Origin of the sequence: Kitasatospora sp. NPDC056273 (assembly GCF_042268845.1) — a bacterium.
Classification (GTDB): Bacteria; Actinomycetota; Actinomycetes; order Streptomycetales; family Streptomycetaceae; genus Kitasatospora.
The window spans coordinates 1-114,385 of the sequence record NZ_JBHJSJ010000019.1; the positions used below are offsets into that span (position 1 = coordinate 1).

General features: G+C 74.3%; 92 protein-coding genes and 3 pseudogenes (1 of these 95 cut by a window edge). 59 read left to right on the top strand and 36 right to left on the bottom strand.

The features are described from left to right. Positions 1–86: 86 nt before the first annotated feature. The 3 genes and pseudogenes from ACFCY1_RS18800 to ACFCY1_RS18810 all read left to right on the top strand — a co-directional run. Positions 87–2,339: pseudogene (locus ACFCY1_RS18800) on the top strand (thioesterase domain-containing protein); the annotation flags it as partial. A 115-nt stretch (positions 2,340–2,454) separates the two neighbouring features. After that, positions 2,455–2,670, top strand: a complete 216-nt coding sequence (locus ACFCY1_RS18805; RefSeq protein ID WP_049658393.1) for a hypothetical protein — start codon at positions 2,455–2,457, stop codon at positions 2,668–2,670. A 216-nt stretch (positions 2,671–2,886) separates the two neighbouring features. Beyond that, entirely contained in the window at positions 2,887–3,177 is a 291-nt protein-coding gene (locus ACFCY1_RS18810) for a muconolactone Delta-isomerase family protein (protein ID WP_049658392.1), read from the top strand. Between the two features lie 9 nt (positions 3,178–3,186). Here the strand turns inward: ACFCY1_RS18810 and ACFCY1_RS18815 are convergent, their stop codons facing one another. The 4 genes from ACFCY1_RS18815 to asnB all read right to left on the bottom strand — a co-directional run bounded on the left by ACFCY1_RS18815 (position 3,187) and on the right by asnB (position 8,640). Further along, positions 3,187–3,639 (bottom strand): hypothetical protein, encoded by a 453-nt coding sequence (locus ACFCY1_RS18815; protein WP_375875274.1) that lies wholly within the window; start codon positions 3,637–3,639, stop codon positions 3,187–3,189. Positions 3,640–3,765: 126 nt separating this feature from the next. After that, positions 3,766–5,265: a pyridoxal phosphate-dependent decarboxylase family protein gene (locus ACFCY1_RS18820; protein WP_375875275.1), complete on the bottom strand. Its 1,500-nt coding sequence runs from the start codon at positions 5,263–5,265 to the stop codon at positions 3,766–3,768. Positions 5,266–5,428: 163 nt separating this feature from the next. Beyond that, positions 5,429–6,547, bottom strand: coding sequence for a hypothetical protein (locus ACFCY1_RS18825; RefSeq protein WP_074004551.1), 1,119 nt, complete (start codon positions 6,545–6,547; stop codon positions 5,429–5,431). A 242-nt stretch (positions 6,548–6,789) separates the two neighbouring features. Beyond that, positions 6,790–8,640, bottom strand: coding sequence for an asparagine synthase (glutamine-hydrolyzing) (asnB, locus tag ACFCY1_RS18830; protein WP_074004552.1), 1,851 nt, complete (start codon positions 8,638–8,640; stop codon positions 6,790–6,792). A 216-nt stretch (positions 8,641–8,856) separates the two neighbouring features. Here asnB and ACFCY1_RS18835 point away from each other — a divergent pair, with 216 nt between their 5' ends. Further along, on the top strand, positions 8,857–9,132 hold the full coding sequence (locus tag ACFCY1_RS18835) for a hypothetical protein (protein WP_049651654.1): 276 nt from the start codon (positions 8,857–8,859) through the stop codon (positions 9,130–9,132). 124 nt (positions 9,133–9,256) lie between these two features. Continuing rightward, positions 9,257–11,083 (top strand): glutamine--fructose-6-phosphate transaminase (isomerizing), encoded by a 1,827-nt coding sequence (glmS, locus tag ACFCY1_RS18840; RefSeq protein ID WP_049651653.1) that lies wholly within the window; start codon positions 9,257–9,259, stop codon positions 11,081–11,083. A gap of 111 nt (positions 11,084–11,194) precedes the next feature. On the opposite strand, the gene ACFCY1_RS18845 is transcribed toward glmS, so the two are convergent. Both ACFCY1_RS18845 and ACFCY1_RS18850 read right to left on the bottom strand, forming a co-directional pair. Further along, a complete protein-coding gene (locus tag ACFCY1_RS18845; RefSeq protein WP_369808293.1) occupies positions 11,195–12,133 on the bottom strand; it encodes a glutaminase in 939 nt (312 codons plus the stop codon). Between the two features lie 196 nt (positions 12,134–12,329). After that, complete coding sequence (locus ACFCY1_RS18850) at positions 12,330–13,028, bottom strand: DUF3152 domain-containing protein (RefSeq protein ID WP_375875276.1); 699 nt, start codon at positions 13,026–13,028, stop codon at positions 12,330–12,332. Between the two features lie 451 nt (positions 13,029–13,479). On the opposite strand from ACFCY1_RS18850, the gene ACFCY1_RS18855 reads away from it, so the two are divergent. Then, positions 13,480–13,695 (top strand): heavy-metal-associated domain-containing protein, encoded by a 216-nt coding sequence (locus tag ACFCY1_RS18855; protein WP_375875277.1) that lies wholly within the window; start codon positions 13,480–13,482, stop codon positions 13,693–13,695. Between the two features lie 85 nt (positions 13,696–13,780). Here the strand turns inward: ACFCY1_RS18855 and ACFCY1_RS18860 are convergent, their stop codons facing one another. After that, positions 13,781–14,332, bottom strand: coding sequence for a DinB family protein (locus ACFCY1_RS18860; protein ID WP_375875278.1), 552 nt, complete (start codon positions 14,330–14,332; stop codon positions 13,781–13,783). Between the two features lie 106 nt (positions 14,333–14,438). Between ACFCY1_RS18860 and ACFCY1_RS18865 the strand changes: the two genes are divergently transcribed. Further along, positions 14,439–15,407: a YafY family protein gene (locus tag ACFCY1_RS18865; RefSeq protein WP_049651650.1), complete on the top strand. Its 969-nt coding sequence runs from the start codon at positions 14,439–14,441 to the stop codon at positions 15,405–15,407. A 1,485-nt stretch (positions 15,408–16,892) separates the two neighbouring features. On the opposite strand, the gene ACFCY1_RS18870 is transcribed toward ACFCY1_RS18865, so the two are convergent. After that, the gene (locus ACFCY1_RS18870; protein WP_375875279.1) at positions 16,893–18,227 is read right to left on the bottom strand and encodes a PLP-dependent aminotransferase family protein; all 1,335 of its coding nucleotides are present in this window, start codon (positions 18,225–18,227) and stop codon (positions 16,893–16,895) included. A 163-nt stretch (positions 18,228–18,390) separates the two neighbouring features. Here ACFCY1_RS18870 and ACFCY1_RS18875 point away from each other — a divergent pair, with 163 nt between their 5' ends. Together ACFCY1_RS18875 and ACFCY1_RS18880 are read left to right on the top strand one after the other, a co-directional pair. Beyond that, positions 18,391–19,191 carry a crotonase/enoyl-CoA hydratase family protein gene (locus ACFCY1_RS18875; RefSeq protein WP_074004556.1) on the top strand — a complete coding sequence of 267 codons (801 nt, stop codon included), beginning with the start codon at positions 18,391–18,393 and terminating at the stop codon, positions 19,189–19,191. Between the two features lie 53 nt (positions 19,192–19,244). Continuing rightward, positions 19,245–20,015 (top strand): GNAT family N-acetyltransferase, encoded by a 771-nt coding sequence (locus ACFCY1_RS18880; protein ID WP_375875280.1) that lies wholly within the window; start codon positions 19,245–19,247, stop codon positions 20,013–20,015. A 190-nt stretch (positions 20,016–20,205) separates the two neighbouring features. On the opposite strand, the gene ACFCY1_RS18885 is transcribed toward ACFCY1_RS18880, so the two are convergent. Further along, on the bottom strand, positions 20,206–21,126 hold the full coding sequence (locus ACFCY1_RS18885; protein ID WP_074004558.1) for a LysR family transcriptional regulator: 921 nt from the start codon (positions 21,124–21,126) through the stop codon (positions 20,206–20,208). 392 nt (positions 21,127–21,518) lie between these two features. Beyond that, positions 21,519–22,010 carry an HPP family protein gene (locus tag ACFCY1_RS18890; protein WP_375875281.1) on the bottom strand — a complete coding sequence of 164 codons (492 nt, stop codon included), beginning with the start codon at positions 22,008–22,010 and terminating at the stop codon, positions 21,519–21,521. Positions 22,011–22,188: 178 nt separating this feature from the next. On the opposite strand from ACFCY1_RS18890, the gene ACFCY1_RS18895 reads away from it, so the two are divergent. After that, positions 22,189–23,406, top strand: a complete 1,218-nt coding sequence (locus tag ACFCY1_RS18895; RefSeq protein WP_375875282.1) for an amidohydrolase — start codon at positions 22,189–22,191, stop codon at positions 23,404–23,406. Positions 23,407–23,530: 124 nt separating this feature from the next. Here ACFCY1_RS18895 and ACFCY1_RS18900 read toward each other — a convergent pair whose 3' ends face one another. The 3 genes from ACFCY1_RS18900 to ACFCY1_RS18910 all read right to left on the bottom strand — a co-directional run bounded on the left by ACFCY1_RS18900 (position 23,531) and on the right by ACFCY1_RS18910 (position 27,538). Next, positions 23,531–24,910 carry an erythromycin esterase family protein gene (locus ACFCY1_RS18900; protein WP_375875283.1) on the bottom strand — a complete coding sequence of 460 codons (1,380 nt, stop codon included), beginning with the start codon at positions 24,908–24,910 and terminating at the stop codon, positions 23,531–23,533. A gap of 217 nt (positions 24,911–25,127) precedes the next feature. Then, on the bottom strand, positions 25,128–26,762 hold the full coding sequence (locus tag ACFCY1_RS18905; RefSeq protein ID WP_375875284.1) for an amidohydrolase: 1,635 nt from the start codon (positions 26,760–26,762) through the stop codon (positions 25,128–25,130). Positions 26,763–26,839: 77 nt separating this feature from the next. Next, positions 26,840–27,538: a TetR/AcrR family transcriptional regulator gene (locus ACFCY1_RS18910; protein ID WP_375875285.1), complete on the bottom strand. Its 699-nt coding sequence runs from the start codon at positions 27,536–27,538 to the stop codon at positions 26,840–26,842. Positions 27,539–27,610: 72 nt separating this feature from the next. Between ACFCY1_RS18910 and ACFCY1_RS18915 the strand changes: the two genes are divergently transcribed. From ACFCY1_RS18915 to ACFCY1_RS18935, 5 genes are all read left to right on the top strand, one after another. Beyond that, on the top strand, positions 27,611–29,056 hold the full coding sequence (locus ACFCY1_RS18915; RefSeq protein ID WP_375875286.1) for a purine-cytosine permease family protein: 1,446 nt from the start codon (positions 27,611–27,613) through the stop codon (positions 29,054–29,056). A 1,654-nt stretch (positions 29,057–30,710) separates the two neighbouring features. Then, a complete protein-coding gene (locus ACFCY1_RS18920; RefSeq protein WP_375875287.1) occupies positions 30,711–31,946 on the top strand; it encodes a glycosyltransferase in 1,236 nt (411 codons plus the stop codon). A gap of 227 nt (positions 31,947–32,173) precedes the next feature. Then, positions 32,174–32,899: a DUF6461 domain-containing protein gene (locus tag ACFCY1_RS18925; protein ID WP_375875288.1), complete on the top strand. Its 726-nt coding sequence runs from the start codon at positions 32,174–32,176 to the stop codon at positions 32,897–32,899. 642 nt (positions 32,900–33,541) lie between these two features. Further along, a complete protein-coding gene (locus ACFCY1_RS18930; protein ID WP_375875289.1) occupies positions 33,542–35,155 on the top strand; it encodes an alpha/beta hydrolase in 1,614 nt (537 codons plus the stop codon). A 145-nt stretch (positions 35,156–35,300) separates the two neighbouring features. After that, entirely contained in the window at positions 35,301–36,026 is a 726-nt protein-coding gene (locus ACFCY1_RS18935) for a DsbA family protein (protein WP_375875290.1), read from the top strand. 102 nt (positions 36,027–36,128) lie between these two features. On the opposite strand, the gene ACFCY1_RS18940 is transcribed toward ACFCY1_RS18935, so the two are convergent. Then, a complete protein-coding gene (locus ACFCY1_RS18940) occupies positions 36,129–36,722 on the bottom strand; it encodes a DUF1707 domain-containing protein (protein ID WP_375875291.1) in 594 nt (197 codons plus the stop codon). Between the two features lie 411 nt (positions 36,723–37,133). On the opposite strand from ACFCY1_RS18940, the gene ftsH reads away from it, so the two are divergent. The 3 genes from ftsH to ACFCY1_RS18955 all read left to right on the top strand — a co-directional run bounded on the left by ftsH (position 37,134) and on the right by ACFCY1_RS18955 (position 41,088). Continuing rightward, positions 37,134–39,233 (top strand): ATP-dependent zinc metalloprotease FtsH, encoded by a 2,100-nt coding sequence (gene ftsH, locus ACFCY1_RS18945; protein WP_375875292.1) that lies wholly within the window; start codon positions 37,134–37,136, stop codon positions 39,231–39,233. Positions 39,234–39,299: 66 nt separating this feature from the next. After that, a complete protein-coding gene (nadE, locus tag ACFCY1_RS18950; protein WP_049651600.1) occupies positions 39,300–40,139 on the top strand; it encodes an ammonia-dependent NAD(+) synthetase in 840 nt (279 codons plus the stop codon). A 178-nt stretch (positions 40,140–40,317) separates the two neighbouring features. Then, the gene (locus ACFCY1_RS18955; RefSeq protein ID WP_310593214.1) at positions 40,318–41,088 is read left to right on the top strand and encodes an SDR family oxidoreductase; all 771 of its coding nucleotides are present in this window, start codon (positions 40,318–40,320) and stop codon (positions 41,086–41,088) included. A gap of 22 nt (positions 41,089–41,110) precedes the next feature. Here the strand turns inward: ACFCY1_RS18955 and ACFCY1_RS18960 are convergent, their stop codons facing one another. Both ACFCY1_RS18960 and ACFCY1_RS18965 read right to left on the bottom strand, forming a co-directional pair. After that, positions 41,111–42,784: a DUF885 family protein gene (locus ACFCY1_RS18960; protein ID WP_375875293.1), complete on the bottom strand. Its 1,674-nt coding sequence runs from the start codon at positions 42,782–42,784 to the stop codon at positions 41,111–41,113. Positions 42,785–43,077: 293 nt separating this feature from the next. Then, positions 43,078–43,506, bottom strand: a complete 429-nt coding sequence (locus ACFCY1_RS18965) for a DUF5997 family protein (protein WP_049657333.1) — start codon at positions 43,504–43,506, stop codon at positions 43,078–43,080. 67 nt (positions 43,507–43,573) lie between these two features. Between ACFCY1_RS18965 and ACFCY1_RS18970 the strand changes: the two genes are divergently transcribed. Further along, positions 43,574–44,407 (top strand): LysR family substrate-binding domain-containing protein, encoded by an 834-nt coding sequence (locus ACFCY1_RS18970; protein WP_375875364.1) that lies wholly within the window; start codon positions 43,574–43,576, stop codon positions 44,405–44,407. 55 nt (positions 44,408–44,462) lie between these two features. Further along, on the top strand, positions 44,463–45,044 hold the full coding sequence (locus ACFCY1_RS18975; protein WP_049657336.1) for a DUF421 domain-containing protein: 582 nt from the start codon (positions 44,463–44,465) through the stop codon (positions 45,042–45,044). A 37-nt stretch (positions 45,045–45,081) separates the two neighbouring features. Here the strand turns inward: ACFCY1_RS18975 and ACFCY1_RS18980 are convergent, their stop codons facing one another. The 3 genes from ACFCY1_RS18980 to ACFCY1_RS18990 form a co-directional block, all read right to left on the bottom strand. After that, positions 45,082–45,492, bottom strand: a complete 411-nt coding sequence (locus ACFCY1_RS18980) for a hypothetical protein (RefSeq protein ID WP_375875294.1) — start codon at positions 45,490–45,492, stop codon at positions 45,082–45,084. A gap of 10 nt (positions 45,493–45,502) precedes the next feature. Further along, positions 45,503–46,231: a rhomboid-like protein gene (locus ACFCY1_RS18985; protein WP_375875295.1), complete on the bottom strand. Its 729-nt coding sequence runs from the start codon at positions 46,229–46,231 to the stop codon at positions 45,503–45,505. 95 nt (positions 46,232–46,326) lie between these two features. Then, positions 46,327–47,676: a cytochrome P450 gene (locus ACFCY1_RS18990; RefSeq protein ID WP_375875296.1), complete on the bottom strand. Its 1,350-nt coding sequence runs from the start codon at positions 47,674–47,676 to the stop codon at positions 46,327–46,329. 308 nt (positions 47,677–47,984) lie between these two features. On the opposite strand from ACFCY1_RS18990, the gene ACFCY1_RS18995 reads away from it, so the two are divergent. After that, positions 47,985–49,388: an amidase gene (locus ACFCY1_RS18995; protein WP_049657344.1), complete on the top strand. Its 1,404-nt coding sequence runs from the start codon at positions 47,985–47,987 to the stop codon at positions 49,386–49,388. Between the two features lie 102 nt (positions 49,389–49,490). Here ACFCY1_RS18995 and ACFCY1_RS19000 read toward each other — a convergent pair whose 3' ends face one another. Further along, a complete protein-coding gene (locus tag ACFCY1_RS19000) occupies positions 49,491–51,434 on the bottom strand; it encodes an FUSC family protein (RefSeq protein WP_375875297.1) in 1,944 nt (647 codons plus the stop codon). A 430-nt stretch (positions 51,435–51,864) separates the two neighbouring features. Between ACFCY1_RS19000 and ACFCY1_RS19005 the strand changes: the two genes are divergently transcribed. The 5 genes from ACFCY1_RS19005 (at position 51,865) to ACFCY1_RS19025 (ending at position 57,432) form a co-directional block, all read left to right on the top strand. Next, positions 51,865–52,959: a phytanoyl-CoA dioxygenase family protein gene (locus tag ACFCY1_RS19005; RefSeq protein WP_375875298.1), complete on the top strand. Its 1,095-nt coding sequence runs from the start codon at positions 51,865–51,867 to the stop codon at positions 52,957–52,959. Then, the gene (locus ACFCY1_RS19010; protein WP_375875299.1) at positions 52,941–54,254 is read left to right on the top strand and encodes a DUF6271 family protein; all 1,314 of its coding nucleotides are present in this window, start codon (positions 52,941–52,943) and stop codon (positions 54,252–54,254) included. The genes ACFCY1_RS19005 and ACFCY1_RS19010 overlap by 19 nt, the downstream gene beginning before the upstream one ends. Before the next feature lie 120 nt (positions 54,255–54,374). Beyond that, positions 54,375–55,601 carry a type III PLP-dependent enzyme gene (locus ACFCY1_RS19015; protein ID WP_375875365.1) on the top strand — a complete coding sequence of 409 codons (1,227 nt, stop codon included), beginning with the start codon at positions 54,375–54,377 and terminating at the stop codon, positions 55,599–55,601. Then, positions 55,598–56,221 carry a GNAT family N-acetyltransferase gene (locus ACFCY1_RS19020; protein ID WP_375875300.1) on the top strand — a complete coding sequence of 208 codons (624 nt, stop codon included), beginning with the start codon at positions 55,598–55,600 and terminating at the stop codon, positions 56,219–56,221. Before ACFCY1_RS19015 ends, ACFCY1_RS19020 begins: the two co-directional genes overlap by 4 nt. Before the next feature lie 5 nt (positions 56,222–56,226). Next, the gene (locus tag ACFCY1_RS19025; protein WP_375875301.1) at positions 56,227–57,432 is read left to right on the top strand and encodes an MFS transporter; all 1,206 of its coding nucleotides are present in this window, start codon (positions 56,227–56,229) and stop codon (positions 57,430–57,432) included. A 92-nt stretch (positions 57,433–57,524) separates the two neighbouring features. Here the strand turns inward: ACFCY1_RS19025 and ACFCY1_RS19030 are convergent, their stop codons facing one another. Beyond that, entirely contained in the window at positions 57,525–57,917 is a 393-nt protein-coding gene (locus ACFCY1_RS19030) for a MerR family transcriptional regulator (protein WP_117492190.1), read from the bottom strand. A 16-nt stretch (positions 57,918–57,933) separates the two neighbouring features. Next, positions 57,934–58,953 (bottom strand): MDR family NADP-dependent oxidoreductase, encoded by a 1,020-nt coding sequence (locus ACFCY1_RS19035; RefSeq protein WP_375875302.1) that lies wholly within the window; start codon positions 58,951–58,953, stop codon positions 57,934–57,936. Positions 58,954–59,191: 238 nt separating this feature from the next. Between ACFCY1_RS19035 and ACFCY1_RS19040 the strand changes: the two genes are divergently transcribed. Next, positions 59,192–59,932 carry a PIG-L deacetylase family protein gene (locus ACFCY1_RS19040; RefSeq protein ID WP_375875303.1) on the top strand — a complete coding sequence of 247 codons (741 nt, stop codon included), beginning with the start codon at positions 59,192–59,194 and terminating at the stop codon, positions 59,930–59,932. 7 nt (positions 59,933–59,939) lie between these two features. Here the strand turns inward: ACFCY1_RS19040 and ACFCY1_RS19045 are convergent, their stop codons facing one another. From ACFCY1_RS19045 to ACFCY1_RS19055, 3 genes are all read right to left on the bottom strand, one after another. Further along, a complete protein-coding gene (locus ACFCY1_RS19045; protein ID WP_375875304.1) occupies positions 59,940–60,644 on the bottom strand; it encodes a DedA family protein in 705 nt (234 codons plus the stop codon). 44 nt (positions 60,645–60,688) lie between these two features. Then, positions 60,689–60,883, bottom strand: coding sequence for a DUF1918 domain-containing protein (locus tag ACFCY1_RS19050; RefSeq protein ID WP_049659048.1), 195 nt, complete (start codon positions 60,881–60,883; stop codon positions 60,689–60,691). Positions 60,884–61,002: 119 nt separating this feature from the next. After that, the gene (locus tag ACFCY1_RS19055; protein WP_074004580.1) at positions 61,003–61,665 is read right to left on the bottom strand and encodes a TetR/AcrR family transcriptional regulator; all 663 of its coding nucleotides are present in this window, start codon (positions 61,663–61,665) and stop codon (positions 61,003–61,005) included. A gap of 376 nt (positions 61,666–62,041) precedes the next feature. On the opposite strand from ACFCY1_RS19055, the gene ACFCY1_RS19060 reads away from it, so the two are divergent. The 8 genes from ACFCY1_RS19060 (at position 62,042) to ACFCY1_RS19095 (ending at position 73,060) form a co-directional block, all read left to right on the top strand. Then, positions 62,042–62,869 (top strand): phytanoyl-CoA dioxygenase family protein, encoded by an 828-nt coding sequence (locus tag ACFCY1_RS19060; protein WP_375875305.1) that lies wholly within the window; start codon positions 62,042–62,044, stop codon positions 62,867–62,869. Positions 62,870–62,880: 11 nt separating this feature from the next. Next, complete coding sequence (locus ACFCY1_RS19065; RefSeq protein WP_117492184.1) at positions 62,881–63,450, top strand: DUF6309 family protein; 570 nt, start codon at positions 62,881–62,883, stop codon at positions 63,448–63,450. Beyond that, the gene (locus tag ACFCY1_RS19070) at positions 63,447–67,865 is read left to right on the top strand and encodes an AMP-binding protein (RefSeq protein WP_375875306.1); all 4,419 of its coding nucleotides are present in this window, start codon (positions 63,447–63,449) and stop codon (positions 67,863–67,865) included. The genes ACFCY1_RS19065 and ACFCY1_RS19070 overlap by 4 nt, the downstream gene beginning before the upstream one ends. Before the next feature lie 11 nt (positions 67,866–67,876). Further along, positions 67,877–69,133 (top strand): aspartate aminotransferase family protein, encoded by a 1,257-nt coding sequence (locus ACFCY1_RS19075; protein ID WP_074004675.1) that lies wholly within the window; start codon positions 67,877–67,879, stop codon positions 69,131–69,133. Between the two features lie 12 nt (positions 69,134–69,145). Continuing rightward, on the top strand, positions 69,146–70,009 hold the full coding sequence (locus ACFCY1_RS19080; RefSeq protein WP_049659062.1) for a TauD/TfdA family dioxygenase: 864 nt from the start codon (positions 69,146–69,148) through the stop codon (positions 70,007–70,009). Then, the gene (locus ACFCY1_RS19085; protein WP_375875307.1) at positions 70,006–70,821 is read left to right on the top strand and encodes an SDR family oxidoreductase; all 816 of its coding nucleotides are present in this window, start codon (positions 70,006–70,008) and stop codon (positions 70,819–70,821) included. The genes ACFCY1_RS19080 and ACFCY1_RS19085 overlap by 4 nt, the downstream gene beginning before the upstream one ends. Positions 70,822–70,824: 3 nt before the next feature. Then, on the top strand, positions 70,825–71,571 hold the full coding sequence (locus ACFCY1_RS19090; RefSeq protein WP_074004583.1) for a class I SAM-dependent methyltransferase: 747 nt from the start codon (positions 70,825–70,827) through the stop codon (positions 71,569–71,571). A gap of 289 nt (positions 71,572–71,860) precedes the next feature. Further along, positions 71,861–73,060: a glycosyltransferase 87 family protein gene (locus ACFCY1_RS19095; RefSeq protein ID WP_375875308.1), complete on the top strand. Its 1,200-nt coding sequence runs from the start codon at positions 71,861–71,863 to the stop codon at positions 73,058–73,060. Between the two features lie 61 nt (positions 73,061–73,121). On the opposite strand, the gene ACFCY1_RS19100 is transcribed toward ACFCY1_RS19095, so the two are convergent. Next, the gene (locus ACFCY1_RS19100) at positions 73,122–73,808 is read right to left on the bottom strand and encodes a Tat pathway signal sequence domain protein (protein ID WP_375875309.1); all 687 of its coding nucleotides are present in this window, start codon (positions 73,806–73,808) and stop codon (positions 73,122–73,124) included. 290 nt (positions 73,809–74,098) lie between these two features. Here ACFCY1_RS19100 and ACFCY1_RS19105 point away from each other — a divergent pair, with 290 nt between their 5' ends. The 5 genes from ACFCY1_RS19105 (at position 74,099) to ACFCY1_RS19125 (ending at position 79,076) form a co-directional block, all read left to right on the top strand. Continuing rightward, complete coding sequence (locus tag ACFCY1_RS19105) at positions 74,099–75,559, top strand: hypothetical protein (RefSeq protein ID WP_375875310.1); 1,461 nt, start codon at positions 74,099–74,101, stop codon at positions 75,557–75,559. 66 nt (positions 75,560–75,625) lie between these two features. Beyond that, positions 75,626–76,429 carry a methyltransferase domain-containing protein gene (locus ACFCY1_RS19110; protein ID WP_049660250.1) on the top strand — a complete coding sequence of 268 codons (804 nt, stop codon included), beginning with the start codon at positions 75,626–75,628 and terminating at the stop codon, positions 76,427–76,429. Beyond that, positions 76,411–77,205: a maleylpyruvate isomerase family mycothiol-dependent enzyme gene (locus ACFCY1_RS19115; RefSeq protein ID WP_375875311.1), complete on the top strand. Its 795-nt coding sequence runs from the start codon at positions 76,411–76,413 to the stop codon at positions 77,203–77,205. The genes ACFCY1_RS19110 and ACFCY1_RS19115 overlap by 19 nt, the downstream gene beginning before the upstream one ends. Positions 77,206–77,480: 275 nt before the next feature. Next, positions 77,481–78,119, top strand: a complete 639-nt coding sequence (locus ACFCY1_RS19120; protein ID WP_375875312.1) for an AAA family ATPase — start codon at positions 77,481–77,483, stop codon at positions 78,117–78,119. Between the two features lie 87 nt (positions 78,120–78,206). Further along, complete coding sequence (locus tag ACFCY1_RS19125) at positions 78,207–79,076, top strand: NAD-dependent protein deacetylase (RefSeq protein WP_375875313.1); 870 nt, start codon at positions 78,207–78,209, stop codon at positions 79,074–79,076. 51 nt (positions 79,077–79,127) lie between these two features. On the opposite strand, the gene ACFCY1_RS19130 is transcribed toward ACFCY1_RS19125, so the two are convergent. Continuing rightward, complete coding sequence (locus ACFCY1_RS19130; RefSeq protein WP_375875314.1) at positions 79,128–79,769, bottom strand: hypothetical protein; 642 nt, start codon at positions 79,767–79,769, stop codon at positions 79,128–79,130. A gap of 821 nt (positions 79,770–80,590) precedes the next feature. On the opposite strand from ACFCY1_RS19130, the gene ACFCY1_RS19135 reads away from it, so the two are divergent. The 3 genes from ACFCY1_RS19135 to ACFCY1_RS19145 all read left to right on the top strand — a co-directional run bounded on the left by ACFCY1_RS19135 (position 80,591) and on the right by ACFCY1_RS19145 (position 83,419). Beyond that, positions 80,591–81,862: an MFS transporter gene (locus ACFCY1_RS19135; RefSeq protein ID WP_375875315.1), complete on the top strand. Its 1,272-nt coding sequence runs from the start codon at positions 80,591–80,593 to the stop codon at positions 81,860–81,862. A gap of 168 nt (positions 81,863–82,030) precedes the next feature. Then, positions 82,031–82,477, top strand: coding sequence for a glutaredoxin domain-containing protein (locus ACFCY1_RS19140; RefSeq protein WP_375875316.1), 447 nt, complete (start codon positions 82,031–82,033; stop codon positions 82,475–82,477). A gap of 228 nt (positions 82,478–82,705) precedes the next feature. Then, positions 82,706–83,419: a hypothetical protein gene (locus ACFCY1_RS19145; protein ID WP_375875318.1), complete on the top strand. Its 714-nt coding sequence runs from the start codon at positions 82,706–82,708 to the stop codon at positions 83,417–83,419. Between the two features lie 114 nt (positions 83,420–83,533). On the opposite strand, the gene ACFCY1_RS19150 is transcribed toward ACFCY1_RS19145, so the two are convergent. Both ACFCY1_RS19150 and ACFCY1_RS19155 read right to left on the bottom strand, forming a co-directional pair. Continuing rightward, positions 83,534–84,586 (bottom strand): hypothetical protein, encoded by a 1,053-nt coding sequence (locus ACFCY1_RS19150; protein WP_375875319.1) that lies wholly within the window; start codon positions 84,584–84,586, stop codon positions 83,534–83,536. Beyond that, positions 84,576–85,097, bottom strand: coding sequence for a SigE family RNA polymerase sigma factor (locus tag ACFCY1_RS19155; RefSeq protein ID WP_053112272.1), 522 nt, complete (start codon positions 85,095–85,097; stop codon positions 84,576–84,578). The genes ACFCY1_RS19150 and ACFCY1_RS19155 overlap by 11 nt, the downstream gene beginning before the upstream one ends. Before the next feature lie 349 nt (positions 85,098–85,446). On the opposite strand from ACFCY1_RS19155, the gene ACFCY1_RS19160 reads away from it, so the two are divergent. The 8 genes from ACFCY1_RS19160 (at position 85,447) to ACFCY1_RS19195 (ending at position 95,271) form a co-directional block, all read left to right on the top strand. Then, the gene (locus ACFCY1_RS19160; protein WP_375875320.1) at positions 85,447–86,967 is read left to right on the top strand and encodes a sialidase family protein; all 1,521 of its coding nucleotides are present in this window, start codon (positions 85,447–85,449) and stop codon (positions 86,965–86,967) included. Between the two features lie 341 nt (positions 86,968–87,308). Continuing rightward, positions 87,309–87,437 (top strand): hypothetical protein, encoded by a 129-nt coding sequence (locus ACFCY1_RS19165; protein WP_255357452.1) that lies wholly within the window; start codon positions 87,309–87,311, stop codon positions 87,435–87,437. A 20-nt stretch (positions 87,438–87,457) separates the two neighbouring features. After that, positions 87,458–88,399 (top strand): phosphotransferase family protein, encoded by a 942-nt coding sequence (locus ACFCY1_RS19170; protein ID WP_375875321.1) that lies wholly within the window; start codon positions 87,458–87,460, stop codon positions 88,397–88,399. Positions 88,400–88,554: 155 nt separating this feature from the next. Next, positions 88,555–89,898 (top strand): GH1 family beta-glucosidase, encoded by a 1,344-nt coding sequence (locus ACFCY1_RS19175; protein ID WP_375875322.1) that lies wholly within the window; start codon positions 88,555–88,557, stop codon positions 89,896–89,898. Between the two features lie 369 nt (positions 89,899–90,267). Continuing rightward, positions 90,268–91,428 carry an amidohydrolase family protein gene (locus ACFCY1_RS19180; protein ID WP_375875323.1) on the top strand — a complete coding sequence of 387 codons (1,161 nt, stop codon included), beginning with the start codon at positions 90,268–90,270 and terminating at the stop codon, positions 91,426–91,428. A 160-nt stretch (positions 91,429–91,588) separates the two neighbouring features. After that, positions 91,589–92,221 (top strand): TetR/AcrR family transcriptional regulator, encoded by a 633-nt coding sequence (locus ACFCY1_RS19185; RefSeq protein WP_049656129.1) that lies wholly within the window; start codon positions 91,589–91,591, stop codon positions 92,219–92,221. A gap of 300 nt (positions 92,222–92,521) precedes the next feature. Further along, positions 92,522–94,081: an MFS transporter gene (locus ACFCY1_RS19190; RefSeq protein ID WP_375875324.1), complete on the top strand. Its 1,560-nt coding sequence runs from the start codon at positions 92,522–92,524 to the stop codon at positions 94,079–94,081. 470 nt (positions 94,082–94,551) lie between these two features. Beyond that, on the top strand, positions 94,552–95,271 hold the full coding sequence (locus tag ACFCY1_RS19195; protein ID WP_375875325.1) for a DUF2993 domain-containing protein: 720 nt from the start codon (positions 94,552–94,554) through the stop codon (positions 95,269–95,271). Here ACFCY1_RS19195 and ACFCY1_RS19200 read toward each other — a convergent pair. The 7 genes and pseudogenes from ACFCY1_RS19200 to ACFCY1_RS19230 form a co-directional block, all read right to left on the bottom strand. Then, positions 95,268–95,756, bottom strand: a pseudogene (locus ACFCY1_RS19200) (hypothetical protein); the annotation flags it as partial. The gene ACFCY1_RS19195 and the pseudogene ACFCY1_RS19200 overlap by 4 nt on opposite strands. 67 nt (positions 95,757–95,823) lie before the next feature. Next, entirely contained in the window at positions 95,824–96,840 is a 1,017-nt protein-coding gene (gene dmpG, locus ACFCY1_RS19205; RefSeq protein ID WP_375875326.1) for a 4-hydroxy-2-oxovalerate aldolase, read from the bottom strand. Then, a complete protein-coding gene (locus tag ACFCY1_RS19210) occupies positions 96,837–97,784 on the bottom strand; it encodes an acetaldehyde dehydrogenase (acetylating) (RefSeq protein ID WP_375875327.1) in 948 nt (315 codons plus the stop codon). The genes dmpG and ACFCY1_RS19210 overlap by 4 nt, the downstream gene beginning before the upstream one ends. Further along, the gene (gene mhpD, locus ACFCY1_RS19215) at positions 97,781–98,602 is read right to left on the bottom strand and encodes a 2-keto-4-pentenoate hydratase (RefSeq protein WP_375875366.1); all 822 of its coding nucleotides are present in this window, start codon (positions 98,600–98,602) and stop codon (positions 97,781–97,783) included. Before mhpD ends, ACFCY1_RS19210 begins: the two co-directional genes overlap by 4 nt. A gap of 166 nt (positions 98,603–98,768) precedes the next feature. After that, a complete protein-coding gene (locus ACFCY1_RS19220) occupies positions 98,769–99,779 on the bottom strand; it encodes a VOC family protein (RefSeq protein ID WP_375875328.1) in 1,011 nt (336 codons plus the stop codon). Further along, positions 99,776–100,651: an alpha/beta hydrolase gene (locus ACFCY1_RS19225; protein WP_375875330.1), complete on the bottom strand. Its 876-nt coding sequence runs from the start codon at positions 100,649–100,651 to the stop codon at positions 99,776–99,778. The genes ACFCY1_RS19220 and ACFCY1_RS19225 overlap by 4 nt, the downstream gene beginning before the upstream one ends. Positions 100,652–100,664: 13 nt before the next feature. Then, positions 100,665–102,272 (bottom strand): bifunctional 3-(3-hydroxy-phenyl)propionate/3-hydroxycinnamic acid hydroxylase, encoded by a 1,608-nt coding sequence (locus ACFCY1_RS19230; protein ID WP_375875331.1) that lies wholly within the window; start codon positions 102,270–102,272, stop codon positions 100,665–100,667. Positions 102,273–102,507: 235 nt separating this feature from the next. Between ACFCY1_RS19230 and ACFCY1_RS19235 the strand changes: the two genes are divergently transcribed. The 8 genes and pseudogenes from ACFCY1_RS19235 to ACFCY1_RS19270 form a co-directional block, all read left to right on the top strand. Next, a complete protein-coding gene (locus tag ACFCY1_RS19235) occupies positions 102,508–103,557 on the top strand; it encodes an amidohydrolase family protein (protein ID WP_375875332.1) in 1,050 nt (349 codons plus the stop codon). Positions 103,558–103,724: 167 nt separating this feature from the next. Next, positions 103,725–103,853: pseudogene (locus ACFCY1_RS19240) on the top strand (family 1 glycosylhydrolase); the annotation flags it as partial. 182 nt (positions 103,854–104,035) lie between these two features. Next, the gene (locus tag ACFCY1_RS19245) at positions 104,036–104,485 is read left to right on the top strand and encodes a hypothetical protein (protein ID WP_074004610.1); all 450 of its coding nucleotides are present in this window, start codon (positions 104,036–104,038) and stop codon (positions 104,483–104,485) included. 210 nt (positions 104,486–104,695) lie between these two features. After that, a complete protein-coding gene (locus tag ACFCY1_RS19250; RefSeq protein ID WP_375875333.1) occupies positions 104,696–106,210 on the top strand; it encodes a TIGR02677 family protein in 1,515 nt (504 codons plus the stop codon). A gap of 19 nt (positions 106,211–106,229) precedes the next feature. After that, positions 106,230–107,444: a TIGR02678 family protein gene (locus ACFCY1_RS19255; RefSeq protein ID WP_375875334.1), complete on the top strand. Its 1,215-nt coding sequence runs from the start codon at positions 106,230–106,232 to the stop codon at positions 107,442–107,444. A gap of 16 nt (positions 107,445–107,460) precedes the next feature. Further along, positions 107,461–111,546: a TIGR02680 family protein gene (locus ACFCY1_RS19260; protein ID WP_375875335.1), complete on the top strand. Its 4,086-nt coding sequence runs from the start codon at positions 107,461–107,463 to the stop codon at positions 111,544–111,546. Further along, on the top strand, positions 111,543–112,769 hold the full coding sequence (locus ACFCY1_RS19265) for a TIGR02679 family protein (protein WP_375875336.1): 1,227 nt from the start codon (positions 111,543–111,545) through the stop codon (positions 112,767–112,769). Before ACFCY1_RS19260 ends, ACFCY1_RS19265 begins: the two co-directional genes overlap by 4 nt. Before the next feature lie 448 nt (positions 112,770–113,217). Further along, positions 113,218–114,385, top strand: the 5' portion of a protein-coding gene (locus tag ACFCY1_RS19270; RefSeq protein ID WP_375875337.1) for an alkaline phosphatase family protein. 452 nt of this gene lie beyond the right edge of the window; only the first 1,168 of its 1,620 coding nucleotides appear in the window; the start codon lies at positions 113,218–113,220; the stop codon falls past the right edge of the window.

Genomic DNA, 114,385 nt, shown 5'->3' on the forward strand with positions numbered 1-114,385 from the left:
CCGCAGTGGCTCCCTCCTCCGCCTTGCGATGCACGCACCCCAACGCCGCCCCGCCCGCCCTCCGGGCGGACGACGGGAGTTCGAAGACAGGCCCTGGCCCGGCCGGCACCTTCGGCCGCGACCTGGAACTGCTGAGCCTTCCCGAACTCGGCCGCGTCCTGCGGTGGTTCGGCCAGTTCCACAGCGAGGAGCGGCTGCTGCCCAAGTACGCCTACGCCTCGCCCGGCGCGCTGTACGCGACCCAGCTGTACCTGGAGACCGGCGGCCTGGACGGGCTCGCGGCCGGGCTGTACTACTACCACCCGGTCGAGCACGTCCTGGTCCGGATCGGCCCCGCCGGGGCGCGGCCGGGCCCGGATGGCGGGGCCTACCTGACGCTGCACTTCTCCGGGAAGCACGGCGCCATCGAGCCGGTCTACAAGAACAACATCCGGGAGGTGCTGGAGTTCGAGACCGGCCACATGCTGGGCGTCCTGGCGGAGGTGCTGCCCGAGTACGGGCTGGACGTGCGCCCGATCGGCCTCGACCCGGCGGCCAAGGACCGGCTGGACGTCGCCGAGGAGGACCACTACCTGGGCGCCTTCGCGGTCGTCCGGGCCGGCGGCCCGGCGCGGGACGAGGGCACCGAGCTGTACGTCCAGGCCCACGAGGGCCGGGTGGATGGTCTGCCGGGCGGCCTCTACCGGTACGCCGACGGCGAGTTGACGCACGTCTCGGAGGAGGTGGTGGAGTCCCGGCACGTGATCGCGATCAACCAGGCCGTCTACGCCCGGGCCTCGTTCGGCATCACGGCCGTCGCCCGTGCCGAGGAGGAGTGGCTGCGGTACATCGTGCTCGGCACGGAGCTGCACCGCCTCCAGCGCAACGGCTTGGGGCTGGGCCTCATGTCCTCCGGCTACAGCTCCAAGTCCGGCCACCCGCTGCCCGCTTCGCGCCGCATCGACGAGATCCTGGCCGGCCGCGGCATCACCCCGGGACCGTCCTACTTCTTCCTCGGCGGCAAGGTGAGCGAGGAGCAGATCCGCAGCGAGGGCATGCACGAGGACACCGTCCACATGAAGGGACCGGCCGAGCTGATCAAGGACCAACTGGCCACCCTGCTGCCCGACTACATGCTGCCCAACCGGGTGCTGGTGATGGACGCCCTGCCGCTCACCGCCAACGGCAAGGTGGACCTCAAGGCGCTGGCCGCCTCCGAGGCCGTCCGCACGGCCGACGTGCGCGGCGCGTACGTCGCACCCGCCACCGGGTACGAGCGGTGGCTGGCCGAGGCCTGGGGGCGGGCGCTGGGGTACCAGGAGGTGTCGGTGACGGACGAGTTCTTCGCCGTCGGCGGGAACTCGCTGATCGCCGTCGCCCTGGTCCACCGGATCAACCGCGAGTTCGGCGTCGCGCTGCCGCTCCAGGTGCTGTTCGAGTGCCCCCGGCTGGGCGACCTGGCCGCGCGCGTCGAACGGGCCTGCGGCGAGGGCGGCGAGCGCGCGGGCGGGGACACCGGCGGGAGCGCGGCCTCCCGGCTGGTGCCGCTGCACCCGGGGGCGGCCGACCGGGCCGTGTTCTGCTGGCCCGGACTGGGCGGCTACCCGATGAACCTGCGGCCGCTCGGCCGGGAGGCGAGTGCGGGCCGGGCCTTCTACGGCGTCCAGGCGCACGGCGTCAACCCGGGCGAGACGCCGTACCCGACCATCCGGGAGATGGCCGCCGCCGACGTCGCCGAGCTGCGCCGGGTGCAGCCGCGGGGGCCGTACACGCTGTGGGGCTTCTCCTTCGGCGCCCGGGTCGCCTTCGAGGCGGCCTGGCAGCTGGAGCGCGCCGGGCAGCGGGTCGAGCGGCTGCTGCTGATCTGCCCCGGCAACCCGAAGGTGCGCCGGGACGACGCCCGGTCGTGGGGCCGTGAGGCCTCGTACGCCAACCCGGCGTACCTGACCATCCTGTTCGGGGTGTTCGCCGGCCGGATCAGCGGCCCCGATCTGGAGCGCTGCCTGGCCGAGACGGTGGACGAGGCGACCTTCGTCGCCTCCGTGCACCGGATGCTGCCGGAGCTGGACGAGGAGCTGATCCGGCGGATCACCGGGATCGTCGGCGAGACCTACGAGTTCGAGTACAGCTTCCGCGAGCTCGCCGAGCGGCGGCTGGAGGCGCCGGTGACCGTCTTCAAGGCCGCGGGCGACGACTACTCGTTCATCGAGGGCAGCACCGGCTACTCCGCGGCCCCGCCCACCGTGGTCGACCTGGCGGGCGACCACTATGGGGTGCTGCGGGAGCACGGGGTGGCCGAGCTGGCCGCCGCGATCCGGGAGGTGGAACGGACGGGCCCCGGGGAGCTCCCGGGCCGCTGATCGGATGATGTGGACACGCTCACGGATGGCTCAGGATCCGTGAGCGGGGGAGCCCCTTCGGATAGGGATGGCTCGGCTTTTCCGCCGATCCCGTCTCCTCCGAAGGGGCTTTCCGATGTCCGTGAAGAACTCCGCGCTGGCCACCGCCTGTTGCGCCCTGCTGCTCGCCCTGCCGCTCGCCCTCGCCCAGTCGGCCGCCGCCGACAGCAACGGCCCCAAGACGCCCGAGGAGGCCGCCACCTGCCACCAGGTGCTCGGCGCCCTGCTCGGCGGCTTCGGGCCGATGCTCGGCGAGGCCGTCTGCGTCGTGCAACCGGCCGACAAGGGCTGACGCCTCCCGGGAATCCGCCGCCGGCGGTGGCCGCCCTCCTCGGGCCGCCGCCGGCGGAGCCGGATCCCGGGCCCGCGCCGGGTGCGGGGCCGCCGGAGGCCGGCTCCGGATTCGCCCGGCCGGCCCACCGGGTGCGGGCCGGTCGTGGCGGCGGTCGGGTGCCGGGCCGACGATGAGGGGGCGGGGGCGGGGCGGGGGCGAGAAGGGAGCAGGACCGTGCAGGAGTTCCTGGTCGAGATCACCACCAGCGTCCCCGAGGGCACCGCCGAGGAGGAGGTCGACCGGCGGCGCGCCGCCGAGGCCGTCCGCGCCCGCGAGCTCGCCGCCACCGGCCACCTGGCCAGGCTGTGGCGCCCGGTCGGCGAACGGCGCAGCATCGGCGTCTGGCGGGCGGCCGACGAGGCCCGGCTGCGCGCGGAGGTGCTCGGCAGCCTCCCGCTGCGGCCGTGGATGACCGTCGTGGTGACCCCGCTCGAACCGCACCCCAACGACCCGGGCCCGGCCTGAGGCGACGGCTCAGGCGATGCGGGTCGGCGCGTCCTGGAGGGTGTGGCCGGTGGCGGTCAGCAGCGTCGTCAGGACGGCCGGGGTGACCGGGTGCTCGGTGCGGAGGTAGAGCTCGTCGGCGGCGGGGTGGGGGTGCACGGAGAGCAGGGTGATCCGGTGGTCGGCGAGCGCCGTGCGGGTGTGGGCGAGGGCCGTGGTGCGCACCCGCCAGAGCGCGACCGGGGGCGGGGCGTGCGGTGACCACCAGCTGTGGAGCAGGGCGGTGGCGAGCAGGGCGAGCGCGGAGGCGGCCACGACGACCGGGCCGTCCGGGCCGTGGACGACGATCTTGGCGATGAGGTCGGCCGCCGTGACGGAGAGGAAGACGGCGGCGAGTTCGACGGTGTCACGGCGCCAGCGGTGGGTGCGGCGGGCACCGGGGCCGGCGGGGGCACGGAGGGGAGAGGGCTTCGAATGCTCCATGCCACCACCGTGCCCGACCGGTGTTTCCCGGTCGGGCATCCGTCGTGACCGGCCGGTTACGGTCCGCGCCGGGGTGTTACGGGAGGAACGCGCGGGGCCGAGTCGGGAGGCCGGGCCGCCGGTGGTCTAGCCGAGCAGGTCGCGGGCCGCGGCCTTGACCTCGGCGAGCAGGAGGTGGAGGTCGGCCTCCGTCGTGGCGGCGTTGAGGAGGCAGGCGCGGAGCAGCTCGGCGCCGTCCAGGCGGGCGCCGGTGACGAAGACCCGGCCGCGCCGCTGGACGGCGGCGGGGAGGTCGCGGTTGAGGGCGTCGCGGGCGGCCCCGTCCCGGCCGGGGGCGCGGTGGCGGAACGCCACGATCGAGGTCTGCACCTCGGCGAGCAGCTCCAACTCCTCGTCCGCTTCGACGAGTTCGCCGAGCCGGCGGGCCAGGGCGGTGCACCGGGCGATGTCCCGGGCGAGCCCGGCTCGGCCCTTGTGGGCGATGGTGGCCCAGACCTTGAGGGCCCGGAAGGGGCGGGTCTGCTCGGTGCCGTACTCGGAGAACCAGCCGAGCGCGCCGGCCGACTCGTCGCGCAGGTAGGACGGGACGAGGCTGAAGGTGCCGCGCAGTTCCTCGGTGTCGCGGACCAGCGCGCAGCCGCAGTCGACCGGGACGCCGAGCCACTTGTGCGGGTCGAGGGCGAGCGAGTCGGCGCGCTCCAGCCCGGCGTAGCGGTGGGCGATGGCCGGGTCGAGCCGGCCGAAGGCGCCGTACGCGCCGTCCACGTGCATCCAGAGGCCCTGCTCCTCGCAGAGGTCGGCGATCGGGCCGAACCCGTCCACCGCGCCGGCGCCGACGGTGCCGGCCGAGGCGACCACCAGGAAGGGCAGCAGGCCGGCCGCGCGGTCGCGCTCGACGGCCGCTCGCAGGTCGGCGGTGTCCAGCCGGCCGTCGGGGCCGGTGGCCACGGTGCGCAGCTGCCGGCTGCCGAGGCCGAGCAGCTCGGCGGCCTTGCGGACGCAGGAGTGGGTCTCGCCGGTGACGTAGCCGACCAGCGGCGGCAGGCCCGCCAGGCCCTCCTCGCGGACGTCCCGGCCGGCCCGCCGGGCGGCGCGGTTGCGGGCGGCGGCGAGGCAGACGATGGTCGCCATCGAGGTGCCGGAGGTGAGCAGGCCGCCGCCGGCCGGGTGCGGGAAGCCGACCAGTTCGGCTATCCAGCGGACCACGGCGCGCTCCAGGTGGACGTCGGCGTGGTCGCCGCCGGCCGAGCTGGGGTTCATCGCGGAGGCGGCGAGGGTGGCGAGCACCCCGGCGGGGGCGGGGGCGGAGTTGACCCAGCCGAAGAAGCGCGGGTTGCCGTTGCCCATCGGGTACGGCAGGACGTCCCGTCCGATGGCGCCGATCAGCTCGTCGAGCGGGCGGCCCTCGGCGGGCAGCGGGGCGTCGAGCAGGGCCCGGCGGGCGGTCTCGTCCATGGGCTGCCAGACCGGGCGTCCGGGCAGGTCGGCGAGGTAGTCGGAGACGAGGTCGGCGGTGGCGTGGGCGGCACGGCGGAAATCGGCGTCGGTGACGTCGGCGGCGGCGACGTCGGTGCCGGTGACGTCGGTGCCGGTGACGTCGGTGCCGGGGGAGTCCTCGGTGGTCATGGCGTGCTCCAGGGAGGCCGGGGGACGGGCTGGGCGAGGCGCGGCGTCCTTGGCGCACCCGGGTCAGGCGATGATCGGGTGATCCTACGCAAGCAGGCCCGCACCGTGCGGTGCGAGCCTGCTTGCTGAGACCCGGGGGCGTCGGTCCGGGGGACCGGGGGCGTCAGTCCAGCGAGCTGGACAGGCCGCTCGCCGAGCGGCAGTAGCCCTGCATCTCCTTGTTGGTGATCTTGGCGCAGAGCCGTCCGGCCGCGCCCCCGTCGGTGTAGTTGACCGTGTAGTAGCTGACCAGGCCCTCGGCGCAGGCCTTGCGCTGCCAGCCGTCGGCGGCGGTCGCGCACTGTTCGGACGCCCAGTCCTCGCGGTCCAGGTTGTACTTCATGGTGCGCGAGCCGACACCGCGGCTGCAGTCCACCGCCCCGCCGCTGGCCTTGCCGTTGAGGCACCACTTGAGGGCCTCGGCGTAGACCTCGGGGTGGTTCGGGTAGTCGTGCGAGGAGAGGAAGAAGGTCGGGGCGTAGAAGAAGCAGGCCGACTGGAACAGCGACGGCTGGTCCTTGCACGGGTAGAGCGGGTCCTGGGCGAGCTTGTCGGCGGGCAGGTTGGCCTTGGCCTGCTCGTCCTCCTCGTCCGGGCCGAAGAGCTGCATGAACAGGCCCTCGGAGCAGCGGATCCGGTTCTGGTCGGAGGGGAACTTGTTGCACAGGTCGCGCGCCTTGGCGACGTCCTGCTTGGCGACGAACATGGTGCCGTGGCCGACGCCGTGGATGCAGGGCCCGGTGTTCTTGGGCGCGCAGAGCTTGAGCAGGTCCGTCTCGGGCTGGGTGGAGGCGTTGAGCATCTCCTCGACCGCGCCGTGCAGGTAGCCGGCCGCGCAGGTCTCGTGCGGGAAGGAGATGACCTTCTGGAAGTCGGCGTTGAAGCGCTTGACCGCCGCGTGGCCGAGCTCGTGCGCGATCGGGTGGCAGAAGCGCACGGTGTACGGCTTCTCCTTGGTGATCTTGTCGAGGTCGGCCAGGGCGACACCGGGGTCGGTGGCGTCCATCTCGGCCATCACCTTGTTGCGCAGCGTGGAGCGGGTCCACACGGCGGGGTCGCCGGTCGGGGTGGCGCTCGCGGGGCCGGCCGCGGCCGGCCGGGCGCCGGCGGCGGGGGCCCCGGGGGCGACGGCGGTCAGGGACGCGGTGGCCGCCGCGGGCGACCAGTCGGTGACGGCCACCGACCCCAGGCCCAGGACGCCCAGGAGCAGGGCGGTGAGAATCGCGAAGACTCGCGGCTGCATGACGGGATCCCCCGGCGGATCGAGGTGAACGTTTCGCTCCCATCCTGACGGCACGTGAGCGGTAAGCCGCGATTTCGCCCGCCATTCGGGAGGTGTCGGCGACGCTATCGCACCGTGGGACCTCCGGGCCCGGCGGGATGGTTCCGCACAATCACCCGGACGGAGTACGGGGGCGCGGGCGTCGCCGGGTGCGCCGTTCGGGTGGCGGCACCCGCGCCCCACACGCGTTCAGGCCCCGGCGGTCAGAGCTCCAGCGTCACCCGGTACTCCGTCAGCCAGGCGTCGAAGTCCAGCGCGAGGTCGACGGCCAGCCGGACGGACTGCGGGTCGGTGTCCGGGGCGAGCGCGTCGGCGAGGCGCCGCCGGTCGAGCAGGTCCAGGGCCGGGGAGGTGCGCTCGACGGCCAGTCGGGCCAGTTCGGCGCGCAGCTTCGCCGGGTAGTGCGGGTCGGTGGTGACCGGGTACGGGCTCTTCGCCCGCTCGGCGACCGCGGCCGGCAGCACGTCCCGGACGGCGGCGCGCAGCAGGCTCTTCTCCCGCCCGTCGAAGGACTTCATCGCCCATGGGGCGTTGAAGACGTACTGGACCAGCCGGTGGTCGCAGAACGGCACCCGCACCTCCAGGCCGTTGGCCATGCTCATCCGGTCCTTGCGGTCGAGCAGGATGCAGACGAAGCGGGTCAGGTTGAGGTACGAGATCTCGCGCATCCGCCGTTCGAGCGGATCCGCCTCCGGCAGGTGCGGGACCTCGGCGACCGCCTCGCGGTAGCGGGCCCTGCGGTAGCCGTCCAGGTCGAGCTTGCGGAGCAGTTCGGCGTCCAGGAGGTGCTCGCGCGGGGTGGCTCCGCCGCCGGCGATGCCGGTGAGGCCGAGCGCCCAGGGGAAGTCGTCGACGGCGATGGTGGCCGGGTCGTGGAACCAGCGGTAGCCGCCGAAGAGCTCGTCCGCGGACTCGCCGGACAGCGCGACGGTGGAGTGGCGGCGCACGCCCCGGAAGAGCAGCAGCAGCGAGGTGTCCATGTCGCCGACGCCGTTGGGCAGGTCGCGGGCGCGCAGCACGACGGAGCGCCGGGCCGGGTCCGTCAGGTCGGCCGCGTCCAGCTCGACGACGCTGTGGTTGGCGCCGACGTGGTCGGCGAGCAGCCGGGCGAACGGGCCGTCCTGGGTCTGCCGGACGTCGTTGGCGTTGAAGGTCTCGCTCTGCCCGGCGAAGCCGACCGAGAAGGAGCGCACCGGGCCGGCCCCGGCCGCTCCCAGGGTCCGGGCGGCCAGGGCGGTGACGGCGCTGGAGTCCAGGCCGCCGGAGAGCAGTGAGCAGAGCGGGACGTCCGCCTCCAGCTGGCGGTGCACGATGTCGTCCAGCAGGGCCCGGACCGTGGCGACCGTGGCCTCCAGGCTGTCGCGGTGCTCGCGCGCCTCCAGCGCCCAGTAGCGGCGGACCGAGAGGCCCTCGCGGCGCACCCGCACGACGTGCCCGGGCCGGACCTCGTGGATGTCCCGGTACGGGGTGAGCCCCGGGGTGCGGGCGTAGCCGAGCAGTTCGCGCAGCCCGTCCAGGTCCACCACCGGGCGGACGGCGGGGTGGGCGAACAGGGCCTTGACCTCGGAGCCGAAGACCACGCCGTCCGGGGTGCGGTGGTAGTACAGGGGTTTGACGCCCATCCGGTCGCGGACCAGCAGCAGCTCCTCGCGCCGGATGTCCCAGACCGCGAAGGCGAACATGCCGTTGAGCCGCTCGGCCAGGTGCTCGCCCCACTCCAGGTAGGCGCGCAGCACGACCTCGGTGTCGCTGCGGGTGCGGAAGCGGTGCCCGGCCGCCTCCAGTTCCGCGCGCAGTTCGCGGTGGTTGTAGACCTCGCCGCTGTAGGTGAGCACGGCCAGCGTCCGGCCGTCGTGCTCGACCGTCATCGGTTGGACGCCGCCCGCGATGTCGATCACCGCGAGCCGGCGGTGGCCGAGCACGGCGTGCGGCTCCAGGTGGACGCCGCCGGCGTCCGGGCCGCGGCGGGCCTGGGTGGCCGTCATCGCGTCGATGACCCCCCGTTCGGCGGTGAGGTCGCGCTCGAACGCGACCCATCCGGTGATCCCGCACATCAGCAAGCCTCCGGTCTTCCGCTTCGTGTTCAGGGGGTCACGCTACGTGCGGAGTTGGCGCCGCTTCAAGGGGCTTTCGGGAACAGGGGCGAACGGGTGGCCGTTCGACGGCCGAATGTGAAGGATTCGTGGATGTGATCTGAAAGTCGTAATGTCTGCCCGATTTCGGGCAGAAACTTTGGCTTCGGCGGCCGGCCCGACCTAGGCTCCACACTCGTGCCGAGCTCACCCCACCCCCACGAAGACCTCCTCGCCCACCTCACCCGGACCAGCCCGCTCGGGCCCCGGGAGGCGGCGCGGGTCGTGGCGGAGGTGCTGGCGTACTTCTCCGAGAGCACCGAGGAGTACGTGCGCCGCCGCCACACCGAGCTCCAGGCACGCGGTCTGACCAACGAGCGGATCTTCGCCCGGCTCACCGAGGAGCTGCCGCAGCGCCGGGTCTCGGCGCCGGAGCTCTCGGCCCGCCAGCTGCGGCGGATCGTCTACGGCTGAGGCGGCCGAGGCGGCCGAGCGCCCGTCGCCCTCACCGCGCTCGCTGCCCACTGCCCTCGCTGCCCTCAGCGGGCTGACCGCCCTCGTTCCCGACCTTCCGAAGACTTCGAAGAGGAGACCACGCATGTGCGGAATCGTGGCCTACATCGGCCCCAAGGACGCGACCCCCTTCCTGCTGGAGGGGCTGGCGCGGCTGGAGTACCGCGGCTACGACTCGGCCGGTGTCGCCGTCACCGGGCGCAGCGGCGGGATCAAGCTCCGCAAGGTGAAGGGCCGGGTCGCCGACCTGGCCGCGGCCGTGCCGGCCCGGTTCAAGGGCACCACCGGCATCGGCCACACCCGCTGGGCCACCCACGGCGTCCCCAGTGACGCCAACGCGCACCCGCACCTGGACAACGCCGAGCGGATCGCCGTCGTCCACAACGGCATCATCGAGAACGCCGACGAGCTGCGCGCCAAGCTCGCCGCCGACGGCGCGGTGTTCCGCTCCGAGACCGACACCGAGGTGCTCGCCCACCTGATCGCCGCGAACGTGGCCGAGGGCGTCGAGCTGGAGGACGCGGTGCGGGCCGCGCTCGGCCGGGTGGTCGGCACCTACGGCATCGCGGTGCTCGACGCCGAGCGGCCGGACCGGATCGTCGTCGCCCGCAACGGCAGCCCGATCGTGCTGGGCATCGGCGAGAAGGAGATGTTCGCCGCCTCGGACGTCTCCGCGCTGGTCCGCTACACCCGCCAGGTCGTCCACCTGGAGGACGGCGAGCTGGCCACCGTCCGGGCCGACGGCTTCCGGACCTTCACCGAGGACGCCCGCACCACGCACCGCCAGCCGTCCACCGTGGACTGGGAGGTCGACTCCTACGACACCGGCGGCTTCGAGCACTTCCTGCTCAAGGAGATCCACGAGCAGCCCGGCTCGGTCGAGCGCACCCTGAGCGGCCGGCTCGACGAGCGCTTCGCCACCGCGCACCTCGGCGGCCTCAACCTGGACGCCCGGGAGCTGCGCGAGATCCGCCGGGTGAAGATCCTCGGCTGCGGATCGGCCTACTACGCGGGCGAGATGGGCGCGCAGCTGATCGAGGAGCTGGCCCGGATCCCCGCGCACAGCGAGCCGGCCTCCGAGTTCCGCTACCGGAACCCGGTGATCGAGGCGGACACCCTGTACGTCGCGGTCAGCCAGTCCGGCGAGACCTACGACACGCTGGCCGCCGTCCAGGAGGTCAAGCGCAAGGGCGGCCGGGTGCTCGGCGTCGTCAACACGGTGGGCAGTGCTATCGCCCGAGAGTGTGACGGCGGTATCTACCTGCACGCCGGTCCGGAGGTCTCGGTCGCCTCCACCAAGGCGTTCACCTCCACCGTGGTCGCCTTCGCGCTGCTCGCCCTGCACTTCGGGCGCATCCACGACCTGTCGCCCGCCGACGGGCGCCGGATCGTTTCCGCGCTCAAGGCGCTGCCCGACCAGATCCGCGAGGTGCTGGAGCAGAGCGAGGCCATCGCCGGACTCGCCGCCGAGTACGCCGACTCCGCGGGCATGATGTTCATCGGCCGGGTGCGCGGCTACCCGGTGGCCCGCGAGGGCGCGCAGAAGCTCAAGGAGATCTCCTACGTGCACGCCGAGGCCTACCCGGCGAGCGAGCTCAAGCACGGCCCGCTGGCGCTGATCAGCCCCGAACTGCCCACCGTGGCACTGGTTCCGGACGACGAGCTGCTGGACAAGAACCTCACCACGCTGGGCGAGATCAAGGCCCGCTCCGGGCGGGTCATCGCCGTCGGCCACCGGCGGCCGGAGGAGAAGCTCGCGGACCACTGCATCCTGGTGCCCAAGAGCGAGCCCGAGCTGGACCCGCTGCTGCTCAACATCCCGCTCCAGCTGCTCGCCTACCACGCCGCCGTCGCCCTGGGGCGGGACGTGGACAAGCCGCGCAACCTCGCGAAGAGCGTGACGGTGGAGTAGTTCCCCGGAGCCTCGGGGGAGGGCGTCCTCGGAGCGGAGGGCGCTCGTCACGGACCCGCGGGTCCCGGTCGCTGTGCGGACGGCCGGGGCCCGCGTTCCGCTGTCCGCGGGTCAGAAGACCGAGCAGCCGGACAGGGTGGTCAGGGTGTCCAGGGCGGCGACCGCGGCGACGGAGTTGCCGGCCTGGTCCAGGCGCGGGCCCCAGGCGCAGACGGCGGCGCGGCCGGGGAGTATCGCGAGGATGCCGCCGCCGACGCCGCTCTTGCCGGGCAGGCCCACGCGGAACGCGAACTCGCCGGCGGCGTCGTAGGTGCCGCAGGTGAGCAGGACGGCGTTGATCCGCTTGGTCTCGCTGCGGGACATCAGCCGGGTGCCGTCGGCGCGCACGCCGTACCGGGCGAGGAAGGAGCCGGCCAGCACCAGGTCGCGGCAGCTGGTCGCGACGGCGCAGTGGGCGTAGTAGTGCTCCAGGACGGTCTCGACCGGGTTCTCCAGGTTGCCGTGGCTGGCGATGAAGTGGGCCAGCGCGGCGTTGCGGTGGCCGTGCTCGGCCTCCGAGGCGGCGACCACCGGGTCGGTGTCCAGCAGCGGGTTGCCGGACTCGCGGCGCAGGAACTCCCGTACCGCGCCCGAGGCGTCGCCGGTCATGGTGTGGAGCCGGTCGGTGACCACCAGGGCGCCCGCGTTGATGAACGGGTTGCGCGGGATGCCGTGCTCGGTCTCCAGCTGCACCAGGGAGTTGAACGGGTTGCCGGACGGCTCGCGGCCGACGCCCTGCCAGAGGGTGTCACCGCCGTAGGCCACCGCGAGGGCGAGCGAGAACAGCTTCGAGACGCTCTGGACGGAGAACGGCCGCTGCCAGTCCCCGACACCGTGCAGCTCCCCCTCGACGGTGGCGACGGCCATGCCGAAGGCCTCCGGGTCGGCGGTGGCGAGGGCCGGGATGTAGTCGGCGACCCGGCCCCGGCCCGTGGTCGCCCGGGCGGCCGCCTCGGCGGCCTCCAGCAGGACCGGCCAGTCCAGGTACTCCCCGCCGGGCACACCGTTCAACGCTTCTCCTCCACCGGCACCGACTGGGAACACGACCGGGACCGGGCGCGCGGTGCGGGTGCGTCCGGTCCGACCAGGATTATCCGTGTTTCGGGCGGGTGGGTCGGGAGGGGGGTGGGTGGTTCGCCCCGCGAGGCGTCGGGGACGGTGGTGCCGGGTTGTGCCGCTCGGCGGTGTGCGGCGGCGTGCGGGCCGGCTACGGGGCGTCGGTGGGGGCCTGGACGGGCGGGCCGGTGAGCAGGGTGCCGGTGTCCGAGTACGGCCAGCCGTTGGGGACGCAGCCGTGCAGCCCCTTGATCTGCTGCATCATCACCGGCGCCGGGGCGCCCGGGCCGGGGCAGTCGACGTGGCCGTTGCCGAGGATGTGGCCGACCTCGTGATTGACGGCCAGCGCGTGGTACTGCTCGGGCCTGCCCTGGTAGAACTCGGACAACTCGGTCCAGCGGGTGAGGTTGACGACCACCTGGTGGGTGACGCCGCAGTTCACCCAGCCGCCGGTGTCCAGCCCGTACTGGCCGCAGATCCGGTCGGTGGACTTCGGGGTGGCCAGGTAGACGGTGAAGTCCACCGGGTCGGCGGGCATCCGCTGGAACGAGGCCGTGCCGCCGGCCGCCCAGCCGTGCCGGACGTCGCCGAGGACCGCGTCCACCTCGGCGGCGAACTGCGCCGGGCTCTCCGCGATCCCGTCCTCCACCCGCACCTTGTAGCGGTACAGGTGCTCGCCGGTGCCGAAGCGGGCGGAGCCGCCCGGCGCGGTGGTGAACGCCAGCCGGTCACCGTCCCCGCCGCTCCACGGCTGCCACCAGAGCAGCCCGGCGGTCAGCGCCGCGACCAGCGCGAGGGCGGGCAGAGCGTGCCGGGGCTTCCAGCGGCGCAACCGCGCGGGCGCCCTCACCGGCCCGCTCCCGCCGCGGCCAGATGGCCGTACACGCCGCGCAGGGCGGCGTGGGCCATCAGGAGGGCGGTGGTGTCCGGTCGGGCGTGGATCGGGGCCAGGGTGGACATGGCGGAAGTGCTCCAGGACGGGATCGGCGGGCCGGGGCGGCCGATCGGCGACCGGGCCGTCGCCCGGTCGTGCGAAAGGGTGGTACCTGGAGGAACGGGGCGGGGTGCGGCGGCGGTTCAGGGCGCCTTCGCGGTACGGGGCGCCTTCGCGGTTCGGGCGGTGGCGTGCGCACGGTGCCGGCCCCTGTCGGACGGGAGGCCCGGGTGGTTCCCGGAACCGCTCGATGGTGTCACCCCGGCGGCGTGTCCCTGGGCGGCGCCGTCGGATTCGGGTGTCGTAGGGCGGGTCGATCCGTCCGGGTCGGACCTGTCCCGAGCGAGCTGCCATCGGAGGCGCCGTCATGTCCACCACCGCTGTTTTCACCGTCGACGGCATGAGCTGCGGCCACTGCGAGAAGACGGTCAGCGCCGGGCTCGCCGTCCTGCCGGGCGTCACCGACGTCAGTGCCGACGCGCCGAGCGGCCGGGTCACCGTGGCCTCCGCGCAGCCGCTGGACGAGGCCCTGGTCCGCCGCGTCGTCGACGGGGCCGGGTTCACCTTCGTCGGGCAGGACTGAGGGCGGTTCCGGGGCGGGGCGGTCCGGGGGCGCGGGGCCCGTCGGCTGTCGTCGACGGGCCCCGTTGCCGTCCCGTCGGCCGGGCTCAGCCCATGCTCTTCGCGCCGTCCAGGGACTCGCGGATGATGTCGGCGTGACCGGCGTGCTGGGCCGTCTCGTTGGCGATGTGCAGCAGCACCCGGCGGGCCGACCACTCGGCGTCCGCCTCGAACCACGGGGCCTTCGGCAGCGGCTGGGTGGCGTCCAGGTCGGGGAGGGAGGCCACCAGCTCGTCGGTGCGCACGGCCACCTCGGCGTACGCCGCGAGGACACCGGCCAGCGTCTCGCCCGGCAGCATGCGGAACTCGTCCGCGCGGCGGGCGAAGTCCTCCTCGGTCCAGGCGGTGAAGTCGGGCATCGCGGACGGGCCCTGCACGATGAACTCCGCCCAGAGCCGCTCGACGCTGGTCACGTGCTTGATCAGGCCGCCCAGGCACAGCTCGCTCGCACAGGTCCGCAGGCCGACCTGCTCGTCGGTGAGGTCGCGGGTGGTGAAGCGCAGGAAGTGCCGCTGCTTCTCCAGGGCCGCCAGGAGGTCGGCGCGCTCGCCGGTGAGGTTCTGGGTGGCGGCGGGGGTGGTGGTCGTGGTCATCGTCATGGCCTTTCGCTGGGTTCCTGCTACGGGTTCCTGCTCCCTCGGACAAGAACAACGCTACGGACCATTGCGGTCACTTCCTGTCCTGAATCCCAGGGAGAATCGACGCATGGCGAACACCAGCACGCGGACGCTGCGACTGCTCTCCCTGCTCCAGACCCACCGGTACTGGCCGGGCGACGAACTGGCCGACCGGCTCGGCGTCTCCGTCCGCACCCTGCGCCGCGACATCGACCGGCTGCGCGAACTCGGCTACCCCGTCGAGGCCCAGCGCGGCGTCGACGGCGGCTACCAGCTGGCGGCGGGCGCGGCGCTGCCGCCGCTGGTGATCGACGACGAGGAGGCGGTGGCCCTCGCGGTCGGCCTCCAGGCGGCGGCCGAGAGCCCGGTCGAGGGCGTCGCCGAGGCCTCGGCGCGGGTGCTGGCGAAGGTGGTCCAGGTGATGCCGGCCCGGCTGCGCCGCCGGGTGGAGGCGCTGCGCGCGGTCACCGTCCCGGTGGACTGGGGGACGCGGACGGGCACGGGCGTCGACCCGGACGTCCTGACGGTGGTGGCACTCGCCTGCCGGGACGGCGAGCGGGTGCGGTTCTCGTACACGGCCGCCGACGGGCGCGGTACCGACCGGCACGTCGAACCGCACCGGCTGGTCTGCCTGAACCGCCGCTGGTACCTCGTCGCGTACGACCTCGACCGGGCCGACTGGCGCAGCTTCCGCCTCGACCGCCTCACCGCCCCGACCGGCAGCGGCGCCCGCTTCGCCCCCCGGACCCTCCCGGCGGCCGACGCGGCGGAATTCGTCCGCGCGGGCCTCAACAGAATGCCCCGACCGCACCAGGTGGAGGCCCTGATCGAGGCACCGGCGGAGTTCGTCCGCGCCCGCGTCGGCCGCTGGGGCACCGTGGAACCCGTCACCCCGCACCGCTGCCGCCTACGGATGACCGCCGACTCGCTCGACTGGCCCGCCATGGCCCTCGGCTCCCTGGGCGCCGAATTCCAGGTACTCGCCCCGGACGCCCTCCGGACCCTGCTCACGGACTGGAGCACCCGCTTCGCCCGCGCAGCGGCGGAGGGGGAGTAGGCGTAGGAAGTCGGCCTGGCCGACTTCCGGCGTCGGCAGTCCGCGCACCCCGCTGCCCCTGGCTGTTGCTTGCCCGGCCCCGGTGCTCGCCCCTGTCCCTGGGGCGCGGCCGGGGGCGGTTGGTGGCGTGGGAAGTCGGCCCGGCCGACTTCTGGCGTCGGCAAGGGGCGTGGTGCGCCGTTCTGACGGGCGCTTCGTCGTGGTCTGCTGCTTCGGTGCTTGCCATGGTCGGACGACGGCCCGTTGCGGCGGAGTAGGAAGTCGGCCCCGCCGACTTCTGGTGTCGGTAGTCCGTGCATCCTGCTGCGCCTGGCTGTTGCTTGCCCGGCCCCGTGTTTGCGCCCGGCCTTGGCCTTCATGCTCGCTCCGGTGTCGGTGCTCGCCCCTGTCCCTGGGGCGCGGCCGGGGGCGGTTGGCGGTGTGGAAAGTCGGCCGGGCCGATTTCTGGCGGGTGGCCATCGGCACATCACCGCCTCGGCCCGGTGCCGGCGTCGGAAGTCGCCCGGGCTGAGTGCTGGTGTGGCCGGTGAGTGTGCCCCGGCCACCGAATGCCGTGCTTCCGGTCTGAGCAGCTGTGGCGGCATGACCGGTGTTGGTGGAGCAGGAAGTCGGGCCCGTCGACTTCTGGCGCCGGTCTGGGCGGGTTCGGGTTTGTGGCGGGCCGGTAGGTGGAGTGGGAAATCGGACCCGTCGACTTTTGGCGCGGGCCCTGGGCGGGTTCAGGCCCAATGGCATTTGGCGTGGGCGTGGGTGCCGTGTGGGTGTGGGGGGCGGTGGCGGGTCGTGGCGTGGGAAGTCGGCTTGGTCGACTTCTGGTGCTGACAGTCCGCGCACCTTGCTGCGCCTGGGCGGAGTTTGCCCCGCCTCTGCCCTCACCCTCGGCCTTCGCCTTCGCCCCGTCCCTGGGTTGAGGCCGAGGGTGGGTGGTGGCGTGGGAAGTCGGCTCGGCCGACTTCTGGCGTCGGCAAGGGGCGTGGTGCACCGCTCCTGCGGCCGCTTCGTCGTGGTCTGCTGCTTCGGTGCTTGCCATGGGCGGACGACGGCCCGTTGCGGCGGAGTAGGAAGTCGGCCAAGCCGACTTCTGACGGGTGGCCATTGGGGCGTTAGCGCCTCGGCCCGGTGCAGGTGCAGGTGCTGGCGTCGGAAGTCGACGTGGCTGAGTGCCGGTGTGGCCGGTGAGTGTGTCCCCTGCCAGCGAATGCCGTGTTTCTCCGGTCTGTGTAGCTGTGGCGGCAACCCTCGGAGACCCGCCACGGCTGGCTGGTGGTGGCGGAGTGGGAAATCGGACCCGTCGACGTACGCGCGGGCGTGGGGGATCAAGTGGGGCTTGTCAGGTGGGGGTGGGGCGGGTCCTTGTGGGCGGGGTGGCGTGGGAAGTCGGCTTGGTCGACTTCTGGTGCGGCTGCTGTGCTGAGGGCGGGTCGGGTGGGGGCTGGCGTGCTGGCAGCGTGGGAAGTCGGGGCCGTCGGCTTCTGGTGGTGGGGGTCAGGGGGCGATGGCTTCGAGGGTGGTGCGGAGGTGGGTGAGGACGGTGGGGAGGGTGGGGAGTGGGGGTGTGGCGAGGGCGAGGCGGAGGGCGTTGGGGTGGTGGGGGGTGGTGGCGAAGGCGTCGGCGGTGGAGATCAGGATGCCTTCGGCGGCCAGGGCGGCGGCTGCGTGGTCGGGGCGCTGGTGGGGTTCGAGGGTGAGCCAGAGGATGTAGGAGGTGGGGTGGGCGGTGGTGGTCAGGCCGGCCAGGGCGGTGCGGGCGATGGACTGGCGGGCGGCGGCGTCGGTGCGGCGTTCCTGTTCCAGCCGGGCGACCGTGCCGTCGGTGAGCCAGCCGGTGGCGAGGGCGGTGATCAGGCCGGGGGCGCCCCAGGCCGCCGCGCGCAGGCTGGTGGTGGCGGCCCGGAGCAGGTGGTCGGGCAGGACGGCGAAGCCGAACCGCAGGCCCGGTGCCACGCTCTTGGAGAGGCCGGCCAGGTAGCAGGTGCGTTCGGGGGCGAGGGCGTGCAGGGGCGGGGGCGGGGCGGCCTCCAGGAAGGCGTAGGTGCCGTCCTCGATGAGGGTGAGGCCGTGGTCGGCGGCGAGCCGGACGAGGCGTTCGCGCTGTGCCGGGGCGAGCACCCAGCCGAGCGGGTTGTGGACGGTCGGCTGGGTGTACACCGCCCGTACCGGCCGGGTGCGGCAGAGCCGGTCGAGTGCGTCGAGGTCCGGGCCGTCGGCGGTGACCGGGACGGGCGCCAGGTCCAGTCCGTGGGCGGCGGCGAGCAGTTTGATGCCCGGGTAACCGAGCGCGTCCACGGCGAGGACGTCCCCGGGGCGGGTGAGTGTGCGCAGGACGCAGTCCAGGGCCTGTTGCGCCCCGCTGGTGAGCAGGACGTTCTCGGGTGCGGTGTCGATCCCGCGGTCCAGCAGGTGGGTGGCCACCGCGGCCCGGTCGTGCCGGTGGCCGCCCGGCGGGTGCTGGCGCAGCAGGGCCTCGGCGTCGCCCGAGGAGGCGAGCGCGCGCAGGGCCTGCCGCAGCTGGTCGCCCTGCCCGGGGGAGAGCGGCTGGTTGAAGGAGAGGTCGGCCACCCGGGGCACGGGGAGCGCGCGGGAGGGTTCGAGGCCGTCGTAGCCGGAGCGCAGCCGGACGAAGGTGCCGCGGCCCTGCTCGCCCACCACCAGCCCGGCGGCGGCGAGTTCGGCGTACACCCGGGTGGCGGTGGCGAGGGCGATCCGCCGCTCGCGGGCGAGGGTGCGGTGGGTCGGCAGCCGGGTGCCGGCCGGGAGCGCGCCGGAGCGGATGGCGGTCGCGTACTCGTCGACGATGGCCTTGTAGGAGGGCGGTCGCACGGGTCACCTGCCCTTCCGGGGAGTGGACGGTCCGGGCACGGGCGTGCACAGGCGTGGACGGGTGCGTACCGGAGTGTATCCAGGACAATAAGTGGATTGTCCTGGGCCGGTGTTCCTAGCCTCGTCACATCCAGCAGCGAGGCCAGGAACGGAGCACGCGCCCATGACCATCCGCAGCGAGCGGGACCGGCACGTCGTCACCCTCACCATCGACCGGGAGAAGAAGCTCAACGCCCTCGACTACCCGACGATCGACGCGCTGCTCGCCGAGCTCGACCGGATCGACGCCGACGACACCGTCCGCGCCGTGATCCTCACCGGCGCCGGCGGGCGGGCGTTCAGCGCGGGTGCCGACATACCGTCGCTGGCGGCCAGCATCGCGGGCGGGCCCGAGCGGGCGCTGCGCGAGTTCGTCCGGCGCGGGCACACCCTCACCCGGCGGATCGAGGAGTTCCCCAAGCCGGTCATCGTGGCCGTCAACGGCCTTGCCTTCGGCGGTGGTTGCGAGATCACCGAGGCCGCCCCGCTGGCCGTCGCGGCCGAGCACGCGACCTTCGCGAAGCCCGAGATCTCGCTCGGCTTCCCGCCGCCCTTCGGCGGCTCGCAGCGGCTGCCCCGGCACGTGGGCCGCAAGCGCGGCCTGGAGATGATCCTCACCGGTGACCCTGTCCCGGCCGCCCGCGCCGCCGAGATCGGCCTGGTCAACTCGGTCGTTCCGGCGGACGAACTGCTGGACACCGCACGGGATCTGGCCGAGCGGATCATCCGGCACGCGCCGACCGCCGTGGCCGCCTGCCTGCGGGCCGTGACCCGGGGCATCAACCTGCCGATCGACGAGGGGCTCGCGGTGGAGGCGACGGCCTTCGCGGCGACCGTGCCGACGGACGGTGTACGGGACGGGATCCGGCGCTTCCTGGACCGCTCGTCCTCCGGTGGCAGCTCGTCCTCCGGTGCGGAATCCTGAGGCGGTACCGGAAAGTTGTTGTCGGCGGGCGACCGGGGGCTGATCATGGCGGGATGTCGGATCTACTCGCCCGTGTGACCGCCTTCCGCGCCGCCTTCGCCCGCCGCCAGGCGGCGGAGACCGTCGAACTCCCGGAGTTCCCCGGGGTGTTCGCCGTCCGGGACGCGGCGTTCGGCCAATCGGAGGAGCACAACCAGCTGATCGTCGAGGGCCCGGGAACCGACCCGGCGGTGCTGCCCGAGCTGGCCGCCCGGTGGCTGGGGCGCCGCCACCGCTACCGCGTCACGGTGCTGGACCCGGAGTCGGGCGAGCGCGCCGCCCCGGTGCTGGCGGCGGCGGGGTGGGAGCGGGAGGGCGTGGTGGTCCTGGCCCGGTCGACGCTTGGCTTTCGGCGGCCCGAACCGGCCGCGCTCCCCGTCGAGTTGGCCGAGGTGCGGGCGGCGGTGCTGCGCCAGCAGCGGGAGTGGATCGAGGACGAGGAGCTCGCCCGGCAGCTCACCGACCGCCGTTCCGCCCGGCTGCGCGGTGCCGAGCGGGTGCACTTCCTGGCCGCTCGGACGCCGGTCGGCGAGGTCGCGGCCTGGAGCGACCTCTATCTCGAACCGGCCGTCGGGCTGGGCCAGTTGGAGGACCTGGTGACCGGTTCGCGGTACCGCGGTGCGGGGCACGGCGACACCCTGCTGGCGACCGGCCTGGCGCTGGCGGCCGAGGCCGGTGTCCCGCAGCTGTTCCTGCTCGCGGACGCGGTGGACTGGCCGCGTGAGTGGTACGGCCGCCGGGGTTTCGAGGAGATCGGGCGCGGTCACGCCTTCTATGGTCGGTGACGGTCGGGGTGCGGGGCGGTGGCACGGTCTGCTCCACTGGCCGGAGCTGCCAAGGTAGTTGCGTTGTGAGGCGGCGCTCGCCGTGCGGGCGGGGGCCGGGCGCGCGGCCTGCTGGACGTCCTGCCGGAGGACTTCGCCCCGCTGCGGACGGCGAGCTCCGGGTAACGGGCGGGGGCGGGGCACGACGGGGTCAGGCCGTCTCCGGATCGACGGCCGGCGGGGCTTCGCGGCCGCAGTGGGCGGCGACGGTGTCGGCGAAGGCGCGGGCGAGCGGGCCGAGGTTCTCCCAGTCCCGGACGGCCCACCCGGCGGTGAGGGCGGGCAGGTCGGGCAGCGGGAGCAGCCGCAGGCCGGGGTGGCCGGGGCCCTGCCACTGGGGGAGGGCCGGGACGACGGCGTGGCCGAGGCCGAGTTCGGCGAGCAGGATCGCGGTGTCCCAGTCCGCGACGCTGGTGTCGAAGACCGGCCGGATGCCCGACTTCCCCAGCCAGGACTCGACCTGGGAGCGGGATACGGAGTTCTGCGGGAGTCCGATCAGCCGGGCGTCCTGGAGGTCGGCGGGCGAGATCCGGTCCCGGGCGGCGAGCGGGTCGCCCGCCGTGACGGCGAGCACCCAGGGCAGGTCGACCACCGGCTGCTGGTCGATGCCCCGGGCCGGGGCGCCGAGGGTGATCCAGGCGAGGTCGACCCGGCCGGCGTTGAGCGACTCCAGGCAGCTGCGGCTGGAGACCTCGGTCTGGAACTCCAGGCTGACCCGGGGGAAGCGCCGCCGGAAGTCCACCACGGCCGCGGACATGAAGTGCCGGATGCTGGTGGCCCCGGTGGTGATCCGGACGGATCCGCCCTCGCCGCGCGAGAGTTCGGCGATCCGGTGCAGCGCGTGGTCGATGCCGCCGAGGCCGGTGGCGACCGCCGTGCGCAGCAGGCTGCCCGCCGCGGTGGGGACGACCCCGCGCGGGTGGCGCTCGATCAGGGCGAGGCCGACCTCCCGTTCGAGCCGCTTCACGTGCTGGCTGACGGCGGACTGGGTGCAGTTCAGCTCGCGGGCGACGGCGCTGAGCGAGCCGGCCCGGCAGACCGCGGCGAAGACGCGGAGGTCGTCAATGGTCACGGAGACCCAAGGTATCGCTTGGAGGGGTCCCAGCAAATCGGCGGATTGACTTGGGTGTTGCGGGGGATCGATCATCGGACCAGGGCCCAGGGCGGCAACCCGCCCGTTGACCCCGCCGGCGTTCCGGACGCTGTGGCGGGAGCGGCGGGCGGGTGTCGACCCGCATCTGTTCAAGAGCAGTTCCGTGCAAGAGCGGTGACGTACGACGGAGGGGGAGCGGGCGGGTGGCGCGCCGATGCTCGGGGTGCGGCGTGCCGGGGGCGCTCGCCTCGGCATGGGCGGAGCGGGTGTCGGTACCGGGTGGAACGGATGACGGCCGGGTCATCCGATCGGATGACCCGGCCGTCGGCGTTCGGCGGGAGAGTGGAGAGCCGGTCAGTACGGCGCGGCCGTCACCAGGACACCGGGTAGCGGACCGGGTGTCCGCCGATCCGGCCGGGCAGCAGGCCGATCACGACCAGCAGCCCGGTGGCCAGGACGAGCAGCGGGAGGAAGGGCACGGGGTGCGGCGCCTGCAGGACCACGATCACGGCGGTGGCCGCGGCCGGGGAGTGCGAGAGGTGGGTGAGCATCATCGCGCCGAGCGAGAGCCCGGCGGCGACGGCCGCGCCCCAGGTGGTGCTGCCGGTGACGGCGAGGGTGGCGAAGCCGATCAGGGCCGACATCAGGTGCCCGCCGACCAGGTTGCGCGGCTGCGAGATCGGCAGCCCGGGCGCGCCGTGCACCAGGGCGGCGCTGGCGGCCAGGGGCGGGATCAGCAGTGGCTGGTCGAGCAGTACTCCCACCCCGACCAGCAGGAGCAGGGCGCCGATGGCGAAGACGGTGGCCCGCAGGGCGTGCAGCGGGTGCCGTCCGGGCGTGGCGGCGGGCGGTGGTGTGGACATGCGTGAGCTACTCCGGACGAGGGACGGGGACCCGGAGATGATAAACAGACTGTTGAATGAAAGGTAGGACGTTTTGCCTGTCGGGCACATTCCGTCCAGGGGGCAGGACCACCCGGGGATCCAGAGCGAGCCGGGGAACCAGAGCGAGCCGCGGAACCAGAGCGAGAGAGAGCAGCCCATGACCACGCCTTCCGTCACCGTCTTCCGGGACGTCCGCCCGTACGGTGCCGACCGGGCCGTCGACCTGATCGCCGTGGACGGCCTGCTGGCCGAGCGGGTGCCGGACGAAGCGGTGCCGGAGGTGGTCGAGGGCGGCGGCCGGATCGCGCTGCCCACCCTGGTGGACGCGCACATCCACCCGGACAAGACGGCCTGGGGTGAGCCCTGGTACAGCCGGCGCCCGGCCGGCTCGCTGCCCGAGTACGTCCAGGGCGACGTCGACCTCCACCGGCACCAGCGCACCCCGCTCGCCGAGCGGGCCCACCGGCTGCTGAGCCACGCCGTGACGCGCGGCACCCGCGCCGTGCGGGCCCACGTGGACGTGGCGCCCGCGTACGGGCTGGCCGGGGTGACCGGGCTCGCCGAGGCGCGCGAGCGGCTGGCCGGCGCGCTGGACGTCCAGCTGGTGGCCTTCCCGCAGCACGGGGTCCGGCGGACGCCCGGCGCGGGCGCGCTGCTCGCGGAGGCGGCGGCCAGCGGGCTGGTCGACGCCATCGGCGGCATCGACCCGGCCGGCTTCGACGCCGTCCCGGCCGAGGGCCCGGACGGCGAGGGGCCCGCCCAGCTGGAGCTGCTGTTCGGCCTGGCCGAACAGCACGGACTGCGCCTCGACATCCACCTGCACGACCGGGGCGAGCGCGGCCTCGGCCCGCTGCGCGAGATCGCCGCGCGGACCAGGGCGGCCGGACTGGCCGGGCGGGTGGTCGTCAGCCACGCCTTCTGCGTCCCGGAGCTGGCGGGCGCCCAGCTCGCCGACCTCGCCGCCGAGCTGGCCGAGTCCGGCGTCGGCCTCACCACCGTGGCGCCCTCGGCCCACCAGGTGCTGCCGTTCCGCGAGCTGCGGGCGCACGGGGTGCGGGTCGGGCTCGGCTCGGACGGCGTGCGCGACTCGTGGAGCCCGTACGGCAACGCCGACCCGCTGCACCGCGCGCACCTGCTCGGCTGGACCACCGACGCCCGCACCGACGAGCAGCTGGCCGACTGCTTCGCCCTGGCGGCCGACGGCGGCGCCGAACTGCTGGACCTGCCGGCCGTGACCCTGGAGCCGGGCTCGCCCGCCGACTTCATGCTGGTGACGGGCGAGTGCCTGCCGCAGGTGGTGATCGACCTGCCGGCGCGTGAGCTGGTGGTCCGCGCGGGCCGGGTGGTGGCGCGGGACGGGCGGTTCACGGGCTGACGGGCGTCCGGCGGCCGGCGAGGGCCTCCCCGTCGGTGGTGCGGCCGGCGGGCGCCTCCCCGTCGACCGTGCGGCCGCGCGTTGTGCGGCCCGTGCCGACGGAGAGGCGCGCAGGCGGCGATGCTCAGAGGGTGCGGGCCGCGCTGGTCTCGTGGAGGTGGACCAGCGCGTCGTAGGCCGTGCCGATCGCGAGGCGCGGCAGCGGGTCGCTGCGGAACTCCGTCCCGGCGTCGTAGGTCGGGCGGGCGGTGTTCAGCCAGGACCGGGTGGCCGGCGGGGCGGAGCGCAGGTCGACGTAGTAGTCGCGGTAACGGACCCGGTCGAGGGGGTACTCGTTCATGTCCGCAGTGGCCGGCGGAACGGTGACCGGCTTCCAGGCGGCGGCGAACGGGTCGTCCTTGGTGAGGAAGGAGCCGCGGTCGAAGGTGAAGCCGACGGCGAGGTAGTCCGCGCCGAGGGCGTCGCGCAGGTACGAGCCCTGGGTCTTGGGGTAGAGCTCGGGGTCGCTGCTCTGGTACCCGACGTGGCCGTTGTGCGCGGACAGCAGCACCTTCCCGCCGGTGCGGCGCTGCCACCAGAGGGTGTTGTCGGTCATGGCGCGGTCGCGGAGGTTCTGCATCGCGGCCACCTCGCTGTTGTCCTCGAGGTTCATGGCGGTGAAGGTGAAGGTCTGGGCGATGCTCCGGGCGTTCTGCACCGCCCAGTCGTACGCCTCGCCGCCCTCGCCCCTGGCCGCGGTGACCAGCTCCAGGGTCTGCTGCGCCACGGCGGCGTTCTGCCGCCGCTCGGCGAGCGGGCGCGTGGTGATGTAGCCGATGGCGTCGTCGAACGGGCGCAGCCCGGCGTACAGCTGCTCCAGGCGCGGCAGCGACGCGGGGGCGGCCTCGCGGACGTAGGAGGTCACCCGGTCGAAGAGCTGGTCGCCGATGGCGGGGAAGTCCAGGTCGTCGCCGACGAAGTGGACCGGGTGCTGCGGGTGTTCGCGGTTGTGGTCGCGCATCCAGTCGATCAGGTCGGCGAACTCCTGGCGCTCCCAAGGGGACTTGCCCATCGTCTCCTTGACCAGCTGCCGGGCGTCGCCGCCGGTGCGGCCCTGCACGTAGTCGTCGATCCGCAGACCGGAGGACCAACTCGTCTCCAGGGCGAAGGCGGTGAAGCCCTTCTCCTCGACCAGGTAGCGCAGGACCCGCTGCTTCATGGTGAAGAACTCGTGGGCGCCGTGCGTGGCCTCGCCGAGCCCCACCACCTTGGCGTCGCCGATCATCGCGCCCAGCGGACGCAGGTCGGTGGTCCGGCCCCCGGGCTCGGTGGACCGCAACGGGTGGGCGAGACCGTTCAGTTCGCGGACCACGGTGGATATCTGACTGTTCGTCACCTTGTCGGTGTCGGGCTGGTCCGCGTGTGCCGCCGGGGCGAGCAGGGCGGTGGTCGCGACGGCCGCCGTGGCGGCCAGCAGGGCGCGTCGACCGATGGGCTTGCCGTGCTTCTCGCTGCGTACGGTCACTTCGGGGGCTCCTCAAATTCGTCGAACCGTCAACCCGTCGGAACGGCCACGGTGGTTCGAGTGGTTCGCCGGCGAACGTGCCGGTCAATGAATAGTCGATCACCGGGGGGCTTCGGCGCGCTGAGGAGTGCCGCCGGATCGACCAGGGGGATAACCCCCGGGCGGCCCCGGCACACCCGTACGCGGGGGTATGCCGGGGCCGGTACCGGGTGAGGGTTCAGAGCGTGGCGGAGCGGTGGGTCGGTCGGCCGTCCAGGACGGTCAACAGGACGGGGAGGTCCGCCAGTTCGGTGGCCGGGGTGGTGAGCGGGTCGGCGGCGAACACGGTGAGGTCCGCGCGGTGGCCGACGGTGATCCGGCCCGCCAGCTGCTCCTCGCCGGCCGCGTGGGCGGCGTTGGCGGTCATCGCCAGCAGGGCCTCCAGGGCGGTGAGCGCCTGGCCGGGGTTGTGCGGGGCCTGGCTCAGGTCGCGGGTGGGACGGCGGTGGCGGGCGCCCGCCATGACGCCCAGCGGCGGGTAGGGGGCGATCGGCCAGTCCGAACCGAGGACGACCGTGGCGCCCGCGTCCCAGAGGTCCCGGCAGCGCCACGCGCGGTCGGCCCGCTCCTCGCCGAGGCGGCGGGACCAGTTGTCGGTGTGGTCGGCCCGGGTGAAGTCGCAGCAGTGGGTGGGCTGCATGGAGGCGACCACGCCCAGCTCGGCGAAGCGCCGGACCACCGCGTCCGGAACGGTCTCGATGTGCTCGATCCGGTGGCGGACGGGGGATGCCCCGTGCGTCGTCCCCCCGTCCGCCGCCGCCCCGATCGAGTCCAGGGCGTGCCGTACGGCGGCGTCGCCGATCGCGTGGGTGGCGGTCGGCACCCCGGCCTGGTGCAGCTCCCGGACGACGCGGGTGTAGTGCGCCGGATCCGGCCAGAAGGCGTGGGTGGACTCGCCGTGGCAGTCCGGGCGCTCCAGCCAGGCCGTGCCGTTGTCGATCGTGCCGTCCATGAACAGCTTCACGCCGTCCACCCGCCAGAGCCGACCGCCCCGGCCCTGCTGCCCGATCAGCGCCCGCAGCCCGTCCGCGTCCACGCCGGGCTGGCACCAGGGGGCCACGCGCAGCCGAAGCGGCAACTCGCCGGCCTCGTCCAGCTCGGTGTAGAGGTCGAGGCTGTCGCCGTTGGCGTCCATCGCGTGGCCGCCGGTGAGGCCGGCGGCGGCCATGGCGCGCAGCGCGGCGGCCAGGCGGTCGCGGCGCTCGGCGCGGGTGGGCTGCGGGGCGGCGCGCTCGACCAGCTCGCAGGCGGCGTCCTCCAGCAGCAGGCCGGTGGGGCGGCCCTCGGCGTCGCAGACCACCTCGGCAGCCTGGTCGAAGCGGCGCGGGCCGTCCACGCCGGCCAGCTCCAGGGCGCGCGGGCTGGCGAGCATGGAGTGGGCGTCGAAGAGCTGGAGCAGCGCCGGAACGCCGTCCAGGACGGGCGCGAGGGCGGCGGACTCCACCGGGCGGTCACCGAAGACGTTCGGGTCCAGGCCCCAGGCGTGCAGCCAGGCGCCGGGGGCGAGGCGTCCGGCCTCGGCGGCGAGGGCGGCGCGGACGCCGGCCAGGTCGGTGCAGCCGGAGAGGTCCAGGCCCTGGGTGAGCTCGGTGCCGGTGACCGGGTGCAGGTGGCCGTCCACCAGGCCGGGGGTGACCACGGCGCCCTTGAGGTCGATCACCGTGGTCGCGGGGTCGGCGAGTTCGCGGACGGTGCGGTCGTCGCCGAGGGCGGCGATCCGGCCGTCCACGACGGCGAGGGCGGTCTGCGGGAGGAAGCCGCCGGAGGCGGGGTCGAGCAGACGGGCGGAGAGGAGGACCAGGGAGGTGCGCACTTCGACTCCAGTGGTGCTTCGGGGTGGGGGCGTGGTGTCTGCGGGGCTTGAGGGGGTTGAGGGGGCTGGGGTGGTGGTCAGGGCTGCTCGGGGGCGGGGGTCTCGGGTGCGTCCGCCGGGTCCGTCGGGTCCGTGGGGTCTGCGAGGCCCGGGGAGGTCAGCGTGCCGTCGGTCAGGCCCAGTTCGCGTTCGGCGGTGGCGGCGGCGAGCCGGGTGGCGGCGTACGGGTCTTTGCGCAGGCCGGTGTTGGCGTGGACGGCCAGGCCGTCGATCACGACGAGGATGTGGACGGCCGTCAACACCGGGTCGTCGGTGCGGAATTCGCCCTGCTCGACCCCGGCGGCGATGACGTCGCCGAGCCGGCCGCGCCAGTCCGCCTCCTGGTCGAGCACGCGGTCGCGCAGGACGGGGCGGTAGCGGCTGAGGTGGCGGGCGTTGAGCCAGAGCCGGCTCACGTCGTCGTAGGACGGGCCGGTGGTGCGGGCGAAGAAGCGGGCCAGGTGCCGCAACGGGGACCCGTCCCGCGGGTCGGCGGGCAGCAGCGCCTCCAGTTCGGCGGTGGCGGCGCTGCCGAAGGCCTCGGCGACGAGGTCCTCCACGGCGGGGAAGTAGTGGCTGATCAGGCCGGGGCGGACGTCCAGTTGGTCGGCGATCCGGCGCAGGGTGATGCACTCCAGGCCCTCGGTGAGGGCGACCTCGGCCGCGGCGCCGACGATCTCCGCCCGGCGGTCCTCGGGGGACTTGCGAACCCTTTTGCGCTGAACGCTTGACGTCATGGGGCGGATGCTATTGAGTGTGCGACCAATAAGCAAGCAGGTGGGCACGACACCCCCACGGAGGGCCCCCGCATGACGTCTACGCTCCCGGACCACCCCCACACCTCGCCGGACCACCCGGACCACCCGGCGCACCCCGCCGCCCCGCCCCAGCGGGAACCGGGCGGCCGGGTCGAGGTCCACGGCATCGACCACATCCCCGAGACCGAGCGGCGCGGTCGCGCCCGCGAACTCTTCCCCGTCTGGGCGGCCGCCAGCGTCAACTACCTCAACCTGGTGGTCGGCGGCGCCCTGGTCCTGAGCGGCCTCGGCCTCTGGCAGGCCTTCGCCGTGGTCGTCCTCGGCAATCTGTTCTGGCTGGGCACCGGCCTGCTCGCGGTCTCCGGACCGGCCGCCGGCGCGCCCAGCGAGGTGATCACCCGCGCCATGTACGGCATCCGGGGCAACCGGGTGAACAACGCGGTCACCGGCTGGATGATCTCCGTCTGCTACTTCGCGCTGAACCTCGCCGCGGCCGCCGTCGCCGCCTTCTCGCTCGCCGAGGAGGCGGGGATCACGCCGACCAACCCGATCAAGATCGCCATCGTGATCGTGATCGTCGTACTCACCCTCACCATCAGCGTCTACGGGCACGCCCTGATCGTCCGGCTCTACCTGCCGATCACCCTCGCCCTCACCGCCGCCTTCGCCGTGGTCGGCTACGCGATCGTCACCCACGCCGACCCCGGCTGGACCCAGCCCGAACCCCTCACCGGCGGCCGACTCTGGGCGGCCGTCCTGGCCGGCGTCACCCTGATCGCCTCCGGCCCGCTCTCCTACACCACCAGCGCGGACTTCTCCCGCTACCTGCCCGCGACCACCGCCCCGCGCGCCGTCCTCGGCTGGACCGCCCTCGGCGGCTTCCTGCCCAGCGTGGTGGTCGGCGGCCTCGGCGTGCTCGGCGCCACCGCCGTCGACATGACCGACCCGCAGGCCGCCCTCCGGCAGATCCTGCCCGGCTGGTTCAACCCGGTCTTCCTGCTCTCCCTGGTGGTCGGCACCATCGCGGTCAACGCCCTCACCGCCTACAGCGCGGGCCTCGCCCTCCAAGCCGTCGGCATCCGCATCCGCCGCACCCGCAGCGTGCTGCTCGACGGCGCGGTCGCCGTCTCGCTCACGCTGTACGCCCTCCTGGTCTCCAACTTCCTCGACACCGTCAGCAACGTGCTCCAACTGACCGTCGTCCTCCTCGGCCCCAGCACCGCCGTCTACGCCACCGACATCCTGCTCCGCCGCAACCGCTACGACGGCCGCGCCCTCGGCGACGAACGCCCCGGCAGCCCCTTCTGGTACCGCGCCGGCGTCAACCCCGCCGGCGCCATCGCCCTCACAGGCGGCGTCACAGCCGCAGCCCTCGGCGTGGACACCCTCTACACCGGCCCACTGGCCGCCCTGGCCGGGGCGGACGTCGCGCTGCCGGCGGGCATGGTGGTGGCGGCGGTCCTGTACGCCGTGCTGATGCCTCGCCGGCGGGGGTGACGCCGGTCCGGCCGCGTGCGCGCCGCAGGGCGGGTGGGCGTGCTTCCATCGCCCGGGCGGCCGGGCTGGCCGGGTTGGTGGGTGACCTGCCCGTGGCGGCCAGCTGTGGGCCGGGCGGTTGGTCGTGGGTCGGGCAGCCGATTCGGTCCCTGTCGCTCGCGGCGAGTGAGGTTCGCGCTGGGGCGTGGGCGGTTCTGCGGCTGGGCCGGGCGGGGGAGACCTCGCGCTTCCAGTAGGCGCGGTGGTGGCGGATCTGTACGCCGGGCCGCCGTTTCCGCGTCGGTTGGCCGACCGGCCAGGGTGGACCTCGCGCTGCGGGTGGGCATGGTGACGGCGGTGGTGGTTCAGAACGCCGTGCTGATGCGTCGTTGGTGGGTGTGACGCCGGTCGGGGCTGCTGGTCGTGGCCCGGCTGCGCTGCCGCGGGGCGGGTTGGGTGGTGATTCCGCCGGCTCGGAGGCCGGGTCTGCCCTGTTTGCGGTCGGCCCTGAGCCGGGCGGTTGGGGGCAGTCGGTTCGGTGCTGTCGCTGGCGGCGAGTGAGGTTCGCGCTGGGGCGTGGGTGGTTCTGTGGTCGCGCTGGTCGGGGCGGACGTTGCGATGCTGGTGGGCGAGGTGGTGGCGGTCCTGGATGCGGTGCCGATGCGTCGTTGGCGGGGGTGACGCCAGTTGGGGCTGCTGGCCATGGATCGGCTGTCCCGCCGCCGGGCGGGTGGGAGTGGGGGTGCGGTGGTGTTTCCGCCAGCTCGGTGGCCAGGCTGGCCGGGTTGGTGGGTGACCTGACCGTGGTGGCTGGCCCTGGGCCGAGCGGTTGGTCGTGGGTCGGACAGTCGGTTCGGCGCTTGTCGCTGGCGGCGAGTGAGGTCTGCGCTGGGGCGTGGGTGGTTCTGTGGCTGGGCCGGGCGGGGTGGACCTGGTGCTGCCGGTGGGCACGGTGGCGGCGGCGGGTCGTACGCGGGGCCGCCGTTTTGCGCGACGACCGACCGGCCGGGGGTCCGGCGTCTCCGGGACGGGGTCCGGGGCTGGGCGGCCCGGCTGAGGAGCCGCCAGGAACGCAGGCTCGTCCAGGACAGGCGTGTTGGGGCGGGCTGCCCCGGGCGGAGGTCTGCTGTGGGCACCTCGGCACGCCAGTGGGGAAGAGCTGGGTGTGTGTGGCTGGGGTGAGTTCCGGGGTCTTGGGGGCGGGGTCCTGGGTGGGCGGGTCGAGTGTGGGGCCGTCTGGAACAGGCGTGTTGGGATGGGCTGACTGGGCAGGTGGCCCCTGTGCGGACGGCCCGGGCGTGTGAGGTCTGGGGAAACGGCCGATGACGGGGGCCCGGAGTGGGCGCTTCGTGACGGTGACTGCGGTGGGTGTTCCGGAGTTGACACCACGGGGGGTATGCGGCCACGCGGTCGGGGGCGGTGGCTCGCAGCGGGCTGCTTGGTGGTGGTTCGGAGTGAGCGGCGCGTGGTAGGCGGCGGGTTCCGGGTGGGGATTGCTCCGGTGTGGCCGGTTCGGGGGAGTGGGTGGGACCGGGCGGACAAAGAAAAAGGCGAGGAGAGTGAATCCCCTTGCCACTTTCAAGCTATACCGTGCCCCCGGGCTTGCGGCAAGGCCCCCGGCATGGCGCAGAATCCCGGCCGTAAGGCCATGACCTGCGGAAACGGGAGTCGTGAAATGCGTGTGTTGATGACGACCTGGGGGTCGCGCGGGGATGTCGAGCCGCTGGCGGGGCTGGCGGTGGCGCTGCGGGGGTTCGGTGCGGAGGTGCGGGTGTGCGCGCCGCCGGACGAGGAGTTCGCGGCGGTGCTGGGGCGGGCGGGGGTGCCGCTGGTGCCGCTCGGTCCGTCGGTGCGGTCGGTGGTGGCCGGCCCGAAGCCGCCGACGGCGGAGGACGCGTTCCGGCTCGCCCGTGAGCTGGTCGCCGTGCGGTTCGAGACGTTGACCGCCGCGGCCGAGGGCTGTGACCTGGTGTTGGCGACCGGCCTGATGCCGGCCGGTGCGCGGGACGTCGCCGAGAAGCTCGGCCTGCCCTACGTGTTGGCCTGCTTCCACATCCTCGGACTGCCCTCGCGGCACTCCCGGCCCGGCCGGCGGCCGGGCACGCCGTCCCCGGACGACGAGACCGACTACCGGAAGCTCTGGGAGCAGGACGCCCAGCGGGTGAACGCGCTGTACGGGGACGCGCTCAACAGCCACCGGGCGGCGATCGGCCTGCCGCCGGTGGAGAACGTCCGCGACCACGTCCTCACCGGACGGCCGTGGCTGGCGGCGGACCCGACGCTGTGCCCGTCGGAGGGCAGGACGGAACTCGACGTGGTGCAGACCGGCGCGTGGATCCTGCCCGACGACCGGCCGCTCCCGGCCGACCTGGAGGCGTTCCTGGCCGCCGGTGAACCGCCCGTGTACGTCGGCTTCGGCAGCATGGCCGCGCACGCCCCGGAGGACATCGCGCGGGTGGCCGTCGAAGCGGGCCGCGCGCACGGACGCCGGGTGCTCCTGGCCCACGGCTGGGCCGGGCTCGCCGCGGTCGACGAGCACGAGGACTGCCACGTCGTCGGCGAGGTGAACCAGCAGGCCCTGTTCCGCCGGGTGGCCGCCGTCGTCCACCACGGTGGTGCGGGCACCACGACGACCGCGGCCATGGCGGGCGCGCCCCAGGTGGTCGTGCCCCGGATCGCCGACCAGCCGTACTGGGCCGGCCGGGTGGCCGAGTTGGGCATCGGCGCGGCCCATCTCGACCGCACGCCGACCGTCGACTCGCTCTCCGCCGCGCTCGCCACGGCCCTGGCGCCCGAGACCCGGGTACGGGCGGAGGCCGTGGCCGGCGGTATCCGCACCGACGGGGCGACGGTGGCCGCGAAGCTGCTGTTCGAGGCGGTGGGCAAGAAGGTACCGGCCGCGTCCCGGTGAGTGGCGGGGGCGGGGCGTGTGCCGCCTCTTCCGGGTGAACGGCGAAGGGTGCCAGGTGAGTTCGGCTTCGGATCGGTCTCCTTCCGATCGATCAGGGGTGGTTGGCGATCCGGGCGCGGCTGGTTCGGGCGGCGATCCGGCGACCGGCGGCCGGGTGTCGGCCGGGTCGGTTAGGGTGCCCACGGGCGCGCCCGGTCACCGCAGGCCGCGCGCGAGGGGAGGGCGGCATGACCGACGGCACGCACGGGGGAGTGGGGCAGGACGGCGACGGTATCCAGTGGCTCCTGGAGATCGGTCGGCCGAGCACCGGCCGACCGGGCACCAGCCGGTCGTCAATGGGTGGGCCCGGCACGGACGGTGAGGTCGGCGGCGTCGTCTTCGCCCGGGGGATCACGCCCGCGGAGCTCGCCCACCGGATGGGTGCCGACCCGGCCACCGCGACCGAGCCGATCAGTGACACCGAGATCCGGGACCTGGACATCGACGTCTACCGCCCCGGTGACGACGGCGACGGCGTGATCCGGGTCGGCGCGTGCGCCGGCTGGTCGTTCGCGATCGAGTACGGCGACTCCACCGGCGGTGAGCTGCTCACCGAGATAGCGCGCGACGGAGCCGAGGTGGTGCACTTCCGCCCGATGCCGGAGCGGCGGCCGGCCCTGCTGGACTACGCCCGGGACGGTGCCGTGCTGTGCGGCTTCGGCCTCGGTGAGGAGCGCTGGCGCTGGGGCCAGGAGCCGGACCTGCTGGTGCCGGACCTCGTCGCCGCCGGAGTCCTGGAGGCCGACGGCGTGACCTCCTGCGACCCCGGGCGGGAGCCCGACGGGGCCGCCCGCCGCCGCACCCTCGGCGCCGTCGAGCGGCGCTTCGGACTGAGCCTGCCCCGGGACGCCTTCGGCGGGCTGCGCCTGCCGGCGTACGCGGTGCGGGGAACCCCGGGCATGGCGTTGTACTGAGGCGGTGCGCCGGCGAAACAGCAGGAAGAGGAAGAGGAAGAGGAAGAGGAAGGGCAGGAACGGGAACAGCGGGAACGGGAACAGCGGGGACAGGGACGACAGAGTCAGGGCGGTCACGGGAGGCTCCTTCCCGGGCCCCATCGGCGGGGCTCCGATGGCCGTCATCCTTGCGTGCCGCCGGTCCGTCGCACATGTGCCGATCGGGAGGTTCCCGCTGCGCCGTTCCTGTCTCGACCCTGCCGATCGGCAGGGTCGAGACAGGAACGGCGGCAGAGCCCGGGGGCGGAGCGAGACGTGCCCCGCCGCCACCGAGAGGCGCCGCAGCCGGGCTGGGCCGGGCCGAGCCCGTCAGTCCGAGCCCGTCGGCCCGTCAGCCGGAGCCCGTCGGCCCACCGGCCCGGCACCCGTTCGGCCGGTGGCAGCCGGTACGGCGCACGCCCCCCGTCCGGGGGTCTCCGCAGGGCATCGGCGGTCCCCGGCCCCTAGGGTCTGTGGTGCGTCGGCGAACCGAGTGCCGCGCGCACGCAGGCCCGTCAGGCGTAGGCCGTCCCGCCGTGAGCCCTCCCGCCGTGCGCCGGGGTGTCCGGCAGGCCCGAGACCGCGCGCCGGGGTGCCCGGCCGACCGAGAGGTGGACCCGCCCCATGCACACCGTCGTCCGCGGCGCCGGAGCGCTCGGCCTGACCGTCCTGCTGCTCGCCGCGGCCACCGGCTGCCAGGGCGACGGCTCCTCCGCCGCCGAGCCCGCGCCGACCTCCCCGACCTCCCCGACCTCCCCGACCTCCCCGACCACCGGGACGGCGGCAGCCACCGGCACCGCCACCGGACTGGCCGCCCAACAGCTGGACTGGCACGCCTGCCCCGCCCCCACCGGCGCCCAGGGCGACGGCACCGCGCCCGCCGCCGACTGGCAGTGCGCCACCCTCAAGACCCCGCTGGACCACGGCAAACCGGACGGCACGACGATCGGTCTCGCGCTGATCCGCAGCCGGGCCAAGGACGAGCAGCACCGGATCGGCTCGCTGCTGTTCAACTTCGGCGGCCCCGGCGCCTCCGGCGTGGCCACCCTGCCGGCCCTGGCCGCGACCTACTCCTCCCTCAACTCCCGCTACGACCTGGTGAGTTTCGACCCGCGCGGGGTCGGCGCCAGCGACGGGGTGACGTGCCTGGACGACCGGGCGATGGACGCCGCCACCGCCGCCGACAGCACCCCCGACACCCCCGACGCGGTGAAGGCCCTGGACGACGGCAACGCCCGCTTCGTCGCCGCCTGCGAGCACAACTCCGGCGCGGTGCTGCCGTACGTGGACACCGAGAGCGCCGCGCGCGACATGGACCTGATGCGGCAGGTGCTGGGCGATCCGAAGCTCTCCTACTTCGGCATCAGCTACGGCACCCAGCTCGGCGGCGTCTACGCGCACCTGTTCCCGCAGCAGGTCGGCCGGATGGTGCTGGACTCGGTGGTCGACCCCACCAAGGACCCGCAGCAGGCCGCGCTCGGCCAGGCCCAGGGCTTCCAACTCGCCCTCGACGACTTCATGAAGGCCTGCGCCGCCCAGGTCGGGGCCGCCTGCCCGACTGGTGCGGGCGGCGACGAGGGCACCGCGAAGGTCACCGCCCTGGTGCAGAAACTGGCGCAGTCGCCGCTGCCGACCACCCAGGGGCGGCAGCTCACCGAGAGCCTGGCGATCACCGGCATCGCGGGCGCCCTGTACAGCCAGGAGACCTGGCCCGTGCTGGCCGCCGGGCTCACCCAGGCGATGGACCAGGGGACCGGCGACACGCTGCTCCAGCTCTCCGACGCGCTGAACGGGCGCGACGCGCAGGGGCACTACAGCAACCTGAACGCCGCGAACCGGGCGATCAGTTGCGTGGACGCCCGGCAGCGCTACTCGGACCAGGACGTGCAGCAGCAGTTGCCGCAGTTCCAGGCCGCCTCCCCGGTGTTCGGGTCCTACACCGCCTGGGGACTGACCGCCTGTACCGGTTGGCCCGTCCCCGGCAAGGCCGCCCACCCGGAGGTGTCCGCGCCGGGGGCCGCCCCGATCCTGGTGGTCGGCACCACCGGCGATCCGGCCACCCCGGTGGAGGGCGCCCGTACGATGGCGCAGCAGCTCGGCGCGGGCGTCGGCGTCACCGTCACGCTGCAGGGCGAGGGGCACGGCGGCTACAACACCGGCAACCCGTGCCTGAAGCAGACCGTGGACGCCTACCTGTTGGACGGGACGGTGCCGGCGGACGGGACGACCTGCGGCTGAGCGGTCGGCGGGGCGTGCAGGGTGTGCGGGCCGTGCCGGGCGCGCAGGGCGTGCGGGGACGGACGGCCGGGAGTGAAAGTGGCCCACTGGAACGGCCATCGATTGGCCCTGGAGAGCGGGCCACTCTGTCACTAGTCTTCTCAGCGTGACCAACGACGTGACGAACACCGCGCCCGCCCAGCACCACCTCGACCAGCTCGCCGCCCGGCTTCCCGACCGGCACCCCGGCAACGGCCACCGGGCCGGCGACGACACCGTCAAGAACGACACCGTCAAGGTCGACTTCTACTTCGACCCCGTCTGCCCCTTCGCCTGGATAACCTCCCGGTGGATCCTGGAGGTCGAGAAGCAGCGCGAACTCGACCTGAACTTCCGGGTGATGAGCCTGTCCGTCCTCAACGAGGGCCGCACCGACCTGCCCGAGCGCTACCAGCGCCTGATGACCACCGGCTGGGGCCCCGTGCGGGTCTGCATCGCCGCCGCCGAGCAGCACGGCCCGCAGGTGCTGCGCGAGCTGTACACCGAGCTCGGCACCCGGCTGCACGACCAGGACCGGGCCGCCGACGACGCCGTCATCCGGGAGGCGCTGGCGGCGGCGGGCCTGCCGGAGGAGCTGGCCGAGGCGGCGAACAGCGCGGAGTACGACGAGGCCCTGCGCAAGAGCCACCACGAGGGCATGGACCCGGTCGGCGAGGAGGTCGGGACGCCGACCATCCACGTGGACGGCGTCGCCTTCTTCGGTCCGGTGCTGAGCGCCATCCCGCGCGGCGAGGATGCCGTACGGGTCTTCGACGGTGTGCGGCTGCTGGCCGGGTACCCGAAGTTCTTCGAGCTCAAGCGGACCCGGACGGACGCGCTCGACTTCTCCTGACCCGCCCCGGCGGAGGCCGCGCCGAGCCCGCACTGAGCCCTCGCCGAGCCCGCATCGGGCGTGCCCGCACGGAGGACTGCCGCGGGCCCGGCCTGCGGCCCGTCAGCCCCGGCGGCGCTGCTTGATCCTGATCGGCCCCGACCGGGGGTGGCCGATCACGGTCAGCACCGGGGCGCCCGGCTCCGCCTGCTCGGCCGCCTTGTTGACGATGTTTCCGGTGTTGGTGCTCGACGGGTCGATCCGTACGCCCCAGCCGCGCGGGACGATCAGCCGGATGTGGCCCATGCCGGTCGATGCCTCGACCGTGATCTCCCGGTGGGGGCACACGGCCTCGGTGAAGTCGACCGTGAGCAGCGAGATCTTGGTCTCCGCGACGATCCGACGGGGCACGGACCAGCGGCCGCTCTGCACCATGTTGTTCATCCGGGGCCGGAGCGTGAGGACCTCCTCCGCCGCGGACGCCTCCCGGGCCTCCACCCGGCCGCCGAGGTCGGCCACCAGGATGTCGAGTTCGCCGTACGTCCGCGCGGCGTAGGTACGGTCGAGCCGCTCCTCCAACTCCCCGAGGTCAATGCGGCCGTCGCCGGCGGCGATCCGCAACTGCTCGGCCACCGCCTCCCGGTCGCTGTCCCCGGCCCGGGGTTCCACGGCGGCCCCGGGCGTCTTGTGCGGCGCTGGCAGTTCCTCGTTGACCATGCGGCTACTCTAGGTCGCGAATCGTCCTGGTGGGCGGCTCGATCGCCAACTCCGCACGGCCCGAGGATCCTTGAGCGCACCCGGAGGAGCGGCCGGAGGGGCAGCCGAAGGAGCGGCCGGACGACGGGCTTCGCCGGGTGCGATGGAAGCTCCCGGCAGGCCTCCGCAAACCGTTCGCGACGGCCCGACCCCACGTACCGGACCGGCCTTCGGCCTGCCCGAGTCCGCCTCCCGTGTCCGACGCTGTGCCCGCCTCCCGTGTCCGATCCGGCGCCGCGGGCCGTGGCGCCGAGCGGGTCGTTCTCCCCCGAGTGGACCGCTGCCACCCCCTTCAGGCTCCCGTCCGGGCGCGGAGAGTCCGACCATGGAGGGACGGAGGCTGTCCGGCCCCCCGAGAGGCGGTGAGCGTGGATGATCGCACGAATCCGGCTGCGCGTCGCCCGTCACCCCACGACCCCGCCGGGCTCCGGCCCCGACCCCGGCCCGAGGCAGGGCTGGGGCCAACCACGGGGCCAGGGCCAGGGCCCCGGCCCGGGCCGGAACCAGCGCCCCGGCCCCGGCGGCCCGGCCAAGCCCCCGCCGCCCTCGTGGCGCCGCTGGCTGCTGCCCGTCGCCGTACTGGTGACGCTGCTCCTGCTGGTGCTCTTCTCCAACCCCGGCAAGCCCGGCACCCGCTACGGCTACACCGACTTCGTGAACCGGGTCGACGCCGGCCAGGTGCAGACCGTGGACGTCAGCGACACCGGCGCGGTGAGCGGCACGCTCAAGGACGGCACCCGCTTCACCAGCCAGATCCCGACCGCCCTGGACACCTCCCAGCTCAGCAGCGCGCTCTCCGACCACCACGTGACCGTCACCGGCAGCCGGAGCAGCGGCGGCGGCTCGATCTGGTCCTCCCTGCTGCTGTTCCTGCCGCTGCTGATCTTCGGCGGGCTCTTCCTCTGGTCCGGCCGGATGGCCGCCCGTTCGCTGGGCGGCGGTCTGAGCGCCATCGGACGGTCCCGGGCCAAGATCATCGAGGCGGAGCGGCCGGACACCGGGTTCGCCGACGTGGCGGGGTACGAGGGGGTGAAACAGGAGGTCAGCGAGGTGGTCGACTTCCTGCGCAGCCCGGAGCGGTACGCCGCCGCCGGGGCCAAGGGGCCGCGCGGGGTGATCATGGTCGGGCCGCCCGGCACCGGCAAGACCCTGCTCGCCCGGGCGGTCGCCGGCGAGGCCTCGGTGCCCTTCCTCTCGGTGACCGGCTCCGGCTTCGTGGAGATGTTCGTCGGCGTCGGCGCCTCCCGGGTGCGCGACCTCTTCGACGAGGCCCGCAAGCGCGCGCCGTCGATCATCTTCATCGACGAGATCGACGCCGTCGGCGGCCGCCGGGCGGGCGGCACCCGGCTCGGCGGCAACGACGAGCGCGAGCAGACCCTGAACCAGTTGCTCGCCGAGATGGACGGCTTCGACCAGAGCACCGGCATCGTCGTCATCGCCGCCACCAACCGCCCGGACGCCCTCGACCCGGCCCTGCTGCGCCCCGGCCGCTTCGACCGGCAGGTCACCGTCCCGCTGCCCAACCAGGCCGAGCGGGCCGCCATCCTCGCCGTGCACGCCCGCGGCAAGACCCTGGCCCCGGACGTCGACCTCGGGCGGCTCGCCCGCGGCACCCCCGGCTTCTCCGGCGCCGACCTCGCCAACCTGGTCAACGAGGCCGCCATCAACGCCGTGCGCGCCGACCGGGCCACCCTCACCGCCGACGACCTCGACACCGCCCGCGACCGGGTGCTGCTCGGCCGCCGGGAGTCCTCCAACGCGCTGCTGCCCGACGAGCGGCACGCCGTCGCGGTGCACGAGTCCGGACACGCGCTGGTCGCCGCGCTGTGCGAGCACGCCGACCCGGTCGCCAAGGTGACGATTCTCCCGGCCGGCGTCGCCCTGGGCGCCACCGAGCAGCTGCCCGAGGCCGAACGGCACTTGTACAGCGAGGCCTACCTGGTCGACCTGATCACCGTCCAGCTCGGCGGCCGGGCGGCGGAGCTGGTGGTCTTCGGCGAGGGCTCCACCGGCGCCGCGAACGACCTCGCCAACGCCACCTCGGTCGCCACCCGGATGGTCCGCGAGTTCGGCCTCTCCCCGGAACTCGGCCCGGTCGGCTACTCCAGCGGCACCCCGCACTACCTCGGCGACAACCCCGAGGACCTGCTGCGCCGCCCGTACTCCGAGCAGACCCAGCGCGCCGTGGACGAGGCGGTGGCCCGCCTGCTGCGCGGCGCCGAGCGGCGGGCCGTCGCCCTGCTCACCGACCACCGGCACCACCTGGACGAGCTGGCGGCGCTGCTGGTCGCCCAGGAGACGGTGGACGGCCGGGTGGTGCTCGACATCCTGTCGCACCCGGCGCCGGGGCCGGAGCGGCCGGTCTCGCTGCGGAAGCCGGACGGGCCCGAAGGAGCGGCGGCGGCGGACGCGCGGCCGGCACCGGCGGACACGGACGCGCAGGCGGCACCGGGGGAGGCCCCCCGCCCGTGACGGCCGCGTCGTGGGTGGTCGTATCCTCGTGATCGCGTCACGTACCCACCGTCCCGAGGAGTCGGAATGACCGAGCCCCTGCCCGCCGACGTCCAGCGGGAGATCGCCCGTGCCCTCGGGGTCGTCCCCGTGCCGGACCCCGCGAAGGAGGCCGAGCGGCGGGTGGAGTTCCTGGTCGGCCAGGTGCGGGCCACCGGCGCGCGCAGCCTGGTGCTCGGCATCAGCGGCGGCGTCGACTCCACCACCGCCGGGCGCCTGTGCCAGCTCGCCGTCGAGCGGCTGCGGGCCGAGGGGCACCAGGTGACCTTCACCGCCATGCGGCTGCCGTACGGCGTCCAGGCGGACGAGGCGGACGCCCAGCTCGCGCTCGGCTTCATCCGCGCCGACGAGGTGCTGACCGTCGACGTCAAGCCCGCCACCGACGGCGCGCTCGCCGCCCTGAAGGCGGCCGGCCTGACCTACGGCGACCACGGCCACGAGGACTTCGTCGGCGGCAACGTCAAGGCCCGCCAGCGGATGGTGGTCCAGTACGCGGCGGCGGGTGCCAAGGGCGGGCTGGTCGTCGGCACCGACCACGCGGCCGAGGCCGCGGTCGGCTTCTTCACCAAGTTCGGGGACGGCGCGGCCGACGTGATGCCGCTGTCCGGCCTCACCAAGCGCCAGGTGCGGGCGGTCGCCGAGGCGCTGGGCGCGCCCGCCGAGCTGGTCAAGAAGGTCCCGACCGCCGACCTGGAGGACCTCGCCCCCGGCCGCCCCGACGAGGACGCCCTCGGTGTCAGCTACGACGCCCTGGACGACTTCCTGGAGGGTATGCCGGTCAGCGAGGAGGTCTTCCGTACCGTCCTCGGCCACTACCGCCGCACCGAGCACAAGCGCAACCTGCCGGTCGTCCCGCCGGTGGTCTGACCGGTCCGGACGAGCGTGCCGCCGGCGCCGGGCTCCGGAGCGGTCCGCCGGGGCCGGGGGGCGAAGGCCCTCGGCGGTCTGATCATGACGTGGACGACCAGGCCCCCGGTACCGCCAGGTGACCGGGGGCTGCCGAGCAGTGCCCGGCGCGTACGGGCCGAAGCCCGAGGGGGGCGGAGTGACGACGGTGGAGCGGCTCGCGGTGGTGTCCGGGGGCGGGACCGGGATCGGCCGGGCGATCGCGGCGCGGCTGGTCCGGGACGGGCACCGGGTGGTGGTCCTCGGCCGCCGGGCGGCGGTGCTGGAGCAGGCCCGGGAGGAGATCGAGCGGACCGCCGGACCGGGGCGCGTCGTGCCGGTGGCGGCCGATCTGACCGACCCGGCGGCGGTCGAGGCGGCGGCGGCCCGGATCGCCGCGCTCGGGCCGGTGGACGTGCTGGTGAACAACGCGGGCGCGATCGTCACCCCGCCCGCCGATGACGGTCTGGCCGCGCTGGCCGCCGCCTGGCGGCGGGACCTGGACGGCAATCTGCTCACCGCCGTGCTGCTGACCACCGCGCTCCAGGACGCGCTGCGGCGGCCCGGCGGCCGGCTGGTGGTGATCAGTTCGGCCGCGGCCCAGCGCGGCGGCGCGGGCCCGCACTCGGCGGGCTCGTACGCCGCGGCCAAGGCCGCGCTGCACGGCTGGGCCTTCGGCCTGGCGCGGCAGTTGGGGCCCGACGGGATCACGGTGAACGTGCTCGCGCCCGGGTACGTCGAGTCCACCGAGATCTTCGGGGCGGGCTGGAGCGAGGAGTTCCACGCGCGGAAGGTGGCCGACACCCTGGTCGGCCGGGCGGGCACCCCGGCCGACGTGGCCGAGGCGGTCGCCTACCTGGCCTCGCCGGCCGCCGGGTACCTGACCGGTCAGGTGATCGGGCTCAACGGCGGTGCGGTGCTGGGCCGTTGAGCCCGGCCGGAGGGCCTGCGGCCTACTGCTCCGCGATCCAGTCCGTCACCAGCTCCTCCAGCACCCCCAGCGGCAGGCTGCCGTGCCCGATCAGCCGGTGGTGGAACTCCCGGACGTCGAACCGGGCGCCGAGCGCCGCCTCGGCCCGCTCGCGGTGCCGCACGATCTCCCGGCGGCCGATCAGGTAGGCGGTGGCCTGGCCCGGCCAGGCGATGTAGCGGTCGATCTCGTTGCGGACGTTGGCCTCGGGGGTCGCGGTGTTGGCCCGCATGTAGGCCTTCGCCCGCTCCCGGGACCAGCCGTAGTGGTGCATCCCGGTGTCCACCACCAGCCGGACCGCCCGCATCGCGTCCAGCGAGAGCATCCCGAACCGGGACAGCTCCGAGCCGTACAGCCCCATCTCGTCCGCGAGCCGCTCGGTGTACAGGCCCCAGCCCTCGACGTGCGCGGTCAGCTGGCCGCTCGGGTTCCGCCGGAACCGCGGCAGGTGGTGCAGGGTCTGCGCGACGGCGAGCTGGAGGTGGTGGCCGGGAACGCTCTCGTGGAAGGCGATCGCCTCGTACTCGTAGCTGAACCGGGTCTCCGGGCTCAGCGTGTTGATCCAGTGGGTGCCGGGCAGTCCGCCCGGGCCCGGCGGCTGGTAGTAGGCCAGCGGCGCGGTCTCCGCCTCGATCGGGTCGATCTCCCTGGTCACGCAGTCGGCGATCGGGTACGGGCGGAACCAGTCCGGGGCGGCGCGGCGGGCCCGGTCCAGCGCCCCGTCCGCCAGGGCGACGATCTCGGCCGCGCTGCCGAAGCGCAGCGAGCGGTCCTCGCGCAGCGCGGTCAGCACGGCGGCCGGGTCGGTGATGCCCAGCACCTTGCCGCCCAGCTCGGCGAACTCCTCGCGCAGCGCCGCGACGGCCTCCAGACCGATCCGGTGCACCTCCTCCGGGGTGAGCCCGGGCCGGGTGAAGCGGGCGACGGCGTCCGCGTAGCCCTCGGCGCCGCCCGGCACGTGGCAGACCCCGGGCTTGTCGTCCGGCCGGGCGCCCGGTGCCAGCCGCTGGGCCAGCCCGGCCAGGAAGCGGGCCACCGCGGGGCGGACGGCGTCGCGCACGATCACCAGGGCGCGCTCGGACTCCGGGCGGCCGGCCAGCGGCCGCAGCAGCTTGTCCTCGGCCGGGGCGGTCGCCAGGTGGGCCTCCAGCTGGGCGACGGCGGCGTCGACCCCGCTGCGCAGCGGGTGGCGGCCCTCGGCGGCGGCGTCCAGGGTGCGGCGCAGGACGGCGTCGAAGTAGTCGGGCAGCGCGGCGAGGCGTTCCAGGTAGGCGTCGGCGCCCTCCTGGTCGATCGAGGTCATGGCGAGCGCGGTGAAGGCCTCGTTCTGCGGGGCGACGATGGTCGCCGAGACGCTGAACTCGGCCAGCCCGTGGGTGATCTGGCCGATGCCGTTGGCGAGCAGCCGGGCGAGCACCCGGTGGGTGATCCGGTCCTCGCCGGCCAGCGAGTCCAGCGGGATCGCGGCCAGCCGGGCGGTGAAGCCCAGCAGGGCCTCGCGGTGGCGGTGCGCGGCCGCGCGGGACGGGTCGGGCACCAGGTGGGCGTAGCCCTCGACCCCGCTGAGGGTCGCGTCGAACGGGTTGTGGGTGTTCTCGGCGTCGAAGAACTCCTCCGCGAGTGCGGCGAGTTTGGTGTGCTGAGGCTGTTCGATCACGGTCGCTCCCCCGATGCGGTGTACCGCGGCGCGGCGTACCGCCGTGCCCGGTCCCGCCGATTATTCGGAGCGACCGGCGGCCCGGTCAATACGCGCTGGTGGGACGGGGGTTCCGTCCCCTCCCGCCGGCGCCCGCCACGCACGGACCCGCGTGCGGACCCGTGGACGGACCCACCTGCGAAGCCGCGCACACGACGGTGCCGGCGTCCGTCGGAACGGACGCCGGCACCGTCGTTGCGCGGGGCCCGGCAACCGGCGCCGGGGCGCCGCCGTGCCGGGCGGGGGAGGACGGGTCAGCTGGCCTTGGCAGCCTTGCCCTCCTTGGCGGCCTGGGCGGCGGCCTCCTTCTCGTGCTTCTCCTTGATCCGGGCGGTCTCCTTGCGGACGTCCACCTGGTTGGCGCGCTCGTGCTGGAGCCAGAGCGGGTTCTCGGCCTTGACCGCCTCGATCTGCTCGGTGGTGAGCGCCTCGGTCACGCCGCCGCGGGCCAGGCCGGAGATGGAGATGCCGAGCTTGGCGGCGACCACCGGGCGCGGGTGCGGGCCGTTCTTGCGCAGGTCCTGGAGCCACTGCGGCGGCTCGGCCTGCAGCGCGCTGAGCTCCTCGCGGGAGACCACGCCCTCCTGGAAGCCGGTCGGCGCCGCGTCGAGGTAGATCCCCAGCTTCTTGGCCGCGGTGGCCGGCTTCATGGTCTGGCTGGTCTTCTGCTTGAGCGATGTCATGGTGACAAGGGTAAGGGAGTGCGCGGGCGCTCCCGGTCACGGTCGGTAGCCTTGCCTTGTGACAGACATGCAGGTGAACCCGTCCTTCCGGCTCGTGTACGTCCCGGGCGTGACCCCCGGCAAATGGGTCCGGGTCTGGAGCGAGCGGCTCCCGGACGTGCCGCTGGACCTCCTCGCGGTCCCGTTCGGCGACGGCGAGCGCACGCTGCGCGAGGGCGGCGCGGACGCCGGGCTGGTCCGGCTGCCGGTCGACAAGGACGTGCTGAGCGCGATCCCGCTCTACAGCGAGACCACCGTCGTGGTCTTCCCCAAGGACCACTGGCTCGCCGCCGCCGAGGAGGTCGCGCTGGACGACCTGGCCGAGGAGGTGGTCTTCCACCCGCTCGACGACACCCTCGGATTCACCGCCGACACCCTGCCCGGGCGGCCCGCCATCGCGCGTCCGGACAGCACGGAGGACGCGATCGAGCTGGTCGCGGCGAACGTCGGCGTGCTCCTGGTGCCGCAGTCGCTGGCCCGGCTGCACCACCGCCGGGACCTCACCTACCGGCCGGTGGTGGAGGCGCCGCAGTCCCAGGTGGCGCTGGCCTGGCCGCAGGAGCGGACGACGGACCTGGTGGAGGAGTTCATCGGGATCGTCCGCGGCCGTACGGTCAACAGCTCGCGCGGGCGCGGGGCCGGGCAGGCGGCGCCCGAGGCGCAGCCGAGGAAGGCGGCGGCCGGCCGGGGCAAGCCGCAGCCGCAGAAGTCCGGCGGGCAGAAGGGCGGCGCGCAGAAGGCGGGTGGCCAGAAGGCGGGCGGGCAGAAGTCCGGTGGACAGCGCGCGGGGGCGCCGAAGGCCGGGGGCGCCAAGGCCGGCGGGCGGGGCGCGGCGGCCCGGCGCGGCAGGCCCAAGCGGTGACCGTGGCGTAGCGTCTGCCCCGTTCGCTTGCAGTCGAGGCGGGAGGAGCGGGGCAGTGTGGCACGACCTGATGGCCGTCCAGATTCCGATCGTGGAGAAGGTCCTCCGTACGGTCGCCGTCTACGTGCTGATCCTGGTGCTGTTCCGGCTGGCCGGGAAACGCGGGCTGGCGGGGCTGAACACCTTCGACATGGTGGTCGTCTTCCTGCTCTCCAACGTGGTGCAGAACGCCATCATCGGCAACGACAACAGCCTGCTCGGCGGCGCGATCGGGGCGGTCACGCTGGTCGCGGTGAACGCCGGCGTCACCCGCTGGCTCGCCCGCGACCCGAAGGCCGCCCGGCTCCTGGAGGGCAGGCCCACCACCGTGGTGAAGGACGGCAAGCTGGTCGAGGGCGCGCTGCACAGCCTGGCGCTGCGCCCGTCGGAGCTGGAGCACGCCATCCGGATCCAGAACGGCGACAAGGTCGGCGACGTCGCCCGCGCCCGGCTGGAGCCGGACGGGCAGCTGCTGGTGGCCCTCAAGCACGGCGAGCAGAGCGCCACCCGCGCCGACGTCGAGGACCTGCGGCGCCGGCTGGCGGAGATCGAGCGGCTGCTCACCGCGATCGCCGCCGACCGGCGCCCGCCGGGCTGACGCGGGCTCGGGCCCAGGCCCAGGCCCGGGCGCTGGTTCAGGTCCGGCTGCCGGCCCAGACCAGGCGCCCGGTCGACGCCGTGATGCGGTAGTCGGCCTCCGCACCGGGCCGGGCGTAGGCCTCGACCCGGCGGCACACCACGAAGGCCGGGTCCCGCTCCGACTCCAGGACCAGGTAGTAGTGCCCCACGCCGGAGAGCTCGCCCGGGCCGCCGTCGGAGAACTCCCGGATGCTCTTGCGCTCCTCGGGGGTGGCGGAACGGATCGTCAGCGTGGGGTAGTGGGTGTGGAGCTTCATCGCCCGCACGGTCTCGAAGACGATGTCGAGGGTCTCGGGCTCCTGCCCGCCCGCCTGGCTGCGCAGCACCAGCTCCTTGTGGCCGATGCCGTAGTGCCAGAGCCGGAAGGAGCGGGGGCTGTGGAAGGGGGTCTTCGCACTCCTGGTCATCCGGGCATGATCACCGGTCGGCCGGCGCCGGGGCAAGGGTTTCGGCGCGCCGGCGGCGGGCGGCGGTGAGGGCCACGGCGGCGGCCAGGGCGAAGCCGAGGGCGGCGGAGAGCAGGTGGCCGACGGTGGTGAACGGCGGGAGGGGGCCGGGCCATTCGCCGTCGCCGGAGAGCGGCCAGGCGAGGACGAAGGCGGCCCAGGGCAGCCGGGCCCAGCGGGGCAGGGCGAGGACGGCGAGGGCGAGGACGGTCTGGGCGCCGTAGCTGATGCCGTAGTCCGAGGCCTGGCGCACGCTCTCCGGGTACCAGCCGTGCCGCAGGGCGAACACGATCACCGCGGCGGTGAGCAGCGTGGCGCCGATGTGCCCGCCGAGGAGGACGGCGGCGGCGCGCGGGCTGCCGAAGCGGCGCTCGGTCCAGGCGAGGCAGCAGCCGATGCCGAGGCCGAGGGTGATCAGGGTGCCGCCGAAGCCGGTGGAGAGGATCTCGGTGAGGGTGCCGTCGAACAGCAGCGCGCTGCCGAACAGGGCGGCGACCGGGTGGTCGTGGAGGTTGTCGAGGTTGGTGCTGATGTGGTCGCGGAGCGCGTCCGCCCGGTCCGCGGCGAGCAGGTTCCCGACCCAGACGTTCCCGAGCAGGAGCAGGAGGACGTAGCCGAAGGTCAGCGGCGAGCGGCGCGGGTACGTCCGGACGGCGCGGAGCAGCCCGGTCAGGAGCCCCGATGGGGTGGGTGCGTTCATGGTCTGGTGGTGTCCCGGTCGAGCGGTGTGGTCCGCGGCCGGCGCCCGTGCGGCCGGCCATGCCGGGACAGTACCGAAGCCCGGTGGGGATCCGGTCAGCGGACCCGGCGGGTCAGCGTCGCGGTGAAGGGCCGGGGCACGAGGGAGGAGCCGCGGACGGGGCGGACGGGCCGGCCGGGGGTGGGGGCGATGGTCCAGCGGGCGGCGATGGTGGCGATGGCGAGGACGGCCTCGGTGGTGCCGAAGGCGTCGCCGATGCAGCGGCGGGCGCCGAGGCCGAAGGGCGCGTAGGTGCCGGGGGCGGGGCGGGCGGTGGTGAGCCAGCGGTCGGGGTCGAAGCGGTCGGGGCGGGGGAACAGGTCGGGCCGGCGGTGCAGCAGGTACGGGCTGTAGAGCAGGGTGGCGCCGGCCGGGACGCGGTGGCCGCCGAGCTCGGTGTCGGTGGTGGCGGTGCGGCTGAGGATCCACGGCGGCGGGTAGAGCCGCAGGGTCTCGCTGACGATCCGGGCGGTGAGCGGCAGGGAGGGCAGGTCCTCGTGGCGGGCGGGCCGGCCGTCCAGGACGGTGTCGAGCTCGGCGTGCAGGCGGGTCCGGACGGCCGGGTTGGCGGCGAGCAGTGTCCAGGCCCAGGAGAGGGTGGCGGCGGTGGTCTCCATGCCGGCCAGCAGGAAGGTGACCACCTGCTCGTGGACTTCGGTGTCGGACAGGCCCCGGCCGTCCTCGTCCGTGGCGGCGAGGAGCGTGGAGAGCAGGTCGTGCCGGTCGGTGCCGGTGGCGCGGTGTTCGGCGATCAGCCGCCGGGTGATCTCCCGCAGGTCCTGCTGGGCGCGGCGGAAGCGGCGGTTGCCGGGGGTGGGGAGGCGGTCGGCGCCGGGCAGCGGCAGCATCAGCCGCCGGCCGACGCCGCGGGTCACCACGTCCATGCTCCGGTGCACCGGCAGCGAGCCGGCCCGCTCGTGCGCGGCGAACAGGCAGCGGGCGGTGACGGCGGTGGAGAGGCGGTACATCGCGGCGGGGACGTCGATCACGTCGCCGTCGTGCCAGCGGGCGGTGGCGCCGGCGATCTCCTCGATCATCAGCGCGGCGTAGCCGGGCAGCCGGTCGCGGTGGAACGCGGGCTGCAGCATGCGCCGTTGGCGCCGGTGGGCGGCGGCGGGGCAGGTGGCGAGGCCGTTGCCGAAGACCTCCCGGGCCTTGTCGAGGAGGGGCCCGCCCTTGTCGAAGGTCTGGTCGTCGGTGAGCATCCGGCGGACCAGCTCGGGGTGGCAGACCACGTACGCGCGGAGCGGGCCGAGCCGCAGCCGGACGAGGTCGCCGTGGGCGGGCAGGCCGGCGACGAACTCGTGGGGGTGGTGGAGGAGGGCGGGGGCGTGGCCGAGCAGCGGGAGGCCGCCGGGGGCGGTGGCCGCGGTGAACCGGGTGGTCGGGAAGAACGGGGTCGGCACGGGCGTCACCTTGGTTGGGGCGGGAGGACCGGGACGAATCGCGAACGTGATCTTTCCCGGCGGTGTGCGGCGAAACGATCGTGGACCGGCGGACGGGGTGAACGCGGGGGCGCGGGGCGAACGATCGTGCGCCCTCGCTGCCTTGACGGCTCGTCCGCCCGGGAGCGGGCACCCCGGGCCGTAGGGCGTCGCCGGGTGGGCCTACACTCGGAGCCCAGTGAGATTACCGGTCAGTAGAACCGGGCAGGTACGAGCAGCCGGTGCGATGGTCGGACGGCGGAACGTCCGGCGGGGAGTGGGGAGTTCGGATGACCGACGAGCGGGTCCACGCGTTCGCCGACGACGCCCTGGGCGCCCACGACGCGGTGGCGCTCGCCGCGCTGGTCCGGGCCGGTACGGTCAACCCCCGGGAGCTGGTCGGCGCGGCCGTCGACCGGGCCGCCCGGGTGGACGGCGCGCTGCTGCCCGTCGCCCACGCTTCGTACGACAGGCCGCGGATCAGCCGGGAGGGCATCGGCGGTCCGCTCTGGGGCGTGCCGACCTACCTCAAGGACAACGTGGACCTGCGCGGCCTGCCGACCGGGATGGGCAGCGAGGCCTTCCCCGCCCGCCCGGCCCGCCGCAACGCGCGCTTCACCGACCAGTTCCTCGCCACCGGCCTGGCCGTCCTCGGCAAGACCCGGCTGCCCGAGTTCGGCCTCAACGCCTCCACCGAGTTCGCCACCGCCCAGCCGGTGCGCAACCCGTGGAAGCCCTCGCACTCGGCCGGCGCCTCCTCGGGCGGCGCGGCCGCCCTGGTGGCCTCCGGCGTGGTGCCGATCGCCCACGCCAACGACGGCGGCGGCTCGATCCGCATCCCGGCGGCCTGCTGCGGGCTGGTCGGCCTCAAGCCCACCCGGGGCCGGCTGGTCACCAACGCCCAGAGCGGCAAACTGCCGATCGACCTGGTCACCGACGGCGTGCTGACCCGCTCGGTGCGCGACACCGCCGCCTTCCTCGCCGCCGCCGAGCGGCACCGGAGCAACCCCGCGCTGCCCCCGCTCGGCCTGGTCGAAGGGCCCGGCGAGCGGCGGCTGCGGATCGGCCTGGTGGTGGACTCGCCGACCGCCAGGACCGACGGGCCGACCCGGCGGGTGGTCGAGGAGACCGCCGCCCGGCTGGAGGCGATGGGCCACCTGGTCGAGCCCGCCGCACTGCCCTTCGGCGAGGAGTTCTCCCGCGACTTCGTCAGCTACTGGGGCTACATCGCCTGGGCCGTCGCGGCCACCGGCCGGCTGCTGATCGACCCGGGCTTCCGGGCCGGGAGGCTGGACGGCCTGACCACCGGGCTGCGCCGCCGGTTCCAGGCCGAGTTCCCGCGGACCCCCGGCGTGCTGCGGCGGCTGCGCCGGGCCGAGGGCGTGTACGCGCGGATCTTCCGCACCCACGACGTGATCCTCTCCCCGGTGCTCGCCCACACCACCCCGCCGATCGGGCACCTGAGCCCGAACGTGGACTTCGACGAGCTGATGGACCGGCTGACGCGCTACGTCGCCTTCACCCCGGTCAACAACGTGGCCGGCGGCCCGGGCATCGCCCTGCCGGCGGGCTCCGCGCCCGGCGGGCTGCCGGTCGGGGTGCACCTGTCGGCGGCGCACGGGCAGGAGCGGCTGCTGCTGGAGCTGGCCTTCGCGCTGGAGGCGGACCGGCCCTGGCGGCGGATCCAGGACTGAGCGGGCCGGTCCGGGGCCCGGTCGGCCGTTCGGCGACGGCGTTCAGGGCCGTCGCGCTCAGGGCAGCGGCGCTCTGGACCCCGGTGCTCCGGGTAGCGGTGCTCAGGGCAGCGGCGCCGCCACCGCCCGGGCCGCGCGCACCTCGTGGTGCAGCCGGGCGAGCGCGCAGTCCGGCGACAGCGCGTCCGGCCGCGCCTCCGGCAGCCGCTCGCCGGTGCGCAGCGCCTCGGCCAGGTCGGCCAGCTCCCGGGTGACGGCGGCGACCTCGGCGGTGGTCGGCACCGGCGCGCCGTGCTCGATCCGCACCCGGGTGGCGGTGGTGGTGTCCACGATCCGCTCGACCGCGATCACCACCGGCCACCACGCCCGCGCCCGGGCCCCGACCGGCGGCGGCTCGGTGAGGGCCCGCTGGAACTCGCTGCGCACGGCGGACAGGTCCCGGTAGAGCCGCCGCCGGTAGCGGGCGCGGGCGGCCGGTTCGTCCGGTCCGGGGCCGGTGGCGAAGGCCAGCGACACGTACGAGGCGGTGTCCTGGACGGCGTCGGCGAGGCGGTCGCCGATCCGGGTGTGCCAGGACTCCGGCCACAGCAGGTAGCCGGCCAGCAGGGAGATCCCGCAGCCGATCAGCGAGTCGTAGAGCCGGGGCAGCACCAGGTGGAAGCCCTGGTGGTTGAGCAGGTCGGAGAGCAGCAGGATGACCGGGGTGATGGCCGCGGTCTGGAAGGCGTACCCCTTGGCGGAGAGCACCGGGATCAGCGTCGCCAGCACCGCCATCACCGGGACGTCCCACCAGCCGTGCGGCACCTCGGCCAGGACCGGGATGGCGATCAGCAGCCCGGCCGCGGTGCCGAACGCGCGCAGCACCGCGCGGGAGAACACCGAGCCGAAGTCGGGCTTCATCACGAAGGTCACGGTCAGCGCCACCCAGTACGAGCGGGGCACCGCGATCACCGAGACCAGCACCTGCGCCAGCCCGATGCACAGCGCCAGCCGCAGCCCGTACCGCCAGGACGCGCCGGACAGCAGCAGCGCCCTGGCCGCCCGCCGGGCCCGCACCGCGAGGCGGGCCGGCCGGCCGAGCCGGTCGTCGGCGGCGTACGGGTCGGGCGAGGCCTCGTACGCCACGGTGGCGGCGTGCTCGATCGCCTCGACCAGGGCGCGGGTGGAGGGCCCGGCGGGGCTCGGCAGGGCGAGGGGCGGCGCCGGGCCGGCGCGGTCCCGCTCGACGGCGTCGGCGAGCGCGCGGACGGCGGCCGGGTAGTCGGCCGGCAGCGGGCCGAACTCGGGCGGGCGCAGCTGGGCCGCGGGGGCCGCCTCGACCACCGGGATCAGCGCGTTGAGCTGGGCGAGCAGTCGGGCCAGGGTGGGTGAGCGGCCGTGCCGGCGGGCGCGCCGGGCGAGCAGCAGGTCGTAGGACTGGTTGAGCGACTGGGTGAGCGCGTGGCGGCGGCCGTCGTACTCCGGTGTGCCGGCGGCCGCCAGCAGGTCGGCGGCCGCCCGGTAGGTGCCGGCCACCACCGCCCGCTCGGGGACGCCCAGCCGCAGCGGCCAGGCGAGCAGGGTCAGGGTGAGCACCACCAGGCCGCCGAGCAGCAGCAGGGCGGGCGGCAGCCACCACGGGGAGGGCAGCGGCAGGCCGGCCCCGACCACCGCGTTGAGCAGCAGGAGCAGTCCGGAGACGGAGGCGACCGCGCCGATCGAGGAGATCATGCCGGAGACCAGCGCGACGACGGTCACCGTCACGACGGCCGTCCAGCCGGTGCCGAACACCAGGGTGCCGAACAGCATCCCGAGGGCGCCGAACAGCTGGGGCACGGCGATGTTGAACACCCGCATCCGGTAGGCGTCGGCGGTGTCCCCGATGACTCCGGACAGCGCGCCCATCGACACCAGCGCGCCGTAGCCGGGCCGTCCGGTGGCGGTGCCCACCGCGAGCGGGGCGGCGAGCGCGACGGAGGCGCGGGCCGCCGCCGCCCAGGGGACCGGTGCGGACCGGGGGCGCAGGCCCTCGGTCAGCCACGGGGGAGCCGTCAACGCGCGTGCCATGTGCCCAACGTACGGCGGACCCGGGCGGTTCACCGTTCGCGCTTATGTCAATTCCGGAAACATACCCGCGCTTATGTCAGCCTCCGAAACATAAAGCGAACCCCGAGAGGCGCCGTGAGCTGCGTTGATTTCCCAATCGGTAACCCGCGGGAAAGGGTTGACACCATTAGTTGGTCTAGTCCAACGTATGGGGAGCGCGGTTCGGCAATGGCTGATGCAGGGTGAGCGGCCTTGCCGGACGGACGAGTTGACCCCCTGACGTGGCGCTGTTCCGCGCCCGCGGGCCGAGGGGAGAAGGGCCGTGTGCGGACGGCCTTCCGGTCCGCGCTCGAATTCCCGTTGCGGCCGGTGACCGGCCGCCGACTCGCCGTGCCCGCACCTGGCGTACGAGGAAGCGCTGCGTCGACTACGAACCATGGAGTGACTGCCCATGCCGAGCCCTGCCCCACACTCCGACGGACCCGCGGGGGAATACCTGTACCGGGCCGCGTCGGAGCGCCCCTACTTCAGCGCCGACACCGAGAGCTACCTCGCCCCGACCGCACTGCGCGAGGTCCGCAAGACGCACCCGCTGCGCGTGCTCTCCGAGGAGGACCACGCCTTCTGGCAGGACTACGGCTACGTGGTGGTGAAGCAGGCGATCCCGGCCGAGGCCGCACGCCGACTGCTCGACTTCGCCTGGGAGTTCCAGGGCCTGTCGCCGGACCGCCCCGAGGACTGGTACCGCGAGCGCGACTACCGCGACGAACTCGACCGGCACCTGCACATCTACGGCTTCGTCGAGGCCTACCACCACCAGCTCATCTGGGACAGCCGCCAGGCGCAGCGCGTCTACGACGCCTTCGTCGACGTGTGGGACTGCGAGGAGCTCTGGGTCACCCTCGACCGGCTCAACCTCAACCCGCCGAACGTCCGCAACCGCGACCGCGCGCTGATCGAGCCCACCGACCGCGGCTTCGACATCGAGCTGCACTGGGACGTCGACACCACCCGGGGCGTGCTGCCGCAGCGCGTCCAGGGCATCATCGCGCTCAACGACACCGCCCCCGACCACGGCGGCTTCCAGTGCGACCCGGAGCTGTTCCGCCGCTTCAACCAGTGGCAGGCCGCCCAGCCGGCCGACCGCGACCCGATCCGCCCGGACGTCGACCGCGCCGAGTACCCGGTCGTCCGGCCCGAGTTGAAGGCCGGTGACCTGCTGATCTGGAACGGCCTGCTCGCCCACGGCGTGGCGCCCAACACCTCCGCGGGCGGGGTGCGCGCGGTGCAGTACCTGTCGATGATGCCCGCGCTGGAGGAGTCCGAGAAGCTGCGCCGCTCCCGGGTGGAGTCCTGGCGCACGCTCGGCACGCCGGACTGGAACCGCACGCTGGTCGGCGACGCCGACCGGCCCGAGGCGCAGCGCTACGGGACCGCCGAACTCACCGAGCTGGGGGAGAAGCTGCTCGGCCTGCGCTCCTGGAGCGGCAAGCCGTTCGACGAACGCGGGGACACGGGGGAGCGGGAATGCGCGACGTCTGCCTGACCCTGCCCACCAACCGCGCGTGCGCGGACACCATCACCGCGATCGGCGCCGAAGCCGCCCACGCCGTACGGCGGTTCGGCGTCCGGGTGCACCTGCTGGTGCTGGACTCCGCCGACCCCGCGACCCGCGCCCGGCACGCCGAGGCCCTCGCCGCCCTGCCGGCCGTCGAGGGCGTGGTCGTCCACCACCTGGACGAGGACGCCCAACGCGCCTTCCTGCGCGAGGCGGTCGAGCGCTCCGGCGCGGCCGACCCGGACCGGCTGCTGCGCCTGATGCTGCCCGACGCCCTCTCCTACGGCGCCTGCACCAACCGGGCGTTCCTGCTGGCCGCCGCGCTCGGCTGCGCGTCGGTGCACCGCCGCGACTCCGACAGCAGCTACCAACTGCTCGACGGCGAACCGGTGTTCCCGATCGAGCACGAGCTGGCCACGCTCGGCCTGAAGGCCGCCGACGCGGCCGCCGCCGTCACCGAGAACCGCCTCGACCCGGCGCACGCGGACAAGCAGGTCGCGCTGGTCGGCGCCTCCTTCGTCGGCGAACTCTCCGTCGACATCGGCGAGATACGCGAACTCGACCCCGAGGTCTACCACGACGTGGTCGCGCTCTGGGCGCCCACCGGGGCGAGCGAGGAGGAGAAGCGCGAACTCGTCGCCGACTCCTTCACCGGCGGCGGCAGCGAGCCGTTCACCGCCGACCGCGCGGTGCTCGACCTGCCCGACATCTGGCACATCGACATGTGCAACATCGGCCTCCACCACGAGGTGTACGAACGGGTGCCGCTGCCGCCCGCCACCGACACCATCGGCAGCGACTACTTCCTGCACCACCTGGTGCGTGACGCGACCCTGCCGGGCGTCACCCACAACCGCCACATCGTCAACTACTACACCCCGGAGCGCCGCACCGGCCCCGGCTTCACCGCCTACCAGCTGCGCTACGCCAAGTTCCTGCTCTCCATGCTCTACCTCTACCCGGTCTACGCCGACATGGAGACCGCCGGCGGCGCCCTGCTGGACGAGCAGCACCGCGTCCGCCCCGAGGCGATCGCCGACTCCGCCCGTCGCAGCGCCGCGACGGACCGCGCGGAGAACCACCGCAGGCTCGCCGAACTCGACCGCTGCTACCGGCGGCTCGGCGGGAAGTACGCCGACTTCGCGGACCGGCTGGCGCCCCTGCGGGCGCGCCTGCTCGACGAGGCGCAGGCGGACATCGAGGACTTCGCAGCGCTGATCGACGCGTGGGGCCCGCTGGTGCGGGCGGCCAAGGCCACCCCCGCCGACCGGTCGCCGCGCTAGCCGGACGGGGAGCTCACCGTGATACGCCAGACCACCAGCAAGACCAGTACGGCCGCCGGCCACGCCACCGCCCGTGCCGCCGGCCACCCGCCCGCCCACCGCGCCCCGTCCGTCTCCGTGCTGCACACCGAACCACCCCGCGCCGACGAGCACGACCGCGGCGCGCTGCGCGCCGCACTCGCCGACGGCACCGACGACCGGATCATCTACGACCTCGACGGCATCGGCCGCCAGTACGCCGCGCTCCGCGCCGAACTGCCCGGCGTGGCCGTCCGGTTCGCCATGAAGGCCTGCCCGGTGGACGAGGTGATGGAGCACCTCGCCGCGCTCGGCTCCGGCTTCGACGCGGCGAGCCCGCAGGAGATCGCCCAGGCGCTGCGCACCGGCGTGCCGCCCGAGCTGATCCACTACGGCAACACCATCAAGTCGGACCGCAACATCGCCGAGGCCTACCGGCTGGGCGTGCGGGACTTCGCCACCGACAGCCTGGAGGACGTCGCGGCGATCGCCGAACACGCCCCCGGCGCACGGGTGTTCTGCCGGATCGCGACCACCGGCGAGGGCGCCCTGTGGGGCCTGAGCCACAAGTTCGGCTGCTCGCCCGAGGACGCCGTGCGGGTGCTCGACGCCGCCCGGACCGCCGGGCTGGTGCCGTCCGGCCTGTCGGTGCACGTCGGCTCCCAGCAGATGACCGCCGAGGCCTGGACCGCCGCCGTGGACGCGCTGGCCGCCGTGCTGGAGGCGCTCAACTGGCGCGGGATCACCCCGACCCGGATCAACCTCGGCGGCGGCCTGCCCGCCCTCGGCGTCCTCGACCGGGGCGGGCGCCCGCTCGACCCGCCGCTGGACAAGATGTTCGTGGTGATCCGCGAGGGCATGGAACGGCTGCGCGCCGTCAACGCCGGGCCGCTGGAGTTCCTGCTGGAGCCCGGGCGCCACCTGGTCGCCGACCACGGCGCGATCCGCGCCCACGTCTCCCGGCTCACCTCCCGCCACCGCCTCGACGGCACCCGGGAGGACTGGCTCTACCTCAGCTGCGGCAAGTTCAACGGCCTGTACGAGATGGACCAGCTCCAGTACCGGCTGGAGTTCCCCGCCCACCCGGGCGGCCAGTTCGTCAACGCCGTGGTGGCCGGCCCGACCTGCGACAGCGACGACGCGTACGCCCAGGACGGCGGCCGGGTGCGCGTCCCGCGCGCGGTCCGCTCCGGCGACCCGGTCTGGATCCACTCCTGCGGCGCGTACGCCACGGCGTACGCCACCCGCGGGTTCAACGGCTTCGCGCCGCTGCCGTACACCTGCATCGGTGGCGGCGACGGCCGGGACCACCACGGAGGCACCGCATGACCGACGCCCTCGTCGACGCTCCGACCGACCTGCGCATCCGGCTGCTCCGGGAGGAGGACTGGGACGCCGTGGTCGCGCTGGAGGAGCGCGCCTACGCCGCCAGCGGCCTGTCCGAGGGGCGCGAGGCGCTCCGGTCCCGGCACCGCGCCTCGCCGGACACCTGCTTCGTGCTGGAGCACCCGGGCGGCCAGGACGGCCAGGGCGGCGTGGGCGGGTACCTGCTCGCCCTGCCGTACCCGCTGTTCCGCTGCCCGGACCTCGCCCGCAGCGAGGACGGACACGGCGCGGGCGCGGGCGAGCGGCCGACCAACATGCACGCGCACGACCTGGTCGTCGCCGAGGAGCTGCGCGGCCGGGGCCTGTCCCTGCGGATGCTGCGGCACCTGGAGGAGACCGCCCGGACGGCCGGCTACCGGAGCGTCTCGCTGGTCGCCGTCCGCGGCTCGCACGTGCTGTGGACCACGCTGGGCTACCGCGCCCGGCCCGAGATCGACCTGCCCGAAAGCTACGGCACCCGGGCGGTCTACATGGCGATGCCGCTGGACCCCGTCCCGTCCCGGCCGCTGCCGCACCCCACCGACCCGACCCCCGGGCCGCACTCCAGAGCCGAAGTGGGCTGATACCGATGTCCCCCGTTCGCGACGACTTCCGCCGGTCCCAAGTGGCCATCGGCGCACTGTTCTTCGTCCTCGGATTCCAGTACGCGACCTGGGTCTCCCGGGTGCCCGCGCTCAAGGCCAGGCTCGACCTGGGCGAGGCCCAGATCGGCCTGCTGCTGATGACCTGCGGGGTCGGCGCGGCGGTGTCCTTCCCCCTGGTCGCGGTGCTGATGCGGCGGCTCGGCTCCCGCCTGCTCTCGGTGCTGTCCGCGCTCGCCCTCGGCGTCGTCCTGCTCGCGCTGTCGGTGGTGCCGAACTATCCGGTGACGCTGCTGGTGCTGTTCTTCGACGGCGTCGCGGTCGGCGCCCTGAACGTCGCGATGAACGCCCAGGGCGCCGCGCTGGAGGCCCGCTTCGAGCGGACCACGATGTCCCGGCTGCACGCCACCTTCAGCGCCGGCTCGCTGCTCGCCGCCCTGCTGGCCTCGGGCGTCACCTCCGTCACCGGCACCCTGGCGGCGCACTTCGGCGTGGCCGCCGCACTGCTCGCGGCGCTGGTCGTGGCCGCCCGGCCGGGTCTGCTGACGGACGGCCCGGCCGCGGCCGCCGAGCCGGAGGAGCGGAAGGAGCGCCGCGGCTTCGTGCTGCCGACCGTCGTGACCCTCTGGATGGGCCTGGCGATGGTGTTCGGCACCGTCACCGAGGGCGCCATGAACGACTGGTCGGCGCTCTACCTCAAGGACTACGTGCAGGCCGGCGCCGGACTCGCCCCGATGGGCATCGCGGTGGTCTCGGTGATGATGGTCTGCGCCCGGATCTTCGCGGACGGCTGGCGCACCCGCTTCGGCGACGGCCGGATCGTGCGCACCGGCAGCCTGCTGGCCGGCCTCGGACTGGCCCTCGCCCTGGCGGTCGGCGGTGTCGTCCCGACCCTGCTCGGGTTCGCCTGCGTCGGCCTCGGCGTGGCGGCGGTGACCCCGTGCGTCTACGTCGCCGCCGCCCGGCAGGGCCCCGACGCGCTCTCCCTGGTCGCCGCCATGGGCACCACCGGCCTGCTGGCCGGCCCCGCCGTGATCGGCTTCATCGCCGGCGCCACCAGCCTGCTCTGGGGCATGGCCGCCGTCGCCGCCTCGGCGGCCGTCGTCTCGCTCTGCGCCACCCGGATCCGCTGGCCCGACCAGGACGCCCCCGCCGCCCCCGCCGAACCCCGGCTCGCCGCCGACGCGACCTGACCCCACCCCCGGACCCTCGCCCGGCACCTCGCGCACCCCCGTCGCGAGGTGCCGGGCGAGTCTGTTGCGGAGGCCGGTGACCCGGGCGTCCGTCAGTCCCCGGCCGGGACGTCCGCGCCGCCGGTGGCGATGTGGTGGGCGAGCCTGGCGCGCAGCGCGGTGAGGCGGGCGATCTCGGCGTCCAGCGCGGCCAGCCGGGCGTGGACGACGGGGGCGAAGGTGTCGGGACCGGGGGAGCCGGAGCAGCGCACCGGCGGGTCCTGGTCGAGCAGGTCGAGGCGGTGGGCCCGGCTGGCCAGGTCGTCCACCGTCAGCCCGGTGGCGAGGAGTTGGCGGATCACCCGGACCCGGGCGACCTCGGCGTGGCCGTACTCGCGCTGGCCGGAGGCGGAGCGGGCGGGCGGTCGGAGGAGGCCGCGCTGTTCGTAGAAGCGCAGCGCCCTGGGTGTGGTGCCCGCCGCCGCTGCCGCGTCCCCGATCCGCATGCCCGCTCCCTGGTCGTCAGAGTTCCACGACGGTCGTCCCGAAGGTGTCCCCGGTGAACAGTCCGGTCAACGCTCCGACGGCCCGGTCGATGCCCGCCACCGGCGTCCGGGGCAGGACGATCTCCCCGGCGCGCAGCCAGCCGGCCAGGCGCTCCCGCCACTCGGCCTCCAGGTCCGGGTGGTCGAGCACGGTGAAGCCGCGCAGGCTCAGGCCGAGGGTGGCGACCCGGAAGGCGTCGATCACGGCGGGTGCGTCGCCGCCCCGGCGTTCCGGTGCGAGCTGGCCGTCCAACGCGCCGACCAGGGCGAACCGGGCGCCGTGCCGGGCCGCGTCCACGGCGGCGGTCAGCTGCTCGCCGCCGACCAGGTCCAGCACGACGTCGACGCCCTCCGGTGCCGCCGCGGCCAGTTGCTCGGCGAAGGGCCGCCCGCCGGGCACCAGCGCCGCGTCGTAGCCGAGTTCGGCGGTCAGCCGCTCCGCCTTGGCTGGCGAGCGGGTGGTGCCGATCACCCGGGCGGCGCCGAGCAGCCGGGCGACCTGCCCGGCCACCGTGCCGACCGCGCCGGCCGCGCCGGTCACCAGCACCACGTCGCCCGGGCGCACCCCGGCGGAGCGGGTCAGCCCGCCGTAGCCGGCCGAGGCGGCGGAGACCAGGGCGAGCGGGTCCGGGAATTCCGACGGGACGGGGGTGAGATGCGCGGCCTCGGCGAGCGCGTGGCTCCGCCAGCCGTTCAGGTGGGTGACCAGGTCGCCGGGGCGCAGCGGCCCGTCCTCCGGTGCGGCCAGCACCTCGCCGAGGGCGGGCCCGAACAGCGCGTCCCCGGGGGCGATGTGCGGCATCGGCAGGCCGGAGCCCGCGCCGCCGATCAGCGTGCGCAGCCCGGGGAAGACCAGGAAGGCCCGGTTGCGGACGAGGACCTCCCCGGGGCCGGGCGCCGCCAGCGGCTCCTCGGCCACGGTGAAGTCCCCGGGGGCGGGCAGTCCGGCCGGTGCGGCGGTCAGCCGGACGACGCGGGCGGTGGTGGGCAGGGCCATGGCGGCACTCCTCTGAGCGGGCGGGGGAGGCGGCGGCGGTCGGTGCCGCCGCGGGACGCCCGGACGCTAACCCCTGACCCTTGCGTCAGGGGCAAGCCGCCTGGCCGCGGAGGTGTCTGACGGGGCGTGGGGGACGCGGGTCTTCTAGAGTCACGCGTGGTACGGACGTACGCCTGTGATACCTCCGTACGTCCGTACCGCCGGACGACCCCGAGCCGCACCGAGAGGAACGAGCAGCATGACCGAGCAGGCCCCCGAGCCCTTCGAGCCCGTCGACGAGGACTGGCGGACGGCGCTGGCGATCGTCGCCCACCCCGACGACATGGAGTACGGCGGGGCCGCGGCCGTCGCCCGCTGGACCTCGCAGGGCAAGAAGGTCGTCTATGCGATGGTGACCAGCGGCGAGGCGGGCATCGACACGCTGGACCCGGCCGAGTGCGGTCCGCTGCGCGAGGCGGAGCAGATCGCCTCGGCGCGCGTGGTCGGCGTCGACACCGTGGAGTTCCTCGGCCACCCGGACGGCGTGGTGGAGTACGGGCTGCCGCTGCGCCGGGACATCGCCCGGGTGGTGCGCCGGCACCGGCCGGACATCGTGATCACCAGCAACTTCCGGGACACCTACGGCGGGGTGTTCCTCAACCAGGCCGACCACGTCGCGGTCGGCCGGGCCACCCTGGACGGGGTCCGGGACGCCGGGAACCGCTGGGTGTTCCGCGAGCTGCTGTACGAGGGCCACGAGCCGTGGAACGGCGTGCGGCAGATCTGGGCGGTGGCCTCGCCGGAGGCGAAGCACGCGGTGGACACCACCGGGACCTTCGACCAGGGCGTCGCCTCGCTGGAGGAGCACAAGGCGTACCTGGCCGGGCTGGGCGGGGCGATGGCGGAGCCGCGGGAGTTCCTGGAGGGCTTCGGCCGGGGCGCGGGCAGCCGGCTGGGGACGCGCTTCGCGGTGCCGTTCGAGGTGTTCCCGCTGCGTTGACCTCCGGCTACCCGGAGCCCGCGTCGGGGCCGGAGTCGGGGCCGGAGCCGGCGTCGGGGTCGGAGTCGGCGTCGGTGCCCGCGCGGCGCCGGCGCCGGTAGCGCAGCACCTGCCGCAGCAGGAGGGCGGCGACCAGCACGCCCAACCCGACCGCGAACCAGACCTGGTAGCGCAGCGCCGTGTGGTACACGGCGCCGATGTTGGCACCGGCGAGGTAGCCGAAGGTGCCCCAGACCGCCGTCCACAGCACCGCGCCGAGCAGGTTGAACGCCAGGAACCGGCGTCGGGGCATCTCCGTGGTCCCGGCGATGATCCCGTTGTACTGGCGCAGCCCGTCCACGAAGCGGGCGACCGCGACCACCTTGCCGCCGTGCCGGGCGAAGAAGCCGTCGGCGCGCTCCATCCGGGCCGGGGTGAGCAGCACGTAGCGGCCCCAGCGGTGGACGAAGGCGCGTCCGCCGGTGCGGCCGATCAGGTAGCCGAGGCCGTTGCCGAGCGCGGCGGCGCCGGTGGCGATCAGCAGGACGGCGGCGAGGTCGAGGTGCCCGGTGCCGGCGTACACCGAGGCCAGCACCAGGACGGTCTGCCCGGGCACCGGGACGCCGCAGTTGTCCAGCAGGACGAGCACCGCCACCGCGAGGTACCCGTAGTGGTCCAGCAGTGGCGCGAGTCCGGCGAGTGCCCCGGGCAGCGGGGTCGTGGGGGCGGGCACCGCTCCTCACCACCTCGCGCGGGGCGGGGTGGCGGGGGAGTGGGTCAGCGTTCCGCCTGGCGCTGTTCGATGTTGCAGTCGGGGCCGGGGTAGATCAGGCCCTCGTGGCCGTCCTCGAAGCGGACCACGTACGGCGGTTCGCCGTCGGTGCCGCGCACCTCGACGATCTCGCCCTTCTGGTCCACCATGCCCACCGACCTGCTGTGGATGTGGAGCCGGTCACCTACCGCCGCGTGCATGGTCTGCTCCCTCGGGTCGTGTGCCGGGCCGCCTCCGCGGACGGTTCCCGCTATCCACTGTGCTGCGGGGGCGGCGGGCGCGCAACGCCTCGGGCGGGCGGGGCCCGCGGGGCCGGGCCTCAGCGGGCGGACGGCTGTTGCGCGAGGTAGCCGCGGACCAGCCGCTTGCACTCGGCGATCAGCGCCGGATCGCCGTCCGGGGACTCCCGGAAGGCCAGCTTGAGCACCGCGTCGGCGGCCTCCAGGGCCACCCGCAGGGTCAGCATGACGGCCGTCGGGTCGCCCGCCCGGAACAGTTCGCCGCCGAGCGCCTGGAGCCGCAGGGCGACGGCGGTGTTGTTGTCCACGCCCGCGTCCAGCAGGTACCGGTCGTCCCGGACACCGGTGGGGACGGCCGGTCCGGCCAGGCCGAAGTCCAGTTGGCCGAAGCCCGGCACCGCGCGCTTCATCGCCACGAACTCCTCCACCGCGAGATCGGTGAAGACGGCGGGGCCGACCGGCGCGGCGGCGGCCAGCCGGGCGTCCAGGCGCTGGAGGTAGTGGTCGAGGTTGCGGGTGGCGAGCGCCGCCAGCAGGTCCTCCTTGCCGGCGAAGAACTGGTACAGGGTGCCGATCGGCACCTGGGCGCGCTGGGCGACCTCCTTGGTGGTGAGCGCGGTCGCCCCGACCTCGTCCAGCAGCCCGGCGCAGGCGTCCAGGATGCGGCCGTACCGCTCCAGGCTGCGCTGCTGGACCGGGCGGCGCCGGACCGGTCCGGGGGCGGGGTGACTCCTGTCGCTCATGACCTCACTGTGCCGCATCCGCTGTTGCGGCGGCGAATCACCGGGGCGCGAACGGACCGGAGTTCCCCGTGGGACGGGAGACGACTGGTGGCCGGAGCTGAACGGCACGGTGGCGGGAAGGTGTCCACGGGTTGGCATTGGTCTTGTCGTGGACGCGAAGACAGGTTCATACTCCTGAGGCGGACTACCTTGCGTGATCAACGCATGCCTCTTCGTGGTGATCACGATTCAGCTGTGGCGGCCGAGGCGCCTGTGACGGACGCTCCGCCGCCACCCGAGGTCTGGATGACGCCGTGTGCCCCCACTGCCCGCGCCACGTCCCGTGGCGCCGATTCCCTGTGTGTTCCCCGCCGAACGGAAGGAGGGGATCGGTTCGGTGACGCCGTCCTCCGGAGGGCGTGAGGCCCTCGACACCGAGCACCGCCGCCAGTTCCTGGAGTCCGGGTACCTGGTCCTGCCCGGCCTGCTGCCGGAAGCGCTGCGCGAACGGCTCGCGCCCGAGGTGGACCGGTGGGTCGACGAAGGCCTGCGGGCCCGGTCGATCGCCGCGTGCGCCGACCCCTTACGGCACGGACCGCCCCCGCTGCTGGAACTGGAACTGCCCGCCCACGGCGAACTCCTCACCCACCCGCCCCTGTTGCGCACCCTGACCCGCCTGCTCGGGCCGGACTTCGTCTTCCACCACCTGCACAGCGACCGCCAGGACCCGGGGATCCCGGGCAAGGCCTGGCACCACGACTGCGAGCCCAACGACCGCTCCGACCCGTCGCTGCTGATGGTCCACGCGCTGCACTACCTCGGCGGACTGGACGAGAAGGTCGGCAGTCTGGCCGTGCTGCCCGGCTCGCACCTGCGCACCGTCGGCAAGTCCGCCTACGCCCACCACGGCACCGGCGAACTGCCCGGCGAGGTGGTCATCGACCGGCTGCCGCCCGGCTCCACCGTGCTGCTCAACTCGGCGCTGTTCCACACCCGCCGGCCGGCACCCGAAGGGCCGGGCCGCCCCCGGTACTTCGTCGACGCCTCCTACTGCCAGGTGGGAGCGCGCTGGCGCCCGGTGAAGCCGTACTGGCGGCAGATGCTCGCCCGGGCCCGCGAACTGGACCTGGCCGACGGCCAGTGGCCCGAGCTGTTCGCGGAGCGGCACTTCACCGAGTACACCGGCAGCGAACACGCCCGCACCGAGTACACCGGAACCGTCTGAGGAGCACTGCCGTGGAGATCGTCACAGCCGTCGCCTACCCCGAGGTCCACGACGCCTACCTGCGGGACCACCCGGTGGATCGGGCCCACGAGGCGAACAGCAACATGTACGGCGAGGAGAACCTCGACCGTGCCGACCGCATCCCCGGCGGCTGGTGGCGGATCCGGCTCTCCCGGACGGACGTCCTGGGCATCGTGCTGCCCTGGCACCTGAGCGAGGGCGGGGAGCTCGAACTGGTGCCGCGCTCCGGGCTGACGGTGGGCGAGGCGGCCGAGCGGATCCGCGCGGGCGGAGCGGCCTGGACCGCCGCCAACCCGGTCTGCGCGGCGAAGCTGCGGCTGCTGAGGTGGGCCCCGCTCACGCCCGTCTTCCTCAGCACCGCCCCGGTCGACCACTCCGACTACGGGGACCTCGTGCTCCGGTCGGGGCTGATCCACCTCGACGGCCTGCACCGCATGCTGGCCTGGGAGTTGGCCGGACGGTTGCCCGAGCGGGAGCTGCTGGACGGCTACCTGGTGGGCGACCCGGGGGTGGCCGCCGGGCCCGCCCGGGCGGGCCGGAGGGGGGACGAGTCGGCGTGACCTCCGCGACACAGCACCTCCGGTCCGCGGCCTGCGGCCACCCGGCCGACCCCGCCCACCGGGCCCGCTCGCTGCCCGACCTGCTCGCCCACCACGCCCGGGCGCACCCCGACCGGCCCGCCCTGGGCGACGGCGTCCGCACCTTCGACTACCGCACGGTCGACACCGCGGCCGACCGGATCGCCGCCCGGCTGGCCGCCGCCGGCACCCGCCGGGGCGACCGGGTCGCCCTGCTCGGGCCCCGGGACGCCCGGATGCTGGTGCTGCTGTACGGCGTGCTGCGCGCGGGCGCGGCGGCCGTGCTCGCCGATCCGGACTGGTCGGCGGCCGACCTGGCCCGGCGGCTGGCCTCCGTCCGGGTGGCCCGGGTGCTCGCCACCGAGGGCGGCCTCGGCGGGGAGGTGGTGGACGTCGAGGCGCTGCCGGAGCTGCCCCCGGTGACCACCGAGGTACGGGGCGAGGACCTCGCGTACCTCTCCTTCACCTCCGGGTCGAGCGGCGAGCCCAAGGCGGTGGCCGTCACCCACGCCAACGCCGTGCACTACGCCCGGGCTCTGGCCGGGCGGCTCGACCTCACCGAGGCCGACGCGCCCCGCGCCGCCCACGTCACCACCCTGGCCGCCGACCTCGGCCACACCGCCTGGCTGCTCGCCCTGGCCACCGGCGGCTCGGTGCACCTCGTGCCGGACCGCGAGGTGCGCGACCCGGAAGCCTTCTGGGCCTCGCTGCGGCGGGCCCGGGTGGACGTGCTGAAGACCACCCCCTCGCACCTGACCGCCCTGCTGGAGGGCCGCCCGGCCGACTCCCCGCCGCTGCACACCGTGCTGCTCGGCGGCGAGGCGCTGCCCCGCCCGCTCGCCGCCGCCCTGCTCGACGGCGGCACCACCGCGCGGCTGGCCAACCACTACGGACCGACCGAGACCACCGTCGGCGCCACCTGCCTGCTCGTCACCTCCGCCCGCCAACTGCCCGCCGAGGAGCCGACCGTACCGATCGGCACCGCGATCGGCGAGGTGCTGCTGACCGTGGTGGACGGCGATGGCCGGGCGGTGCCGGACGGCTCGGTGGGCGAACTGCTCATCGGCGGCCGGGGCGTGGCCGCCGGGTACTTCGGCCGGCCGGACGAGACCGCCCGCGGCTTCGTCCGGCGCGACGGCCGACTCGTCTACCGCACGGGCGACCTGTGCCGACGGCGGGCGGACGGCAGCCTGGTCTTCCTGGGCCGGGTGGACCGCCAGGTCAAGGTCCGCGGCTACCGGGTGGACCTCGCCGAGGTCGAGCGGGCGATGGACGGCCACCCGGGCGTCGCGCGCTCGGCGGCGCTGCTGCGGGAGACCGCGCTCGGCAACCAACTCATCGGTGTCGTCCGGCTGTTGGACGGCGCGGACGGGACGGGGGGCCTGGACGGGGCTGGGAGCCTGGACGGGCTGCGGGCGCACCTGCGGGACCGGCTGCCCGGCTACTCCGTGCCGCAGCCGATCCTGGTGCTGCCGCGGTTCCCGGTCGGACCGAACGGCAAGCTCGACCGGCAGCGGCTGGCCGAGCTGGCGGCCGAACTGGTCGAGGCCCGGGCCGAGTCGGGCGACACCGGGTCGGACGGAACCGAACCGGACGACACCGGGGTGAACGGCGGTGCGGGGAGCGGACCGGCCGGGGAGATCGCCCGGTTCTGGGCGGGAGCCCTGGGCCTGCCCGCCGTCGGGCCGCGCGCCGACGTGCTCGGCCTCGGCGGGGACTCCATCCTCGCCATGCGCACCATCGCCCTCCTGCGGCGCTCCGGCCTGCGGGTCGCCTACGAGGACTTCTACCGGTACCCGACGGCGGAGGGCCTGGCGGCGGTCGCCGTCCCGGTCGCGCCGTCCGTCCCGGCCCCGCGCGGCTCCACGAGCGGTCGCCGACTCGCCCCGGCCCAGCGGTGGTTGTACCGGCAGCGGACGGTGCGGGACCTGCGGCACTGGAACCAGTCGGTGCTGCTGCGCTGTCGCACCGCCGTCGACCCGGAGGCGCTCTCGGCGGCCGTCGCGGCCGTCCTGGAACGGCACCCGGCGCTGCGCCGGCCGGTCACCCTGGACGGCTGCGGCGAGGTCCGGGCGGTGGCCGAGCTCGACCCGGTCTCCTTCTCCCGGATCCCGCGCGCGGCCGGGGAGCTCGCCGACACCGTCGCCGGGGTCTGCACCGAACTCCACCGCAGCCTCGACCCGTCGGCCGGCCGGCTGCTGCGCGCCCACCTGTTCACCGGCCCGCCCGGCACCGACGACCGGCTCGCGCTGATCGCGCACCACCTGGTGGTCGACGGGCTGTCCTGGCGGATCCTGCTGGACGACCTGGCGCACGCGTACCGGGCGGTGCTCGACCGGAAGCCGGTCGACCTGCCGCCGACGGCGGACTTCTACGCCTGGGCGGCGGTCTCGTCCTCCGACGCGGCGGAACCCGTCGCCGTGGAAGCCGTCGTCGGGGACGCCACCGTCGGGAAGGTCGAGGAGGCCGGGGAGGTCGGAGAGGCCGAGGAGCCCGCCGCGCTCAGCTGGGCGCTCGACCCGGACGCCACCGCCCGGCTGATCGCCCGGCACGGTGCCGGGGCCGGGTTGGAGGCCGTACTGCTGGCCGCCTTCGCCGAGGCCGTCACCGGTGACGGCGGCCGCCCCCGGCTCGCGGTGGAGGTCGAGACCCACGGCCGGGACGCGGTCGGCGACCCGGGCGAATTCCTGGACACCGTCGGCTGGTTCACCGCCGTCAAGCACGTCGAGCTGGACTCCGGGGCCACCCCGGACACCGTGGCCCGGCGGCTGCGCGAGGCCCCCGTCCGGCCGATGGACGGGCCCGGCGGACGGCCCGCCGTCGGCTTCAACTTCCTCGGCACCTTCCGGCTGCCCGAGGAGCCCGCGCTGGACTGGACCGTCGCCGCCGAACAGGCCGGCACGGCCCGCTGTACGGGCGGCGACCCGCTGTACGAACTGCGGCTCACCGCACGGGTGGTGGAGCAGCGGCTGGTCGCCGACCTGGTGTACGGCCGGCCCGGCCTGCCGCACCCCGCCGCCGAGCGGATCACCGGGCGGTTCGCCCGCGCCGTGGCGGCCGAGGCGCAGGCCGATGTCCAGATCGACCCCCAGGCCGAGGTCGTCGGCCGGACCGACGCGCGGGCCGACACCGAGGCGCCGGAGGCCGCACCGCCCGTCCGGGCACCGCTGTCCACCTCCGGCCAACTGCTGCACCCCGGTGTCGCCCCGACGGCCCGGGCGACGGTGCGCGAACCCGCCCGGGTGCTGCTCACCGGCGCCACCGGCTACCTCGGACGGCACCTGCTGGAGGCCTTCCTGGCACGCGGTGCCGAGGTCACCTGCCTGGTGCGGGCCGCCGACGACGCCGAGGCGCTGAAGCGGCTCGGCACCGGCGCGGCGGGCGCGGTCCGGCCCGCCCGGGCGCTCGCCGGGGACATCGACCGGGACGGCCTCGGCCTCTCCCCGGCCGCACTGGAACACGCCCGGGGCGCCCACCTGGTGGTGCACGCGGCGGCGGACGTCCGACTGGTGGCCTCGCCCGACGAGCTGGAGCGCACCAACCACACGGCGGTGCGCCGACTGCTCGACTGGGTCGGGGAGCACGCCCCGGACGCCCGGGTCCACCACGTCTCCACGCTGGCCGTCTCGGGCGGCGTCGACGGCCCGCCGCGCCGCTTCAGCGAGGCGGACCTGGAGATCGGCCAGCACTTCCGCACCCCGTACGAGCGGACCAAGTACCGGGCCGAACAGGCCGTCCGGGCCTGGGCCGCCCGCGGGCACGCCGCCTACCTGCACCGCAGCGGCCACATCGCGGCGCACAGCCGGACCGGCGCGTTCCAGGCCAACGCCGGCGACAACCGGATCTACCAGCTGCTCCGCGGCTACCTGCTGGCCGGCGCCGCGCCGAGCCGGCCGGGCACCGCCTTCGCGTTCTCGTACGTGGACACGGTGGCCGCCGGGATCGCCGCGATCGCCCTCGACCCGTACGCCGCGCCCGGCGCGTACCACGTGGAGACGCCGCACGCCGTCCCGCACGACGAGCTGGTGCGGTGGCTGGCCGGGCACGGCCACGCCGTACGGCTCACCGACGAGGCGGCCTTCGCGGCCGCCCTCGCCCGGGCCGAGCGCCGCCACCCGACGGCCGCCCGGGTGGCCGCCGCCTGGGCGGCGCAGGAGGAGCGCCGCGTCCTGGTGGACAGCTCGTACACCACCGCGGTGCTCGACCGCCTGGGCGTGCGGTTCGCCGCGCCGACCCCGCGGTGGTGGTCGGCCGCACTCACCTGGGCCGCCGAGGCCGGCTACCTGCCGCCCGCCGGCCCGACTCCGCTCACCCGTGACGACATCCGTGACGACGTCCGCGACGGCGCCGGTCACGACCCCCGAGACGACATCCGTGAAGGCAGGACCAACCCGTGAAGGCAGGCCCCGTGTCCCAGCTCTCCCCGGCGCTCAAGCAGGCCACCCCGGTCGTCGCCGTACGCGGCGAAGGACTCCACCTCTACGACGCCGACGGCCGCCGCCACCTCGACTTCACCTCCGGCGTGGGGGTGACCAGCACCGGCCACTGTCACCCGAAGGTGGTCGAGGCCGTCCGGGAACAGGCCGGACGGCTCATCCACGGGCAGTACACCACCGTGCTGCACGATCAGCTGCTCACGCTCACCGAGCGGCTCGGCGAGGTCCTGCCGTCCGGCCTGGACTCGCTGTTCTACGCCACCGCCGGCACCGAGGCGGTGGAGGCCGCGCTGCGGCTCGCCCGGCACGCCACCGGGCGGCAGAACGTGATCGTCTTCGAGGGCGCGTTCCACGGCCGCACCATGGGCGCGGCCTCGCTCACCACGGCCGGCACCCGGTTCCGGGCCGGCATCGGCCCGCTGATGCCCGGGGTCGCGGTGGCGCCCTTCCCGGCCGCGTTCCGGCTCGGGCTGTCCGAGGACGAGGCGGTGGCGCACGCCCTGCGCGGACTGGACGAGGTGCTCGCCACCGTCTCCGCACCCGCCGAGACGGCCGCGATGTTCGTCGAGCCGGTGCTCGGCGAGGGCGGCTACGTCCCGGCCCCGCCCGGCTTCCTGGCCGGGCTGCGCGAGCGGGCCGACCGGCACGGGATCCTGCTGGTGGTGGACGAGGTGCAGACCGGCTTCGGCCGTACCGGCCGGTTCTGGGCCCACCAGTACGAAGAAGGGGTGCGCCCCGACGTCCTGATCACCGCCAAGGGCCTGGCCAGCGGCTTCCCGCTGTCCGCGATCGCCGCGCCCGCCGAGCTGATGGGCCGCGCCTGGCCCGGCTCGCAGGGCGGCACCTACGGGGGCAACCCGGTGGCCTGCGCCGCCGCGCTGGCGACCCTGGACGTGCTGCGCGAGGAGCGGCTGGTCGAGAACGCGGCCGAGCAGGGCGCCCGGCTGCTGGCCGGGCTGCGGGCGGTCGCCGCCGAGGCGCCCGGGATCGCCGACGTCCGCGGGCTCGGACTGATGGCCGCCAGCGAGTTCTGCCGCCCGGACGGCACCCCGGACCCGGAGGCGGCCCGGCGGGCCCAGCAGGCCGCGGCCGAGCACGGCCTGCTGCTGTTGCTGTGCGGGATCCACCTCAACACGGTCCGGATGATCCCCGCGCTGGTGGTCACGGCCGAACAGATCGACGAGGGCCTGGAACTGTGGGCGAAGGCCGTCGCGGCCGGCGGCCGGTAGGGAGGAGAGGACATGGACGCGGTGACCGAAATCGGCTGGAGCAGCCTGGAGTTGGACGCCCGGCGGGAGCTCTGGTCGCTCCCGCTGGAGGAACGGGAGCGGCGGCTGCTCTGGGCCGACGCGCGGGCCGGGCAGTGGGGCGCGGGTGAGCAGGTGCGGACCAGGCTGCGGGAGTTCGTCCGGAACGCCGCCGACTCGGTGGGCATCACCCATGTGAGCGGCCTGGTGGACGCGACCCGCCCGGAGCAGGAGATCACCGAGGTGCTCTCCTTCCTCCTGGGGGACTTCGGCCGGATCGTCCCGCAGAACGGGCGCGGCGACCTCACCTCGGTGCTGCACGACCAGGACGGCGACGGAAACACCGAGCTGGGCTTCCACTGCGACACCTGCGACCTGCTGGTCCTGCTCTGCCTGCGGCCCGCCTTCGACGGCGGCGGGCTGACCAAGCTGGCGAGCGCCCGGCACGTGCACGACCTGATCGAGCGGGAGCGGCCGGACGCGCTGGCCACGCTCCGCGAGGAGTGGACCTTCGAGCGCAGCGGCCGGGCCGGTCCGCAGGTGGTGGTCACCCCGATCCTGTACGACCGCAAGGACGGAACGATCGGGTGCTACTACCAGACCCGCACCGTCCGCTCCTCTCCCGACCGTGGCGGACCGGAATTGACGGACCGTCAGTGGGAGGCGCTCGGCGTGCTGGACGAGGTGCTCTACCGGCCGGAGATCGCCTTCGGGCTGCCGATGGCCGCCGGTGACCTGCTGATCATCCGCAACAGCCGTGTGCTGCACGGGCGTTCGCCGTTCATCGACGAGCCGGGCCCGTACGCCCGGCGGATGCTGCGGGTCTGGGTGAACGAGGGGGAGGAGTGGACGCCGTGACCGCTGGAGCCGAGAGCACGGGAGCCGTGACCGCCGGAGCCGGCACCGGAGGCGCGCCCGCACCGCACGGGCGGGTGGCGATCGTCACCGGCGGGGGCAGCGGCCTCGGCCGGGCCTCGGCACTGGCCCTGCTGGCGGCCGGCTGGACCGTGGCCGTCGCCGGGCGGCGCAAGGACGCGCTGGAGGAGACCGCCGCCCTGGCCGGGCCCGGAGCCGCCCGGGTGCTGCCCGTCCCGACGGACATCCGCAGCCCGGAGGAGGTCGCCCGGCTCTTCGACACCGTCCTCGACCGCTACGGCCGGGTGGACCTGCTGTTCAACAACGCGGGCGCCGCCGCCCCGCGCCGGCCGATCACCGAGACCCCGTTCGAGGACTGGAACCGGGTGCTGGACACCATCGTCACCGGCGGCTTCCTCTGCGCCCGCGAGGCCTTCCGGGTGATGAGCACCCAGACCCCGCAGGGCGGGCGGATCATCAACAACGGCGCGCCCTCGGCCTACGTGCCGCGCCCCAACTCCATCGCGTACACCGCCGCCAAGCACGCCGTGCTCGGCCTCACCAAGGTGCTCGCCCTGGACGGCCGGGCGTACGGCATCTCCTGCGGGCAGATCGACGTCGGCAACGTCACCCCGGTGGACGGCGGCCCGCAGCCGGCCGCGATGCAGGCCGACCGGACCATGGCCGTCGAGGCGACCATCCCGGTGGACCGCTTCACCGAGGCCCTGGTGCTGATGGCCTCGCAGCCGCCGGACACCACCATCCAGTCCCTGGTCGTGCTGCCGACCACCATGCCGTTCGTCGGAAGGGGCTGAGCCGTGCTGGTCAGCGCACGCTCCTTCGCGGAGTACCGGGCGATGTTCGCGCTCACCGAGCGCGACCTGGCGCAGCGTGTCCTGGACTGCCCGGCCGGCGCCGCGAGCTTCGTGGCGGAGGCCGGGCGGCGCGGCATCGACGCCGTCGCCGTCGACCGTCAGTACGCCGAGCACCGCGAGGAGCTGGGCCTGCTGGTGGAGCGGGAGACCGGGTTCAAGCGCGAGCGGCTGGTGAAGGAGACGGCCGACCACGTGTGGTCCTGGTACACCGACGCGGACGACATGATCCGCCAGTGGACCGCCAACGCCCGGGACTTCCGCGCCGACATCGCCGCCCGCCCGGACCGCTACGTGGCCGGCTCGCTGCCCGAACTCCCCTTCGCCGACGACTCCTTCGACCTGGTGCTCAGCTCGCACCTGCTGTTCTCGTACGGCAACCGGCTGGACGGGGACTTCCACCGGGCGGCCCTGCTGGAGCTCGCCCGGGTGGCGCGGCGCGAGGTGCGGGTGTTCCCGCTGATGGTGTACGACACGCGGGAGCGCTACCCCGGGCTGGAGCCGCTGCGCGAGGAACTGGCGGACCTCGGCGTCCCCAGCCGGGTGGAGCGGGTGGCCTACGAGTTCCGGCCGGGGGAGAACGAGATGCTGGTGCTCGCCACGGCGGGCTACCGGACGCCGGCCCGGACCGCGGCGGGCGCCGCGGTGGCCGAGGACCCGGTGCGGTGGCGGCACCGGGAGGCCGGGGACTGACCGCTGCCGGTCGCCCGCTCGCTCCCCGGGCCGGAGCCGTACGAGCTCAGGCCCGGGGCGGGCCCGGGTGGGTCGGTCCGCGGGTCGGTCGGTGGGTCGGTCGGCGGCCCGGTCGGCGGCCCGCGGAAATCCGTACCGGTTCGTTGTCGTCCGTTTCCGGTGGGTGCCGCGTCCTGGTGGTATGAACCACTGTCCAGTCCGACCCGAACCCGACCTGCGCCCCGGCCCCCAGGAAGCCGCGCCGGACCGAGGGACCCCGCCTCCGCGCCGGGCCGATCCGGTGGTGCCGGTGCCGGTGCCGGTGCCGGTCGCGGTGGCGGCGGTGGCGTCCGCGCTCCTGCTCCGGGGCCTGCTGCTGCAGTACGAGTCGTCGGACTGGTACTACTTCCTCGGCCCCTGGTACCGGTACATCGCGGCGCACGGCGGATTCCAGGCCCTCGGCGACACCGGCTTCTCGGACTACAACGTCCCCTACCTGTACCTGATGGCCGCGCTCGGCCGACTGCCGGTGCCCGCGCTGGCGGCGGTCAAGTGCCTGTCGGTCCTCTTCGACCTGGCGCTGGCCTACTACACCCACCGCATCGTCGCGCTGCGGTGGCCGCACCGGCCCTGGCGGCCCTTCGCGGCGGCGGTGACCGTGCTGTTCCTGCCCACGGTCGTGACCAACAGCGGGTGGTGGGCCCAGGCCGACGCGATCTTCACCGCCTTCCTGCTCGGCGGCGTCCACCACCTCCTGCGTGGCCGGCCCTGGTGGACCTGCGCCTTCTTCGGGATCGCCCTGGCCTTCAAGCTCCAGGCGGTCTTCCTCTTCCCCCTGCTGCTCGTCGTGGTCCTGGCCCGGCGGATGCCGTGGCGGTGCCTGCTGGCCGTCCCGGCCGCCTACCTGGCGCTCGACGTCCCCGCCGTGCTGCTCGGCGCCGACCCCTGGCAGCTGCTGACGGTGTACGCCCGGCAGACCGGGACCTACCGGGACCTCACGCTCAACGCGCCGTCGGTCTACCAGTTCGTCTCGGTGCCGTCCGGCGAGGACGACCCGGTGCGCCGGGCGGGCGTGCTGGTCGCGGGCGCGTTGGTGCTGGCGCTGATCGCCCTGGCGGTCCGGGCCCTGCGAAGCGCCGGAGGCGCGGCCGGAGAGTCCCTTGCCGGCAGGTCCACGGCCGGGGGCGGACGGGCGGGGCTCACCGGGACGGGGATCCTGCTGCTGGCCACCGTCTTCGCGATCGCGGTGCCGTTCCTGCTGCCGTCCATGCACGAGCGCTACTTCTACGTCGCGGACGTCCTCAGCGTGATCGTCGCCTTCCACCTGCCCCGACAGCTCTGGTACCTGCCGGTGCTGGTCCAGCTCGCGTCCTTCGGCAGCTACCTCAAGTTCATCGCACCCGGCGTGGCGCCGTACCTGTCGATGCCGGCCCACGGCGCGCTGATGCTGCTGGCACTGGTCGCCGTACTCCGGGCCGCCGCCCGGGAGTTCGGCCTGCTCCGGGTCTGACCGGAGCCGGGGTGGGCCCGGCGGCGCTGCCGCACCCGCCCCGACTCCCTCGCGGGTGCGGTCAGTTGACGAAGACCGCCGGGCTTCCCGACTGGCTGGTGTCCGCGACCGGCCCGTACGTCGCGGAGAAGTAGCCGTCGGCCGGGCAGAGCGTCGAGCCGCCGCTCTTGGCGAAGTGCTCGGTGCGGAAGGCCAGGCTGTGCGCGGTGTTGTCGGCGCTGCCGGTGAACGCGCCGCTCAGCTGGTAGGAGCAGGTGATGGTGCCGAACCAGGTGTCCAGCACGGCGGTGGCCTGGATCGTCCCGGCGGACCCGCCGGTCAGGGTGACCGGCAGGCCGGGCGCGTCGGAGACGGTGACGCCGTACGGCAGGTTGCCGACCGTCAGGCTGCGCACCGAGGTGACCCCGGTGACGTTGGCGGTGCACGAGCCGAAGGTCAGCCCGGTCAGCGACGCGGTCGCGCTGCCCGGCGCCGCCGGGTTGCCCAGCACCGAGGCCGAGAGCTGCGAGGTGGCGCAGGTGACACCGGTGGTGCTGGTCGCGGTCGAGTAGAAGGTGGCCTTGGTGCCCGGGGCGAGCGGTGCGGCGAGCGCGTCGCCGACGGCGACGGCGGTGCCGCCCGCGCTCCCGGCGGTGAGGACCGGGCCGGCGGCGAGGGACTCGGGCGACGCGGAGGCGGGTACGGCGGCCAGCGCGAGCGCGGCGGTCGCGCAGACGGCGGCGGTGGCGGGGAGGCGGCTGAAGCGCATGGGAAAACCTCTTCCTCGGTGAGGGGCGAGAAGACGTCCTCTCGCGCGTTCCCGAGCGGTGGGGACCGGGGAGCGCGCGGCGTTTCCGGGTCCACAGGGTCCAGCCGTGACCGCATGCCGTCAAGGCGATCGGACGAACTTGCTGACATTTCGTCAACAAGACCGTCCGCGCCGACGACGCCACGACGCCACGACGCCACGGCGCCCGGGGCTTGCGGCGCGGGTCTTCCCTCCACCCGCCGGGAACCGCCACTGTGGTGGACGCGGATCCCTCGGACGGGGTGGGTGGAGTGGGCGACCAGCACGAGACGCACAACAGGATCAGCCAGAGCACCATCCACGGCAACGTGTTCATGGGCGGCGTCCTCACGCTGATGGGCGGCCGCAGACCGCGCCTGCGGCTGCTGATCGCCGTGCTGTGTGTGCTGGCCCTGCTGGGGGCCGGCACGACGTACTGGGCGCTGACCGCGACGGAGGGCGGCAAGGGGCCGGAACTCGGTGCCCACTACGACCCCGAGCACGCCGACGCCGACTCGACCACGGTCGTCCCCCGGGTCGTCAAACCGACCGACCCGCCGGCCGTCACCGGCTGCGAAGCCGCCCGGACGTGGGCGCACGCGCAGGGCGGTACGGACGTGGGCGCGTCGCCGCTGTCGGTCTCGATGGTCGGCAACGGCCACACCGTGGCGATCGAACAGGTGCGGGCGACCATCGTGGGCGAGCCCCGCGACCCGCTGCCCGGCACGGTCGTGGACTGCGCCGGACAGGGGGAGGGCAAGAAGATCGACATGGGCGTCGACCTGGACTCCCCGAACCCGGTCGCGCTGATCGGGGCCGCCGGACCGGTGTCGTTCGCCCCCTACTTCACCGACAAGTACCTCTACCTGGAGGACCGGAAGCCCGAGATCGTCAGCCTCACCGTGCTCGCGACCCGGCACAGCTACGACTACGTGCTCACGGTCGAGGGCACCGTCGACGGCAAGCGCCGCACCTGGACGCTGAAGGACGGCGACCGCCCGTTCCACGTCTCCGGGGTGCGCAGGGAGTCCGGCACCGAGCTGTCGACCCACGGCAGGGGCTGGGAGACGAGCTACGGCACCGGCTCCGGCGAGCGCATCCGGTGCAACCCCTGCTACGACCAGGACCAGCAGGAGATCCCGGGCACCACGGTCGCCGTCGCTCCGGCCGGCTACAGCTTCCCCTCCAAACCGGGATACCAGCCGGGGGATCCGATCGCCCCGCCGAAGGACCGGCCGACCGCGCAGACGCCGCCGCTGACGGTGGACGGGCACGACGCGGAGTCCGTCGCGATCGCCTGGGCCGTCACCTCGGGCACCTTCGACACCTCCCGCGGCGACACCGGGCCGGCGGCCGTCCTGAGCCGGTCGCGCCGGTACCTGACCTCCGAACTGGCCGCCGCCGGCGGCGGGTTGACCGCCTGCGAGGAGAACGGGTCGGCCTGGCCCGCCGACCTGACCGCACGCCGGGGCTGGTCGCTGGTCAGATGGGTGGTCGCGGGGCCCGCGGCGGGCCGCTTCGATCCGCGCGACCTCACCGGCGAGGTGGTCGCGCTGGAGGTCGCCGTCTACTGCACCTACGCCGCCGAGGAGGGCTGGTTCCGAACGCCCAGGCAGTCGTACACCCCGCGACTGACGCTCCGACGCGGGCCCGACGGCGGCTACCTGATCTCCGACATCGGCAAGGTGACCTACGACATCCCGGCGCTCACCGACCCGGCCCCGCAGCCCTGAACGGCCCGACCCGAGCGCCGCGCCCCGAGGGCCTGTCTTCGAACCCGCGTCTGCGAGAATCCCGGCATGGCTGAGCACGAGAGCGACCACGGCTACCTCCTGGACAACCGCCAGTCGGAGGCGGGCATCCGCTTCGGCGCCCTCGCCGAACTCTTCGACCCGGTGACCTTCCGGCACGTCGACGCCCTCGGGATCGGCCCCGGCATGCGCTGCTGGGAGGTCGGCGCGGGCGGCCCCTCGGTGCCGCTCGGGCTCGCCGAGCGGGTCGGCCCGACCGGCGCGGTGGTCGCCACCGACATCGACGTCTCCTGGACCGCCCCCGCCGCCGGCGGCGTGATCGAGGTGCTGCGCCACGACGTGGCCGCCGACCCGCCGCCGCCCGGCGGCTTCGACCTGGTGCACGCCCGGCTGGTCCTGGTGCACGTCGCCGACCGCGCCGAGGCCCTGCGCAGGATGGTGCGGGCGCTGCGCCCCGGCGGCCGGCTGCTCCTGGAGGACGCCGACCCGGCCCTGCAACCGCTGCTCTGCCCCGACGAGTCCGGCCCCGACGAGCGCCTCGCCAACCGGCTGCGGACCGGCTTCCGCACCCTGATGGCGGGCCGCGGCGCCGACCTCGCGTACGGGCGGACGCTGCCCAGGGCGCTGCGCGAGGCGGGCCTGGTCGACGTCCAGGCCGACGCGTACTTCCCGATCACCTCGCCGGCCTGCGCGGTCCTGGAGGACGCGACCGTCCGGCAGATCCGCGGACTGCTGGTACGGGAAGGCCTCGCGACGGACGAGGAGATCGACCGCCACCTGGCCAACGTCGCGACCGGCCGGCTCGACCTGGCCACCGCCCCGATGATCTCGGCGTGGGCGCGCCGCCCGTGACGTCTCCCGGGCCGCCGCCGCCCGCAGGCCTGGACGGGGCCGGGGTCGGCGTGCTGCTCGCCGAGGTGCGGGCCTCCGCCGGGCGGGTGCTCGCCACCGTCGGCACGCTGACCGACCGGCAGGCCCGCGAGCCCTCGACGCTGCCCGGCTGGAGCCGCGCCCACGTCCTCACCCACCTCGCCCGCAGCGCCGACGCGTACCGGTGGCTGCTGACCGTGGCCCGCACCGGCACCGAGCCGGGTCCGCGCGCCGGGGCCGCCGCGTCGGACCACGCCCCGCGCGAGGGCGCCGGGCGCGGTGCGGCGGAGCCGGCCGCCGACCTGCGGAACAGCCTGGACGGGATGTTCGCGGCGGCCGACGCGATGCCCGCCGAACGGTGGTCCACGCCGGTCACCGCCCTCGCCGGCTGGCGGCACCCGGCGTGGTTCACCCTGCACCGGGCGTGGCGGGAGCTCGAAACCCACCACGTCGACCTGGACCTCGGCCGCTCGACCGCCGACTGGCCCACCGGGTACGTCGCCTGGGCGCTCGACGGGACGGCGGCCGCCCTGGCCGCGCGCGGATTCCCCGTCGCCCGGCTGACGGCCACCGACCTCGGCCGCGACTGGGCCCTGGCCCCGTCCGGCCCCACCGTCAGCGGCCCCGGCCACGCCCTGCTCGCCTGGCTGTCGGGGCGCGGGTCGGTGGAGCGCCTGCGGGCGGAGGGCCTGCGGGCGGACGGGCCGCTGCCCGGGCCGCCGGGGTGGCCGTTGCCGCCGGTGCCCGGCTGGGGCTGAGGCGGCGGGTCCGGCGTCCGGTCGCCGGAATGCGGCAACATCTGCTCCTGTAGCGGCGGTTCGGCCTCGTTCACCTCCGCGTCGGCGGGGTTTCCCGAGGGGCGGGTCCACTGGAACGGCGGCTCCGGCGGGTTCCGGCGGCGCTATGCCGCCGTCCGCCGTCCGCCACCCGCAGGGGAGGTGGCGGGCGGCGGCCGCCCGGCGCAGACTCGGCAGGCATGACGCCCTCCCTCCCGACCACGGACCGAACCCCGACCACGGACCGAACCCCGACCATGGACCGACGCCCGCACCTGCTCGTCGTGAGCGGCCCGCCCGGAGCGGGCAAGACCACGCTGGCGCACGCCCTGGCCGACGCGCTCGGCCGCCCGGCGGTCTGCCGGGACGAGATCAAGGAGCGGATGGCCGCCGCCCGGCAGGCCCCGGCCGAGGACCTGGACCTGGACCTGGACGTGGACCAGGACCTGGACCAGGACCTGAACCAGCGGACGCTGACCGAGTTCTTCCGCACCGTCGACGGACTCCTGCGCGCGGGAACGGACCTGGTGGCGGAAGCGGCCTTCCAGGACCGGCTGTGGCGGCCCGGTCTGCTGCCGCTCGTCGGCCGCGCCGAGCTGCGCATCGTACGCTGCACCGTCGACCCCGGGACCGCCCGCGAGCGCATCGCCCGCAGGGCCGCCGAGGAACCCGGTCGCGCCGTCCACGCGGACGGTGAGCTGCTGCGCCGCATCGCGCGCGGCGAGCGGCCGATCGAGTCCTGGGTGCCGATCGCGCTCGACGCCCCCTGCCTGGCCGTGGACACCACCCGGGGCTGGAACCCGCCGCTGGAGCGGATCACGGCCTTCGCCGCCGGTGCCGCCGAGGAGCCGCCCGGGCGGGCGGGGAACCACGTGCCGCGGGGCCGGAAGAGCTGACAGGACCGCGCGGTGCCGCGATCGCATCCCGAGCGTCCGGGACCTGTGCCGGCCCCTCCTGCGGCGCCACGCCCTAACCTCGACGGTATGGACGCGTTCGAACACCCGGGCGGGCAGGCCGCCGTTCCCCCGGGGGAGGAGCTGGAAGGCCTGGTACGGCTGCTGGACCGGCGCGGCGCGGTGGTGCTCAGCGGGGCCGGCCTGTCCACCGAGTCCGGTATCCCCGACTACCGCGGCGCCACCGGCCGCCGCCGCAGCGGCACCCCGATGACGTACCAGGAGTTCACCGGCAGTGCGGAGGCCCGGCGCCGCTACTGGGCCCGCAGCCACACCGGCTGGCCCGCGATCGCCGGGGCCCGGCCCAACGCCGGGCACCACGCGGTGGAACGGCTGCGCCGGGCCGGGCACGTCGCGGCGGTCATCACCCAGAACGTCGATGGCCTCCACCACGCGGCCGGCACCCGGGAGGCCGTCGAGCTGCACGGCGGACTCCGCCGGGTGGTCTGCCTCGACTGCCTCCGCACCAGCACCCGGGCCGAGCTGGACCGGCGGCTGGAGGAGCTCAACCCGGGCTTCCGGTCGACCCGGGCGGAGCTGCGGCCCGACGGCGACGCGCGGCTGCCGCAGTCCGCGGTGGACGGCTTCCGGGTCGCCGCCTGCACGGCGTGCGGCGGCGTGCTCAAGCCCGACGTGGTCTTCTTCGGTGAGAACGTCCCACCGCCCCGGGTCGAGCACTGCTACGAACTGGTCGACGCGGCAGGCTCGTTGGTGGTCCTCGGATCCTCCCTGGCGGTCCTGTCCGGGCTGCGCTTCGTCCGCCGCGCCGCCCGGGCCCGGCTGCCGGTCGCGATCGTCAACCAGGGGCCGACACGCGGGGACGAACTCGCCGGGCTCCGCCTCGACCTGCCACTGGGGGCGGCCATGACGGAGGTCGCCCGGCTGCTCGCCGCCGCCTGACCGGGCCGGCCGGCGTTCCGGCCGGCCCGGTCGGTGCCCCGATCGGCCCGGTCAGCCGGCGGGCAGGGCCGGTCGGCCCGGTACCCACAGCGGCACCCGGCCGGCGCGCGGCATGGAACGTGCCGCGTCCTGCTCCAGCCGGCCGGCCACCCGCTCCGGATCGCCCTCGCACAGCTCCACCAGCGCGGCCGCGGCGATCCGGGTGCAGCACAGCACCAGCGCCAGGGTGTCCTGGCGGCAGTGCCGCTCCCGCACGTACGCCTCGGCGCGCTCCTCGATCCGGCGGGCGTGATCCGGCCCGTCCTCGGCGGTCAGCGCCTGGACCCCGTGCCACACCAGGGTCAGCGCACAGGGCTCGGCCGGGTGCGAGGCGTCCTCCCGATGCGCCTGCTCCCGGGCCTCCGCCGAGCGCTGCCCGAGCCACTCCAGCGCCGCCGGACCGTCCTCCCGGCAGGAGCGCAGCACCAGCTCCGCGGCCCGGGCGACCACGGCCCGCAGCACCTCCGGCGCGGGCGCCCGCAACCCGGACGCGGGTCCGTCCCCGAACGCCAGCCAGGCATCGGCGAACGAGGCCGCCCGCAACCCGCCCACCCAGGCCGGCGCCCCGCCCTCCGTACTCAGCCAGTCCTGCGCCCCCAGCCGCACCAGCCCCACGGCCGCCAGGCGCACCGCGTCCCCGTCCAGCTCCCGCAACCATCCATTCCGCACCAGCACACACCCCCGTCAGCGGTTCATCCCCGTGAGGCTCATCCCACCACACCGGGACGGGAACGAACTAGACAGGGGCACGTCACAATCCGGAAGCGGGCCTTCCGGGTGGTTCTCCCGCGGGGACGGCCGCGCCGCGGGGGCGGGTGGCGGGATCGTCCGGTCGCGCTGCGGTCGGATCGGCGGCGCGGCGCGGCGGGTGCGGCGGCCGCGTGAGAGTGACCGGCGGGAGCGCGCGGCCGCGGCCCCGGCGGCGGCGGGATCCGGCCAGGGTTCGGCCGGGTGTGCGGGCCACCGCATGGGGTGGCCGGGTTTCGGTGTGACGGCCGTGGCGTGTTCGGTCGTTCGGGGTGTGGGCGTCGGGTGAGTTGGGCAGGGACGCGTCAGGACCCGGGCGGCTGTGCGGACGCCCGGTGCGTCAGGGCTGGGCCGGTCACGGCCCGCCGTCAGTGTGCCGTGAGCCCGTCGACCGGGGCGCGGGCGCCCTTCACCGATCCCGCCGGGTCGATCACCGGTAGCGGACCCCACGGATGGTGCGGGTGGCGTCCGGCGCGAGGGTGATCCGTTCGGGCCGGTCGACGCCCGCGGCCCGGACGGTGGGCGGGTGCGGCGCGGCGTGCTCGGCGAACGCGACCGGCTGGTCCGTGACTTGGGCGCCGGTGCGGCGGCCCGGGGCCTCGCGGGTGGTGCGTGCGGCCGTGCGGTCTCGATGGGCGCCGGGCTCCAGCGTGCGGCCGGGAGCGCCGGCGCCGGGGAAGCGGGGGAGCGATGGGTGGGCCGGTTGCGACGGAAGGGACGGACCGAAGATGGATGTGACGACGCGGACGGCGGTCGCGGCGGACCGCGCAGCGGAGGGGGAGGCGCGACACCGGACCTCGGCGGGGGTGTTCTGGCGCTACTGGACCGGATCGCTGGTCAGCCGGCTCGGGAACCAGGTGTCCGTCGTGGCCCTGCCGCTGATCGCCGTGCTCACCCTGCACGCGACGGCCTGGCAGGTCGGCCTGGTCACCGGCGCCGGGTACCTGGCCTGGCTGCTGGTCGGACTGCCGGCCGGGGTCCTGGTCCACCGGCTCCCGCTGCGCGGCACCCAGGTGGCGATGGACCTCGTGCGCGGGGCGGCGGTGGCCTCGGTGCCGGTGGCGGCGGCCCTGGGCGTACTGGGCCTGCCGCAGCTGGTGGTGGTCGCGCTGCTGGTCGGGCTGGCGGGTGTGGTCTTCGACGTCGGCAACTCCACCTTCCTGCCCTCGATCGTCGCCAAGGAGGAGCTGACCGTCCGCAACAGCCTGCTCTCCGGCAGCAGCGCCGCGACCGAGCTGGCCGGCCCCTCGCTGGGCGGGGTGCTGGTCCAACTCGTCGGCGGTGCGGCCGCGATGGTGCTGGACGCGGTCAGCTACCTGGTCTCGGCGGCGCTGCTGCGCAGTCTGCCGCGCGCGGAGCGGCCCGCCCCGCGGCCGGGCGGTGCGGGGATGTGGAGGCAGATCCGCGAGGGCTGGCACTTCGTCACCCGGCATCCGGTGATCGGGCCGTGTGCCGCCTACGCCACCGCGGTCAACTTCGTCTCCGGTGGGCTGATGACGCTCACTCCGGTGTTCCTGGTGGACGCCCTCGACGCCCCGGCCGCGGCCGTCGGCGCGCTGATGGCCACCGGCGGCCTGGGCAGCCTGGTCGGCGCCGTCCTGACGCCCCGGGTGGTCTCCCGGATCGGCAGCGGCGGGGCCCTGCGGTGGTCGGCACGGATCGCCGCGCTCGTCACCTTCCTGCTCCCGGCGGCCGGTTCGGGGTGGGCGGTGCTGCTCTTCGCCCTCGGCAACGCGGGCTTCGCGGCGGGCGTCGTGGTCACCACCATCGTCGCCCGCACCTACCGGCAGACCCACACTCCGCCGGAGCTGCTCCCGAGGGTGATGGCCACCGTCCGGTTCGTCTCCTGGGGCTCCATCCCGGTCGGCGCGCTGCTGGCCGGTGCCGCCTCCACGGCCTGGGGGCCGCGTACGGCGCTGCTCCTGCTGGCGGTGTGCAGCCTGGCCGGCCCGGTGATCCTGACGGCCGGTTCGCTCCGCCGTCGGCGCGACCTCGCCTGACCTCGGCCCTCGGGCTTCCCGGCGGTCCGCCGAGCCATCGCGAGATGTCCTGACGCAGCGTCACCACCCGGTTTTTGCAAGGGTGTTGATTCGAGTGTCGAAGGCCCTCGCGCGGCACAGCCGGGGGAGTGGAGCGGCGGGGGCCGTGTACGGATAGCCTGGGCCGCCATGATGCGTGTGTGGATGCTGCCGTTGTTGTTGGTGCTCTGCGGTGCGGCCGTCGCGGGCGGACTCGTGTTGAGCGGGAGCCGCGGAGCGGCCGTCGTGTACCTGCTGGGGTTCGCGGGGCTCGCGGCCGTGAGCTCGACCCTGGTCTTCCCGAAGTCGCTCGGCGCGGCGGAGGCGCAGCGCCGCAGCGCGGCCGACGGCCGGCCGGTGGTGTACTGGCGGCCGGGCTGCAGGTACTGCCTGCGGCTGCGGATCCGGCTGGGCCGGGCGGCCCGGCGGGTGCACTGGGTGAACATCTGGAGCGACCCGGAGGCGGCCGCGGTGGTGCGCGCGGCCAACGACGGCAACGAGACCGTGCCGACCGTCGTCGTGACCGGCCGGCCGCACACCAACCCCGACCCCGCATGGGTACGCGGACAGCTGTCCGCCGCCACGGCGAAGCGCTGACCGGCCGTCGGCGCGGCCGTACCGACGGCGGTGGCAGGGGATTTGAGTACGGCTCGGCGCCGGCGTGACCGGAGCCGTGCGGCCAGGGGCGTTGCAGTTCGGTGACACGGAAGGCTCCATTCCGTCGACTGTTCGCACTACCTTCGAACTGCACGCGAAGCCGCCCTCCGGTCCCCGCAGGAGAGGGCGCCGCGCGCTCCTCACCCGCACTTCGCTCAGGAGAACCGCATGCCCTTCTCGACGATCCGCCGCGCGACCACTGCCCGTACGCTGGCCGGAACCGTCCTGACCGCGGCCCTGCTGGTGCCCGCCGCGACGGCCTGCTCCTCCACGTCGGGCGCGACCGGCGCGGCCGCGCCGACCACCGCGTCGGCCGCCGCCACCGCGCCGCCCGCCGCGCCCGCCACCGAGCCTCCGGCCACGGCCTCCGCCGCGCCCACTCCGACCGGCACGCGCGGCGCCACCCCTCCGGCCGCCGCGCCCAGCGGGCACGCCGCGACCACGCCGGCCACCCCGCCCAAGGGGGGCCAGGGGGTCCGTACCGAGACCCTGGTGGACGGCAGCAAGGCCGAGATCCACGACCTCGGCAACCAGCACTACACCGCCAAGATCGTCAACGCCGGTCAGGTCCTCGCCACCATGGAGACGAAGGAGCACGACGACGGGCTCGACGCCAACGGCATGTTCGTCATGCTCTCGCTGGACGGCCGGATCCGCTCCTGGATGGGCGGCAGCCACCAGGGGCCGGGCACCTTCAAGCTGGCGGGCGGCTGGACGGCCAAGGTCACGAAGGTCGGCGAACTCCGGTACCGCGCGGAGATCCTCGGCAACGAGAACGCGGTGTACGGCACGCTGGAGGCGAACCAGCACGATGTCGGGGTCGACGCCAACGGCGTCTCCATCGTGCTCAGCGCCGGCGGCGAGATCAGCGCCCACGAGTGAGCGCGCCGGAACCCGGACACGCCGGACGGCGGAGCCACCGACCCGGTCGGTGACACCGCCCTCCGGACCTGGTCCAAGTCCCTTGGTGGCCAATGGCGTTGAAAAGCAGGGTCGCTAGCGGACCTCGGCCACCAGGGCCCCGTACTTCGCCTTGATGTCCGCCTCGGCGGACTGCCACTGCGGGGTGTCGACCACGACGCCGGTGCCGTCGATGGCGAGCGTCAGCCCGTCGATCACCACGCCCCTGACCCGCCACTCCTCGGTGTCCGCGCGGATCCGGTTCAGGAGGGTCATGAGCTGCTCGCGGGAGCCCGCGGCGTCGGCGAACCGCACCTTCACCGTGGGCCAGTCGGCCGCCCTGGCGGTCACGGCGGCGTCCAGGCCGCTGCCGGGGACCCGCATCACGTAGAGCGTGTCCGTGTTCCTGTCGCGGCACGTGCCGAAGTAGTGGTCCGGGTAGTCGGTCATCGCCAGCGTCTCGATGGACTCACCCGCCCGGGTCACGCGGGCCTCCGCCGGGTCTTCCGACGACAGCGACGACGGCGAGCCCGAGCCCGAGCCCGAGCCCGAGCCCGAGCCCGAGCCCGAGGCCGAGCCCGAGGCCGAGTCCGTGGGCAGGGACGACGGCGAGCCGGACGACGACGGGAGGCCGGAGAACGGCGTGCCTGTCGACGGGACGTCCGAGGACGAGTAGCCCGGCGGAAGGGTGGCAGGCGACAACAGGCCCAACCAAGGGGAGCCCGGCGGCGGCGTCCACGACGACGAGTAGCCCGACGAGGTGATCGCCGACGGCGTCTCCCAGGGCTGCTGGCTGGAGTGCTGGTGCCAGCCCGGTGTCCGCATCGACGTGGGCCCGTTCACACAGTTCAGCATCACGGCGGTGCGCCCCGGCGCCGTCGCCCCCGCCGTCGGAGTCAGCACGCTGAGGCCCGTCCCGGCCGCCCCCGTACGGTCGCTCCCGGGGCCGCCGCCACCGAGCTGCGTCAGCGCTCCCGCTCCGAGGACCAGCACCGCGGCCGCCGTCACCCCCCGTACGGCGGCCTGCCGCCGGGCGCGCCGACGCCCGGCCCGGTGCAGTTCGGCCAGCGGCGGGGTGCCGGCGATCCCTGCCGCGTGTGTTCGGAGCCGGGTGACCAGCTCCTCCTCGAACCTGTCCTCAGCGCTCACGGCCTACCAGCTCCCTCACGTTTTCCATGTCCTGTCGAAGCGCCTTGATCCCGCGCGCCAGGTGCGTCTTCGCCGTGGGCACCGAGCACCCCAGCTCCTCCGCCACCTGAGCGACCGGCAGGTCCAGGTAGTAGCGCAGCACCACGGCGGCCCGCTGCCGCTTGGGCAGTCCGGCCAGTGCCGCCGCCAGCTGGTCGTCCCGTTCGCCCTCCGGGGCCGCCGGTCCGTCCGGCAGTGCGGAGGTGAGCACTTCGCGTCTGGTCCGCCGCCAGCGCGAGACGTGGGTGCGGACCATCGTCCTGCGGACGTACCCCTCGGTCGCGGCCGTGTCCCGGATCGTCGAACGCTTCGGGTACACCTGCGCGAGGGCGTCGTGCAGCAGGTCCCGGGCGTCGTGGACGTCACCCGTGATCAGGTACGCCCCCCGCAGCAGGGCCTGGTACCGGGCTACGACGAACTCGTCGAACGGGTCGGATCCGGAGCCCCCCGGGAGGATCGATTCGCGCTTCATGCCTTCAGGACGCCCCAGCCACGGAAAACGGATGACAACCAGCCAGTATTCACGTCCGCGGGGGCGCCGCCCCGCGCCGGGGGAGGGGCGCCGGACCCGACGGTCCGCGAGGCGCCGTTCCGTTTTGGTCGCACATCTTGTGCGATGTCATGATCCGGCTCACACTTCCGATTTGCGAACACGTGTGCACTTCTGCGCGCGGCACGCGATCGGGCGGCGTCGCCCCCACGAGCCTCGACGGCGCCGGACTCCTCCGATCCGCACGCGCCAACCGGGGCGGGTCGCCGCGCCCTCGGACCGCGGCCCGCCCCTCGTCGTCCGTACCTTCCCCCACGCGAAGGAGCTTCGGATGAAGCACCCGCGCACCCCTGCCCGCTGGCGGCGGCCGTTCGCCGTCGCCGCCGCGGCCGCCCTCGTCCTGACCGGCGCGGCCTGGAACGCCGCCCCGGCCGCCGGCGCCGCCCCGTACGCCCTGACCGTCGACGGCGGCGGGCCGCGCCTGCTGCAGGTGAGCGCCGACCCGTTCACCGACACCGGGACCGGAAGCCAGCACGCCACCGAGGTGGAGCCCGACACCTTCGCCTACGGCGGCACGATCGTCTCCTCGTCCCAGGTCGGGCGGTTCCCCGCCGGCGGTTCGGCCGCCCTCAGCTGGAACACCTCGCGGGACGGCGGCGCCACCTGGCGGCACGGCATCCTGCCCGGCATCACCACCCACCAGGGCGGCGGCAACTGGGCCCGGGCCTCCGACCCCTCGATCGCCTACGACGCCAGGCACGGCACCTGGATGATCGCCGGCCTGGTCATCGACGCGGCGATCAACCCCGTCGGGGTGACCGTCAGCCGCTCGGCCGACGGCCTGCGCTGGCAGGACCCGGTGCGGGCGGTCGGCTTCGACGGCCAGGGCTACGACAAGGAGTGGATCGTCTGCGACAACACCCCGTCCAGCCCGTACTTCGGCACCTGCTACATCGAGGTCGACATCCCCTCCTCCGACAACCTGGTGGTGATGTCCGCCTCCCGGGACGGCGGCGCCACCTGGTCCGCCCCGTCGGGCCCGTCCGGCGTCAACCTGGGCCTCGGCGGCCAGCCGCTGGTGCAGCCCGACGGCCGGGTCGTGGTCCCCTTCTCGACCGACACCACCTCGATCCGCTCCTTCAACTCGACCGACGGGGGCCGGTCCTGGGGCTCCACCGTCCTGGTCGCCGACGTCGTGGCGCACGGCGTCGCGGGCGGCCTGCGCGACGGCGAGGGCCTGCCCTCGGCCGAGATCGACGGCGCCGGCCGGGTCTACGTCGCCTGGCAGGACTGCCGGTTCCGGGCCGGCTGCCCGGGCAACGACATCGTCTACGCGACCTCGGCCGACGGGACCACCTGGTCCGCCGTGACCCGGGTGCCGATCGACGCCACCACCAGCGGCGCCGACCACTTCCTCCCCGGCCTCGGCGTCGACCGCGCCACCTCCGGGCACAGCGCCAAGCTCGGGCTGTACTACTACTTCTACCCGAACGCCGACTGCACCGACGCCACCTGCGAGTTGGAGGTCGGCTTCATCTCCTCCGCCAACGGCGGCGCCACCTGGAGCGCGCCGCGGACCGTCGCCGGCCCGATGCCGCTGTCCCGGATCGCCGCCACCGGAGGCGGCGCCATGGTCGGCGACTACCTCTCCACCTCCGTCCTCGACGGCAAGGCGGTGGCGATCTTCGCGGTCGGCAGGGCCCCGGCCGACGGCCAGGCCTACGACGAGGCCATGTACGCCGTCGAGGGCGGCCTGCCCGTCCGCGGCGGCAGCACCCCCTCCAGCACCGGTCCGGTCGCCTTCACCGCGCCCGCCCGGGAGCGGCAGCTGCCGCCGCCGGTCCGTCACTGACCCGCCACTGACCCACCGCTGACCCACCCGGGCCCGTCCTCCCGCCCCACCGGGAGGGCGGGCCCGGCCGCGTCCCGAACCGGGTCGGCGCGGCAGTACGGCAGTACGGCGACACGGCAGCGCGGCGGAATCGACGGAATCCGGTGCGCCGCTCCAGGAGAGCACCAACCAGCTCGCCACGGGCGACTTCCCGGCCGTCATCGGCGACTGCCACGCCGTCCGCGACCTCCAGACCCACACGAGCATCGCCCCGCTGCCGGCCGAGGGAGTTCCCGCAACTGCCGGAGCTGGTCGCCCGGCACTACGCCGGCATCGTCGTAGAGGACGGCCTCCTCCTCGACGTGGGCTGCTCGACCGGTACCCTGATCCGCACCCTGGCGGAGCGTCGCCAGGGCAGCAGGGCCGGGTCCGGCCAGGCCATGACGGCCCAGAAGTACACCTGCTTCGAGGGCTTCCTGGCCGTCAAATGACAAACAGAGGAAGGTTTCTGGTGAGGCTTCCCGCCACTGGACAACTGATCGACCAGGACGTCACGGACGGGCTCGCCGAACTCGCGGGCTCGCTCGGCTACACCCCGCCCGTGGTGCTCAGCAGCGGCGTGGAGTTCCTCGTCTACCGGGCGAGCCCGCTGAGCGGCGCGGCGCACGAGGACGTGGTGCTGCGCGTGCCGCGCGCCCGTACGTTCCACACCGCGAACAACGTCGGCGTCGGCGCGGACGGCCTGCTGGAGCAGGAACTCCGGATCACCCAGTGGCTGGCCCCGGACGGCTTCCCGGTCGCCCGCGCCCTGGGCATCGAGTACACCCGGACGGGCACGCCGGTGCTGCTCTCGGCCTTCGTGGACTCCGACGCCCAGGCACCGGACTGGTCCGAGGTCGGGGCGCTGTTCGCGGCGCTGCGCGCCAAGCCGGCCCCGGACCTCGCGCCCGTCGTCCAGTACGGCCGGCCCGTCCCCGACCTGCTGGCGCAGCGGCTGCCCGACCGGTTCGGCAGGCTGCTGGACCTCCGCCCGGGCCTGGGCGAGCTGCCCGAGCGCGCGGCGATCGCGGCGCGGCTCGCCGAGACGTCGGCCGAGCCGGCGCTGCTCCACCTGGACCTGCGCCGGCAGAACCTGCTGTGCAGCCAGGGGCGGGTGGCCGCGCTGATCGACTGGTCCAACGTGCTGATCGGCGACCCCGCGATGGAACTGGCGCGGATGTCCGAGTACGCGCTCATCCCGGAGAACGGCCTGGACGAGCGGGCGATCCGCCAGGGCTACGAGGCCGCGGGCGGGAAGTCCTCCGTCACCCCCGCGGCCGACCTCCTCTACCGGCTGGACGCGGCGGTGATGCTGGCCCTGGTCTTCACCTCGGTGGCGCCGGACCCGCGGCTCGGGCCGGTGCAGACGGCACGGGTGGTCGAACTGCTGCGGGAGCTCGCCGACGTGTGGTGACGGGTCCTGGGTGAGTCCCTCACCCCCTGGCCACCGGACGACGGAAGGGACCGAGGCCCTCTGCGGGGCTCCGGTCCCTTCCGTCGTTCCACTCTGGTGTTTCGGCGCCGCGCCGGTAACATGACTTCCCCTCATGTTTCCGTCAGGAGGCTGTCATGCCGGACCGCTTCGACCTGCCGGCGGGGTTCCGCTGGGGTGCCGCCACCGCCGCCTACCAGATCGAGGGGGCGGTGAACGAGGACGGCCGCGGGCCCTCCGTCTGGGACACCTTCGCCGCCCGCCCCGGCGCCGTCCGCGACGGCCACACCGGCGCGGTGGCCTGCGACCACTACCACCGGTACCCCGAGGACATCGCCCTGATGAAGGGCCTCGGACTGGACGGCTACCGCTTCTCCGTCGCCTGGTCCCGCGTCCAGCCCACCGGCGCGGGCGCCGTGAACGCCGCCGGCCTCGCCTTCTACGACCGCCTCGTCGACGCCCTCCTCGAAGCCGGCATCACCCCGCTGCCCACCCTCTTCCACTGGGACCTCCCGCAGGGCCTCGAAGACCACGGCGGCTGGCTGAACCGCGACACCGCGTACCGCTTCGCCGAGTACGCGGGGATCGTCGCCGACCGCCTCGGCGACCGCGTCCCCGCCTGGATCACCCTCAACGAGCCCTTCGTCCACACCGTCTTCGGCTACGCCCTGGGCACCCACGCCCCCGGCCGCACCCTGATGTTCGAGGCCCTCCCCGCCGCCCACCACCAGCTCCTCGCCCACGGCCTGGCCGCCACCGTCCTCCACGACCGCGGCCTGGAGGCGATGCTCTCCAACAACCTCACCCCCGTCGAGCCGGCCACCCCCTCACCCGCCGACCTCGCCGCCGCCGAGGCCTACGACGCCCTCCACAACCGCCTGTTCACCGACCCCGTCCTCCTCGGCCGCTACCCCGACCTCACCGCCCTCGGTGTCCCCGACGACATCTTCGGCGCCGTCCACCCCGGCGACCTCGACCTCATCCACACCCCCGGCCTCGACGGCCTCGGCCTCAACTTCTACAACCCCACCCGCGTCGCCGCCCCCACCGAACCCGGCCTCCCCTTCGACCTCGTCGACATCCCCGACGTCCCCCACACCGCCTTCGGCTGGCCCGTCGTCCCCGAAGCCCTCCGCCAACTCCTCCTCAACCTCCGCGAGTCGTACGGCAAGGCCCTCCCACCCCTCACCATCACCGAGAACGGCTGCTCCGTCGAGGAGTCCACCACCCCCGACCAGCCCCGCATCGACTTCATGTCCGCCCACCTCGACGCCCTCGCCCAAGCCACCGCCGAAGGCATCGACATCCGCGGCTACTACACCTGGTCCCTCCTCGACAACTTCGAATGGGCCGAGGGCTACCACCAGCGCTTCGGCCTCGTCCACGTCGACTTCGCCACCCAGCAGCGCACCCCGAAGGCCTCCTACGCCTGGTACCGCGACCTGATCGCCGCCCACCGGGCGAAGTCGGCGGATCGGTAGCAGCGGCCGCGCCTGGTGGGCTCTACGTACCTGGGCGCTCGTGTCGCAGTGGCAGGTCGTCGAAGACCTGTCGGCTGAAGTGAGCTGCCCGCAGGGCGGTGTGGCGGCCCGCACCGGGATCCGGAGAGAGCGGCGGTGGGCGGTGCGCCCTGCATGGTCCCCTGGACCGGATCTCGCCGCGCCCTGCCCATTGACTCCGACCTTCGCCCCTCTTACCGTAGCGGTCACTACATGAGTCTGTAGTGACCGCTACATGAACGGGTGCGTCCGTGGCGACGCAGACCCGCCGGTCCGGCATGCCTGCTTGGTGCCGATGACGACCCGCCAACGGTTCATGCTGCGTCCCGTTGCCCACAGGAGGTGCGCGTAATGACCGACACCGAAACCGAGAATGCCCCAAGTCCGGGGCGCCGAAGGCTCCTCAAGGCCGCCCTGCCGCTCGCCGTCGCCACCGCGGCGCTCGATCCGACGCCGGCCCGCGCGGCATCGCCCGACCCGGCGCCGCGGTCGCCCGTGACGCGCGGCCGGGGCCGCATCGACGTGCACTGCCACCTGCTCCCGGACTTCTACCGGCAGTCCCTCGCCGCGCACGGCATCGTCGAGATCGGCGGAGTGCCGGTCCCGGTGTGGAGCCCGGCCCTCGCGGTCGACTTCATGAACCGCTACGGCATCGAGGCGCAGGTGGTCTCCGTCTCCGAGCCGGGGGTCACCTATCTGGATGCCGCCGCCGACCGGTTGGCCATGGCGCGGCGCCTGAACACCTACATGAGCCGTGAGCTCGTCTGCGGATCCACCTACCGCCAGGGGCGCTTCGGCGGCTTCGCGGTCCTGCCGTTGGGCCGCAGGGTGACCGCGATGGACGTGGGCGACGCGGTGGTGGAAGCCCGGAGGGCGGTGCGTGAACTCGGGTTGGACGGCGTGGGCCTGTTCAGCAGTTACGGCGGGACCTACCTGGGCGATCCCGTCTTCGAGCCGTTGCTGCGCGAACTCGACGACCTGCGGGCCATGGTGTTCGTCCACCCGGTGACCCCCTCGGCCTATCCCGACCTGGGGCTGCCGCCCTTCCTCTACGAGTTCACGTTCGACACCACGCGAGCGCTGGTCAACATGCTCTACAAGGGGGTGTACGAGCGGCACGCGCGCATCCGCTGGCTGGCCGCCCACGCCGGCGGCACGCTGCCCTACATCTCCTACCGTGCGAGCCTGTTGACGCTGACCCCCGAGCTCGCCCAGCGGTTCGGCGCCTCCGGGTCGGCGGACAGCAGTGCGCAGTTCCGCGGCCTCTTCTACGACACGGCCCTCTCGCCGGCGCCCCAGGCGATGAAGTCGGTGCGGGAGCTGGCCGGCGCCGAGCACATCCTGTTCGCCACCGACTGGCCGTTCAGCAGTCCCTTGTTCCTGGGGGCCGGAGATCCCGCGCCCCAACTGGACGAGACGTTCGGTCCCGACGAGCGCCTGGCTGTCGAGCGGGGCAATGCGCTGGCCCAGTTCCCGGCGCTGGCCGCCCGGCTCGGGGCCCGTACGGGCTGAGCCCCGAGCCGGACGCGCTCGGCCGATCCGGCAGGCGGAGCGCGCCGGCGAGCGCACTGTGGCACACTTGCTGTAGTGATCGCTCCAATTGGAGTGAACGCTGCAGTAGGATCGCCGTCGACGACAGTCGAACGCACCCGAACACGAGGAGGCACCCGCCATGGCCGGGCCGCAGACGACCCGCAAGAAGCGCGCGAACGGGGTGGAGTCGCGCCAGCGCATCCTGGACGCCGCCGTGGAGATCGCGGGCGAGCGCGGCTACGAGGGCACCTCGATCGCGGCCGTCAGCACCAAGTGCGGGCTGCCCGCCAGCTCGATCTACTGGCACTTCAAGGACAAGGACGACCTGATCGCCGCGGTGATCGAACGCAGCTTCGCGACCTGGCTGGCTGCCGTCGAGCTGCCGGGCGAGGAAGCGGGCACTCCGTTGGAGCGGGTCACGGCCATGGCGGTGAGCGTGGCGAAGTCGCTGATCGACGCTCCCGACTTCCTCCGGTTCGGGCTGATGCTCGCGCTGGAGCGGCGCCCCACGGAGCCCCGGGGCCGGACGGTGTTCCTCCAGGTCCGTGAGATCGCGGGTGCGAAGATCGCCGAGATGGCCCGGGAGCTCGTCCCGGACCTCGACGAGGACTCTGTCCGCCTGCTCACGACCTATGCCGTCGCCGGTGCCGACGGACTGTTCGTCCAGCGCGAGATCAACGGGGACGGCGTCGACCTGGTCGCGATGTTCGAACTGCACGCCCGGCTCGTCTACGAGGCGGCTACACGCATGGCGGCGGAGAAGGAGGAGTGAGCCCGGCCGGTCGCGCGACTCCGCGGCCGGCTCCCCGTGCCGCCCGGCCGCCGACCCGGCCGGAACCGGGCAGGGCCGTGCCGCCGGCCCGGACCCGCCCGGTGCCACCCCGTACGCGTCCGGGGCCGTCGGCCGCTCCGACACCGAAGCGCGCGTCCCCGCCCGAGCGTCGCCTCCCGACCCTGCCGCTGTGAGGCGCCCGCCCGATCGCGGTGCGTCCGTTCCGTGCGGCCCGGTGCACCCGCGGCGCGTCCGCCCCTCGGGCCCTCTCAACACAGCATCGACCGAGACAGGTTCCCCATGTCCACCATCCCTCAACACCAGACCGACGACCGGGCGGGGGAGAGCCTCGGCGCCGTCGCGGCCGGCCGGGCCGGACACAACGGCGTACTCGCCGCCATGTGCCTGGCCCTGGTCCTCGTCGTGGCCTCCGTCTCCGCCCTCAACCTCGCACTGCCGGACCTGGCGCTCGACCTGTCGGCCACCAACAGTTCGCTGACCTGGATCGCCGACGCCTACACCGTCGCCCTGGCCGCGCTCGTGCTGCCCCTCGGCGCGATCGGCGACCGGCTCGGGCGCCGCAACGTCCTCGTCGCGGGCACCGTGGTCTTCGGTGCCGCCTCCCTGGCCGCTTCCTTCGCCGACTCCACCACCACGCTCATTGTCTGGCGGGTCGTCATGGGGATCGGTGCCGCGATGATCATGCCGGGCACGCTGTCCACCATCACGGCCGCCTTCCCGCCCGAGCAGCGGGCCAAGGGCGTGGCTACCTGGTCGGGATTCGCCGCGGCCGGCGCCATCCTCGGCATGCTCGCCGCGGGGACGCTGCTGGAGTGGTACTCCTGGCGGTCGATCTTCGTCACCGGCGCCGCGGTCGCCCTGGTCGCCGCGCTGGCGGGGATCCTCCTGGCGCCCGACACCAAGGACCCGCACCCCGAGCCGCCCGACGTGCCCGGGGCCGTCTGCACCGCGCTCGGGATCGGCACCCTGGTCTTCGCCATCATCGAGGGCAACGAGCAGGGCTGGACGCAGCCCCCGGCCGTCGCCGCACTCGTCGTCACGGTTCTGGCCTTCACCGCGTACGCCTGGCTCGGCCTGCGCAACGAGCACCCGCTCCTCGACCCCGCCCTGTTCGGCATCCGCGGCTTCCGGGCCGGCGCGATCACCGTCCTCGTACAGTTCATGGCCGTCTTCGGGTTCTTCTTCGTCGGCCTGCAATACCTGCAGCTCATCCTCGGCTACAGCCCGCTCAAGGCCGCCGTCGCCCTCGTCCCCGTCGCCGTGGTCGTCCTGCCCACTTCGCAGCTCACCCCCCGCCTGGTGCGACGGGTGGGGATGAAGGTCACCATGGCCGCCGGCCTGGCCCTGCTGAGCGCCGGCCTGTTCGTCATCTCCCGGATCGACGTCGACTCCGGCTACCTGCCCTTCCTCGGCGGGCTCGTCCTGGCGGGCTTCGGCATCGGCCTGTCCGGGGCCGTGGGCACCTCCGCCATCACCGGCTCGCTCGGCCGCGGCCGGCAGGGCGTCGCCTCCGCGATGAACGACACCACCCGCGAGGTCGGCTCGGCCGTCGGCATCGCCCTCATGGGCTCGATCTACGGCAGCCACTACCGATCCAGCCTCCCCGCTTCCCTCGACCAGCTGCCCGCCGAGGCGGCCTCGGCCGCGCGCGACTCCGCCGCCGCGGGCCTGCACGTCGCCGATCGGCTCGGCGTCGGGGGAGCGGCCCTGGCGGACGGCGTCAAGGCCGCCTTCATGGACGGACTGTCGGCCTCGCTCGTCGCGGTCGGTGCCATCGTCCTGGCCGCAGCCGTCGGCTGCCTGTTCCGCGCGCCGAGAACACCGCCGACGTCGGACTGAACCCGCCCCTCCCACCCCGTCGGTGACGGTCCGTCGAAAGATGTGGCCGTCCGTTCGGCAGCCGGGCCGGTCATCAGTAGGACCGCAGACGCCGCCATGCCGTACATCCCCTACGACGAATGGGCCGGCCTGACCGGCGGCGGGTACGCGTTGCGCGAGGTGATCGGCCGCGGCGGCGCGGGCGAGGTCCGGTCGGCCGACGACCTGCTCCCGCACCGTACGGTCGCCGTGAAGCCGATGCACCCGCGGCTCGCCCTCGACGACGCCGCCCGGAGCCGCTTCCAGCGCGAGGTCCGCGCCGCCCTTCCCCACGCACCCCGACGGGCAGCGGACCCAGCCCCTCGGCACCGCGCACGAGCACCGGTCCCGGCCCGGTGCTCCCCCCGTCGCCGGTCCGTCACTGACGAACCAACACCGCCGCTGTCCGACACCGCGGTCGGACCAGGCCATTACCGCAGAGGAGAGAGAACATGCACGAACCGGTCAACGGCCGGGCGCCGCGCCTCAAGCGCCGCCGCAACGGGTGGATCGCGGTGGCCCTGACGCTGCTCGCCGCCGCCGGCGGCGGCGAGGTACTGGCCACGCAGTACACCCAGGAGCGCATCGCCGACTCGGCTCGTCGGAACCTCGGCCTCGCAGCCGCTCCCGAGGTGCGCGTACACGGTTTCCCCGTGTCTCTGCAGTTGGCCCGGGGAGTGGTCACCGAGGCGGACATCGACGCCGCACGCGTGCCGGCCGACCTGGACGGCCGCGTCCTGACCGTCGAGGACGTTGCCGTCCACCTGCGAGGAGTGCACCGGGAACGGGACGGCGGGGAGCGGGCCGACGAGGCGGAGGTCACGGCGACCGTCGCGTACGACGAGCTCTCGGCCTTCTACGGGGTCGCCATCGGCCGGGGCGAGGGTGACGACCGGGTGGCAGCGACCGCCCGGTTGCCGCTGTTCGGGCAGGTCACCGCCTCCGCCCATGTCGGCGTCGCCGCTCCGGACGCCGTCGGACTCGACGACGTCCGGCTCCCCGAGAACGTTTCCCCGGCCGCACGAACCCTGCTGGCGAGGGCCTTGGAGCGCCGGACCCCGCTCGACGACCTGCCCGAGGGGCTCGCGCTCCGGTCCGTGGCCGTCACCGACCACGGCATCGTCGCCCGCATGTCCGGGCACGGTGTCGAGCTGCGGTCCCGCACCGCCTAGGACCCGGACCCGACGGCCACGACCCGGTCGGCCGGCGGTTCGGCCGCGCCCGTCAGCGGACCCCGCCGCTCCGGGGCCAGGGGTGGCAGGGACGGCTGGCCACCTCGTGGGCGTCCTCGTCCGACAGACCCGGCGTGAGCACCGGCAGCTCGGACATCCGCGGTCCCGTCGCCGTCGTCGAGCCGCTTCACCATGGGCAACCGCGACCGCAACCGCAACCGCAACCGCGACCGCAACTGCAACCGCAACCGCGACCGCAACAGGCCGAGGACGGCCCCTCCGATCGCGCCGAGGGGCACCACGGGGGCCTCGGTCCGGAGCCGGCCCGCTGCGCGCCAGGGTTCGAGATCGCGCAGGGGCAGGGGCAGGGGCCCGAGCCCGTCGGCCGTGCGGATGTGCTGCATGCCGCGCAGCCTCAGGGCACCGGTGACCTCGGGGAGGGAGGCCGCCGGCACCAGGGTCGGCCGGATGCCGGCGGCGAAGCGTTCCGCCGGGTCCTCGACGTCCCGCGTCGCGGCGTCCGTCGGCCCGGGGCGTGCGAGGGCTGTTCGGTCAGTCGGCGGAGCGGGCCGTCGCGAGGTCGAGGGCGATGTCCGTGATCATGTCTTCCTGGCCGCCCACCATCTTGCGCCGCCCGACCTCGACCAGGATCGCGCGGGTGTCCAGGCCGTAGCGGCGGGCGGCGGTCTCGGCATGGCGCAGGAAGCTGGAGTACACGCCCGCGTAGCCGAGGGTGAGGGTCTCGCGGTCGACGCGGACCTCGCGGTCCTGCAGCGGGCGGACCACGTCGTCGGCGGCGTCCATCAGCGGGAACAGGTCGCAGCCGTGCTCCCAGCCCATCAGGTCGGCGACCGCCACGAACGCCTCCAGAGGGCAGTTGCCGGCGCCCGCTCCCTGGCCGGCGAGGGAGGCGTCGACGCGGGTGACGCCGTTCTCCACGGCCACGACGGAGTTGGCGACGCCCAGGCCCAGGTTGTGGTGGGCGTGGATGCCGAGTTCGGTGTCGGGGGACAGGACGTCGCGGTAGGCGCGCAGGCGGTCGCGCACGCCGTCCATGGTGAGGCGTCCGCCGGAGTCGGTGACGTAGACGCACTGGGCGCCGTAGGACTCCATCAGCCTGGCCTGCCGGGCGAGTTCGGCGGGCTCTGCCAGGTGGGACATCATCAGGAAGCCGGCCACGTCCATGCCCAGGCCGCGGGCGGCGTCGATGTGCTGGGCGGAGATGTCGGCCTCGGTGCAGTGGGTGGCGACGCGCACCGAGCGGATGCCGAGGGCTTGCGCCTGCCGCAGGTCGTGCAGGGTGCCGATGCCGGGCAGCAGCAGGGTGGTGGGCACCGCGTGGTGGACGCTGTCGCAGACGGCGGCGATCCACTCCCAGTCGGTGTGGGCGCCGACGCCGTAGGTGATGCTGGAGCCGGACAGGCCGTCGCCGTGGGCGATCTCGATCGCGGCCACGCCGGCCGCGTCGAGGGCGCCAGCGATGGTGCGGGCCTGGTCGACGGTGTAGCGGTGGCGCACGGCGTGCATGCCGTCCCGCAGGGTCACGTCCTGGATGTACAGGGAAGTCATCGCGTCGCCACCTCCGGGGCGCGGTGGGCGGCCATGCGTTCGGCGGTGCGCAGGGCGGCCGAGGTCATGATGTCGAGGTTGCCGGCGTAGGCGGGCAGGTAGTGGGCGGCCCCCTCGACCTCCAGGAACACCGACACCTTCGCGGCACCGCCGGTGCGGGAGGGCGCGGGCAGCAGGGAGCGGAGCGGGTCGTCGGCAGCGACGCGGTCGAACTGCACCTTCTGCTTGAGGCGGTAGCCGGGGACGTACGCCTGGACCCGGGCGACCATCCGCTCGACCGATTCGGTCACCGCGGCGTCGTCGCAGTCGCCGACCAGGCAGTACACGGTGTCGCGCATGATCAGCGGCGGCTCGGCCGGGTTCAGGACGATGATCGCCTTGCCGCGGGAGGCGCCGCCCACCTTCTCGATGGCCGAGGAGGTGGTCTCGGTGAACTCGTCGATGTTGGCCCGGGTGCCGGGGCCCGCGGAGCGCGAGGAGATCGAGGCGACGATCTCGCCGTAGTGGACGGGGGTCACGGCCGAGACCGCGGCCACGACCGGGATGGTGGCCTGGCCGCCGCAGGTGACCATGTTGACGTTGGGGGCGTCGAGGTGGGCGTCGCCGTTGACCGGCGGGACGACGTACGGGCCGAGCGCCGCGGGCGTCAGGTCGACGACGGTGCGCCCCAGCGAGCGCAGCACCTCGTCGTGGCGGCGGTGGGCGCCGGCGGAGGTGGCGTCGAAGACGATCTGCACGTCCGCGAACTCGTCCAGTCCCACCAGACCGTCCACGCCCTCGTGGGTGGTGGCGACCTTCAGGCGGCGGGCGCGGGCCAGGCCGTCGGAGTCGGGGTCGATCCCGGCCATCGCGGCGATCTCCAAGGTTTCGGAGAGCCGCAGGATCTTGATCATCAGGTCGGTGCCGATGTTGCCGGACCCGATGACGGCGACCTTCGTGGTCATGCGAGGGCTCCTTCCTCGGTGGCGGGTGCGAACGCGGTCGTGACCGTGCCCAGCCCTTCGATGACGGCGGTGAACTCGTCGCCCGCGGCGGCGGCGGCCATCGGGCCCAGTGCGCCGGTCAGGACGAGGTCGCCGGCCCGCAGCGGGTCGCCGAGCCCGGCGAGGGTGGAGGCGAGCCAGAGGGCGGCGGTGAGCGGGCTGCCCAGGCAGTCGGCCCCGGTACCCCGGGAGACCTGTTCGCCGTTCCTGGTCAGCGTCATGGTCACGGCCCGCAGGTCGACCCGGTCCAGCGGCACCGGGGTGCCGCCGAGGACGTACAGCCCGCAGGAGGCGTTGTCGGCGACGGTGTCGACGATGGTGATGTCCCAGTCGGCGATGCGGCTGTCGACGATCTCCAGCGCGGGCAGTGCGAACGCCGTGGCGCGCAGCAGGTCGGCGACGGTCGGGTCGCGGTGGGGCAGGTCGGAGCCGAGGACCAGGGCGACCTCGGCCTCGACCTTCGGCTGGAGCAGTCGGCCGGGGGCGACGGGCTGTCCCTCGGGTACCGCCATGTCGGCGAACAGGGCGCCGAAGTCAGGCCGGTCGACGCCGAGTTGGCGCTGTACGGCGGGCGAGGTGAGGCCGATCTTGCGGCCTACGAGTCGTCGCCCGGCGCTGACGGCGAGGTCGACGTGGAGCTGCTGTACGGCGTAGGCGGCCTCGATGTCGGACTCCGGGAGCAGCGTGCGTACCGGGGCGCACGGGATGCCGGTGCGGGCGGCCTCCTCCAGGAGGGCGGCCGCCTCGGCGACGCGGGCGGGCCGGGTCGGAACCGGCAGGGATCGGTGGGGTGGTGCGGAGCCGAGCACGAGGGTGGCCTCCGGGGGATCGTCGAGGGGTGGGGGAACGGCCGGGGCACCGGCTTGTGCCGGGTGCGGGCGTGCGCCGCGGACGCCGGGCAGGGCGGGGACGGAGCCGTTCCGGCGGTGCGGCGGCTGTCCCGGGTCAGTCGTCGGGGATGCCCGTGCCGCTGAGGGCGGGCACGGTGCGTTCCGGGCGGGCTAGGGATCGGGCTCCGGCGCGGAACTGGGCGAGCTTGTCGACGACGGTCCGGCCGACGGGCAGGTGGCCCCAGGTGCTGATGCCCTGGTGGGTGGTGGGTTCCCAGGTGCTCTCGTCGATGACGACCGGGTTCCAGCCGACCTCCCACTCGAAGCCCGAGGGGGTGCGGGCGTAGTAGGACAGTTCCTTGTCGTTGGTGTGCTGGCCCACCGACAGGGCCATCTCGAAGCCGAGTTCGTGGACGCGCTGGTAGCTGCGGGCGACGTCGTCGAGGGTGGCGGCCTGGATGTTGAGGTGCTGCACCCGGGTGCGGACCGGGTCCAGGGGCAGGCCGCGGACGGCGGCGACGGCGATGGAGTGGTGGCGCTCGTTGACGCGCAGGAAGCGGATCTTGAGTTTGACGCCGCTGATGGTCTCGTCGATGTAGTCGGTCAGGCGGGCGTCGAAGACGGTGTCGAAGTAGCCCCGGATCTGCGCGGGCCTGGTGGAGGTCAGCGCGACGTGGCCCAGGCCGGAGTCGCCGGTGACGAAGCCAGAGGCGAGCATGCGCAGTGGTTCGGCCGCTCGCTTCGGGTTGGTGTAGATCTCCTGGGTGATGCCTTTGGGGCCGGGGAAGCGCAGCAGGCGTTCGACGCCGCGCAGGGCCGCCTCCTCGTCTGAGCCCCGGGTGAGGGGGACGCCGTGGGCGCGGATGCGGGCTTCGATCCGTTCGAAGGCGGCGTGGTCGTCGACGTGCCAGCCGGTGGCGACGACGTCCTCGGCGGGCCCGCGGGTGAGCAGGAAGCGGCACTCCTGGCCGTCGAGGCGGAAGCGCATCAGGTCGGGGGAGAGGCTGTCGTGGTGCATGCCGATGGCGTCGGTGCCGAAGCGGCGCCAGTCGGCGAAGCGGTTCGTCTCGATGACGACGTAGCCGAGGTGGACGGCCCCGAAGACGCTGGTCGGTACGGTGTTCATCGTTGGCCTGCCAGGAAGTCGGCGCACAGCCGGTTGAAGAGTTCCGCGCGCTCGAACTGGACCCAGTGGCCGGTGTTGGCGACCGTGTACAGGTCGCAGTCGGGCATGCGTTCGGCGAGCATCCGGCCGCCGGAGGGCCGGTTGACCCTGTCCTGGGCCCCCCACAGCACCAGGGTCGGGACGGGCAGCCGGGACAGGCGCGGGTCGCGGGTGAAATCCATCCTCCACACGGTCCGCAGGGCGTCGCGTCCGGAGGGCCGCCGCAGGGGCGGTGCGGCGACCACCTCCGGGTCGATGCTGGCGCGGTAGCGCTCGTCGATCACGGAGTCGGGGACGTCGGCGGCGTTGAAGACGAGGTGGTCGCGGATGAACTTCTCCAGCTTCGGCCGCGAGGGCCCGTCGCCGGTGTAGTAGTTCAGCAGGCTGTTGAGGCCGGGGGTGGGCAGGGCGCGGGTGGTGCCGATGCCGCCGGGGCCCATCAGGACCATGCGGTCGACCCGGTCGGGGGTGTCCAGGGCCAGGCGCAGGGCGCAGGCGCCGCCGTAGGAGTTGCCGACCAGGTGGGCCTTTTCGAGGCCGAGGCGGTCGAGCAGCCCGCGGATCTGGTCGGAGAGGAAGCCGAAGGGGTCGCCGGCGTCGACGCCCTTGGTGCTGCGGCCGTAGCCGGGCAGGTCGGGCACGATGACCCGGTGGTCCCGGGCCAGGGCGGCGATGTTGCGGGTGTAGTTGGAGACGCCGGAGGCGCCCGGGCCGCCGCCGTGCAGCAGCAGGAGCGGCGGGCCGTCCCCGGTCTCCGCGGCGAAGACCTTCCTTCCGCCGATGTCGTACGTCGTCTCCTGCATCGTCGGCAGGCCGGTCGGTGTCGTCGTCATGGTGCCGGGGTCCTCACTGGGCGGTGGACGCGTGCGTGCGGGGAGCGGTGGTGGGGGCGAAGCCCCGGGGCGGCAGCGGGAGCGGGGCGCCCGCGGGGGCCGCCGCGTAGACGTAGGCGTCGGGGCGCAGGGCGAGTGCGGCCGCGCCGTGCCGGGCCATCCAGGGCAGCAGGACGCCGTCGCTGTCGACGAGGGTGCCCTCCGCGGGTGCGGAGCCCAGCGGCGTGACGGTCAGGGACGGCACGCCCAGGACGTCCCAGGCGAGTTGGGGGGCGGCGGTCCGGGCGTGCAGCAGGTGCCACCGGCCGCCGAGCGCGTCGTCGAGGCGCACGCGGCTGCCGTCGGGGCCGGTCACCCACGGCTGGGGCACCTGGTGGCCGGTCGCCCTGGCGCGGGAGCGGGCCTGCAGGCCGGCGTCGTACCGGGCGACGGGGATCCAGTTCGCGCTCTGCAGCCAGTTGCTGAAGCCCGGGACGCGGTCCAGGGTGCGCAGGGCGCCGTCGCGGACCTTGGTGACCGGCCGGCGGCGTTCGGTGATGGTCCGGCCGACGAGCACCGCCCGCCGGGTGACCTCCTTGACGTGCGGTTTGCGTTCGGCCTCGTAGCTGTCGAGGACCGTCTCGGGCAGTTCGCCGCGCAGGACGGCGTCGAGCTTCCAGCAGAGGTTGGCCACGTCGCGCACGCCCGCGGCCATGCCCTGGCCGATCCACGGCGGCATGGCGTGGGCGGCGTCGCCGGCCAGGAAGACCCGGCCCGCGCGGAAGCGGGTCGCGAAGCGCACGTGGTGGCTGTAGACGGTCGCGCGCAGGACCTTGACGCTGTCGCGGCCGATCCCGTACCGGGAGATCAGCCCGTACACGGCGTCCTCGGTGACCAGGTGCTCCTCGTCGTCCCCGGGCAGGAGCGGGAACTCGTAGCGGTGGTGGCCCAGCGGGGTCGGGCAGTCGACGGCCGGGCGCGCGGGGTCGCAGTGGAAGCGCAGCTTGTCGTGGTCGGGCCAGGGCTTGAGCATCTCGGTGTCGATGACGACCCAGCGGTCCTCGTACGTCCGGCCCTCGTAGCCGATGTTCAGCTGGGCGCGGGTGAGGCTGGAGCCGCCGTCGGCCGCGATCACGTAGGAGGCGCGCAGCCGGTGCACGGAGTCGTCGGCCGTGCCGACGGTCGTCAGCTCCACCCCGTCGGCGTCCTGGCGCAGGCGCAGGCACTCGTGGCGTAGCAGGACCTCCACGTTCGGGTACCGGTCGACGCCGTCGCGCAGCACCTGCTCCAGCGCGGGCTGGTAGATGAACATCTGCGGCGGGTGCCCGTGCCCGCGCGGGGTGGGGCGGGCACGGATGAAGGGGCGGCCGTCCGCGTCGACGAAGTCCACGGGCCGCTCGGTCAGCATGTCCTGCTTGAGGCGCTCGGCCAGTCCTATCCGCTGCCAGATCCGCACGACCTCCTCGTCCGTGGAGATGGCCCGGGCGCGGGAGAAGACCTCGGCGTCCCGCTCCAGGACCACGACGCGCAGCCCCGCGGCGCCCAGCAGGTTCGCCGCGGTCACGCCCGTGGGCCCGTAGCCGATGACGGCCACGTCGTAGGAACCGTCCTCGGGCTCTGTCCCAGCCCCGGTCTGACGCATCAGGCCCACCTCATCGTGTCGATCGCACCGCGCAACTGTTGCTGTAGTGCTCACTCCAATTGGAATGACTGCTACGGTATGCTCGCCGTCGGAGAGGGTCAAGTGACCGGAACCGCGCACCACCGGAGGGGACGCCCGCCGCGGCCGAGCCGCGGACGACCCGCGAGCGGCACGCGCCCGGCGGCCGGTACGACAACCCCGCTCCGCCCCCACAGAGCGCACGAAAGGCCGCGGCATGTCTCCTTCGGCACAACGCATCGACGTCCACCAGCACGTGGTGCCCGACTTCTACCGCGACGAGCTCGCCAGGGCCGGCATCACCGACGCCGGAGGCCGGGCCCTGCCCGACTGGAGCGCCCAGTCGGCCCTGCACCTGATGGACCTCCTGGACACCGCCACCGCGATCGTCTCCGTGTCCACGCCCGCGACGGGCTTCCTCGCCGACCCCGCCGAAGCGGCCGACCTGGCCCGACGTCTCAACGACCACGGCGCGTCCCTCGCCTCGGACCACCCCGGCCGCTTCGGCTTCTTCGCCACCCTGCCCCTGCCCGACGCCGGAGCCTCCGCCGCCGAGGCGGTACGCGCGCTGGACGAGCTGCGCGCCGACGGCGTCACTCTGCTCGCCAACAACCGCGGCACCTACCTCGGGGCCGACGGCCAGGACGTCCTGTGGCGCGCGCTCGACGACCGTGGTGCGGTGGTCTTCGTCCACCCCGCGGAACTGCCCGCTGAACCGGTCCGCGGCATCCCGGCCTTCGCCGCCGACTTCCTGCTGGACACCACCAGAGCGGCCTACCTCCTGGTCCGCAACGGAATCCTGCGTCGCTACCCGAACATCCGCTTCATCCTCAGCCACGCCGGCGGCTTCGTCCCCTACGCCTCGCACCGGATGGCCGTCACCCTCGCCAATGACACCGCACGCAGCCCGCTCGACGTGCTGGACGACTTCCGCTCCTTCCACTTCGACACCGCCCTGTCCTCCAGCCCGGCCGCCCTGCCCACCCTCCTCGCCTTCGCCCGCCCCGGACACGTCCTGTTCGGCAGCGACTGGCCCTTCGCCCCCACCCCCGCCGGGCAGTACTTCGCCAACGGCCTCGACACGGGCGTCGACCCCGGTACGCTCACGGCCGTCAACCGCACCAACGCCGAAGCACTCTTCCCCAGGCTGGCCACCACCCGCCCGGCACCGCTGCCGGCGCCGTCGGCCCCGGTGCGCATCCGCCGAGCGGCCCAACGCGCCGCAGCGCGCCTGGCTTTCAAGCTCGTTCAGCCCGGCACGGACTGATCCGGCGTTGTGGGACCTGGCGTGCGCCGGGTGCGTCCGTGCGTCTCCTCCGTGCCCGCAGCACCCTCGCCGAGCGCTCCCGGACGGGAAGAAATCTCTGCACGGAATGTTCGGCAACCTCGTCGGCCGACTGAGGGTCGCGACCACAATGACACCCCGTCCGACGGGCCGAGGGCTACCACCAGCGCTTCGGCCTCGTCCACGTCGACTTCGCCTCCCAGCAGCGCACCCCGAAAGCCTCCTACGCCTGGTACCGCGACCTGATCGCCGGTCACCATGCGGAATCCGGACGTTAGTCAAGGCCTGGGCAAGGGGGTGCGGGTCAGGATCGCGACGGGGAAGGGGGTGTCGTCCGATCCTTGACGGCCATGGGAACTCCGCCCGCCTCCGCGCGCTGTCACCTGTCCTCGCCACCCGTGCCATCGGGTGACTACGATCGGTGAGGATTCCGGTCGACTGACGTGCCAGGGAGGCCCGGATGGACGCGGAACTACCGGCGCTGCGGCTGAAGCTCTACATCGAGTCGCTCCAGGTCCTGATGCCCGAGCGGCAGTTCAAGCTTCTGATGGATCTCCTGCGCGGCTATGCCGAGCTCGGTGGTGGGCGGATCGAGGTGAAGCTGGACGCAGAGGAACGGGAGCTGTTCACACCCGCGGTGCAGCGCGAACTGCTCGTTCTCCTCGGCCTGCTCGGTGCCCTGGTGCCCGGACACGAGGACCGCGCCGACGGTGTGGTGGCCGACCTCGGCGACGGCGAGCGGGCCAAGGGGGTCATGTCGCTCGTACCGCCGGAGGTCGCTTCCGATCCGGCCCGCCTGCGGGACATGCGCGACCGGCTTGACGCCGCCGAGGGCCGGCGGGCGAGCGACCGCGCGACGGTCGAGGGAATCGCGGAGGTGAGCGGGATGGCGGGGACGGAAGAGAACTGATCGGAGCGCGTTCAGCTCTGTGAAACCTCACCGGCGGTTGCCGGAGCCGGGACACAGGCCTCCCCGGAGGCCCGGGCGCACCTGCACCAGCTGTACCTGCCGCACTCCGACCTGGCCGGTTGACAACCGCGTCGTCGGGCGTCGGCGCGTCCGCGTACTGTGGTGCCCGGAAGACGGGGAGGGCAGCGGTTGCGCAGGGTGCCGCCGGAGATGTTCCGGTTCACGACGGGGGAGAAGGCCGAACTCTACGGTGCGATCCTTCAGGCCTTCGGAGCGGCCAACGAGCGGCTGGAGACCGCGCTCGGGCTGGACGAGGTCCGCACCCGGCTGCGGACGGTGGGCTGGCTCGACGCGATCCATGACGACGACCTCCAGGAGGCGCTGCGCAAGCTCAGGGAGTGGCAGCTGCTGGACGTCGTCCAGAACCACGCGGAGAACTACCGCACCGCCGAGGAGTACGAGCGCCGCAACCTCCAGTACTCGCTGACCCGGCGCGGTGAGGCCGCGTCCGCCGGGGTCGAGCACGCCCTGTTCGTCCTCGCCTCGACGGGGGCGCTCCAGACGGCGGTGCTGGAGGCGATCACGGACCGGCTCGACGAGCTGTACGTCCTGCTGGGCGACTCCGCGTCCTCGGACCGTCGGGTCTTCACCACGCTGCAGGAGCTGGAGGGCCACCTGGAGGCGCTGCTGGCCAACACCAAGGCGTTCAACGGCGAGTTGCAGCGCCTGCTGCGCGCCGAAGGTGCGGACCTGGCGACCTTCCGCGAGGTGAAGGCCGCGACGGTGGCCTATCTCCAGGAGTTCCTCGTCAACCTCGACCAGCGGGGCCAGGCGGTCGCCACCGCCGTCGAGCGTGTGGAGCGGCTCGGGGTGAGCCTGCTGCACGCGCGGGCGCTGCGGGGCGCCGAGCTGCCGCCGGTCGCCGACGGCGATCCCGCGCCGGCCTGGCTGGAGCGGCGCCGGGCGCGCTGGGAGGGGCTCCGGTCCTGGTTCCGGCCGGCCGACGGGGCACGGCCCCGCGTGGAGCAGCTGCACGACGTGGCGCGGCGGGCGATCGTGACGCTCCTCCAGGTTCTCGACCGGATCACCGAGTCACGGCGCCGCTCCTCCAGCGCCGTCCAGGACTTCCGGGAGCTGGCCCGCTGGTTCGCCGCCGCGCCCACCGAGGACGACCTGCACCGCCTCTGGTCGGCCGCCTTCGGTCTGGGGTCGGCCCGGCATGCCCATCTCGCCCACCCCGACCCGGAGTTGGTGCCCTCCTCGGGCAGCTGGGCCGAGGCTCCGCCGGTGGAGGTCTCGGCGCTGCTGCGCACCAGCGGCCGCACCGAGCGGTTCACCCGCACCGGGAAGGTGCGCGACATCGGAGGCATCAAGGCGGCCCGGGCCGAGCGGGCCCGGAAGGAGCGGGCCGAACTCGAAGCGGCCTGGGACGTTCTGGGAACCGACGGCCCGGTGCGGCTCTCCGACCTGCGCGTGCTGGACCACACCGTCTTCGAGCGGCTGCTCGACCTCCTCGGCCGGGCGCTGGCCGTACGACCGGACGCCGGCGGGGCACGTCGGGCGGTCACCTCGGACGGCCGCGTGGAGATCGTGCTCCGGCCTTCTCCCGAGGGCGGACGGGCCGTCCTGCGGACCTCCCACGGCCGGTTCGAAGGGCCCGACTACCTGGTGGAGATCCGGAGCCCGAGCGCACTGCGGGCGGTCGTCCGGGAGGACAGCGCATGAACACCACCAGGAGCGGCACATGAGCACCCTCGCCAACCAGCTGGTCCTGGCCGAGCGGCAGGACATAGCCCGAGGCATCAGACTGCTCCTCGGCCTGCCGCTGATCACCGAGCGCGGTGACCCGCCCGCCTTCGAGCTGATCCGCCGCCGTCAGGATCCGCTGACGAAGTGGTTCGACTACAACTGCGGCTGGCAGCTGGTGGTGGAGCCGCGCCTGGGGTATGCGCGTCTGCTCAAGATCCGGACCGTGCCCGACGCCTCGCGCCCCGCCCGTCGGCTGCGGTCCGGCAAGGCCCCGTTCGACCGCCGCCGTTACACGCTGCTGTGCGTCGTCGCGGCCGAGCTGCTTCCGGTCCCGGTCACGACGGTCGGCCTGCTCGCCGACCGGGTCGTCCACGCCTGTGCCACCGACGAGGCACTGCCGCCCTTCGACACGGCGAGCAGGTCCGAGCGCATGGCGTTCGTGGACGTGCTCAAGCTGTTGGAGGCCTACGGCGCGCTCCTCACCGTGGACGGCGTCACGGAGAGCTTCGTCGACTCGGCGAAGGCCAAGGTCCTCTACCGAGTGGACGCCACCGTCCTGATGCGCCTGCTCGCCGCGCCCGTCGGCCCGTCCCGGCTGGCCGTTCCGGCGCAGGACGTGCCGCTGCGCTTCGAGGAACTCCTGCGGGGCACGGTGCGCGAGAGCCGGTACGGCGGGGCCGACGCCTCCGACGCGCAGCGCAACCTCCGGCTCCGGCACTCGGTGCTCCGGCGGCTCTTCGACGATCCCGTCCTGCACCACGACGAACTCGGCGCCGACGAACTGGCCTACCTGGCCTCGCCGACGGGGCGCCAGATCGTCAAGCGCGCCGCCGAGCAGGGTGGCTTCGTGCTGGAGGAACGGGCCGACGGCCTGCTGCTCGTGGACCCGGAGGCCATCGCCACCGACAGCCGCTTCCCGGACGACTCCGCGACGGCACGCGTCGCCGCCCTGCTCCTGCTGGAACCGCTGACGGCCGCCCCGGACGGGCTGACACCGGAACAGCTCGAGGCCGAGGCGAACACGCTGCTGCGGCGCTTCCCGCGGTGGGCGAAGGGTTACCAGTCCGAGGACGGCGCCCAGCGGCTCACCGCCGATGCCCTTCGTGTCCTCGACGACTTCGGCCTGGCCCGCCGGATCGGCGACCGCACCGTTCCCCGGCCCGCGGCGTTCCGGTACCGCACCACCGTGACCGACGGTCCCGCAACCTGACCAGGGAAGACCTCCGATGACCGTGACACAGCCACCGCAGAGCCCCGTGCCCCCGACGGCGGCCGCAGCCGTGCGATGGCGGCCCGCCAGGGCCGGCATCCTCAACGTCTGGCGCTACTACGACGAGACCTTCACCTTCCACAAGGGCCGGCTGCTCCTGCGGGGGCAGAACGGCACCGGCAAGTCGAAGGCGCTGGAGGTGCTCCTGCCGTTCCTGTTCGACGCGAGCCTGCGACCCAACCGGCTGTCCACCTTCGGCGGCTCCGAGCGCACCATGCACTGGAACCTGATGGGGGAGGGCACCACGGGCAAGACCCGCGTCGGGTACGTGTGGCTGGAGTTCGTCCGCGGTGACGGCGATCCCGGGTGGTTCACCTGCGGCGCCAGGCTCCAGGCCAGCGTGCACACCCCCGGTGCCACCGTCGACTACTTCACCACCGGCGCGCGGATCGACCGCCCAGGCGGTCTCTCCCTGGTCAACGACGCGGGCCAGCCGCTCACCCGCGCCGCCCTGGCCGATGCCCTGCACGGCCGGGGCGAGTTGCACGGGGCACCCACCGACTACCGCAACACGGTCCGCAGCACGCTCTTCCCCGGGCTGAGCGAGCAGCGCTTCGACGCCCTGATCACCGCGCTGCTCCAGCTCCGCACCCCCAAGCTCTCGGAGCGCCTGGATCCGTCGCTGCTGTCCTCGCTGCTCTCGCGGGCGCTGCCCCCGCTCGGCCAGGGCGAGATCACCGAACTGGCCGAGGGTTTCGAGCGCCTCGACCGCCAGCGCGAGCACCTGAAGACACTGGACGACGAGGTGGCCGCGGCCACCGCCGTCGCGAACCAGCAACGCGGCTACGCCCAGCGCGTCCTGCGTGCCGGAGCAGCCGGTCTCATCTCCGCGACGACCGAGATGGACAACCTCGCCCGCCTCGCGAGGGAGAGCGGGGAGGCGCACGCGGGAGCCGTGCGTGAGCGCGACGAGAGCAACCGGACGCAACAGGAACTCGAACACGGGCGGCAGGAGATCGAGGGCGCCATCGAGGGGCTGCTCGACTCCGAGGTCTACCGGCAGGGGCAGGAGCTCGACCAGCTCCGTCGTAGGAGCGAGCAGGCCGACCAGACCGCCGCCCGGGCCCGTACCGCCGCCGACCGGAAGGTTCGGGCGGCCGACGAGGACGCGGGGCGTGCCGACGATGCGCGGCTGCGTTCCGAACAGCGGGCCGAACACACCCGGGCCGCTCGCGAGGAGGCACGTGGCGCGGCGCGGCGAGCAGCCATGGAGTCCGTCTGCGCCGAGGTGCAGACGGTGCTCGGCACCGCACCGGGTCCGTCGGGGGAGAACGAGGAGCAGGGGCGTACGGCGCGCCGTCTGCTGCGCGGTGCGGTCGTCTCGCGGCACCACCAGATCGCCGACGTCCGAGCCGCCGTCGAGCGCCACGAACGGTTCCTCGCGGGCCGGACGACGGCGGAGCAGCACCTCGATTCGGCGCGCGAACGGCTGACCGGGGCGACCGCGAAGCGCGAGGGGAACGCCCGCGCCTACCAGGCCGCCGTCGACGCCCACGCCGCCCTGTTGCGTCGTTGGGCGAGGGAGGACTGCGCGGAACTCTCGATCGACGACGCAGAGGAACTCGCGTCCCGTGCCGCCGTCGAGACTGATGTCCTCGTGTTGGTCGAAGCCGCGGCCCGGGCGGCGGAGAGCTCCATCACCGCCGACGAGACGACCGCCCGCGCCGGCCGGGACGACGCCCGCGCCGGGCGTGACCGGGTCCTCCGGGAACTGGAACGCATCGCGGCCGCGGCCGATCTCCCGCCGGTTCCACCACGGACTCGCACGGCCGACCGGTCGGTCCTGCCGGGGGCGCCACTGTGGCGTCTGCTGGCCTTCCGGCCGGACGTTCCGCCCGCCGATCAGGCCGGCGTCGAAGCGGCCCTCGAAGCGGCCGGCCTGCTCGACGCCTGGATGACCCCCGACGGCGGTCTCGTCGTCGCAGGGCACGACGTCCTGGCCGATCCGGCAGCGGCCGCGCCCGCACCCGGCCCCTCGCTGCTCGACGTCCTGGCTCCGGAACCCGGCGGCCCGGTGCCGCCCGCCCGGGTGCGGCGGCTGCTTGCCGGTGTCGCCTACGGCCCCGCACTGACGACGGACCACCCGGCAGTCGTGGGCGCCGACGGAAGCTGGCGGCTGGCGATGGCGGTCGGCTCCTGGGCCAAGGAGGAGTCCAGCCACATCGGCGCCGCGGCCCGGGAACGCGCCAGGCAGCGGCGGATCGCGGAACTCACCACCGAACTGGCCGAGGCCGACACCGCCGTCGTCGGCTACGAGACGCGGCTGCACGCCCTCGCCGACCGTCGGACGCGCCTCGAAGCCGACCTCCGCTCCCGGCCGCACCACCGGGACGTGGAGGAGGCCAAGGGCGGCTGGGACCGGGCCGAGTCCGAGGTGGGCGCTCGGGAGGACGCCGTGCGGGAGGCCGTCGAACAGCTCGCGCGGCAGGAGAAGGCGGTCGCGGACGCGCTGCGCACACTCGCCGTCGCCTCCGCCGAGCATGCCCTGCCGACCGAACGCGCCGCCCTGGACAAGACCGCCGCGGCCGTCGAAGCGCTGCGCGAACAGGCCGACGTCTGGCTCGACGCCCATCTCGCCTGGACAGCCGCCGACCATGCCTGGCACTCCGCGCGCGGCCATGCCGAGGCATCGAGGGGGGCCGCGGCCGAGGGCCTGGCGGAGGCCGAGACCGCCGAGGCCGCCGCCCGTGGGCTCCGCTCCACGCTCCGGGCGGTCGAGAGCACCGTCGGTGAGGACTACCGCGAAGTGGCCGCCCGCATCAGTGACTTCCGGAAGTCCCTCGACCGCGTTCGCCGCGACCTCGAATCCGGCACCCAGGCACTTCTCGCGCTCGAAGGCCGCATCGGCGCGCTCGGCGCCACCGCGGCCCAGGACGAGGCCCTGCACGACAGGGCCGTCGAGGCCCGGAACGAGGCCGCCCATGGTTTCCGGCGCCTGTGCGTCCTCGGATTCCCCGAGGACGCGGGCCTCGGGCTCGTCCTCACCTCCGCGGACGGCACCCGCGCCACCCTCGAAGCGGCGCGCGAGACCGCTGCCGCGTGGCCCGACCTGCCGCACGGCACCAGGAACCTCGGTGACTCCCTGAACCGTCTCTCCGAGGCCGTCCACCGAGCCCGTCAGAGCCTCAGCAGCCGCGCCGACCTCGAGCTCGAAGCGGAGGAGGACGTCCAGGTCCTCACCGCCACCGTCGACGGCATCCGGGTCGGCGCGACCGGCCTCCTCGTCATCCTCACCGGTGAGCGTGACCGCGGTCAGGACGACATCACCGCAGCCGAACGCGGCCTCTTCGACCGGACCCTCACCGGCGACACGCGCCGCCACCTCGCCTCCCGGATCCGTCAGGCCGGTGAACTCGTCGAGCGGATGAACGGCCACCTCGAAGGGATCCGCACTGCCTCACGGGTGGCCGTCCGTCTGGTGTGGCAGATCCACCCCGACCTGCCCGCCGGTACCCGGACGGCCCGTGAGCTGCTGCTCAAGGACCCGGCGCGGATCACCGAAGCCGACCGTGAGGCCCTCCACGCCTTCTTCCGGGGCCGGATCGAGGAAGCGAAGACCCGCAACACGGCGGCGACCTGGGAGGAGCAGCTCGCCGAGGTCCTCGACTACACGGCCTGGCACCAGTTCGTCGTCAAACTGGACCGTGCTAACGGCTCCGGGTGGCAGCTGCTCACCAAGAAGCTCCACGGCGCGCTCTCGGGCGGCGAGAAGGCCATCGCCCTCCACCTGCCGCTGTTCGCCGCCGTGGCCGCCCATTACGAGGCGGTGCCGGAGTCTCCGCGGCTGATCCTGCTCGACGAGGTCTTCGTCGGCGTCGACACCGTCAACCGCGGGCAGGTCTTCGGCCTCCTCGCGGCACTCGACCTCGACCTGGTGCTCACCTCGGACCACGAATGGTGCACCTACCGGGAGCTCTCCGGCATCGCCGTCCACCAGTTGATCACCGGAGGTGACGGCGACGACGCCGTCACCAGTGCCCGTTTCACCTGGACGGGCACCGACCTGCTGCCCGACGAAGCCGACGCGGAAGAACCGGCATGACGGACCGCCACCCCCTCGACCTCCCCGAGCTCCGACCCCTGTGGTCGGCCGTTCACGGCCGTCTCTCGACCGGTCGCCCCGTCAGCCGGGTACGGTCCGGACCACTCGACGAGGCGGGCCGGGAGGCACTGGCCGACCTCCTCGGGCTCGACCGGCTCCCCGGCGCCGAACCGACGATCCCCCTCGCCGGGCTCGACAGTGCCGTGCTGGACGCCTGCGGCCGACCCGTCCGGGACGTGGTGACCGCGATCCTCGGCCCGATCCACGACCGGGCCGCCGAGCGCCACCACAGGACCGGCCAACGCGAGGCCCTGTGGGCGTGGTTGGCCGGTCACGAGGTGGTCACCGTCCAGCCGGCCCTGCTGGACTGGGTCGGCCACCTGCGGGCCGGCGGCCTCGTCGACGGCTCACCCGAGCGGACCCGGGGCCTCATCGCCGCGGCGCTGACCGTCCTCGCCGCGCTCCCGGCCGGTGGTGAGCCGCTACCGGTCCTCGCCGCGCGCCTCCTCGACGGCGACTCCCACGCCTTGGACGACGGGACCCGGCTCTCCTCCCTGGTCCTGCGGGCACTGGCGGTGCTGTACGGCACTGACATGCCCGAAACGGCCGAAGGGCGGCGCGCACTGTGGAGTCGAGCCGGCGTGGCCGACGACGAGCTGTCGGCCACCGTGCTCGCCGTCGGTCTCCGCCCCGGGGGAGAGGGCCCGGTGGCCGAGATCTCCCGGATCTGCGCCGGAGCGGGCCACCCCGTCAGCCTCACCCTCGCCCAAGTGCGCTCACCCGGCGAATTCACCGGTCCCACCGGACCCGTGCACATCACCGAGAACCCCAGCGTGCTCGCCCTGAGCCTGCGCCGCTTCGGCCCCCACTGCCCGCCGCTGGTCTGCACCTCCGGCTGGCCCAACACCGCCGTGATCCACCTGCTGCGCCGACTCGCCGACGACGGCGCGTCCCTGCGCTACCACGGCGACTTCGACGGCGAGGGCATCCGCATCGCGGCGCACGTCATGGCCAAGACCGGCGCAGCCCCCTGGCGGATGGCAGCCGACGACTACCGGGCCGCCGCGCCACGGGTTCCCTCGGGCCCCGACCCGGGGCGTCTGACGCCCGCACCGTGGGACCGGAGACTCGTCGATTCCATGGCCGAACTGCGCACCGCAGTGGTCGAAGAGGTGGTCGCCGACCTTCTCCTCGACGATTTGGCAGACCACCGACACGGATAGAATGACAGCCCGTCCGACGGGCCGAGGGGTTCAATGCCGTCAACCCGGCGGACGCACCGCCGCTGCTCTGCCGGACCGTGGTGCAGGCGCTCGGGCTGTCGGCCGCCGTGGTTCGGGTGCGGACCCGGAGCGGGCCGCGTGAGCTGGCCCCGCCCTCTCCGGCCTGCGCCTGCGAATCGATGCCGCCGGCAGCGCCCCCGGCGGTGGTGTCGGCGCCGTCGTCCGCGCCGTCTTCCCCGCGGCCGGGCGCCTGCTGCCGTCGGGTTGAGCGGGCCATCGAACGGTGTTTGCCTGGAAGGACAGGCCAGTAGAGGGCGCAGCGCGCTCGGACACACCGGAAACACCGGAGACGCGCCCGGGCCGGAGCGGGTCGGCAGGCTCGCCGATGCCGGGCTTCGGGCGGTGACCCGCCGGGTGCTGCGGTCGCCCGCGGAGCAGGAGGCGGCGGATGTCGCCGTGCGGTGAGGTCCGGTACTCGATCACCCGCACCCGGGACGAGTGGCGCGCGAGGCTGGTCCGGGCCTGTTCCCGGTGGGCGGACGAGGGGGCCGACAGGTGTGCGCAGTGGGCGGATCGGGGTGCCGGCCGGTGTGGTGACCAGGCGCTGTCCTCGTGGTTCCGCGATGCGTTCTACCGGGTGGCCGACCTGCTCGGCCAGGCCTGGTACCGGCTGGCGAACCGGGTCTGCCGCGCGTTCGCCTGGGTCCTCTACTGGGTCCTCACGGCGGTGGCGTACGTGGTGTGGCTGGTCCTCTGGATCCCCTGCCGCGTCTTCGGTCCGGCCACCCGGCCGGAGGGGCGGATCAGGCACGTCTTCGTGCTGGTACTGGAGAACCGTTCGTTCGACCACATGCTCGGCGTCTCCACCGGCACGGTCGACGCCGGGTCCGGCTTCCGGCCGGGGGTCGGGGTGGATGCGGTGAGCGGCGCGCCGACCACCGTCAACGGGCCCTCGGCGAGCCTGACGAACACGCACGACGGTCAGGTCTTCGCGGTGCGCGCCGGCGCGCCCTTCGTCATGCCGGTCGACCCGCCGCACGAGTTCTGCGACGTCCAGCTCCAGCTGGCCTCGGTGCCGATCACCGGCACACCGAGGGACGACACGTGCCACTACGGCGGCAGCTACCCCACGCTCACCATGCAGGGGTTCGTGGACAACTACGCCAACCAGGCCGTGGCCAAGGGCGACGCCTCGGCCCTGGCGGACCTCGGGGCGGTGATGGCGTGCTTCACCCCGGACCAGGTGCCGGTGATCAGCGCGCTCGCCCGCGAGTTCGCGGTGTGCGACAACTGGTTCTGCGCCCTGCCGGGGCCGACCTGGCCGAACCGGTTCTTCCTGCACGCGGCGACCTCGGGCGGGCTGGACCGCAGTCCGGACCCGCTGGAACTGGCCGCCTCGCAGGTCGACGGCTACCAGTTCGAGAACGGCACGATCTACGACGCGCTCGACAGCAAGGGGTGCGACTGGCAGGTCTACCAGGGCGACGCCCTCCCGCAGGTCAGCGCGCTGGCGGGCATGGACCTGCCCACCATGCTGGAGCGCTTCCACGGCCTGGACGAGCTCGCCGGGGATCTGCGGCATCAGGACTTCGCCGCCTCGTACGTCTTCATCGAAC

Excerpts from the sequence above, each read along its gene's own strand:
- ACFCY1_RS18805 (WP_049658393.1), top strand. The coding sequence starts at position 2,455 with ATGTCCGTGAAGAACTCCGCGCTGGCCACCGCCTGTTGCGCCCTGCTG.
- ACFCY1_RS18815 (WP_375875274.1), bottom strand. The coding sequence starts at position 3,639 with ATGGAGCATTCGAAGCCCTCTCCCCTCCGTGCCCCCGCCGGCCCCGGT.
- ACFCY1_RS18820 (WP_375875275.1), bottom strand. The coding sequence starts at position 5,265 with ATGACCACCGAGGACTCCCCCGGCACCGACGTCACCGGCACCGACGTC.
- ACFCY1_RS18825 (WP_074004551.1), bottom strand. The coding sequence starts at position 6,547 with ATGCAGCCGCGAGTCTTCGCGATTCTCACCGCCCTGCTCCTGGGCGTC.
- asnB (WP_074004552.1), bottom strand. The coding sequence starts at position 8,640 with ATGTGCGGGATCACCGGATGGGTCGCGTTCGAGCGCGACCTCACCGCC.
- glmS (WP_049651653.1), top strand. The coding sequence starts at position 9,257 with ATGTGCGGAATCGTGGCCTACATCGGCCCCAAGGACGCGACCCCCTTC.
- ACFCY1_RS18855 (WP_375875277.1), top strand. The coding sequence starts at position 13,480 with ATGTCCACCACCGCTGTTTTCACCGTCGACGGCATGAGCTGCGGCCAC.
- ACFCY1_RS18860 (WP_375875278.1), bottom strand. The coding sequence starts at position 14,332 with ATGACGATGACCACGACCACCACCCCCGCCGCCACCCAGAACCTCACC.
- ACFCY1_RS18865 (WP_049651650.1), top strand. The coding sequence starts at position 14,439 with ATGGCGAACACCAGCACGCGGACGCTGCGACTGCTCTCCCTGCTCCAG.
- ACFCY1_RS18875 (WP_074004556.1), top strand. The coding sequence starts at position 18,391 with ATGACCATCCGCAGCGAGCGGGACCGGCACGTCGTCACCCTCACCATC.
- ACFCY1_RS18880 (WP_375875280.1), top strand. The coding sequence starts at position 19,245 with ATGTCGGATCTACTCGCCCGTGTGACCGCCTTCCGCGCCGCCTTCGCC.
- ACFCY1_RS18890 (WP_375875281.1), bottom strand. The coding sequence starts at position 22,010 with ATGTCCACACCACCGCCCGCCGCCACGCCCGGACGGCACCCGCTGCAC.
- ACFCY1_RS18895 (WP_375875282.1), top strand. The coding sequence starts at position 22,189 with ATGACCACGCCTTCCGTCACCGTCTTCCGGGACGTCCGCCCGTACGGT.
- ACFCY1_RS18910 (WP_375875285.1), bottom strand. The coding sequence starts at position 27,538 with ATGACGTCAAGCGTTCAGCGCAAAAGGGTTCGCAAGTCCCCCGAGGAC.
- ACFCY1_RS18915 (WP_375875286.1), top strand. The coding sequence starts at position 27,611 with ATGACGTCTACGCTCCCGGACCACCCCCACACCTCGCCGGACCACCCG.
- ACFCY1_RS18920 (WP_375875287.1), top strand. The coding sequence starts at position 30,711 with ATGCGTGTGTTGATGACGACCTGGGGGTCGCGCGGGGATGTCGAGCCG.
- ACFCY1_RS18925 (WP_375875288.1), top strand. The coding sequence starts at position 32,174 with ATGACCGACGGCACGCACGGGGGAGTGGGGCAGGACGGCGACGGTATC.
- ACFCY1_RS18930 (WP_375875289.1), top strand. The coding sequence starts at position 33,542 with ATGCACACCGTCGTCCGCGGCGCCGGAGCGCTCGGCCTGACCGTCCTG.
- ACFCY1_RS18940 (WP_375875291.1), bottom strand. The coding sequence starts at position 36,722 with ATGGTCAACGAGGAACTGCCAGCGCCGCACAAGACGCCCGGGGCCGCC.
- ftsH (WP_375875292.1), top strand. The coding sequence starts at position 37,134 with ATGATCGCACGAATCCGGCTGCGCGTCGCCCGTCACCCCACGACCCCG.
- nadE (WP_049651600.1), top strand. The coding sequence starts at position 39,300 with ATGACCGAGCCCCTGCCCGCCGACGTCCAGCGGGAGATCGCCCGTGCC.
- ACFCY1_RS18965 (WP_049657333.1), bottom strand. The coding sequence starts at position 43,506 with ATGACATCGCTCAAGCAGAAGACCAGCCAGACCATGAAGCCGGCCACC.
- ACFCY1_RS18970 (WP_375875364.1), top strand. The coding sequence starts at position 43,574 with ATGCAGGTGAACCCGTCCTTCCGGCTCGTGTACGTCCCGGGCGTGACC.
- ACFCY1_RS18980 (WP_375875294.1), bottom strand. The coding sequence starts at position 45,492 with ATGACCAGGAGTGCGAAGACCCCCTTCCACAGCCCCCGCTCCTTCCGG.
- ACFCY1_RS18985 (WP_375875295.1), bottom strand. The coding sequence starts at position 46,231 with ATGAACGCACCCACCCCATCGGGGCTCCTGACCGGGCTGCTCCGCGCC.
- ACFCY1_RS18995 (WP_049657344.1), top strand. The coding sequence starts at position 47,985 with ATGACCGACGAGCGGGTCCACGCGTTCGCCGACGACGCCCTGGGCGCC.
- ACFCY1_RS19000 (WP_375875297.1), bottom strand. The coding sequence starts at position 51,434 with ATGGCACGCGCGTTGACGGCTCCCCCGTGGCTGACCGAGGGCCTGCGC.
- ACFCY1_RS19005 (WP_375875298.1), top strand. The coding sequence starts at position 51,865 with ATGCCGAGCCCTGCCCCACACTCCGACGGACCCGCGGGGGAATACCTG.
- ACFCY1_RS19010 (WP_375875299.1), top strand. The coding sequence starts at position 52,941 with ATGCGCGACGTCTGCCTGACCCTGCCCACCAACCGCGCGTGCGCGGAC.
- ACFCY1_RS19020 (WP_375875300.1), top strand. The coding sequence starts at position 55,598 with ATGACCGACGCCCTCGTCGACGCTCCGACCGACCTGCGCATCCGGCTG.
- ACFCY1_RS19025 (WP_375875301.1), top strand. The coding sequence starts at position 56,227 with ATGTCCCCCGTTCGCGACGACTTCCGCCGGTCCCAAGTGGCCATCGGC.
- ACFCY1_RS19030 (WP_117492190.1), bottom strand. The coding sequence starts at position 57,917 with ATGCGGATCGGGGACGCGGCAGCGGCGGCGGGCACCACACCCAGGGCG.
- ACFCY1_RS19035 (WP_375875302.1), bottom strand. The coding sequence starts at position 58,953 with ATGGCCCTGCCCACCACCGCCCGCGTCGTCCGGCTGACCGCCGCACCG.
- ACFCY1_RS19040 (WP_375875303.1), top strand. The coding sequence starts at position 59,192 with ATGACCGAGCAGGCCCCCGAGCCCTTCGAGCCCGTCGACGAGGACTGG.
- ACFCY1_RS19050 (WP_049659048.1), bottom strand. The coding sequence starts at position 60,883 with ATGCACGCGGCGGTAGGTGACCGGCTCCACATCCACAGCAGGTCGGTG.
- ACFCY1_RS19055 (WP_074004580.1), bottom strand. The coding sequence starts at position 61,665 with ATGAGCGACAGGAGTCACCCCGCCCCCGGACCGGTCCGGCGCCGCCCG.
- ACFCY1_RS19080 (WP_049659062.1), top strand. The coding sequence starts at position 69,146 with ATGGACGCGGTGACCGAAATCGGCTGGAGCAGCCTGGAGTTGGACGCC.
- ACFCY1_RS19100 (WP_375875309.1), bottom strand. The coding sequence starts at position 73,808 with ATGCGCTTCAGCCGCCTCCCCGCCACCGCCGCCGTCTGCGCGACCGCC.
- ACFCY1_RS19110 (WP_049660250.1), top strand. The coding sequence starts at position 75,626 with ATGGCTGAGCACGAGAGCGACCACGGCTACCTCCTGGACAACCGCCAG.
- ACFCY1_RS19120 (WP_375875312.1), top strand. The coding sequence starts at position 77,481 with ATGGACCGACGCCCGCACCTGCTCGTCGTGAGCGGCCCGCCCGGAGCG.
- ACFCY1_RS19125 (WP_375875313.1), top strand. The coding sequence starts at position 78,207 with ATGGACGCGTTCGAACACCCGGGCGGGCAGGCCGCCGTTCCCCCGGGG.
- ACFCY1_RS19135 (WP_375875315.1), top strand. The coding sequence starts at position 80,591 with ATGGATGTGACGACGCGGACGGCGGTCGCGGCGGACCGCGCAGCGGAG.
- ACFCY1_RS19140 (WP_375875316.1), top strand. The coding sequence starts at position 82,031 with ATGATGCGTGTGTGGATGCTGCCGTTGTTGTTGGTGCTCTGCGGTGCG.
- ACFCY1_RS19145 (WP_375875318.1), top strand. The coding sequence starts at position 82,706 with ATGCCCTTCTCGACGATCCGCCGCGCGACCACTGCCCGTACGCTGGCC.
- ACFCY1_RS19155 (WP_053112272.1), bottom strand. The coding sequence starts at position 85,097 with ATGAAGCGCGAATCGATCCTCCCGGGGGGCTCCGGATCCGACCCGTTC.
- ACFCY1_RS19160 (WP_375875320.1), top strand. The coding sequence starts at position 85,447 with ATGAAGCACCCGCGCACCCCTGCCCGCTGGCGGCGGCCGTTCGCCGTC.
- ACFCY1_RS19175 (WP_375875322.1), top strand. The coding sequence starts at position 88,555 with ATGCCGGACCGCTTCGACCTGCCGGCGGGGTTCCGCTGGGGTGCCGCC.
- ACFCY1_RS19180 (WP_375875323.1), top strand. The coding sequence starts at position 90,268 with ATGACCGACACCGAAACCGAGAATGCCCCAAGTCCGGGGCGCCGAAGG.
- ACFCY1_RS19185 (WP_049656129.1), top strand. The coding sequence starts at position 91,589 with ATGGCCGGGCCGCAGACGACCCGCAAGAAGCGCGCGAACGGGGTGGAG.
- ACFCY1_RS19190 (WP_375875324.1), top strand. The coding sequence starts at position 92,522 with ATGTCCACCATCCCTCAACACCAGACCGACGACCGGGCGGGGGAGAGC.
- ACFCY1_RS19195 (WP_375875325.1), top strand. The coding sequence starts at position 94,552 with ATGCACGAACCGGTCAACGGCCGGGCGCCGCGCCTCAAGCGCCGCCGC.
- dmpG (WP_375875326.1), bottom strand. The coding sequence starts at position 96,840 with ATGACTTCCCTGTACATCCAGGACGTGACCCTGCGGGACGGCATGCAC.
- ACFCY1_RS19210 (WP_375875327.1), bottom strand. The coding sequence starts at position 97,784 with ATGACCACGAAGGTCGCCGTCATCGGGTCCGGCAACATCGGCACCGAC.
- ACFCY1_RS19220 (WP_375875328.1), bottom strand. The coding sequence starts at position 99,779 with ATGAACACCGTACCGACCAGCGTCTTCGGGGCCGTCCACCTCGGCTAC.
- ACFCY1_RS19225 (WP_375875330.1), bottom strand. The coding sequence starts at position 100,651 with ATGACGACGACACCGACCGGCCTGCCGACGATGCAGGAGACGACGTAC.
- ACFCY1_RS19230 (WP_375875331.1), bottom strand. The coding sequence starts at position 102,272 with ATGCGTCAGACCGGGGCTGGGACAGAGCCCGAGGACGGTTCCTACGAC.
- ACFCY1_RS19235 (WP_375875332.1), top strand. The coding sequence starts at position 102,508 with ATGTCTCCTTCGGCACAACGCATCGACGTCCACCAGCACGTGGTGCCC.
- ACFCY1_RS19245 (WP_074004610.1), top strand. The coding sequence starts at position 104,036 with ATGGACGCGGAACTACCGGCGCTGCGGCTGAAGCTCTACATCGAGTCG.
- ACFCY1_RS19250 (WP_375875333.1), top strand. The coding sequence starts at position 104,696 with ATGTTCCGGTTCACGACGGGGGAGAAGGCCGAACTCTACGGTGCGATC.
- ACFCY1_RS19255 (WP_375875334.1), top strand. The coding sequence starts at position 106,230 with ATGAGCACCCTCGCCAACCAGCTGGTCCTGGCCGAGCGGCAGGACATA.
- ACFCY1_RS19260 (WP_375875335.1), top strand. The coding sequence starts at position 107,461 with ATGACCGTGACACAGCCACCGCAGAGCCCCGTGCCCCCGACGGCGGCC.
- ACFCY1_RS19265 (WP_375875336.1), top strand. The coding sequence starts at position 111,543 with ATGACGGACCGCCACCCCCTCGACCTCCCCGAGCTCCGACCCCTGTGG.